The sequence below is a fragment of the Acinetobacter sp. YH12049 genome (assembly GCF_013419875.1).
GTDB classification, from domain to species: Bacteria; Pseudomonadota; Gammaproteobacteria; order Pseudomonadales; family Moraxellaceae; genus Acinetobacter; species Acinetobacter amyesii.
Window position 1 is genome coordinate 1 of record NZ_VOZH01000005.1, and the last position, 115,343, is coordinate 115,343.

Here is a 115,343-nt window from a genome sequence, read left to right on the forward strand (position 1 = left end):
GTTCAAATGGCTATTCTACGTTTGATTGGTTTTGGAAAAAAAGAAGAATTTAAGAAAGTGCTAGCAATTTTAAGAAAGAAAAAGCCTGATAGGACAAGGATCCTATGAAATTTGTCGTGTACAGAGAAATTAATTAAAAAAATATGCAAAACAAGGGGTTGGCATATGAAATTGATAAAAATTGTCACACCTGTTGTTTTACTTGGGCTTACACAATTTACATTTGCAGATGGTAACTTTAAGCGCTTTTCTGTATCTGCAGGTTGGTTACACGTGATGCCGCAAGGAAAGGCGAATCCTTTTAACATTAATACTTCTGTGGCAAATGGGACACAGGCCAAAGTTGGAAGCATTAGTGAAGAGGGTTTTTTACAAGCAATTGACCCAAATGCAACGATTCAAGACGGTGATAACACAGTAAATTTAAAGGAGACTTTAGGAACATTATTAGAAGATAGTTTTATTAATGGACTCATGACAGATGGCAAAGGCAATATCAAACCAGATATTGCAGGGACATCGACATTATATGGATTGGAAAATTGGTCAGCAGGAGGCACTGGTCTAGAAGCAGAGGATGTTGATACTTTAGGTTTGATGGTCAATTATTATATCAATGACAACGTATCCTTACAGATGATTGGCGGTATTCCTCCCAAAGTGGATATTCAAGGGAAAGGGATGATTACGGCACCTTTATCTGGCAATGCAATGCCGGGAGGTCTTGCTGGTTTGCTGTTTCCGGACGGTTTACCTTTGGATTATGATGTACCAATTACCAATCTGGATGCTTATGGTAAAGCAGCAACAGCGCGTGCTTGGACGCCAGCATTTCAAGCTCAGTATCAATTTGGAAAATCGGGCGTGAATAAATTCAGACCTTATGTAGGTGCAGGGATTATGTATGCGTATTTTAATGATATTGAACTCAATAAAGGTATTGAATCTGACTTAATTGCTGCAGGGCATATGATTCAAAATATTAAGGATAATCTTGCAGGTGCTGCATTAGACGGTAAAGAATCATCAGGTAAAATGGTGGTCGATGTCGATGCGGATGATGCGATTGCTCCAATTGTCACACTCGGTTTTACCTATGACTTCACCCCAAATTGGTTTACAGCAGCTTCAGTGTCTTATGCAAAGTTAAATAATAAGACCAAGATCGATGTGATTAACCAAACGACCGGTGAACAGTTAATTCATGCAACGACAAAGATCGATATTGATCCCATCATTACTTATTTAGGTGTCGGTTATCGTTTCTAAAAATTATGAAATCTCTGAAATAAAAAACCGCTCATAAGAGCGGTTTTTTGCTTTAAAGCATAAAGGATTATTTTTCAATAATCGCTGTTACGCCTTGACCACCCGCAGCACAAATTGATACGAGTACACGGCCTGAACCTTTTTGGTTCAATAGTTTTGCAGCAGTTGCAATAATACGACCACCAGTTGCAGCAAATGGGTGGCCTGCAGCAAGAGATGAACCTTTCACGTTCAATTTAGAACGATCAATTGAACCCAATGGTGCATCTAAGCCTAAACGTTCTTTACAGAATTTAGGATCTTCCCAAGCTTTCAGTGTAGACAATACTTGAGATGCAAACGCTTCATGAATTTCATAGTAATCGAAATCTTGTAGCGTAATACCTGCACGTTCTAGCATACGAGGTACTGCATACGCTGGCGCCATCAATAAGCCTTCTTTTTTCTCTACAAAGTCAACCGCCGCTGTTTCTTGGAAAGTTAAATAAGCAAGAACTTCGTGACCGTTTGCTTTTGCCCATTCTTCTGATGCAAGAAGGACACATGACGCACCATCAGTCAGTGGAGTCGAGTTACCCGCGGTCATGGTACGTGCATCGCCTTTTCCAAACGCTGGTTTTAACTTCGCAAGTTTTTCTACTGATGAGTCTGCACGTAAGTTGTTGTCACGCTCTAAACCAAGGAATGGCGTAATAAGGTCATCGAAGAAACCTTCTTCATAAGCAGCTGCCATTTTTTGATGCGAAGATGCAGCAAGTTCATCTTGCGCTTCACGAGAGATACCCCATTCAAGCGTTGTAATTGCTTGATGGTCACCCATAGAAAGACCTGTACGTGGTTCACCGTTCTTCGGTGCATCCATCAAATCTTTAACATTAATTTTAGTTAATGCTTTTAGGCGGTCTTTACCTGTTTTAGCAATATTCAATTCAAGTAAAGCTTTACGTAAGCCATCACCAAAAGCGATCGGTGCATCAGAGGTTGTATCTACACCACCAGCAACACCCACTTCGATTTGACCCAATGCGATTTTGTTAGCAACCAAGAAAGCTGCTTGTAAACCAGTACCACATGCTTGTTGAATATCGTAAGCAGGTGTTTCAGGAGCAAGTTCGGTATTGAGTACACACTCACGGGTCATGTTAAAGTCACGACTATGTTTTAACACGGCACCAGCAACAACTTCACCAAGGCGTTGACCTTGAAGGTTGAAACGTTCAACAAGACCATTTAATGCAGCTGTGAACATATCGCTGTTTGATGCAGTGAAGTAAGCGCCGTTAGAACGAGCGAAAGGAATACGATTACCACCGATAATAGCAACGCGGCGAACTGTGTTTTGACTCATGGTATTATCCTGTTGAACAGACGTTTGAGTTGTTGATTTTAAAGCTGTTTTAGGGTTTGAAGCGGGTGTCTTAGTGCGCGTAGATGCACGACGAGGACGGCTCGTTTTAGCGGCATCACTTGTAGACTTGGTTGCTGTGCCCGTACTTTTAGCGCTACGTGGCGTACTCTTTGATGTATTTGACACAGTTTCCGTAGTCGGACTTTCGACTGCTGGATTTTCTTGAGTTGTTTTGCTCATAAGGCTTTTCCAAGCATGTTGATGATCTTCTTGACGGCTACATTAGCATATTCACCAAAGGGGTAAATTGACTAAAATGACATTCGCTAAAGCATTCAGGTCAAGCCATCTGCGGTTTAACTCAAGTATGATTCCATGGAAACTGATGGAACTATTGAAATATAAGTATCTGACATCATCTTGAAGTTAAAGGGATATCTTCAGATCCATCAAAAATTAATCTGTATGAGAGATAATAAACATGACTGATCAATACCAAACATTTGCAAAATCTCCTATTGGTAAATTTGTCATCAAAAATTTAGGTTTACCATCACCGACTTTTTTAGAGCGTTTTGAGTCTGCAACACCTGTAGTTAAAGGTGCGGTTTTATTCGGTGCAGCGCCTGCTTCAACATTGTCTGGTGCAATTGCACAAGTCTTGGCAAATATTCATGCCAATAGCTATGCAGGTAATAATGCTGAATTACAACAAGCTGCGGCAAAATCAGGTCTGAACTTAAGCGCATTTAACGAAGGCGATAAAGAGTCTAAGTTTAAAGTTGTGGTATTTGATGCTTCAGGTATTCAAAACTCAGAACAACTGCATGCCTTATATGCATTTTTTAACCCAATCGCACGTCAAATTCAGGCGTCTGGTCGCGTTGTCGTTGTTGGTACAACACCAGAAACTGCGAAAACTGTAAAACAAGCCATTGCACAACGTGCACTCGAAGGTTTTGTAAAATCAGTGGGTAAAGAGTTTAAGAAAGGGATTGCTGCACAGTTAGTCTATGTGGACGAAGGTGCTGAAGCAAACTTAGAATCTGCATTACGTTTTGTAATTTCTCCACGGTCAGCTTATGTATCGGGTCAGGTGATTCGTGTATCTAAAGCAGATGTTGTGGATGTTGATTGGAATAAGCCGCTTGCAGGCAAAACAGCTGTTGTAACAGGTGCAAGCCGTGGTATTGGTGAAGCAATCGCACATGTATTGTCACGTGATGGCGCGCATGTGATTTGTTTAGACGTTCCACAGCAGCAAGCAGATCTTGACCGTGTTGCAGGTGAAATTGGCGGTTCTACGCTCGCGATTGATATTACTGCAAACGATGCCGGTGAAAAAATCAAAGCGGCTGCAGCTGCTCAAGGTGGTTTGGATATCATCGTGCACAATGCAGGGATTACCCGTGACAAAACTTTGGCCAATATGAAACCTGAGCTTTGGGACTTGGTGATTAACATTAACTTGTCTGCGATTGAGCGTGTAAATGATTACCTTCTTGAAAATGATGGCTTCAATGCAAATGGTCGTATTGTGTGCGTATCTTCTATTTCAGGTATCGCAGGTAACTTAGGTCAAACCAATTATGCTGCTTCTAAAGCAGGTGTTGTTGGTGTGGTTAAATTTACTGCTCCATTATTGAAAAATGGCGTAACCATTAATGCTGTTGCTCCAGGCTTCATTGAAACGCAAATGACTGCTGCGATTCCATTTGCAATCCGTGAAGCAGGTCGTCGTATGAACTCGATGAGTCAAGGTGGTTTACCTGTAGACGTTGCTGAAACGATTGCGATGTTTGCTTCAACGGCATCGACAGGCTTGAACGGTAACGTGGTACGTGTGTGTGGTCAAAGCTTGTTAGGGGCTTAATTAATCCCTCCCGACCTCCCTTTGAAAAAGAGAGGAGAAGTCCCCCTTTATCAAAGGGGGATGAGGGGGATTTAAAATATCCTTCTTTAAAAGGAAGGGAACTTTATAAAGATAAAACTTCCAAAGGTTTAGTATGAATACTCGCCATTTTAGTCAACTTCCAAAACCTTATTTAGCCTATCCAAAAGTGATTCAAGGCTTGATTTTTAAAAAGCCTAAAGCTGAAAAAGTGCTGCCGCAAGTTGAATATGTGGTGGATTCATTTAAGGTTGATCAAAAGCATTTAAAAGCCTATAACGAAGTGTGTGGCTTTAAAAACAATGGTTATATCCCAGCGATTTATTTGGCTGTGCTTTCTCAAAGTTTGCAAATGCATATGATGACTACGGAAGCTTTTCCATTTGCGATCTTAGGTTTGGTACATATTCGTAACCAAGTGAAGCAATATCGCAAAGTTGGTGTGAATGAAACACTGTCATTGTCATGCAAATTTGGTGAATTACAGCCACATGATAAAGGCGTGCAATTTGACTTTATTACCACTGCAAAAGTGGGCGATGAAGTGGTTGTAGAATCATTAACCACGTATTTAGCACGTCAAAAAACAGAGAACAAAGCTGCGGCAAAATCTACCGAAACAAAGTCAGCTGAGTTGCAAGTTCAAGCTGAATGGAATGTTTCTGAAAATACCGGTCGCCGTTATGCGTTGACTTCTGGTGACTTTAACTTGATTCATATTCATGCTGTAACCGCTAAAGCGTTTGGTTTTAAACAAGCCATTGCACATGGTATGTGGAGTAAAGCCAAAGCCTTGTCGAGCTTAACTTTGCCAGATGCCTATGAAGCGGATGTCTGGTTTAAATTACCGATGTATTTGCCTTCTCAAGTTGAGTTCCTTACTGCACAAACGGGTAAAGATACAGAGTTTGCTATTCGAAATAGTAAGAACAAAAAGCCGCATGTAGCGGGAAGTGTAAAGGCACTTTAAGACTTAAGCCTAAATCGATATCGGTTTAGGCTTTTTTGTTTTAATCTCAAGCGATTCATATTCAAAGGAATGATGATGCAGGCGCTCAAAGAATATCTATTTGCACAGAAGAATAATTTTCAAGGTACGGTTGACGAGGCGTTTCAAGATTTGGCGGCGCAATTTAGCCGTATGCAGGATGCTCGAACCCACTTAGGCGGAGCCGCCTTAGTGGTGTATTTTAAAGGTCAAAAAGTTGTGGATATTTGGACCGGTAAAAAGTCAGCCGAAGAAGCTTGGCAGTCCAATACGCCCTCGGTCTGTTATTCCACGGGTAAAGGTGTACTTGCAACGCTTGCACATATCTTAGTGAGCGAAGGCTTTCTAGATTACGATACTCCCGTTGCCGTATATTGGCCGGAGTTTGCTCAAAATGGTAAGTCGGATATCACATTAAGGCACATGCTGAGTCATCAGAGTGGTTTATACGATATTCGTAATATCATTCAAACAGCATCTGAAATGGCTGATTGGTCACATATGCTTAAAGTCATCGAACAAGCTAAGCCACGTTTTGAGCCATCAACTGATGCAGCATATCAACCGTTAACCTTCGGTTGGCAAGTCGGTGGTGTACTTGAAAAGGCCACAGGTCGACCGCTTACAGAATTGATGCAACAGTATTTGGTTGAACCTTTAGCATTGGATCATGCTTTTTTTGGTGTACCAGATCATCAACTTGGTAAGGTTGCACGCTTGATTCCGAAAAAGAAACAAGTAGAACGCACTATAGATGCTTCTGTTCAAGAAAATACCCAAGCGCAGACAACGAAAAAAAAGACCGAGACACGAAAACCGTCAATCTTTGATCAGCTCCTGCAAATTTCAGGACAAAATTTGCAAGACTTTCAAGATGGTATGATTCCTAAAGGAATGCGCAAGTTTTCATTTTTTAGTGATGAGGGTTTGCAAGCCATTATTCCTGCGGCAACAGGCGTATTTAGTGCTAATAGTTTAGCGAAAATCTATGCAATGCTAGCCAATCATGGCCAGTGGCGAGGACAGACCTTAATCACACCACAAGTTTTTGAATCTTTAAGTAAAATTCAATATAAAAAACGTGATCGTATTATGCCTTTACCGATGAATTGGCGTTTGGGATATCATCGAATTTTGACTTTAGGCAAATCGAGTCAAGGTTTTGGACATATTGGTTTTAATGGTTCTGGGGCTTGGTGTGATCCGCAGCGTGATTTAAGTTTTGCTTATACACATAACTTTGCGACGGGTTCAATCACCGGCGATTATCGCTTATGGGGCTTAACTCAAGAAACCTTACGCTGTGCAGATAAAGTATTAAAAGGTCGTAAAGGCTGGATTTAAGATACTTCGGAATAGAACAGAAATTGGGGAAATGTGAAAAATATGCTATTTTCCCTCGCAGTTTTAGACTGCTGTGATATCCCTATGAAAAAAGTTGTTTTGATTCCCTTAGTAGCAACGTCGGCAATGTTGGGTTGTCAGGATTCAACTCAAACGAAAGCAAAAGAGATAGAAGCGATTACTGCCGAAAAACAGCAAGCTGCATGGGTGGGTGATTTTAAAGGTACCACGCCGTGTATGGGCTGTCTTTCTCGTTGTGAAGATTGTCCCGGTATGGCTGTGGCTCTTGAGTTACATGAAGATCAAACCTATACACTTACTCGTGAAAGTCTAAGCGGTCATAACGACGTTGAAGTGCTAAAAGGTGTAATTCGTTTTAAAGATGAATCAAAGCAGCAGCTAGAACTTATGAATGTGCAAACGCGTAATCTTTTGTATGTAGATTTGGATCAGCAATTGCTTGAAATTCGTGAAGACCAGACGGCGAAACGCTATCAAATGCAGAGTGATTTTTTGCTAGGGAAAATCTAAAGTAAAAATCTTAAAGTTACATTGGTAAATTTAAAGTGTTGCAATTATGATCATTATAAGCTATTGATTGCTAAATTAATGATTTAGTAATGAGTGGTTTGTGGGCTTTAATAATCGTAATTTAGGATCACAATTTTCTGGGTTTTTAATTGCTTCAGTGATTGTTGGTAGTTTATATATTTTTTTCACTGATAAAAATGTTAACCGCTCTGCGGTATTGGCGAATTTAAATCTTTCTGTCGGGAATAATGATCAGCCGAATGCCTTAGAAAGAATAGAGCATGATTACGAAAGGCATGAGTCTGAATTGAAAAAAAATGCTCAGCCTTTTGTTGCTAAAGTAATGCTACGTTATTCTGATGATGGCTCAGTTCTAGGCCCGGTTCAGTTGAGGGCATCAAATAATAAAGATGCGGTGTTCATTGTTAGAAATAAATTGAACAATGGAATTATGGCCATTGTGCAAGTACCAAGAAGAAGCAGCGAAAAATTAATGTTGCCAATTGGGAATTATTCAATTGAATATGCACAGGGTGATAGTTTTTGGCAGGGACTTGGTGAGTTTTGGGGAGCCGGTACAAAGTTTAATAAAAGTGAATTGGACCATTATGTAACAGAGGAATTTACTCAAACTGGTTCTAAGATAAGAGGAATTGGAATACAGATAGATACAGACGAGGGAACTGTCTCAGAACGAATTTCAAAAAAACAATTTGTAAGCGAATAAACTTGTAAATACAAATAAATTTATTTCAAAAGTTCTTAAATTCGAAGATATTGATCGAATTAGTTCCACTGACTAAGAACTTCATTCACTCTTAGACAAAAAAACAGTATGCTTACACCTGTAAAAAGGAGCATACATGTATCAAGTACTTGCACGAAAATACCGTCCACGAAATTTCATTGAACTCGTGGGGCAAAACCATGTGTCACGCGCACTTACCAGTGCCTTAGAACGTGGTCGGTTACATCATGCGTATTTATTTACAGGTACTCGTGGCGTGGGTAAAACCACCATTGCCCGTATTTTGGCAAAATGTCTGAACTGTGAAACAGGTGTAACCTCAACGCCGTGTGAAGTCTGCCCAACGTGTAAAGCAGTAAATGAAGGTCGTTTTATTGATTTAATTGAAATCGATGCGGCATCACGGACCAAAGTTGAAGATACGCGAGAACTACTCGATAACGTTCCTTATGCACCAACGCAAGGTCGCTTCAAAGTTTATCTAATCGATGAAGTGCATATGCTCTCTACGCATTCATTTAATGCGTTATTAAAGACGTTGGAAGAGCCGCCAGAGCATGTGAAGTTCTTATTTGCAACCACAGATCCACAAAAATTACCGATTACTGTCATTTCACGTTGCTTGCAATTTACTTTGCGTCCTTTAGCCGTGGATGAAATCACCATGCATCTGACCGATATTTTACAAAAAGAACAAATTCAAGCGGAGCAAGATGCGATTTGGCAAATTGCTGAATCGGCTCAAGGTTCACTGCGTGATGCATTGTCACTGACTGACCAAGCCATTGCCTATGGTCAGGGTTCAATTCAGCACCAAGATGTTAAAGACATGTTGGGCCTAATTGACCGTACCATTATTTATGATTTGATTTTAGCCATTCATCAAAATCAGCGTGAACGCGTGAGTGCTTTACTCATGCAATTCCGTCAACAAGCGCTGGATGTTTCTCTGGTATTAGATCAGTTGATTTCAACGTTACATGAACTGGCATTATTACAATACTTGCCAGACTTAGCGTTGAAATATAGCGCTGAGATCAATCAAAAAATTATGCAATTGTCGCAGTTGATTTCAGCTCAAGATTTGCAGCTGTATTATCAAGTCGCATGCAAAGGTCGGGCAGACTTGCAGTTGGCAGTCACGCAAGAGCAAGGTTTTGAGATGTGTGTGCTGCGTCTATTAGCATTCCGACCATTACAGCCAAACGAAATGTTGGTCTCTGCCGTACAGCAAGAGTCAGCCGCACAGCCACAGCTTGCTCAAAATCAGGCCGAAACAGTTCAGCCGACTCAAACACAGTCTTTGCAGCAACCCAATACCGTTGTTGAGTCTGCTGCACAGGTTGCCACTGTTGAGCAGCCTGAAGCTGTACCCGCTGTAGACACATCGCCAGCTTTCGATGATTTTGATGATTCACATTATGATGACGATGATGGCTATGTTTCTGCACCTGCAGCCGACGAACCTTCATCTGATGATTTTTTAGATGATCCTGAAGAGGATGTGATTAGCCAAACTTCTACAGCATCTACAGCAAATGGCACTCTAGATACGCAAGAGGTTGCACCGGTTGAGTCTGTATCGACACAGCAAAATGACACGCTTGTTATGGATGCCGTGGCAGAAGATACATTATTTGATTTAGATCCGACGCCGAGTACTGAAACTGAAGAAGTTGATGTGAGCGCTATAAATTTTGAAGATATTGCACCTTTAGAACCAACAGCTTTAGAGCCAACAAGTACACAGCCTGAAACAGCTCAGCCACATTTGATAAATGCCGTTGAACCACAACATGTGGTGAATGAATCAGTTTCGGGTGCTCAAGGCGACAATGGTTTTGATCTAGCATCACCACAAGTTACGCAAAGTTCCGTTTCTTCGGATGCTGTTCAAACGGGTTCATCCTCTACCTTGATGCCACAAGATATTTTGACTTTACAGCCTCAAACCCTTGAAGGTGAGTGGACGGTCGAAAAGTGGGAGTATTGGTTCCGAAATAGTCAACTTTCACCTGCGGTACAAGAGTTGGCGCAGCATGGCATTATGCGAGGTACGATTGACGGTGAATCGACTTTCCATATTCCAAAGCGATACGAAGCTTTAGTGACTCAATTACAGCATGTATTGGAACAAGCCATTCATGCGCAATGGTCAAAATGTCGTTTACATATCAGCTTTGAAGATGTCGAAGAAACCACACCGTATGCTTTACAACATGTCCGCAAAGAAAAAGCGTTTGCACGTGCAAATGAGTTATTACATGCAGAGCCTGTTGTGAAAGATTTGCTCAAAAGCTTTGATGGTGAGTTGCAAAATATCCAGCTCAAATAAGTTCTAAGCTGGATTCTAAAAATTGAAGTAAAAACTGGGTTAAAGCATCTCGCATATCATCGGGTATCGAGGTGCTTTTTCGTGTTTGGCGGTCGACAAACACATGTACGAAATGTCCTTGGGCTGCAGCCTCATTTTGTCCTTGTTTAAAAATAGCCAAGTCATAGCGCAGTGAAGAATTACCAATTTTTTCAATCGCAACCCCAACTTCAATGATTTCTGGATAGGACAGTTCTTGTAAAAAACTGCAGGCTGAATCGACCACTAAACCGATGATCGGGGTATTTTGCAAATCAAAACCGGCATGTTGAATCAAGAGTGCATTTGCAGCGGTATCAAAATAGCTGTAATAGGTGACATTATTGACATGGCCATACATATCGTTGTCTGCCCAACGCGTTTGGATTGGAAATAAAAATCGATAGTTTTGGCGGCGTTTAGTTTCAGGTTTCATCGTTGGTATTTTCTTTATTTCAAAAATGAGTGAACTTTAGGCATATATTGATTGGTAAATCTGGCGAGCATCTTCAAACTGCAGTTCTCGCGGATTATTTTGTAATAGTCGTGTTTGTAATAATGCGTCTTCTGCTAAACGATCGAGCATATTTTCAGGCACATTCAGTTGGCTGAGTTTTAGCACCAAACCGCTCTGATCTAAATGATTTTGCATATGATCAATAAATAAATCACATAAACCATCGGTACAGCCCGTACTGTATGGGTCTAGCCAACTCATAAGTTCTGCATAATGCTGCTTGGCCTGAGGTGCATTAAACTTTAACACTTCAGCGAGAACCAGTGCATTGGTATGACCATGCGAGAGATGAAAGTGTCCACCGAGTGGATAGGCGAGTGCATGCACCGCTGCAACTGGTGCATTAGCAAAGGCCTGACCTGCAAGCATTGAACCGACTAGCATGTGCTGACGCGCTTCGAGGTTATGTCCATCTTGTAAAACCACTGCTAAGTTTTTATTTAATAAACGCAAAGCTTGTTTGGCGAGCATATCCGCATACGGATTTTTTTTAATTTTTGACGTATAGGCTTCAATGGCATGCACCATGGCATCGATACCTGTCGCTGCGGTAATATGTGCGGGAAGATTTAAAGTAAAGTTCGCATCGAGGATACAGACATCGGCATACAGTACAGGGGAGACGATACCAGTTTTGGTGGTTTCACCTGTGGTGACGATAGAGATTGGTGTGACTTCAGAGCCCGTCCCAGCCGTTGTCGGGATCAAAATGAGCGGCAAGCGTGGTCGTTTTGCATTAGCAACACCATATAAATCACGGATCTGTTGTGTTTGCTTAGGATGAGCCAAGATCGCAATAATTTTAGCTACATCCATTGAACTTCCACCACCAAATCCAATAATCAAATCCACTTTTTCATTCTTGGCAAATTGAACTGCATCCAAAACTATATGTTCTGCAGGGTCAGCTTGAATACTGGAATAAATCACATAGTCTTGATGGATACTTTCTAAAATATCCAAAATGGGTAAATGCAATTGTTGCTGCAACATACCGGGGTCAGTCACAAGCATGACACGCTTGGCTTGAAAGTCGCCTAGGACCTCTCTCAGTTGGGAAATAGAGCCTAAGCCTGAAATAATATTGCTGACGGTTTGAAACTGAAATTGACTCATTGGCTTATCCCTAATTTTTTATATCCAAATAAACATTATTCTTGAGTGTTGATATAGGATTCATCCTGTAAATAACTTAACATAAGACGCTTGAAATAAAAGTAGTCTTGAGGTTGTTATGTCATCCAGCACGCCATATAAGGTGTTGTGTGTTTGTTTAGGAAATATTTGCCGTTCACCTACGGCTGAAGTGGTTCTCAGACATTTTTGTGATGAAGCGCAACTCAATATTCACGTCGATTCTGCGGGTACGAGCAATTATCATCCGGGCAAAGCGCCTGATCTACGTAGCCAACAGCATGCAAAATTACGTGGCTATAACTTATCTGCATTACGTGCACGTCAGTTAACGGTTCATGATTTTATTGAATTTGATTTGATTTTGGCCATGGACTACGAAAATTTAGACAATATTCAAAACCTCATGCAAAAGGCGCAGCAACAATTCGGTCAACTACGTGCACAAGTGTCTTTGATGAGTCAACATGATCACCAATATCCGCAACAAGAAGTACCAGATCCGTACTATGGTGGTGATGCAGGGTTTGAACATGTATTAGATCAATGCGAATCTAGCAGTCAGGCTTGGGTCAATTATTTAAAAACTCAGTTACAAGCACAGCAAAAAAATTAAGGTTTAAGAATGCAAATTCAAACACAGGTTCAGCTTAAGCCATTTAATACATTAAGCCTCGATGCTGTAGCATCTCATTATGTACGTGTTCAATCGGTAGAAGATATCCAAGCAGCGCTCGACTTTGCCAAAGCTGAGCAATTAAATGTATTGGTACTTTCAGGAGGCAGTAATATGCTGTTGCCTGAGCAAATACATGCTTTAGTGATGCACATGGATATTCAAGGGATTGAATATGTACAAGACGATGCCGATACACAGACTTTAAAAGTGGGTGCAGGGCAAGTGTGGCATGACTTTGTGCTATGGACGACGGCACACCAGTTTTATGGCTTACAAAATTTAGCATTGATACCCGGTTTAGTCGGTGCTTCACCTGTGCAAAATATTGGAGCTTATGGTGTTGAGGCGGGTGAATTTATTGAATCTGTGCAGGTCTATGATCGTGTAAAAAAACAGCAAAGTAGTATTAGCGCTGCCGATTGTCATTTTTCATATCGCCATAGTATTTTTAAAGATGAGCCAGAGCGTTTTATTATTACGCATGTCACGTTTAAACTTTTAAAACATGCAGATTTAAAATTAAATTATGGTGATTTAAAGCAGGCGGTAGGTGAAGACTTAAGTGCAGAAAACCTACAACAACAAGTCATTCATATTCGTCAAACCAAACTCCCAGATCCGAAAGAATTTCCAAATGTCGGAAGTTTCTTTAAAAATCCTGTGATTAGCCAGCAAGCCTTTGACCAAATTGCGCTGCAATTTCCCAATTTACCCCATTACCCGCAACCGAATAATGCGGTAAAACTAGCAGCTGGCTGGTTGATTGACCAAGCAGGTTGGAAAGGGAAATCTGTGGGTTCAGTGGGTATGTTCCATAAGCAAGCTTTGGTGTTGGTCAATTATCAGGACGCCACGCTGCAAGATGTGCGTACAACTTACAAAGCTGTACAACATGATGTTTTTGAAAAATTTAATATTGAACTACATCCTGAGCCTGTATTATTTGATACAAATGGCTTGATTCGATCTCACGCAGATCAATAAAAACACATAGGTTTTAGATTTATGCATAAAACACATTGGATGGTTCGCTTAGTACAAATTGCCGCAGTGCTATTTGTACTTTTGGGCTGTCTAATGATTTTTATCTATACGCCGTTTTATTCTAAATTGATCGTTAAAAGTTTAAATTATTTCGTTCCTGTAGAAGTCAATCAGCTCGCAGCGCAAAGTCAAAAACTCGGTGCTTTGAGTGATGATGATAACTATGAGCCGGGCTCAGATTTATGGATTGCACGCCAAGCGTATTTACAACTCATGGAGCAAACCATACAGTCCGATGAGCCTCAAGACTTGACCCTTATACAAGCGCGTTATAAGGCTTTACAGCAGCTCATTGAAGAAGAACATGAAAAAGAAATAAGTGATAATCAAAAGGACATACCGAAAGTTCCTTTGCTGAATCCTTCTGCATCCGAGGCGGCATCCTCTGAAGCAATGGCGGAAAATCCTGCTCAAAAAATGAAAGAGCTGCTTGAGCTCAATAGTGCGGAAAATAAAGGCCTGATGACTCAATATACTGAGTTCTTAAAAACCCATGAAATTGAGCAAGCTGCTTCAGAAGCAGAACCGATCGATGATGAAACGTATCTTGATCTTGCCAAAATGAAAGATAAAACCCTGAAGCAGCCAACCGCAGAGCCGTATGCGATCGTGGTGTTAGGTGGTGGTTTAACCTTAGCTAAAAATGATAAAGATATCGTAGTGAATGACTACACACGACTTCGACTGGAAAAAACACTCGATGTTGAACGAGCCAATAAGTTACCGATTGTACTGAGTGGTGTTGAAGCACCGTATATGCAAGCATGGTTGAAGCAATATGATGTCGATGCGAAATTGCTTGAAGACCGCAGTATGAATACTTGCGAAAATTCGCGTTTTAGTTCGTTGCTTTTACAGAAAAAAGGTGGGGCACCGACGGTTATTTTAATCACTGACCAATATCATATGCCTCGAACACGTCGTTTATTTGCATTAAATGGTATCGAAACCATTCCTGTTGTTGCACCTATGCCAACAACATTAACTACATGGCGACCAAGTGAAAAAAATTATGACCATAGTCGTCGTGCTAATTATGAATTATTAGCTACCTTACGTGACGTTTGGTTTGGCTCAAGTGACTGTCGGGAGGTCCCATAATGTCAGATATCCCATTTCTTAATCCTTCGATCCTTAAACAATTAGATCTTCCTGTTCCAAGTCGAGAATTAACCCCACAATTATTAGAACCGCTAAATTTAAATCGGCCGTTTGAGCCTAGTGTCGAAATACAATCTTATCGACGACTCTACGGCTTAGATGCCTTGAACTGTGAACATTGGCAAGGCTATGTAGAAATGCCTTTGTTCAAATTACATGTACAAGTATTTCAACCGAAACTGAAAACTGAAACGGATGTCATTAAAGGCACTGTATTTTTATTGCATGGTTATTTAGAGCATAGTGGAATATATCAGCCGATTATTCGTGAGCTCTTAGATCAAGGTTTTAGTGTTTTGACCTATGATTTACCGGGGCATGGTCTAAGTAATGGATCGCCAGCCAGTATTCAAAACTTTGACCATTACCAACAAGTTTTGGAAGCGGTATATCGTTATGTGAAACATGCAGCTCAATTACCGACACCGTGGTTAGGGATTGGGCAGAGTACGGGTGGTGCGATTTGGCTGCATCATCTGTTAGATTTTGCTGAACATCGCAAAAACCCTTATGTCGAACGGGTTTTATTATTATCTCCGCTGATTCGTCCTGCAAAAACGGCATGGTGGCATAACTCGGTTGGATTAGGCATTATTCGTCGTATTAAACGTGAAGTGCCACGTCATTTTAGACGGAATAATCACAACCCTGAGTTTTTACGTTTTGTACGTTTAAAGGATCCTCTACAACCTCGAATGATGGGGATGGATTGGATTTTGGCCATGTCAAAATGGATGCAGGAAATGGAAGAACGACCTGCGTGTCGTATTCCAGTGTGGTTAGCTCAAGGCGCACAGGATCAAACGGTGGATTGGCGTTATAACATTGAGTTTATACGTCGTAAATTCCGTTTACAGACGCTTCTCATGCTTGAAGAAGGTTCACATCAGCTGATTAATGAACGTGCCGATATTCGTGCTGCATTAACAGGTTTGATCCCGGCATTCTTGCATGCTCAATCGAATAGTAAGTCTTATTACTAACTGATGTTACGCACTAACATCAGGAGCGTAATTTGATTCAAATAAAAGTACGATACGCGGGAAGTTCATCCGCAAGTGTTTGAGACAGGACTACTTCTAATCAAAAATGTTTTTGCAATACTTTGAATAATTTGACGCTAGTGAACGAGTTTTGTCGGTGAGGTGCATTGCACCGCAAGATGGTTTCCTTGCGAAGCTTTGCTTCTCATTTTGCCGAATGAGAAACAACGTTTCGTAAGAGTACCTCCTGCCGAAGGCTAATCCCTATGTTTAAGCCCTAGATGTAAGACTCCGTCGAATAGGTTTAAAAATTATTTTAAAATGCGTAATTACTTTTACGCGCGTAACATCAGTTACTAATTGACGATTGAGCACAGCCTACCTTAATCAGTGTGATGGATCTAGACGAAAAAAAGAGGCGTGGACGCCTCTTTTTTTTGGGTGGAGGAATCAGAACTTTTCTAGATGGGCCATATTCCACATACGGAAATAGAAGTTTTCTTCATCTTTATTTTCACAACTGAGCAGCTCCCCGTCTTTTAACCAAAAATGTAGCTGTGCATAGTTTTTAATTTCACGGTTATTAATCCGCTGCGCTAGATGGTGCGCACGGATATCTGATGGATGTTGTAAACCTGCTGAGGCAATAAGTTCAGATAAACCATGCATGGTGTTCTTGTGGAAATTAAAAACACGTTCTGCTTTGGTCGGAACATGGATGGCTTTTTGACGGTCTTTGTCCTGCGTTGCAACGCCAACAGGACATTGGTTGGTGTGACAGCTTTGAGCCTGAATACACCCGACTGCAAACATAAAGCCACGAGCCGAATTGACCCAATCTGCGCCAATTGCCATGGTACTGGCAATATCAAAAGCACTAATAATTTTACCACTGGCACCGACTTTAATTTTTGAACGCAAGCCTGCACCAATCAGGGTGTTATTGACAAAGAGTAGGCCTTCACGCAGTGGTGTCCCCATATTATCAATCAGTTCTATAGGTGCAGCGCCAGTCCCACCTTCAGAACCATCCACCACGATAAAATCAGGTGTAATCCCCGTATGTAACATGGCTTTTACGATACTCATAAATTGCCACGGTTGCCCGATACACAGTTTAAAACCCACAGGTTTGCCTTCTGACAGTTCGCGCAATTGCTGAATAAATTGCATCATTTCTATAGGGGTGCTAAAGGCAGGATGGCTAGATGGCGAGATACAGTCATGTTCACGGCTGACACCACGGATTTGAGCAATCTCTTCGGAAATTTTGTCTTTAGGTAAAATGCCACCATGGCCTGGTTTTGCACCTTGAGATAATTTGATCTCAATCATTTTGACTTGAGGGTGCTTGGCTTGTTCAGCAAAACGTACAGGGTCGAATTGACCATCAATCGTACGGCAGCCAAAGTAACCACTACCGAGTTCCCAGACAATGTCGCCACCATTTTCCAAGTGATACGGACTGATACTGCCTTCACCGGTGTCATGGTAGAAATTGCCCATTTTTGCGCCTAAGTTTAAGGCACGAATGGCATTGGCACTTAAACTACCAAAGCTCATCGCAGAAATGTTTAATATTGATGCGCTATACGGTTGCTTACACTGTTCATTGCCGATGTTAATACGGAAAGTTTCAGGAATGGCAGGAATGCAAGGTGACAAGGAGTGATTGATAAAGCGGTAATCATTTTGGTATACATCAACAATTGAACCAAATGGTTTATCTGCATTTTGGTTTTTTGCACGTTGATAGACCAAACTACGCTGCATACGAGAAAAGGGCAGTGCATCTTGATCAGATTCAATAAAATATTGGCGAATTTCAGGTCGAAATTCTTCAAAAAGAAAACGAAAGTGCCCCATGATGGGGTAATTTTTTAAGATCGAATGTTTGTTTTGTATGACGTCATACAAACCCAATAAACTCAAAAGCCCAGTAATGACCCAGATACTATTCAATAAGGTCTGTGGAATAAAATATTGAATATAACGAGGGGAATAACCTAAATGAAAACTCGAAATGAGTAGGAAGATAAAAATACAAGCAAACCAAATGGAATGTCGAGAGAAAAAAGTATTTAAAAGTTTATGTCTGATAGTTTGCGCTGGACTGGCCATATTTTGAAAAATCTTATTCAGCTCATTTGCTCATAATTTGCCGAGTTTATGCACAATGCTCAAGCTTTAATTTGTTGATTCAGTGTAGCATTTATAAAAAACAGCACTGAAGTTGGATGAATTTTTCATTTAAAGCCAAATGAGATAAGAAAAGCAGGAATGTTCTTTAAGAAAATTTGTGAAAAGTAGCGCGGTTCTTGTTATTTCACGGTGTGCAAAATGGAGGTTAAAGTGATTTTACTTTCTAAACACGAGGTGCTGAATATGACTATGAAATCTATTCGTTATAATAATGCCGACCTAGCCTGCCTATGTCAGTAATTGATTATAGCCATGAGAAGTTAGCGCTACGGCATAAGGTATTCAGCAGATACTTATGCTGTAGTTCCTTTGACCTAAACGACTAAAATTACAAAAATATTCTAAGAAATTATCCAGTCCCAGCGTTGGGACTTTTTTATGTGTTGATATTTTAAGGGAAAATCTAAGCATAAATAATGTACTAGATATTCATTATGCGTTAGAAGTTGTCACCTCAAATAAAAGAATGATACGCGGTAAGGTCATCCGCAAGTGTTTGAGACAGGACTACATTTATTTAAAAATGTTTTTGCGATACTTTGAATAAGTAGACGTTAGTGAACGAGTTTTGCGGATGACAATGGTTTTGGGTACTTTTGCCGAAACAAAAGTACCTCCAGCCGAAGGCTAATTCCTTTATTTAAACCCTAGATGTAAGACTCCGTCGAATAGACTTAAAAATCATTTTTAAAATGCGAAATTACTTTTATGTGCGTAACATTAGTTAGTATTTAAGGTAGCAGAAAACCTTAGATCGGTTTAATCATTGCGTTGTTGTACAACTATAGCGACTTCTTCAGGTTCAATTTTCTGAATCTTTTTCCCAAAACTACGCAGCCACCATGTTAACTGAGAGGTAAATGGTACTGTTGCGCTAACTTCAACCCAGTCATCTTCGGTTTTTTGAATCACTTGATCTTTACTTAGCTGACTTTCTTCAAAATAAACTGCTTCTGATTCCGACATGGTTAATTTGAGCTGAATCATTTCAGTCGGCTTATTGAAGTCCACACGGAAGCCAAGCGCTCCAGAGTCAATATAGGCATCAATATCAAAATCGACAGGGTGTAATGCACGTGAATTTAAGACTGTAGCTGATTTAAAACGATGTAAAGCAAAGGTTTGGATGTCTGTTTTGTCATGACGTGTGCACACCAAATAAATAATTGCACCTTTTTGGACCAACGCCAGTGGATTTAAAATATAGGTCTTTTCTTCGCTTTGCTGTCCACGACCTTGATATTGACATTCCAGTTGTTTGTCTTGTAGTAAACCTTCATAAATCGATTGCTGTGCGGCCTTTTCAACCACTGGTGGAATCAATGGCTGAGTTGCTGGCACGATTCGCACGCGGTTAATCCACTGACGAACATTATTTTGCGACGATAGACTTCGACGTGCGAGGTCAAACCAAGGATTCATTTCTTCAATTAAGCTTGGTGGAAGCAAATGTTTTAGGTGCTCCTCAACCATCATAAAGGTGACCGCTTGTGAGCTGGTCATATGAGGCAAGCTTTGAATAGGTGCATCAGAACGCCAACGCCAGCCTTGCGGCGTTGTTTTACTGCTCTCAATTGGGAAACGTAGAGAAATTTGGTTTAAGTCACGCTGAATGGTGCGTAGGCTGATATCAATGCCTTCACGGTTCAGTATTTCTTGTAATTCACGCGTACCCATCCACTTACCTGTGGACAGTCGTGAAAGAATTTGCCACTGACGATAGAGGCTGTTCGACGTTTCTTTTTCTTGTGAAGACATAATCTCGTGCTTGAACTTGGACTTAAATGAATAAAATGATGCTGTGGGACACAATAAGAAATCTTCCTGCGTTAAGCAAGTCTTCATCTGAAAAAACTAACATGATTTTAATAACGCAATTTGACATAACTTGAGCAGTTACATGCTGTACCACTTTGCAAAAATGATGCATAAATAATCAAAGAGAAGCAGCATATGTATTGATGGCATATATATTGCTTTATCTGATTTACAAAACATGACAAAAACATGGAGTTGCTATGCTGAAAGAAAATCGTAATACAACTTCAAATGGAATTGAGGGTTATGAGGCAAAGTTGGTTAATACTTCTGTCTCTACATTAAAAACTTTACCACTTGCTCGAGGACATGCGCTGTTTAATCAATTTAATTCGGATTTTTTTAATGAAATGCGCGACAGCAAAACGGTAGTAAAAGAATCATGCCAACGGATAGAGCAGTGGTTATCACAGCATACGCTTGATGAATTGAAGCAACTAAATCAGGTTGCAAAACAACATTTTCTCTATGAAGGCATTACCTTTACAGTGTATGGCGAAGATGAGGGCATTGAACGCACCATACCTTATGATCTTATTCCGCGTGTGATTGCACGAAAGGAATGGAATAATTTATCTCTAGGCTGCGCACAGCGCGTGAAAGCACTCAATCTGTTTTTACATGATGTCTATCATCAACAAGATATTTTAAAAGCAGGAATTATTCCTGAACTGCAAGTCTTAACCCATGAAGCCTATTTGCCACAAATGTATATGCATGGGCTAAAAGGTAAAATTTATAGCCAAATCAGTGGCATTGATATCATACGTGATCAATCAGGCGAATTTTACGTCCTTGAGGATAATCTTAGAACACCGTCTGGTGTGTCGTATATGCTGGAAAGCCGTAAGATCAGTCAAAAACTGATGCCTGAACTTTGCCAGCAAAGCAACATCATGGGGATTGAGCAGTATCCGCAGCTTTTACGTGAAATTCTTGCAGAAAATGCCTACGTCGATAACCCGTTTATCGTGGTTTTAACCCCAGGGCGTTTTAACAGTGCGTATTATGAACATGCCTTTTTGGCAAGGGAGATGGATGTACCCTTAGTGACATCGCGTGACCTTTATGTAGAAAACGATAAGGTTTATGTGAAAACCATTAAAGGCCGACAACAGGTTGATGTAATTTATCGTCGTGTGGATGATGCTTTTCTCGATCCATTATGTTTCAAACCTGACAGTACTTTGGGCGTAGCAGGGCTCATGTCAGCGTATATGCAACATAATGTGGTCATTGCAAATGCACCGGGAACAGGCGTAGCAGATGATAAATCGATTTATCCATATGTGGATAAAATGATTCATTTCTATTTAGGCGAACAAGCGATCCTGAAAAATGTGCCGACCTATCAATGTCGTGAGCAGAACGAATTGGATTATGTGCTCTCGAATATCGAAAAATTGGTGGTCAAAGAAGCGCAGGGTTCAGGTGGTTACGGCATGCTGATCGGTCCACAAGCTTCTTTACAAGAATTAAATAGCTTTAAAGATAAAGTGGCCGCAGCACCACATTTATATATTGCACAGCCGACTTTAAATTTATCTGTCAGCCCAACCCTAAGTGAGGCGGGTGTTTCGGAACGCCATATCGATTTACGCCCATTTGTACTGAGTTCACCATATCGAACTGAAATTGTACCGGGTGGCTTAACTCGTGTCGCGATGCAAGCAGGTTCATTAGTAGTGAATTCTTCTCAAGGCGGCGGCATTAAAGATACGTGGGTAGTAGACGATTTACGCTCATAGCACTCCAGTGAAGGAGCAAAACATGATTTTATTAAACAGTAATGCAGAACATATTTTTTGGTTGGGGCGTTATTTAGCACGTACTCAATATTTATGCAGTATTTTCCCTTTTCAAGATGTTGATACGGCATTGAACTATGCACATGCTTTTTGTTTGCCAGCATTTGATGCCGACTCAATGAATGAGTTAGTTTTAAATGCGGAGCAGCCGGCGTCATTTTCCAGCCAATTTCAATATGCGCAAAGTAATATTCAGGACTTAAGGGGTGTACTTTCAGCAAAAAGTTATGCAGAACTCAGCCGTTTAATTCGTAATGCGAGTGATAACCCAGGTTATATCTGTGACGTGGTAACAGATTGCCAAGATGTTTTAGAGTCCGAATCTGAAGATGTATTTTTATTTTTTAGTTTAGGACAAGCCATAGAGCAGCTTGATCGCCAGTTACGCATGCAGCAGGACATTCAACACACCCTAGCGAAGATTGAACATATTGTCATGGCTTTGGTTCAGTTTGGATGGGAAAGCGTGCAAGAGGCATGGTTGGCACTTAAACAGCAGCCGAATAGCCAAAACTTCTACCATTTCAGTGATCATATCCAAAATATGTTTGAGGTGGCTGTATGAGGCTCATGATCAACCATCAGACCCATTATGTTTACACTGATGTGGTAAACAGAAGCATTCAATATATCAAAATGACCCCGTCCACCAATGCACACCAACAGGTGCAAAATTGGGATGTGAGTGTGCCGGGGCAGCGTGATATGCAATTGGATACTTTTGGTAATGTGTGGTTGACCACAACGCAGCGCGAACCTTATCTGCAAATGACCATTATGGCGCAGGGCATCGTAGAGATGAATTTGAGTTCAAATGATTCAAATGCGGATGATTTAAACCCGAAATTGTTTTTACAGCCAACGCCGAGTACGCAGTACGATATTCACATGAAAAGTTTTGCCGATTGCTATGTCCCTCGTATCAATCGTGCCAATCTGATTCGTTTGGCTGAAGCGATATTGGCGCATATTCCCTATGTATCGAATCAAACATCGGTACATACTTCAGCGATTGATGCTTTTCATCATAAGCAAGGGGTATGTCAGGATCATAGCCATGTCATGATCGCAATGTGTCGCTATTTGGGTATTCCTGCACGTTATATTTCTGGGTATTTATTTGTGCCGAATAGTAGCCACCTTGCCAGTCACGCTTGGGTAGAAGTCTATATCGAAAATAAATGGTATTGTTTTGATGTCAGTAATCAGCTATTTACACCACAATCACATATTTATGTTGCGATTGGGCGGGACTACTGGGATGTAGCTCCAGTTCGAGGCGTTCGTGATAAAGGTGGTATTGAGTCTATGAGCTCAATTGTACAAGTGCTGAGTTGTTAATCATTTGAGGGATAAAAATGACCTATTGTTGTGCATTACGGTTAAAAGATGGCATGGTATTTATCAGTGATACACGGACAAATGCAGGTGTTGACCATATTTCAGTTTTTCGCAAACTTTATTCCTTTGGTATTGTGGGTGAGCGATTTATTACCATCCAAACCTCTGGAAATTTAGCCACAACACAAGCGGTCATTGGGCATTTACAAAATCAGCTAGAGGTCAAACAAGAGCCGAATTTATATAGTGTAAATACGATGTTCGAAGTGGCTGAATTGGTCGGGCATACCTTAAAAAAAGTCATCTCAGATGTCACATCAGATACTTTAGAACAAAGTAATTATTACTGTAGTTTATTGGTAGGCGGTCAAATTGGCAGTGCAGATATGCAGTTATATAACATCTATCCGCAAGGCAACTTTATTTGTGCGACACCGGATACCCCATATTTTCAAATTGGTGAAAGCAAATATGGCAAGCCGATACTCGACCGAACTTTGCGTTACGATATGCCACTCGATGAAGCAATGCGCTGTAGCTTGATTTCTTTTGATTCAACGATACGTTCAAATGTGTCAGTAGGTATGCCTTTAGATGCTTTGGTTTATAAAAAAGACAGTTTAGAAATACCAAATGGTAAGCGCATTTATGAAGAGGACCCATATTTCACCATGATCAGTAAAGGCTGGTCAGAAGCATTGCGTCAGGGTTTGATTGAATTGGCAAAACCAACAGCTGACTATTTTCAATAACCATTTGATCAACAAATCGATCAATTTAAAAAGTGAATAAAAAAAAGCGAGATAAAAAAAAGCCCAGATTTGATCTGGGCTTTTTGATTTGGCGTAATTAAGCTAATTTACGTACAGGGCGCGCGCTCATACGGCATAATAATTCATAGCCAATGGTTCCGTTCGCTTCTGCAACGTCATCAACCAGACGATCTTTGCCCCAAAGCTCAACTTCAGTGCCTATCGGTGCATGCATACCGGTGATATCAATCGCAATCATATCCATGGCAACACGGCCAATCACACGCGTTTTCTGTCCATGGATGGATACATAGTTTTGTTTAGGGAAGGCACGTGGATAACCGTCACCATAACCAATCGACACAATCGCAAGATTCATTTCTTGTTCTGCAACGAAAGTCGATCCATAACCCACAGATTCACCAGCTTGAATGGTATTTAAAGCAATCACTTCAGCGGTAAAGGTCATCACCGGTTTAAGATCTAATGCTTCTACAGAACGGTCTGAGAAAGGTGTCGCGCCATATAGCATGATGCCTGGGCGAACAAAATCAAAATTCAGTTCTGGCCATTTGAAAATCGCAGCCGAGTTACAGCACGAACCCATGATTGGCGCACAAGCTTCTTTTACGTGTAAGAATTGTTCACGTTGTTGGTCATTTAAAGGATGATTTTCTGCGTCTGCATTGGCAAAGTGCATCGCCAGTACGCAAGTAAAACCTTCCGCCTTTAAAGCATTGATGACATCAATAATTTCAGGCACTTTAAAACCTAAACGGTTCATACCGCTGTTGAGTTTGACCCAAACTTTCAGACCTTGAGCAATATAGGCATCCTTATGTGCACGTAACCAATCTAGTTGTTGCTGATGATGCACCACACATTCAATTTTTTTATCGATGATAATTTGCATTTCATCATCTGAGAAAATGCCTTCAATTAAAGTAATGGGTTGTTCATAACCCAGTTCGCGAATTTCTAAGGCTTCTTCTAGGCAGGCAACACCGAAGGCATCACTGTCTTTTAAGGCTGCTAAGCAGTCTTTAACTCCATGTCCATAAGCATTGGCTTTCACCATGCTTACAATTTTAGCGGTTGGGGCAAGTTGTTTGACACGGTTTAAATTATATTGCAGTGCCTGACTGTCAATATAAACTGTTGCTTGGCGCACCCTAAATACTCCTTGGGAATGACAATTGGTAATTTGTGTTAGATACACTGTGGAGTAATAAATAAATACTAAAAATAGTTCTATTTAAAAATATTCACTATTGTAGACCTATCAACCTCAAATAGACATGAACATTTAAGTTTTTGATCATAAATTAATTTAAGATCGAAAAATCTATTAGGTTATTGATTGCAAATAATTTGTAAAAGTTTCAGACTTTATTTTTCATATAAAACTATACGTTCTAAAAGCTATTATGGTGTTAGATGCTCTCACTCAGGAAATTCTAAACTGTACGAGTTATGGCAAGACTCAGAAGATTGTGGAGAGTGGGTTCGTAATTTAAATGAACTCAAAGAGAGATTAAACAATGCATTTTAAACTTGGATATGTTGAATAAATAATGAAAATATTTTGTTATCTGGGATCGAGTACTTTATTTTTTTGTCAGTCAGTTATGGCTTGTATGCCACATTCACCCAATGACGTTTTTATTGCCCGTTACCAAGGTTCACTGGCAGTACAGGAGAGTTCAGACTTCATTTTTGAACTCAGTTCAGGTCAATTTATTTTTCGCTCAATACTAGATGAGGTTAAATATAAAAAGCCTACTCAATGGTACAGTGGATTTTCAGGTAAAAGTACAGCTAAAAACCAATTAATTATTGGTTTAGCTTATGCACCAGATGGTGCTAAACCCCAGCAATATCAAGTAGTTTCATTTGCAACATTAAACTGTAAGAATGACCAGCTTGTTTTATCTAAACCGATTGTCCCATTTTTAGCTTGGAATAAGCAGACCTCAAATTGTTCTACAGTCGATAGATCAGAGGTTGGGATTTTAGATGGTTTTATAGACTATGATCAGACACATTATTTGGCGCAACTGCAACAAAAGTATCCGACATGCAAGCAATTAAATAAAGCATTTCCATCACTTGAAATGGAAGAAAATAGTCAAGATTATAAATTACTCTCAAGTTGGAAACTATGGTGGGCAAAGTTAATAAGTCAGATTAAAACATGGTTTTAATAAAAAAGAGCAATGCAAGCATTACTCTTCATCATCATACTGAGCATAAAACTCAGGGGAGAGGTTACTAAATTTGGTGTATTGACCTTCGAAGGCAAGACGCACAGTACCAATTGGACCGTTACGCTGTTTACCAATAATAATTTCTGCAGTACCTGCTTCTTTAGACTCTTTGTTATAAACCTCGTCGCGGTAAATAAACATGATCAAATCGGCATCCTGCTCGATTGCACCTGATTCACGTAAGTCGGACATCACTGGGCGTTTATTAGGACGGTTTTCCAGTGATCGGTTCAACTGTGACAGTGCAATTACTGGGCAGTGCATTTCTTTAGCCAGTGCTTTTAAGCTTCGGGAAATTTCCGAGATCTCGCCAACACGGTTATCGCCCATACCGGGTACTTTCATAAGCTGCAAGTAATCGACCATAATGCAGCCAAGTTTACCGCCGTGCATTTTGGCAATTCGGCGCGCGCGGGCACGTACTTCCGTTGGAGGTAGTGCAGACGAGTCATCGATATACAAATTCTTTTCTTGGAGATGCACAATGGTACTGGTCACTTTTGACCATTCATCAGCATCCATTTTACCTGCACGTAAATGCCCTTGGTGTACACGACCGAACGAGGAAATCAAACGCATGGCAATCGAGTCAGCGGGCATCTCCATGGAATAAACCAGAGCGGGCAGGTTGTTATTAAACAGCACACTTTCAACCAAGTTCATGGCAAAAGTGGTTTTACCCATCGATGGACGGGCCGCTACAATAATCAAATCGCCTGCTTGCATACCTGAGGTTTTATTATCTAGTTCAACAAATCCAGTGGTTAAACCCGTGATACTGCCTTCAGTTTGTGAAAGTTCATTCAATTTATCAAAAACACTAGCAACGACAGAGTTAATAGCTTTAGGGCCTTGTGCTTTGGCGTTGTTGTTGTGTTGCTCGGCAATCGAGAAAATATTGGTTTCTGCTAGATCTAAAATTTCACTGACCGTACGACCTTTGGTGTCATAGGCATTTTGTAAAATTTCTGAGCTGACTTTAATCATGCTGCGTAAAGTGGAAAACTCTTTAATTTTTGCAGCATACGTTTCAAGGTTATAGAAACTTGAAGGTGAATCTGACATGAGTTGCATCAGATATTCTTCGCCACCAGCAGCATCGAGCAAGTTTTGTTTAATCAGCCAGTCATTGACCAAGACCGCATCATAAGGTGAGCTATCTTTTGACAGTTGATCGATGGCACGGAAAATATATTTATGACGGGTCGCATAAAAATCAGCTTCAGTCAGTACATCACCCACTTGCTCAAAAGATTCTGCAACGGTCATCAGTGCAGCAAGCACGGCTTGTTCAATCGCAAGGTTATGGGGTGGGGTACGAAACTCTTTCAACGAACTTTGTTCTGTGGTTTTTGCTGTTGGCGTAGAGTTTGGCTTGCTGGCATTCGCCTGTGACATAAAAATCCCTGATGCTGAAACCATTTAATGTGATGGAAATGGGTGCTAATTACAGTTTTTTCAACTCTTCATTGAACTGAAATGATAGGCGTTTTCTACAGAAATGCGAACAAGTATTTCCGATTAATTCGTCATACATTGAATTGAATGAAGAGTTAAAAATATAAAAAAGTTGGAGCACTATTTTTTACAGATAAAAAAAGAGCATGCGTAAGCATGCTCTTTTCTTTGCAAGAAATTACTCAGCTACGATAGTAACTAGAACTTCTGCAACAACATCATGATGCAATTGGATTGCGATGTTGAATTCACCAGTGTTGCGAAGCGCACCATTTGGTAAACGAACTTCTGCACGGTCTACAACAAGACCAGCATTAGTTAACGCGTCAGCGATGTCACGAGTACCGATAGAACCGAATAGTTTACCTTCGTCACCAGCTTTAGCAGTGATCACGATGTTAACTTCGTTCAATTGGTCAGCACGTGCTTGAGCAGCAGCTAATACTTCAGCTTCTTGTTTCTCAAGTTCAGCACGACGAGCTTCAAATGCAGCAGTGTTAGCTTCAGTAGCAGCAACTGCTTTACCTTGAGGGATAAGGAAGTTACGGCCGTAACCAGCTTTAACTGAAACTTTATCGCCTAATTTACCAAGGTTTTTAATGCGTTGTAATAAGATAATATCCACAGCTCAACCTCACTTATGATTGTCAGTGTAAGGGATCAAAGACAAGTAGCGAGCTTGTTTGATAGCAAGCGCTAATTGACGTTGGTAACGAGCTTTAGTACCTGTAATACGGCTAGGAACAATCTTGCCGTTTTCAGTGATGTACTGTTTTAAAGTGTCGATATCTTTGTAGTCGATGTACGTAACGTTCTCAGCTGTAAAGCGGCAGAACTTGCGACGACGGTAAAAACGTGCCATGTTATGTTCTCCTTATGCTTCAGCAGAGTCTTGAGCTTGTTGTGCTTCTTCACGTTGAGCTTTACGCGCACGTTTTTCTTCAGCACTCTTAGCCAATAGTGACTCTTCAGTGATAGCGTTTTCACGACGGATGATAAGGCTACGAATGATTGCGTCGTTGTAACGGAACAATTCTTCTAGCTCATCAAGAGTAGTTTGACCACACTCAACATTCATAAGAATGTAGTGAGCTTTGTGGATCTTGTTGATTGGGTAAGCCAATTGACGACGACCCCAGTCTTCAAGACGGTGGATTTGACCTTCAGCTTCTTTGATGTGAGTTAGGTAACGTTCTACCATACCCACAACTTGATCGCTTTGGTCTGGATGTACCAATAGTACGATTTCGTAGTGACGCATTGTCAGCTCCTTACGGTTTAGGCAGCCCCAATCATTAATTGATTGAAGCAAGGAGTCACAACCAAAGTTGTGTCGCAAAGTTTGCGAAGCGTGAATTTTAGAGCGTTTAGGTTTGAAATACAAGGCATGGATTTAAAATGCTTGAATTATTTATGGTTTAAGGCTGATTAGCGGTACGCAATAAAAACACCACATAACCTTTGAAATAAGGATCTTGAATTAAATGTTTGGGTGCTTGCCAAAGGCCATTTTGTACAAGGCCTATTTTATAAGGTAGTTTTAATTTTGAGACTTTATTCAAATAGCTCGTGTAATTCTCGATCGTGACACTACCACGATAAGTTTGAATAGCGATCTCATCAATATTGCGTCGCAAAACACTGAGCGTTTGCTGATCTTGAATATTTGTCCAATCCATTAAACCAGTAATGCTTAAACGATATTTTTGAGGTAGTTGCTTTCGTATATTTTCAAGGAATAAGGCATATTGATGAATGTTTTTAGTTTTTGCGTCAAAATCGATTTGTAAGCCTTGAATCTGATTGCCATTTTTTTCCCAATATTTAAGCCGCTGCAAAATTTGCTGAATATTGTTATTTGACCATTGTAAATGATGGCTACGGATTACAATCCAAATTTTCTGCTGTGGTTTATGGAGGACTTGAATACCTTGTGGGATAAACTCGGATTGCTTTAACGGTTTATTCCAATTCATTTCACCTTGTAAAATATAGAGCTCCGTGGCTTGCTGTAAGTAGGGGCTACTAGAAATATTGCCCCAAATCCAAAAACTTGAATAATGTGCTGCATTAACACGTTGCTGTATTTCGGTGTGAGCTTGTTGTGTATTTCCAGATTGGGCAGGTGAACATGCGGAACACAAAACAATGCTCAATATGAACAAAAGTTCTAATGTATTTACCCGCCTTATCACCTGCAAAATCATCATCAATTACCAATAATATTTTAGAGATTTAGCCCAGCTGGTTTCTGGATAGTCGCGTTTGATTTGATCAAACCATTGTTTTCGAACCGACTTATTTACATCTTTGTCTTGGCATTCATTATTGCCACTTGGCGCATAACATTGAATGGCACGGTACAGCGCATAAGCCGTTAATTCAGATTTTGTCCCTGTTTTAATAATGTTTTTATATACATCGCCACGGGCAAAATAAGTACCCTTGAAACTTTGCAGTGAATGATCAGGCAGGTAGTTGAGATTTAGTATGGTATAGGCTTGTGAACTACGCGCATATTCACCTAAGCATAAATTAAGGCTCAGGTCTTTTGGGTTGACTTGCAATTGTTGGGTCAAAGTTGCCAAGTCAGGACATTTAATCGAATTGCTCACGCTTGCACCTTTCCATAAGAAATTTGCAAATGATGGCTGATTGCGAAACTTCTCCGCAGTGTTTTGTTCAGTATTAAATTGAGCCGCGTTGCTTGGTAATTCACGATACGCTTGGTTAAATAAATCAAAGTTTTGATAAGCCAATGACTTATTTAGTAGGGTATAAAGCGCAACATTTTTTTGATCTTGCGTGGCCACGTTATTTTTGACCACAGACATTAAACTTTGTTCATTCGCTGCATCGACTAAATATTGTTGCTGTAGATAAGCTTGCTTGATTTTGGCTGAAGAACCAATAAATTGTGCAGTATTTTGCTGTTGAGCATAGTAACGATACAGCATAAGTTCAGCCAATCCACGTTGTTCGGCGGTTTTGCTGATGGAAAGTAGGTTTTCCCAATATTTTTGAGTGGTTTGATTTCGCCCACTAGCTTCCAGAATGCGGCCTTTAAGTAGTAGCTGACTCAACTGTAGGTAACTGTTGATGCTGCTCGGTACTTGTTGTGGCAGATATTTGAGTGCTTCTTGTGCTTTGTTTTGCACATAAAATAAGTGATTTGCCTGCAAATACTGGAACAGTTCTGGTGAATCTTTAAAATAATTTTTCTGTGCGTTTAACTCAGCCCATGAAATGACCACATCATCTGCCGTTTCTTTTTTGCGCATATGCATAAGGTCATAAATGCTAAGAAAAAATGGATCTTTCAAATTTTTGACATTGAGTCTATTACTTTGAAAAACATGTCGATCTAATTCATAAGGTAGATTTGGCAATTCTAAATTATAGACGCTGGATGTTGGATGATTGATTTGCCAAACATATTCATTGATCAGTAAATCGTGTTTACCGCTGAGCCAAAAACCACGTCTTAATAAACCGCGTGCGCTTGCAGCATATTGACCCTGCGGATAGAGCTTAAAGTACTGAGTAATGTTATTAAAAAAAGTGGTTAATAAGTTTTGATTGAGTTTGTCATGTACTAAATCACCATATTCACCAACACCACTTTGATAGGCTTCATTTAAGGTGCTACGAATAAGCATATATTGAGAAGTTTCTTTTAACCACGTTTGATCAACATTGGTTAGTACTGAATAAATCTTAGTCGCTGTGGAAAAGTGAGCATTATAAAAAGAGATCGTTGCATTTAAATAGGATACATATTGACGTGCAGCGGCAGACCAATTGGGATTCACGCTCAGTAAAGCTAATGTGTTTTCACAGTTATTAATTTTTTCACGCTCGTGGATCAACATGTCTTTTTCACTGCTTGAAAGCTTAGTGTCGGTTTTGACTTGTTGAATAAACGCGTGCGCACCATTTTGCAGGCTATTGCAATGCTCGTTATAGCTTAAATCTGGTGCTTTTAGAGGTTTGCGTGCATTTGGCAATTTATTGTGGCTATTCACTAAAAGACTGGAAACTTCAAAAGGGACTTTGCTATAGCTAGTTGTCCATAAAGTGGATTTTTCTTCTTGAATATTAAATTTGGCAATGCCTAAATCGCTAAGCAACAGCAGCATATTGGTTTGATTGTCATTTGCCGGCGTGAGCGCAGGCAATTCATTGCATGCAGTATAGGCATTGGTCTGAATTTCTGTCGAAGGTTCACAATAGACATCCATACCTGCATGACTGTGTGCACTAAAGAAAATGCCAAAAGGAATAAATGATGTGAAAAGAGCAGAGCGAAGAATTTTTTGTTGAGAAGACATAAGGCACAGTTATTTATAATTGTAGGTGCAATGATATCAAGTGGGGAAAGTTGATTGAAGATGCCTAGAAATAAAAAAGATAGAGTAAAACTCTATCTTTTTTAAAAAAATACAATTGGCTTTAGAGGGGCAGTGGAAGTAAAACTAAAAATTAAACTAATCACTGTGATCAATTTGACTGAAAACATGAAATATTGTTTTGCCCAAACTTGATCATCTTCAGCTTTGAATCCTTGAATGGTTAAATAAATCCAATACAGACTTAAGGCATTCAGGACAATCATATAAATCCAATTGGCATAACCATAAAAGTATAAACCGTTCATGGTAATGCAGAACAAAATCACGTAAACCAAAGATTCAACCTTGGTTCGATGAATTGAACGTGCTACAGGTAAAATTGGAATTCCTGCATTTTTGTAGTCATCAAATCGGTAAACTGCAATTCCCCAAGAATGAGGCATTTGCCAAAATGCATAACCAATAAAAATCAGTAATGCACCTAAATCAAACTGGTTTGCAACTGCCGTATACCCGATTACAGGTGGCGCTGCGCCAGAAAGACTGCCGATAATGGTTTGATGGATTGTTGTTCGTTTTGTCCATAAGCTGTAAAAACCAACGTATACGACAAAACCAATAACAGCAAAAAGAAAAGCGTAAGCATTTACCCAAAACCATAAAATGCTAAAACCAATTACACCTAAAACTAAAGCAAAAACTAAAGCAACAGGAATCGAGATTGATTTTTTAACCATCGCACGATTTTGTGTGCGTTGCATTTTTGAGTCGATGTCTTGGTCAATAACGTTATTGACAACACATCCAGAAGCGACCACAAAGAGGGTGCCTAAGAGGGTAAGAAGCAACAGAAGGAAATCTACAGAACCTTGGGCAGCTACAAAGTAGCCACCCAAAGCGGTAACAAAGTTACCAAAGAGAATTCCTGGTTTAGTCAGGAATAAATACTTTTTCAGCATGACGACCAGTTTAGATCATCATGTTGAAGTGAAGGTAGTTCATAATCCACACAGAACCTACTAAAAGGATAGCAATTGTGAGGATTGTATAAACAAATGCAATCACGTTCCAGCGTTGCTCTGAAGAAGAGTTCATATGCAGGAAGTAAACTAACTGAATAAGAACCTGAGCAACCGCAGTAATCGCGATTACGGCAACCAATAGACCGCGGCTAAAACCACCTGCCATTACCATACCGAATGGAATTACGGTAAGTAGAACAGAAAGGATAAAACCGATTGTATATTGTTTAACGTTACCGTGAGCTGCACCAGCAGAGTTATGATCGTGACTCATTAGATAACTCCCATCAAGTAAACAACGCTGAATACGCAGATCCAAACGATGTCAAGGAAGTGCCAGAACAAGCTTAGGCAAGCAAGACGACGAGTGTTTGGAAGTGTCAAACCATATTTCTTGATTTGGAACATCAACACAAGCATCCATACCAAACCAGAAGTTACGTGAATACCATGCGTACCAACTAGAGTAAAGAACGCAGATAAGAACGCACTTGTGCTTGGGCCATGACCAGCATGAACTAAATGGTTGAACTCATAAAGTTCCATGCCAATGAAGGCTGCACCAAATACCCAAGTAACTGCTAACCAAGTTAAAACTTGACCAACATTTTTCTTGTATGCTGCAAGAACAGCAAAACCAAAAGTTACAGAAGAGATAAGAAGGGCGAAAGTTTCAGTTAAAACGAAACCTAAAGATTCACCAAACAGCTCTTGTGCACTTGGCGTACCCACTGGAACGTGGCTACTTAATACAGCGAACGCGATGAAGAGTGTCCCGAAAAGAACCAAGTCACTCATCAAGTAAGTCCAGAAACCAAAGACAGTGATGTCAGTATCATCGTGATGATGATGTTCGTCATGTCCGTGGTTGTCGTGATGAAGTACTTCAGCCATTGTCTTAGTCCTTCTTCAAATGTTTTTCAAGAAGCGCGTAGCGTTCATTTTCAATACGTTCAACTTCTGCAGCTGGAACATAGTAGTCCACTTTCTTTGTGAAAGAAGAAACGATGAAGCTGATAATTGAAGCAATGAAAGTTACAACGACTAACCACCAGATATGCCAGATTAATGCAAAGCCCATAACTGTAATAAACATTGCAATTACGAAACCTGCCGCACGGTTTGTAGGCATATGGATGTCTTCGTATGTAGTTGGCTTAGCGTAAGCAACACCATTTTCTTTGTCAGTCCAGAAAGTATCAATACCATTGATCTTTGGAAGATAAGCAAAGTTATAGAATGGTGAAGGAGATGAAGTAGCCCACTCAAGAGTACGACCATCCCAGATATCGCCAGTAACGTCCATGTTGTCTTTGCGTTGAAGGAAACCAACAACGATTTGCATAACAAAACAGAAGATACCGATAGCAACCAATACAGAACCAAATAAAGCGATCGCTAAGTACGGATCCCATTCAGGGTTGTCATATGTATTCAAACGACGAGTCATACCCATGAAACCAAGGATATAAAGTGGCATGAATGCAAAGTAGAAACCGAAGAACCAGAACCAGAACGCTGCTTTACCCCAAGTTTCATTCAGTTTCCAACCAAACATTTTTGGCCAGTAGAAAATGATACCCGCGAACATCGCGAACACTACACCACCAATAATTACGTTATGGAAGTGAGCGATAAGGAATAAAGAGTTGTGTACTAAGAAGTCCGCTGGTGGAACTGCCATTAATACGCCTGTTAAACCACCAATACCGAAAGTCACAAGGAAGCCAAGTGTCCAAAGCATTGGAGTTGTATAGGTGATGCGGCCCTTGTACATGGTGAATAACCAAGAGAAGATTTTCACACCAGTAGGGATCGCAATGATCATGGTCATGATACCGAAGAACGCGTTAACGTTGGCACCAGCACCCATTGTAAAGAAGTGGTGAACCCAAACAACCAGTGAAAGAACACCAATTGCTACAGTTGCGTACACCATAGATTTGTAGCCGAACAACGCTTTGCGTGAGAACACAGCAGTAACTTCTGAGTAAATACCAAAAGCAGGTAATACCAAGATGTAAACTTCTGGGTGGCCCCAAGTCCAAATCAAGTTTACATACAACATTGGGCTACCACCCATGTCATTTGTAAAGAAGTGGAAGCCGAAGTAACGGTCAAGTGAAAGCATTGCAATAGTCGCAGTCAAAACTGGGAAAGTTGCAACGATAAGCACTACAGTAACTAATGCAGTCCAAGTGAAAATAGGCATGTCCATAAGTTTCATGCCAGGCGCACGCATTTTGATGATGGTAACGAAGAAGTTAACACCAGTAAGAAGCGTACCTAGACCAGAAACCTGAAGTGCCCAGATATAGTAGTCTACACCTACACCTGGAGAGTATTCGATGCCAGAAAGTGGAGGGTAAGCCATCCAACCTGTTGCAGCGAATTCACCAATTGCAAGAGAAGCCATCATTAAGCCCGCAGCGCCGGCAAATAACCAGAAGCTTAGAGAGTTTAATAATGGGAATGCTACGTCACGCGCACCAATTTGAAGTGGTACAGCAACGTTCATTAAACCAACAACTAGACCCATTGCTACGAAGAAGATCATGATTACGCCGTGGGCAGTAAAGATCTGGTCATAGTGTTCTGGGTGTAAGTAACCTTCACCGCCACCTTTTGCAAGGAACAGTTGAAGACGCATCATAATCGCATCGGCAAAACCACGCACAAGCATGACAATTGACACGAGGATATACATGATACCAATTTTTTTATGGTCTACAGATGTGAACCATTCGTTCCACAAGTAGCCCCATTTTTTAAAGTAGGTGATACCAGCAACAACTGCGATACCGCCAAGGATCATCATTGCAACAGTAACCAACACGATTGGATCGTGTGGAATTGCATCTGGTCCTAACTTACCTAATAAGCTCATGTCTTATTCCCCTGCAACAGTCGCATGTTCAACGCCTGCATGAGCTTCAGAAGCAGCAGCTTCGTGTCCAACAGTAGCTGTATGATCAGCACCGTGGTAGTTACTCATGTATTTATTGATCACTGATTCGAACAATTTAGGTTCTACTGAAGAGTAATAAGTCACTGGATGTGGCTTAGTAGGGTAAGGCTTCATTGCTTCAGCTTTAGCCTTTTCTTCAGGAGTAGTTGCTCTAGCAACTAAAGCTTCGATCTGGTGTTTAGAACGGTTGCCGTCACGTAAGGTTGCAAATTCAGCTTGGTCTAAAACAGTTTTTTGAACTGCTTCAGGATTAACTGAAGAACCATTACCAGCTTTAACAGCAGAAACCCATTCAGCAAACTGAGCATCAGTCACAGCATGTGCACGGAAGCGCATTTGTGAGAAGCCATAACCTGAATAGTTAGAAGAGAAACCACGGAAGCCTTCAGCAGGACTAGTTTCATCAGCTAATAAGTTCAAGTGAGTTTGCATACCTGCCATAGCATAAATCTGACCACCTAACGCCGGAATGAAAAATGAGTTCATTGTGAAGTTAGATGTTAAACGAAGGCTTACAGGAGTTTTCTCAGGGAAGCGGATCTCGTTTACAGTCGCGATGCCTTGTTCAGGGTAGATGAAGATCCATTTAAATTGTTCAGCAATAACTTGAACAGTTAAAGGAGCTTTATCTGACTCGAGTGGACGGTAAGGGTCATACTTGTGGGAACCCCACCAAGTTAACCAAGCTAAAATAGCGATAATAATTACGGGAATACCCCAAACTACAACTTCAATTGCAGTCGAGTGTGCCCAAGTAGGTGCATAGTCTGCATCTTTATTTGACGCGCGATATTTCCAACCAAACCAAAGAGCCATAAGTGCTGATGGAATAACTACCAACAACATTAGGTAGATCGCAGTAAGCATGAGGTTTGATTGACCTTCAGCAACTGGACCTTTTGAGTTTAGAAGTACCATATCACCACCACACCCAGTTAAGAGTGCAGCGATCGCAGATAAAGACAATACAGCTAAAATTGTTTGTCTCATTTTACAACCTCGGTGAAGAGTCCCATTCCCTAAATTTAAAATTTGGGATAGCGAATAAAGTGTCGCATGATTGTGATTTTTTCAGACATGAAAAAACAGTCACAATGATGCGACACCGCTACGTTGTAGGGCATTATGCCTGATATCGGCAAACTAAGCTATACATAAAGATGCTTTAAATGACTGTATTAAAACCCTATTTTGCTAGTCGGGATTGTATTTTTTTTATCTAAATTTTATTTTAATTTCAATATAATGCACAAAAAAGGGATGAAAAAATCATCCCTGAATAAAAGTGAAAATTATTGGTTTATTACCTTGGTTTTTGCCAATTTGTCATGCAAGGTTTGACGCTTCTTGCCGAAAATGAAAACGGAATCGATGATTACGCTTAATGGCATTGATAAAAAGTTCAGGAAAATAAATAAAACACTGCGTAAAGTGAAGCCACGCATGAGGTTGACAGGTTGACTGGTTTCAGCATCTACAATTTTAATCTTGGTGATTTTTTTACCAATGCTTTGACCTGATTTAGCAATCAAATACGCTTGAATGAAAAGCATGATAAATAGGTAGGCAAACATTGCAATCCAAGCTTGGTTGGGAAACATTTCAACCATTTGTGTTTGTAATGCCTGTAAAACATTAGGGTCAGCATTTGGGGTCATCACAGCTTGCATAAACTGTTCATTTAGATTGGCAAATTGTGTCTTTTCACTTGGATTAAAAAATGCCGTTAAGATAAAAGTTGCCGGTATCCAAAGCAGTAAATCAACGATCTTAGCCAGGACACGTTTAGGAATACTTGCTAGGCTAGTTTGCTCTTGTACCGCTTGAGACTGTGCGTAGGTATTTGATGGTGTAGTTGTAGTTTGATTTGATTCGAATGCTGTTGGTGCAGTATATCCTGCAGGCATATAAACCAACTGACCTTGAGTGAGTTCACCCAAAGCTTTCCATTCGGTCATACCTTGGTGCCAAACCAAGTCCGTGAGTAACACTTGTTGGCTCGCGAGCATTTGGTTAAGTTGTTCTAAGGTGTAGGGACCAGCTTGTTGGTTATTTCGTGCCAAGTAAATCTGCATAAAACTAAAATCTCAAAAAACGTCTGTAAAAGTATAAATAAAAAAAAAGACCCACATGTGGGTCTTTTTTTAACACAGTTTATTAAGCTTGTTGAGCTTTTTCTTCAGAAAGGAAGAACCAAGTGTCTAATACTGAGTCTGGGTTAAGCGAAACAGACTCAATGCCTTGTTCCATTAACCATTTAGCTAGGTCAGGGTGATCTGAAGGACCTTGACCACAAATACCTACGTATTTGCCAGCTTTACGACAAGCATGGATTGCCATAGAAAGAAGTGCTTTAACAGCTGGATCACGTTCATCAAATAGGTGAGAAACGATACCAGAGTCACGGTCTAGACCGAGTGTTAACTGAGTTAAGTCGTTAGAACCGATAGAGAAACCGTCGAAGTGTTCAAGGAACTGTTCAGCCAATAATGCGTTAGTTGGAAGTTCACACATCATAATCACTTTAAGACCGTTTTCACCACGTTTAAGACCGTTAAGCGCTAACAATTCAATAACACGTTTCGCTTCAGCAACAGTACGTACGAAAGGAATCATGATTTGAATGTTCGTTAAGCCCATTTCGTCACGTGCTTTTTTCAGTGCGCGGCATTCAAGTTCGAAGCAGTCACGGAAATTGTCAGACACATAACGGCTTGCACCACGGAAGCCAAGCATTGGGTTTTCTTCTTCAGGTTCGTATAACTTACCACCGATTAAGTTTGCATATTCGTTTGACTTAAAGTCAGACATACGAACAATCACTGGTTTGTCAGCAAACGCTGCAGCAAGTGTAGAAATACCTTCAACTAGTTTTTCAACATAGAATTCGATAGGGGATGCATAACCCGCAGTACGTGACATTACAGCAGCACGAGTTTCACGTGGTAGGCTGTCAATGTTAAGCAATGCTTTAGGGTGTACACCGATCATACGGTTGATGATGAACTCAAGACGAGCAAGACCAACACCTTCGTTAGGAATTTGAGCAAAGTCAAATGCGCGGTCAGGGTTACCTACGTTCATCATGATTTTGAACGGAAGTTTAGGCATAGATTCGATAGAGTTGCGTTGGATTTCAAAGTCCAAAGAACCTTCGTAAATAAAGCCTGTGTCACCTTCAGCGCAAGACACAGTCACTTCTTGACCATCAGTTAATACTTCAGTTGCATTACCACAACCTACGATTGCAGGAACACCAAGTTCACGTGCAATAATCGCAGCGTGACAAGTACGACCACCACGGTTAGTGACAATCGCAGCAGCACGTTTCATTACTGGTTCCCAGTCTGGGTCAGTCATGTCAGATACAAGTACGTCGCCGTCTTGCACTTTGTCCATTTCTTTGATTGAAGTCACAATACGAACGCGACCAGAACCAATACGTTGACCGATTGAACGGCCTTCACAAACTACATTACCTTTTTGCTTAAGTAGGTAACGTTCCATGGTGCCAACGTTTTGGCGGCTCTTCACAGTTTCAGGACGTGCTTGAACGATATAGATTTGACCATCATCGCCATCTTTCGCCCATTCGATGTCCATTGCTGAACCATAGTGGTTTTCAATGATCAATGCTTGTTTAGCAAGTTCTTGAAGTTCGTGGTCATTTAAAGCGAATTGTTGACGATCTGCTTTTTCAACGTCTACAACAACCACTGACTTACCTGCAGCACCTTCTTCACCATAAATCATTTTTTGGTGTTTAGAACCAAGGTTACGACGTAATACAGCGTGTTTGCCTGCATTTAAAAGTGGTTTAGATACATAGAATTCGTCAGGGTTTACAGCACCTTGTACAACCATTTCACCCAAGCCATAAGAAGCTGTGATGAAAACTGCGTCGCGGAAACCAGATTCTGTATCTAGTGTAAACATTACACCAGCTGCACCTGTTTCAGAGCGAACCATGCGTTGAACACCTGCAGATAACGCAACGACGTCATGTGCGAAGTTTTGGTGTACACGGTAAGAAATTGCGCGGTCGTTATAAAGTGAAGCAAATACTTCTTTAATCGCAATAAGGACGTTGTCGATACCACGGATGTTCAAGAAAGTTTCTTGTTGGCCAGCAAATGAAGCATCTGGTAAGTCTTCTGCTGTTGCAGATGAGCGAACGGCAACCGCGATATCAGGGTTGCCGTTTGAAAGAGCTGTGAAAGCCTCACGAATTTCTGTTTCAAGTTCAGCTGTAAGCGGAGTGTCTACAATCCATTGACGGATTTTTGCACCAGTTTCAGCAAGTGCATTTACATCGTCAACATTGAGTGCAGCAAGTTCAGCGTTAATTTTAGCGTTTAGGCCACTTTGCTCGAGGAATTCACGATATGCTTGAGCTGTAGTAGCAAAACCACCAGGAACAGATACACCAGCATTTGCGAGATGGCTGATCATTTCACCTAATGATGAGTTTTTACCACCCACGAGTTCTACGTCGTGTTTCCCTAATTTTTCTAGACCAATTACGCGCGCTTCCAAAGTTGTTACTCCACTTTTGCAGTATTAATCACTATCTTGGCATGAAATTATAACAAATTACTTAGCATTCTAAATTTACTAAGTGACAGTCATGTAAGATGGTTTACTATAAAGATTATATAGCACTAAGACAAATTTTGGAGGAGAATTTTAATGTCAGAAGGTAAACAGATTCAGCGTAGTGTTTTCTTTGTTTCGGATGGGACAGCGATTACCGCAGAAACGCTTGGTCATTCACTGTTAGCCCAGTTCCCTCATGTAGATTTTGACATTCATATTATTCCATATATTACCTCTGAAGAAGCTGCTACAAATGTGGTTGCAGAGATCAATCTTAGAGCGCAGCAAGACGGTCAAAAGCCTTTGGTGTTTGATACCCTTGTAGACCCGTATGTACGTGACATTATTAATACTGCAAATGCGATAAATCTTGATGTTTTTGAAGGGCTTATTAGTAAACTGTCTGACGAGTTAGGTACTGCGCCTACGACTTTAGTCGGTCAAACCCATGCAGTAACAGATTCTGAGTCTTATAAAGCACGTATTGATGCGGTGCATTTTGCTTTAGATAACGATGATGGGGCACGTACTCGTCATTATGATAAAGCCGACTTAATTTTAATCGGGGTATCACGTTCGGGTAAAACACCAACTTCCATCTATCTCTCTTTGCAATTTGGTATTCGTGTAGCGAACTATCCGTTGACAGAAGAAGACTTGGATGACAACCGTTTACCTGCAGTTTTACGTGAGCATAAACATAAGTTATTTGGCTTGATGATTGATGCAGAGCGCCTTGTAGCAATTCGTTCAGAACGTAAGGCCAATAGCCGTTATGCAAGTTTTAGTCAGTGCCAGATGGAATTACGTGCGATTGAAGGTATTTATATTTCAGAAGGAATTAAATACTTAAACGTGTCGGAAATGTCGATTGAAGAAATTTCAACACGTGTTTTACAAATGACAGGACTGAAACGTCGCATTGGTTAAGTGTAAATTGAGCCACTTCGGTGGCTCTTTTAATGATAATAAATTACTGTATAAATTATATAAAAATAGTATTAATTTTTGACTTGTCATACTTTTAATGAATGATAAATATTTAAAATATTGATGAAAATTTTTCTCAACATTTAGACTTAAAATTTAAGCAAATTCTGTATTCAAATGTGTACCAATTTGATGAATTTTTTTAGCTGAAAATTTATAAAATATGGCCTAATTGACAGCTTGAATCTTTTAAAATAATCCGTGCTGTGCTGTATTTTTAGCTATGAATTAAGCCTGAATAATCTACTTGATAAGAGTGGTGTATATACCTGATTTAGCACATACAGTTTAATATTTGATCAAGTTTTCAAAAATAGCTTGTTTAAATGCAAAAAAAATAGGCAAAAAATAGAATAAAAAATAATCAAACAGTTGCTTTTAGGTGTTAAATCTCAAGAAATGGCATCATTTATTTAATTGATGTGGTTGAAAAATAGTCAAATTAATAACATTCAGGCTTTAAAAGCTGATATGAAGTGATATTAAAATTGGATTTTTAGCAGTTATTTCCCTATTGAATATAGATTAGAACATAAGTAAATGTCGGCTGAATATGAGCATCGGTATAAATTTTCCAACTTATAGTTAGGGATTAAAAGAGTGGTGTAAGACCAGATTAAGCGACTGAAAAATTATTGGTTTGAAATAAATTTTTTATGAAGAATTGATCATAACTATTCAAAATTGCACGTCTATAAACTCGCTGTAGCTGATGGTGTAGGTCGGAGGCATGATTTAAGTCTGAGAGCTGAAAAGCATGTAGCACAATTAAAGCTATTTTCATTTATGGATTTTTAAGAATCCTTAGCCTTATCGAATGAAAGTATCCAATATAGTAGGGGAGCTACCAAAAGCCGCCAGAGATGGCTTTTGGTGTTGTGAGTTTTGATCAATCGGATAAATTCTAGTAATTGTCATGTGAAAATAATTGCAATGTAATTACTTTTCTTTAGGCTGGTTAGATTCGCTGCGCACAATGACATCACACTCAAACGTATGCTCATCTAAAGCCGTGATTGAATTACTCTGAATTTTTGCAATAGGCCAAGTGTTTAAGATGCAGTTGGGCTGCTGTAATGCTGCATAATAATGATCCGATTTTAGGAAGGTTTTGTTCTGAATTGCGGTATTTGGACTGAGTAAATGTCTTAACCAATGGTTCGGCACTTGATCTTCTAAAAAGCGAATCGCCAAAATACTCTTAATACGATTGCTAAATAAACGTCGATTTTTTGCAATCAGTGGATGTTGAATTAATTTATTCAATAGACGTTCAGTACGCGGTAAAACAAATTGCGGTTTGATTTGATAGACCATGATGTTATCTGCAACCTGACATAGATGATGTAGTTCAGAGACCACATGCTGATCTATCCCAATAATTGCGATTTTTTGATTCTTAAAATCATAATCTTTGATCTGTTCTGAACTGATGATCGTTCCACGAAAGTGTTCAAAATCCTCTAGATGATTATTAAAAATATGGTGGGTTGCATCCTGCTTGTTGGCCATATTTATTCCTTGTCTTTTGTTTTTTTAGTTGAGTCTTAGATAGGAATATATTCTGTGATGGGCCAGTCGGGGTAAAGCGTTTTTTCAGTCTGATGAGTCATACAATTTGTCTAGAATTGATTTGCTTGGCCCTTGTCATTTATACATTTCTAGGAGTGAACTGATTTTTTTATGCGTTGAAGTTCATCTTTCGCTCAAGCAGGTCGAAATAATGAGCGACCTGCATGAACAGCTTTTGAGATCTATAATTTTGTGAGTTTTAAAGTGGTTCATCATCTGATGAGTTATAGTCAAGCTGACTCGTGGTTGAATGTTTAAGTTCGGGTTGGTCGGTATGGGTACGTAAATAGTCCATATCACGAATATTTTTTTGTACAGCAACTGCACCAAACAGACTCATTAGGAAAGCCATCATGTAAAAACCTTTTTCACTTAATGCCAGTTCAGCATTCCATAGACCAATGGCAAGAAGTACGAGGCAAATAATGACGGATACCCAGCACAGTCCAAAGTAGATTGCAGTGACATGCATTCCTTCTAAACGGTCACGAATGATTTTTTGTAGTGAAACCGATGAAAATAATCCATAAAGCAATAAAATGAGATAAAAGCCTTTTTCATTCAACATCATATTTGCATTGAATAAACCTATGCAAAACACTACAGCGCCTAAGATCAGTGCACACCAACTTGCTGCGATAAATGCGGGTGTGGGTTTATTAATATATTGGCTCATCTGCTTATTTTTCTCTTTGTTTTGCTTATGTTTAATATTTATACAGCAATAAAAATGAGTAAAGCAATTATTTCGTTGAGGCAATGATGGTTTTTAAGTACAGGTTTGGTCGTTGTTAGCCGAAACCATATTATCTGTTGACTGCTATCCGTCTAAAGAGCCACAAAAAATGTAGTCACAATTCTACCTTTAGACGGATTAAACGCTTGGATTAGATCATTAAGTTTAGAGTCTTAAGCGAGATCATTTTTGATTTGCATTAAACGTTCGAAGTTTGCAATGCGCTTATCGGTATCGTAAATGTCGCAGGTGAAAATAAATTCATCAACGTCATATTTGGTGAGTAGGTTTTCTAAACCTGCTCGAACGGTTGCATTTGAACCGACTTGTCCCATAGCGTAGAAATTGTCGACAGACATCTTTTCTGCAGCAGACCATAAGCCTTGCATACTGTCGACTGGAGCTTTGAGTTTTAAACTTTGACCACGCATTAAACCTAAAACCCGTTGATAAGCACTCGTTGCTAGATATTCTGCTTCTTCATCTGTTTCAGCAACAACCGTTGGTACGCCCATAGAAACATAAGGTTGATCTAAATATTCGGATGCTTGGAAAGTCTCACGATAGAGCTGAATCGCTTGTCCAAGCATGCGTGGTGCGAAATGAGAAGCAAAAGAATAGGGTAGACCTAAACGTGCAGCGAGTTGTGCACTGAATAGACTTGAACCTAGAAGCCATACAGGAACATGTGTATTTTGTCCCGGTGTGGCAATGATGCGCTGGTGAGGTTCAGGTGCTTTGAAGTATTGTAAAATCTCAAGAACATCTTGTGGAAATTGATCTTCGGTTTCCTGACGGCCACGGCGTAATGCGCGCATGGTGGTTTGGTCAGTACCTGGTGCGCGACCTAAGCCGAGTTCAATACGTCCAGGATATAACGTTTCAAGTGTGCCAAATTGTTCAGCGACAACTAAAGGCGCATGGTTGGGCAACATAATCCCGCCTGAACCGAGCTTGATGGATTGTGTATTTGCTAAGAGATAACCGAGTAAAACCGCAGTTGCAGAACTTGCGATGCCGTCCATATTGTGGTGTTCGGCTAACCATAGACGGTCATAGCCAAGTTGTTCTGCTTTCTGTGCTAACTGGAGTGCATGTTTGAGCGAAAATTCGATGGTTTTATCATCTCGAACAGGTGCGAGTTCAAGTATTGAAAATTTTGTATCGGCTAGAGTACGCATGTTTTCTCTCAGAGATCTTTATATCGAAATAATACGATATAAAAAGCTGAATGTATATCGAATAAATTCGATATGGTTGTGGGGCGGTGTAAAAAGACAACTTTAGATATATCTAAACTTTTTTTATATACAAAAAAAGCACCCGAAGGTGCTGATTTTTTTCCATTGAAATATATCGATTAACGTTTACCGTTTTTGTACCAACCTAAGTGACGACCATTGTCTCCACGGTAGCCTCGGTCGTTGTAGCTGTAATTATTGGTACGATAGCCACGGTTGTTATAACGACGGTCATAGCGATCATCATAACGGTCATTATAGCGACGGTCTTCAGACACTTTTTTACCTAGTGCAGAACCACCAGCTGAACCAAGTGCAGCACCGATATAACCACCGTTTGTGCCGCCCATGTTTTTACCTACGGTATAACCACCTGCGCCACCAAGTGCACCACCGATGATGGCACCATTACGGTCACGTTTGTTTGCCGATGCTGCTGCACCTGCACCGCCACCAATTGCTGAACCAATCATTGCGCCAGTTTGGCCGCCAACTTGGTTACCGATTGCTGCACCAACAACACCACCTAAAGCAGATGTTAATGCAGTATTGGTGCTATTACCTGCATGTGTTGCAGTCATGGTAAGCGCTGAAGCGGCAATTGCTGCACTGAATAGAATTTTATTAATTTTCATTTTTAAACTCCTTACGAAGCATGATGTTTATCTGTTGATATCAATATATGAAAACACATAGCGAATATTTGGAGCGTGATGTGAAATAAAATACGTGTTCCGTTGCTGCAATGTAAATTTTGCACTTTATTTCTACATGATTGATTACATGGATAGAGTGGATCAACTCTACATATTTGAGGTGCAATAAATAAAGTTGTACTTATCATTTGAAAAAAGGCGATATATAAAAAAAGCACCCGAAGGTGCTCTTTTCACTGTCCAATAAGTTTGGACTCACTAATTTTGAATTAGTGACGACGACGGTAACGTTTTTTGTATTTACGTTCTTGGTGTTTGTCGTAGGCTTTATCTTTAGAAATTTTGTTACCTAAAGCAGCACCACCAGCAGCACCAAGTGCAGAACCGATGTAACCACCGTTTGTACCGCCCATGCTTTTACCAACGGTATAACCTGTACCGCCACCTAAAGCACCACCGATTGCAGATTCTGTACGGTTTCGTTTATTACTTGCTACCGCAGCACCACCAGCACCACCAAGAGCAGCACCAATTGTAGCGCCGGTATTACCGCCCATGTTTTTACCAATTGCAGTACCTGCAACACTACCTAATGCACTAGCTGCAGCAACGCGTGTTGTACTATCTGCATTTGCAGACACAGTGAACATAGAAGCAGTTGCTAGAGTGGCTGTCATTAAAAGAGTATTCAGTTTCATAGTTCACTCCATGTCCTTCATAAACGCGAGGACTTTTTCATAATCATTTCGATGGCAGTAAATGTAACAAAACTATTCGCTATAAATATGGAGAGCTTTCACTTTATTTAGTGATTTGAGTGTCTAGTTTGTATAAGTTTTATTAATATTGTGAAAAAAACGGTCGAATGCAGAAAATCTGTACGACTTTGTGGAGAAAGGTAGGAGTGATGAATTTCACATTTTGATATTTAGGCTCATCGATAGGCCAAAAAACAATAAATATGTCATTTCAGACCCATTATCGGTACACTAGCGCCATTATTTTGAATTTTGGCATATCCGTGAAAGTTTAGCGGTAGAGCCTGTGTATTGAGATTTTTTGAAAAATGAAAGAATCGTTACGTTTACGATTAGATCAGCTCTCTGACCGTCACGAAGAATTAAATGCATTACTCGCAGATGTAGAAGTCATTTCAGACAACAAACGTTTCCGTCAGTTGTCACGTGAGCATAGTGATTTATCTGAAATCACTGAAGTTTGGAAAAAATACCGTCAAGCTGAAGAAGATATTGAGACTGCTGAAGTAATGATGACGGATCCAGATTTTAAAGAGATGGCCGTTGAGGAAATCAAAGAAAATAAAGCTTTGATCGGTCAGCTTGAAGCAGACTTAAACATTCTGATGATTCCAAAAGATCCGAATGATGCGAACTCTGCTTATTTAGAAATCCGTGCCGGAACAGGTGGTGACGAAGCTGCAATTTTCTCGGGTGACTTGTATCGCATGTACAGTAAATATGCTGAATCACAAGGTTGGCGTATTGAAGTGTTGTCTGAAAATGACGGCGAACACGGCGGTTATAAAGAAGTGATTTGCCTCATCAATGGTGAAGGCGTATATGGTCGTTTGAAATTTGAAAGTGGTGCACATCGTGTACAGCGTGTTCCTGCAACAGAGTCACAAGGTCGTGTTCATACTTCGGCATGTACTGTTGCGATTTTGCCGGAAATTGATGTAGACACAAGTGTTGAAATTAATCCTTCAGAATTACGTATTGATACCTATCGTGCCTCTGGTGCAGGTGGTCAGCACATTAACAAAACTGACTCCGCGGTGCGTATTACCCATATACCAACGGGTACAGTTGTAGAATGTCAGGACGAACGTTCACAACATAAAAACAAAGCCAAAGCGATGGCGCTGTTGGTTTCTCGTTTAGAAAATGCCAAACGCGCAGCAGCAGATGCCGCGACATCTGAAATGCGTCGTGACTTGGTGGGTTCTGGTGACCGTTCTGAGCGTATTCGTACCTATAACTATCCACAAGGTCGCATGACTGATCATCGTATTAACCTAACACTGTATAAGTTAGATGCAGTGATGGAAGGCGATTTGACTGAATTGCTTGATAGTTTGCATCGTGAATATCAAGCCGATCAGTTGGCGTTATTAGCGCAGCAGAATGGTGGCTAATGAATATTGCACAGGCTTTGGCCTATCGTGGTGAACCTGAAAGTTATGAACGTCAGGAAAATGCGTGGTTGTTAGAGCACATCACCAAGATTGATTCTTTTGATTTAATCATGAAAAAGGATCAAGAATTGACGGCAGAACAAGAACAACTCTATGTCGACAGTCTTGCTCGTATTGCAGCAGGTGAGCCTTTGGCTTATGTCACAGGTTCTCAGCCATTTTGGACGCTAGACTTAAAAGTGACTAAAGATACTTTGGTTCCACGTCCTGATACGGAAGTACTTGTTGAAACTGTACTGCGTTTAGAACTTCCTGAAGATGCTCGTGTGGTCGATTTAGGAACAGGAACTGGTGCTGTAGCCTTGTCATTAGCCAGTGAACGTCCAGATTGGTCAATTGTAGCTTCGGATATTTACGAACCTACCTTGGAAGTTGCTGAGTTTAATGCCAAAAAGCATGATCTTGAACATGTGCAGTTTGTCTTAGGTTCTTGGTTGAAACCCTTTGGTCGTGCTTTCTTTGATGTAATTGTGTCAAATCCGCCGTATATCGATGCTGATGATGTACACATGAAAGATTTGGCGACAGAGCCTGAACGTGCTTTGGTTGCGGACAATCATGGGCTTGCAGATATTGAGCAAATCATTCTTCAAGCCAAAAAACATTTAACCGTGAATGGGTGGGTGGTGCTTGAACATGGCTATGACCAAGGTGAAGCAGTCAGACATTTGTTCTTACGAGTTGGATATCGAAATGTTCGGACTGTAAAAGATTATGGTGGAAATGACCGTGTCAGCTTAGGTCAGTGGCAACATTGATTTGGTATTAGAGATAGTCAAAAATAAAGCGCATTGAATGCGCTTTATTTTTTTGTTTTTGATATTCGATCAATACTTACATTGGGTAGTCTTGTAAGCTATCGAAAACTTCAACTTGTTCTAAAGCTGATGTTTCTACTGCAAGACAGTAAGCAATAATTTTTGCAGTTGCATTGACTAAATTTTCATCTTTTAGATTCGCACCTGCTTGAATTGCTTCAATGTCATCCGCTTGGATATCCAGTGCATGAGCAACTTCAACTGCATTTTCAGTGCTAAAAAATTGTGAAATCAAATTTTGCAAATCGATATCTGCAACAGTTTTAAGCTGTTCGTGAAACAGTTCATCAATTGCGTCAATCTGAGTGAAAAGAGAATCTGAAAAGTTTTGAACAAGTTGTTGTTCAAGAACATCAATCATCTTAAGCATAGGAAAGCCTTTCAAGGAGATGCAGGAGAATTGGAAAATAAATAAGCAAAGTGCTTTAAATTGAGTGAAAAATAACCTAATTAGACTAAAGTAGCAATCGTTCAAGGATGAATGGTCAGTCTATTTATTGAATATTTTTAAGTTATTGATTTTCTATTAATTAGATGAATATTCAATTTATAAATAGCGAATATCAAATTTTAGGCCTTGAATTCAGGCGCATTATTTTGTCGATACGCACCGGGACTGACGCCTGTCCATTTTTTAAATGCCCGATGAAAAGCACTCGGATCATGAAAATTTAGTTCTTCACTGATATCTTGCAAACTTTTATCGGTATGGGTTAAAAAATCGATGGCAGTATCACGTCGGATATCATTTTTGAGTTGTTGATAACTCACACCTTCACTTTTAAGACGGCGATGCATGGTGGCTTCCGACATATTCATTTTGACTGCCAACTCATAAAACTCTAACCATTCAGCAGGAGAAACGTCTAACAGTTGTTTACGAATTTGGCTGCTGAGTGCATATGGGTTTTTAAAGCGTACCAAGAGGTTTTCAGGTGTTTGTTGTAGGAATTGATACCACGAACGTGTATCTTGTTTGATTGGCAGGGTTAGGTAACTGGCATCTAGCTGAATATAGTTTTGACTGGCTTGGTAATGAATATTTTCACAAAAGCGAACTTTATAGTCGTGATCATCAAGCGGCGCATCACATTTGAATTGGATTTGGTTTAATAAAATCCGTTGTCCACTTAGCCAGCACAGTAGCGTGTGGATGAGCATCAAATATGTTGCATAGCTGAACATGCGTTTAGGCGCTTGTTGGTCATAGATCACGATATAAGCAAAGTGATCTTCAATGGTTAAATCACTATGCAAGTCATCTAAAACCAGATTTAAAAATTGTAGGATTTGCTTAAGTGCATCCCCCAAGGTGCTGTTGTGCATGACCATTTTCGAAAGTAGTTTAAAACTACCACGTCGCATGGCATGCCGATCCATGCCAAAAAATTCATCATCCATCACATCTGCAAGATGAGTCCATAAAGCCGCATATTGAGAAACAGAAACTCTGGTTTTACGCGATAGCAGTAACTCAGAGGGAATACCCGCCTTTTGTAAAATAGCAGAAATATCAAAGTGCTTTTGTTGCGCATCGTGTAATGCTTCATGCACCAAGTCGATAGAAATCGTCCCTTTACTGTATTCGAGTCCATGCTTCGGCATATGTGCGGATAGGTCCTTGTTCAGAATTGTCCAAATACATCAGAAAAGATGCAACATTTGGAAATTGTACTGAATAAATTCTCTGTTTACTCTGCATCTTAAGTCGAATTTAAAACAAGACATCGTAAATAGGGAAATGCTATGGACATTAAAGGAAAAGTTTTTGTTGTGACAGGTGGTGCATCAGGACTAGGCGCTGCGACAGCAACACATCTGATTGGCCTGGGTGCAAAAGTGATTATCGTGGATATGAATCATGAGCATGGCGAAGCGATGCAACGTCAACTGGGTGATCCTGCGAAATTTGTTCAATTGGATGTTACCGATGAACAAGCGGTCGGCGCTTTCTTTGCACAAGTTGAAGCGGAATTTGGTCAACTTAATGGCTTAGTGAACTGCGCAGGTATCGCACCCTCTGCAAAAGTTTTAGGTCGTGACGGATTACATGATTTGGCGATGTTCCAAAAAGTATTAAATATTAATGTTTCAGGCACATTCAATATGCTGCGCTATGCGGCACAACTGATTGCTAAATATGAATTAAAAGCGGGTGAAGAAGAGCGTGGCGTGATTGTGAATACGGCGTCGGTTGCGGCTTTCGATGGTCAAATTGGTCAGTCGGCTTATGCAGCATCTAAAGGGGCAGTGGTTGCAATGACATTACCTCTTGCACGTGAGCTTGCACGTGAATCAATCCGTGTGATGACCATTGCTCCGGGTATTATGGAAACGCCAATGCTCAAAGGCTTAGCACAAAATGTACAAGATGCTTTGGGGCAAATGGTGCCTTTCCCACCACGTTTAGCAAAACCACAAGAGTTTGCAAAATTAGTGACGCATATTTTTGAAAATGCCTATCTCAATGGCGAAGTGATTCGTCTTGATGGCGCGATTCGTATGCAGCCTAAATAGTTATTTATTAAAACTGCTTATTCTGGCTTCTACGACGGAGTCTGATCGAGAATAACTTCGTTGACAGTAGCTCATCTCGTTACTTTTGTTTCGGCAAAAGTAACCAAAACCATAGTCATTTGTAAAACTCGTCATCAAGTATTTATTGATTTACAGATTACACAAACATTAGAGATTAATGGCGTCCTGCCTCAGACAGTTGCAAATGACGTCGTCGTGTATCCAACTTTGCTTTAATACAGTCAAAGAATTTTTAATTCCGCAGTTATCCAAAATTTAAAGCTATACGCGCTATAAAAGATTTAGAAAAGGAAGTCTCATGATTTTAAATGATGAACAAAAAATGGTTCAGGACATGATGCGAAGCTATTCGCAAGAAAAACTGAAACCGACGGCTGCAGAGCGTGATAAAACGGCAGCATTTCCTGCACAAGAGCTAAAGGAACTTGGTGAGCTGGGTGCTTTAGGCATGACGGTTTCGGATGAATGGGGTGGTGCTGGTTTAGACTACGTGTCTTTGGTTGTTGCCTTAGAAGAAATTGCTGCTGGCGATGGTGCGATTTCCACAATTGTTAGCGTACAAAACTCACTGCCATGTGGCATTACACAGCGTTATGGTACAGAAGCACAAAAAGAAAAATACTTAAAAAAATTAGCCACTGGCGAATGGTTAGGTTGTTTTTGCCTAACAGAACCACAAGTGGGTTCAGATGCGAGTGCATTGGAATGTAAAGCGGAGCGTGATGGTGACGAGTGGGTGTTAAATGGCACCAAGCAATTTATTACCACAGGAAAACATGCCCAAGTAGCCTTAGTTTTTGCGGTAACGGACAAGTCTGCAGGTAAAAAAGGGATTTCGTGCTTTTTAGTACCAACGGATGCGCCGGGTTATATCGTATCGCGATTAGAAGACAAAATGGGTCAGCATTGTTCCGATACAGCAACTATTGTTTTAGATCACTGTCGTATTCCTGCAGACAGTCTTTTAGGCCAAGAGGGTGAAGGCTATAAAATTGCCTTATCAAACCTAGAGTCAGGTCGAATTGGTATTGCTGCGCAGTCTGTGGGTATGGCACGAGCAGCATTAGATGCGGCTGTTGAATATGCCAATGAACGCAAGGCATTTGGGGTGGAGATTGTACAGCATCAGGCCGTGGCATTTCGCCTAGCAGATATGGCCACCCAAATTGAGGCAGCACGTCAATTAATCTTCCATGCAGCGACGTTAAAAGATGCCGGTTTTCCATGCTTAAAAGAAGCCTCAATGGCGAAACTTTTTGCATCGACGATGGCTGAACGGGTGTGTTCAGATGCCATTCAAATCCATGGGGGCTATGGTTATGTATCTGATTTTCCAGTAGAACGAATTTATCGTGATGTGCGTGTCAGTCAAATCTATGAAGGTGCATCGGACATTCAACGTCTGGTGATAGCACGTGAAGTAACCAAAGGATAGGTGATTAAAAAATAGACTTTGGTCGATGTTCAAACCCTGCAATGGCGTTGATGGTTATGGAAATTGCAGGGGACATCCAAACATGGTTATTTAGGTATACACAGTCTAAGAATAGATTGTTTAACAAAGTATAAGTTTCAAAACTAAAAAACCGACATTGCAATCGGTGTATGGAATAGCAGTAAAGGCGGATGTGGCAAAGGAATCGTCACTAGTACGCAGCGGTACAACAACAAGATGAATAAACCTCAAAGTCTTGCACTTTGAATCATAGAGAACAGGATAGGAATTGTCGTCATGAAGACACTAGAACAAGCATATCGTGATTTTAATTTTGAAAAGATGGTTACAGAACAATTGGTCGGTACGCCAAGTTCAATCAATGCTTATGATGAATGTTGTGGGCGCTATGTTGGGCAAAATCGAACTGCGCTGATCTGGGAAGGTAAAAATGGTGAATCTGAGCAATGGACTTTTGAGCAATTAGATTTAGCTTCTGCACAATTGGCAAATTATTATCAGCGCATTGGATTGAAAGCAGGTGATTGCATTGCAGGTCTTTTACCTCGCACAGCAGAGTTGTTGATCACCGTATTGGCAACATGGCGTATAGGGGCAATTTATCAACCGTTGTTTACTGCATTTGAGTCCAAAGCGATTGAACATCGAGTGCAAACTGCGGGAACAAAGCTGATTGTAACCAACACTGAGCAACGATCAAAACTCAATCATATTGATTTACCACATATTTTAACCGTACATGCCGATCAAGCAATTCAGACAGATCCTGACTTTTGGTCAGAGCTGCAACTGCATGACACCACATTTAACTCAGTACCGCGTTCATTTGATGATGAATTTTTAATGATGTTTACCTCAGGAACGACCGGTTTAGCCAAGTCTGTACCTGTGCCGCACAAAGCGTTGTTGGCATTTAAAGGGTATATGACACATGCGGTTGATTTGCGTGATGAAGATTCATTTTGGAATTTGGCAGATCCGGGCTGGGCTTATGGTTTGTACTATGGAATTGCAGGGCCTTTAAGTTTAGGGCACAGCATTATTATGGATGAACGGGCTTTTAGTGTTGATCATGCACTTCAAGTCATCAAAAAATATAAAGTCAGCAATTTGACCGGTTCACCAACGGCTTTTCGTATGTTCTTTGGGTTTAAAGAAAAATTTGATGAATCCATAAAATCACATTTACGGGTTGTGAGTAGCGCAGGAGAGCCACTAACTCCCGAAGTGATTCAATGGTTTAATCACGATTTAAACGTCAATATTTATGACCAATATGGGCAAACAGAACTCGGTATGGTGATTGCAAATCATCATGCTTTAGAACACTACAAAAAAGTGGGTTCAGCCGGTTTTGCTATACCGGGACATCGCTTTGCGGTGCTTGATAAAGACCACCAAGAAATTGAACGTGGTGGGATTGGAACATTGGCATTAGACTGGTCGCAATCTCCACTCATGTGGTTCACGGGCTATGGCGGCAATAACCGTAAAGCCTTTGTCGGGAACTACTATTTAACTGGTGATACTGTTCGTTTAAATGAAGAAGGCGGTATTGATTTTGTAGGGCGTGCTGACGATGTCATTACAACGTCAGGCTATCGTGTAGGACCTTTCGATGTGGAAAGCACATTATTAGAGTGTGAAGAAGTTTTAGAATCGGCAGTTGTTGGTAAGCCTGATCCTGAGCGTACAGAATTGGTCAAAGCTTTTGTGGTATTGAAACCACAATATGAAGCTAGTTCTGAACTCATGGATAAGCTACAAGCTTATGTACGTTCTCGTTTATCCAAGCATGCTTATCCAAAAGAAATTGAATTTGTTGATGGGTTGCCTAAAACATCGAGTGGAAAAATCCAACGTAATCTGTTGAAGCAACAAGAAGTGGCCAAAGCGCAATGTATGCAAAAGGTCAGTTAAGTTTGGGCTGAGTTGAATTAAAGGAAAGGCTGCGTACATGCAGCCTTTTCTATTTGCTTATCTGAAGTTGGATAATAATTATTTTTGATTTGGCAATTTTAATGCTGAGACATCGGTAAATGTTTTGGAAAGCTCATGAGGCAAAGCAGTGCAGAAATAAGTGCACAAGCAAACATGATTGTGACTAAACCTAAGCCGCCAAAACTACTAAATTTACCGGTTAAAGTTGTAATGATCGCACCAAAGCCAAATTGTAAGGCACCTAATAATGCAGATGCTGTAACAGCATTTTTATGCTGAAACATAAGAGCCAACTGGCTGCCGGTAGGCATAATGAAACCTAAAAGTGCAACGGCAATGAATAGTGCGCTACAGAAGAATATTAGATTTGAATAGCCTAAGCATTGTGCAAGGAGCAATACAGCCATAATGAGTAAGAAACTGCTGTTCATGATTTTATAGGCATTCAGTGGGCCAAATTTTTCATGCACTTTAGGATTAAAGATTGCCGCAGCAATTAAACCAAATGCATTGAATGCAAAGAGCAGGCTAAATTGGGTAGAACTCAACTGATACTCACTGATAAATACACTGGCTGAACCAGCGATATAGGCAAAGAAGCCAGCTTGTGCAATACACAGTGTGAGTGAGTAAATGATGAACTTACGATCCCTGATAATTTGCCCATATAATTTGATGGTTTGTGAGAGCTTGAATTGTTGGCGCAATTCCACTTGACGTGTTTCGGGGAGCGGCACTGCAACGGCTGCCAATACAATCGCGGCATATACGGCTAAAAAAATAAAAATATTTCGCCATGAACCTAAAGCCTGTAAGCCATCGCCAACTAAAGGTGCTGCCACCGGTGATAGGCCTAATATCGCCAAAACCATAGACATCATTTTGCCCATTGCTGGGCCTTGAAACTAATCTTTGATGATGGCAAAAGCAATCACCATCCCAATTGAACCACCTAAACCCTGAATAAAGCGAATCCATTGTAATTGTTCAACGCTTTGTGCAAATGCGCAGCCGATCGAGCCTAAAATATAAATCCCTAAACCTAAGTAAATGAGCGGTTTACGGCCAAATTTATCCGATAGTGGGCCGTACATCAGCTGGCCGAGCATTAAACCCACAAAAAATGTCATCAAACTCAGTTGGATCGCACCTTCGCTACTCCCTAAAGATGTTGCCATAGCGGGAATGCTTGGTAGGTACATATCAATACCTATCGGGCCGATGGTTGCGAGTAATGCAATGAGTATGGGCATTGCACGTGTATTTGATGCTGTCATAATGTGGTCGGATCTTGTGAAAAGCGGCGCATTATGAAACCTATTGGTTTCCTAAGTCAAGGAGAGCAGCATTGGCAAAACTAGGCCGTCCTTTGGTCATGTCGGCAGAACAGCGGCGTGCAGAAATCTTTTCTATTGCAGAACAACTCTTTGGTGAAAAGGGCTTTGAAAATGTCACCATGTCTGAGATTGCGACCGCAGCAGGCATGTCTAAAAAAACCTTATATGTGTATTTTTCTGATAAACGTGAACTGCTTATTTCATTGGTTGAGTCGTCCTATATCTGGACTGAAGATGCTTTTGATGCCAATAGTTTAGATCGTGTGTTGGCCTTGCAGAATCAGTTGAAGAAAATCGCTGAGCATGTCCTGTCCGAGCGGCATATTAAGTTGTGCCGACTGGCGATCGCAGAGCGTGTTGGTGTTGATGGAATAAGTGATACTTTTTATGAAAAAGGTATCGCCAAAAGCCGAGATCATTTGATTCATACTGTAAGTCATATACCAAGTGCCCAATTTGTATTGAACTTAAATGCAGATATCATGGCGGATATGTTATTTGGTGCAACCATTTCGAAGCCTTTCGTCGATTTACTATTTTTAAATCAGCAGATAGATATGCAGCAGGTGACTATGGCAATTGAACAAAGTATTCAGGCTTTGTTTAAAATGTGAATGCCTAAATTTTCATAGCAAAATTGAATGTTTATTTTCATCCTTATCTTTGGATTGCTCGTTATAATGGCCTCGGTTTTATGTTTAAAATGAGATAGCAGAACATGGATGCACAGCTCGATCTAGATTCAGACATGGAATTAAGTGATGATGAAATGCATCTATACAGCCGTCAAATATTGCTTGATGGTTGGGACATCGATGCGCAAGAGAAGCTAAAACTTGCCAATGTACTCATCGTGGGGTGTGGTGGGATTGGGTGTACCACAGCCGAATTATTGGCACGTGCAGGCGTCGGACAAATCACTTTGATCGATGCAGATCGAATTGAAATCAGTAATTTGCAACGACAAATTGCTTATACCAAACACGATGTAGGATTTTATAAAGCTGAAATTTTGGCTAAACGATTACAAGCGATTAACCCGCATATTCGTGTGCAAAGCTATACCTCAAAATTAGATGAAAGAAACGCAAAGGCATTGATTTCACAGCAGGATTTGGTTCTCGACGGTTGTGATAATTTCAGTACACGGTATTTGGTTAACGCAAGCTGTGTGGAAAATAATGTGGCGCTGATTAGTGCTTCAGCGATCGGCTTTCAAGGGCAGTTATTTATGGTTGAAGCCGATGCTGCCTGTTATGAATGTTTATTTCCAAAAGAACAGCATGCCAATGAAAGTTTGCGCTGTGCAGACTCGGGTGTACTTGCAACTACACCAAATGTTATGGCAAGTTTGCAAGCACATCATGCCTTGCTCTATTTGGGTTTAGGGACGACAGCACTGAAACAAAAACTTTTGTTGTGGGATGGTCTGTCAATGAAACAAAAAATTCTCGCTTTTGAAAAAGATCCCGATTGTCCAATCTGTCAGGCAAGATAAAGCAGCAAGCCCTTATTTTTTTGCTACACTCACGTTAATTATTTTTTTCTAAGACATTATGAAAAACAATATCTGGTTAGATGGAATTCGCTCGGTTGCCCGAATGGGTGAGACCGCAGTCGTTGCGGCAAAAGCCGGCTTTAAATATGCAACTGAAAAACCAAGTAACGCAAAATTAATGCGTGAAACTTTTGAATCACTGGGTTCAACCTATATTAAATTGGGTCAATTTATTGCCAGTACACCTTCTTTATTTCCGCGTGAATATGTCGAAGAGTTCCAAGGCTGTTTAGATCAGACACCGTCATTGCCGTTTAGTTATGTGCAGCAGGTATTGGCTTCAGAATTTGCTGGTCGTAATTTAGATGAAATATTTGCTTCAATTGATGAAAAGCCTTTGGCTTCTGCATCGATTGCACAGGTGCATGCCGCTAAATTGGTCACTGGTGAAAATGTTGTTATTAAGGTGCAAAAACCGGGTGTCGAGACAATTCTCTATACAGATTTAAACGTCTTACATTGGGCTACTAAACTGGTCGAAAAAGCTGTACCCAAAGTCAAATTTGCTTCACTTGCAGATATCGTTGAGGAAATTAAAGTTCGCATGGTACGTGAGGTGGACTTTATTGAAGAAGCTCAAAATCTTGACGACTTTGTGAATTATCTGAACGTAACTCAAAACAAAGCCGCAACAGCACCAAAGGTTTATCACCAATATTCAACACGTCGCGTATTAACCATGGAGCGTTTATACGGCGTACCATTGACTGATTTTGATGTGGTCAAGAAAGTCGCTAAAGATCCATCGCAAGTTTTGGTGACAGCGATGAATACATGGTTTGGCAGCTTGATGTTATGTAATAGTTTTCATGCAGACTTACATGCAGGCAACCTGATGCTGCTTGAAGATGGTCGAGTTGGCTTCATCGATTTTGGTATCGTGGGCCAGTTGAAACCTGAAGTGTGGACAGCATGTATTGCGTTTATGGATGCCCTACAAAAAACTGACTACAACTTGATGGCTGAAAATATGCTGAAAATGGGCATGACGGCTGTCAAAATTGACACACAAGTCTTAGCTGCCGACTTAGAACGCTTATTTAGCGGTGTGCTTTTGGCCGATCCGCAAGAGTTATTAACCTCAAATCCTGCCGATTTGAATGACATCATGATGGATATGGTACAAGTTGGAGAGCGTCATGGTATTCGCTTCCCACGTGACTTCGCTTTATTATTCAAACAAATGTTGTACTTCGACCGCTTTATGCGCATCCTTGCGCCATATACTGATATTTATGCAGACCAGCGTATTCAAATGGTGCAGACTATGGACCCTAATTTATTGTTGAATCAATAATTTAGCTGCAAGATATAAATAGAATCCTCTTGCTTAAACAGGAGGGTTTTATCGATGTTTAAGATTTTATTTTGAGTGTAAGAATGGACGCAATTATCATTGAAGGTTTGAAAGTTGAGACTGTCATCGGCTGTTTCAATTGGGAGCGTCAGATTATTCAGCCTTTGATGCTCGACCTCAATATTCAAACCAGTTTAGCGCAGGCAGCTCAGTCAGATGAGCTTGAAGATACCTTGAATTATGCTGAAATTTGCGAAATATCAGCCAAAGTCATTCAAACTGCTCAACCTAAATTGATCGAACATGCAGCAAAACTGGTGATTGATGCACTTTTCGCTACCTATGACAGCATTGAATCTATTATGATTACCATCCGGAAGCCTGCCATTATCGCGCAAGCCAATTCTGTAGGAATTCGTCTTGAACGCCACCGAAACGATTTTCGCCCTAGCTCTGGCGAGTAATTTCAATCCCAAACCGCATTTTCAACTGGCTTTACGTCAAATTCAGGCTTTGGGTCATGCTGAATTTTCCAAAATTTATGTGATTCCTTGTCGTGATGGCATTGGGGCGGATTATTGGAATGCAGCCTGTTTGGTGAAAAGCAGTTTATCTGTAGATGAAATCAGCGCCTTACTGAAAAAAATGGAAGCAGACTCAGGTCGTGTTCGTCCGTCTCATAATATCGCTTTGGATCTGGATCTGATCGCGTGGGGCGAAAGCTTAGCGCACATGCAATTTAATCCGAAAAAACTGCCTTTAGCACTCGATGTTAAAATTCCAATGTTCGATATATGGAAAAATAAGATGTTTGAACATCCAGCACATCAATTTCCTATGGTGAGTTGTCAAAAAGTTTTAGTGGATTGAGTGAATGAAACGCAATGCTTTCAAAACTCATGACGTACATTTAGAATGTCCCTAAATATCCCAAGTAGACAATAACAAAAATATTCAAATCCTGTCATGGTATGCGCTAGCGTATAGGCTGTCTCAGGATTACATTATCTTTTTAGCTTCAAAATAATGATATGAACTGGACGGATCTGATTCAGCACTATGGCTATATTGCGATTTTTATTGGCACATTGTTTGAAGGAGAAACAGTGCTGATGATTGGCGCCTATGCCGTACATCAACACATACTTCATTTTCCAATGTTGATTGCAGTGGCGATGCTGGGCAGTTTTATTGGCGATCAGTTTTATTATCAAATGGGCGCTCGCTATGGGCAAAAACTTATCCAGTCGAATGCAGAATTTGCACAAAAATTCGATCGTGCGAGCCAGTTTATTGAATGTTATCCTATTTTGACCATTTTATTTATGCGCTTTGCTTGGGGCTTTAGAACCATTTTACCTATTGTTGTAGGTGTGCGTGCTTATCCTGTTTGGAAATATGTGCTGATTAATCTAGTTGCCTGTTTTATTTGGGCGATGTTGGTCGCAATGATTGGCTTCCAAATCAGTCATTATTTACATCTATTTTGGGCGAAAATGCTGCCTTATCATCAAGATATTTACATCGTTATTGCCGTTATTTTATGTATCGTATTCTTCCGTGTGCTCTATACGGTGTTGAAGTGGTGGTGTAAGCATCATCAACATTGATAAAGTGAACGTGGCTGATCTGATAAAGTCGTCAAAACATAATTAAAAGATTTAAAGGGATATTTAGTGAGCGCAATATGGGCTTAGGTTATGGTGCGGGTGCGGGAGGTTTCCTTATTATTTGCTTTGCGATTTTGGTGCTATTTATTGTCATTGCGATTTGGTTGAGTTGGAATAATTGGTATAAAAAGCAAAAAAATCGACCATATAAAGTAAATGCGGTACTTAAAATTGGTTTATCTGGCGTATTGTTTTTCCCTTTATTTGTTGCAGTAACGCTGGGATTGTTCGTGATTTCAGATCTTAGTTCTGACTATGCAGAGTGGCAGCATCAAAAGAAAATTCATATACAGTTGCAGGAACCCTTAAACTTTGGAGAGGTTGTACTGCCTGAAGGCACGTGGATTAACCGATCATTTGAAACCGACTATACTCTGGAACAGATGACTGATATTCGTCAAGGTTTGACATCGGCTCGTTTTCCACAGCCGATTCAAATAGCTGGATTTGATGTTATTGCATTTGAGCTGCATCGTCATTTATTGCTTGAGTTGGTACATGATCAAACCGTTATGATGAATAACCAAAAAGAAATTTGTCCGGCTGGATGGCTGCTTGAGTTAGGTGGAGCTGGTTATCCGTCCACTGCACAACGTTATAGTTTGAATTTTGATTGGTTTACACCAAGTCGATGGCAGCCTATAAACTGTTTTGATGGCGAAGGAATTATTGTATTAAAGTCAAAAGATTTCTCATAAAAAAGCCTGCATCATTGCAGGCTTTTTGTCCACTATTTATAGAACTTAGCGACAATCATTAGAAAATCATTAAATGTAATAACTGGTTTTGGTCATCAGCTTTGAAATACCAGTCATGGCAATACGAACTGGAACAGGAAGGTCTACACCACCTGCATTGAGTGCTGTATCACGGTGATGCAGCTCATCTTCATTCATTTGCACTAAGATTTTACGTGAACGTTCGTCTTGTTCAGGAAGTTGGCGGATGTGATCTTCTAAATGCAGGCTCACTTGACGCTCAGTTTCAGCGACAAAACCTAGGCTGTATTTATCACCGGCAATACCTGCTAATGCACCCATCCCAAAAGAAAGGCCGTACCAAACAGGGTTGAGCAGACTGGTATGGCTGTCTAATTCTTTTAAGCGGTCTTCACACCAAGCCAAATGATCTTGTTCTTCAATCGCAGCTTGTTCCATTTCACGGCGGACATTTGGCAGTTTAGCGGTGAGTGCTTGGCCATGATAAAGCGCTTGGGCACAAACTTCACCACTATGGTTGACACGCATTAGACCCGCCACATGACGTGCTTCACTGACTGCAAGTTGAGTCTTTTCAGCAACAGACGGATTTTCACGATGTGCAGCCGTTGCTCCGGGAACTAAACTACGTAAGGCCTGATCAAATGAGTGAATAAGTTTGTCGACACCTGTAAATTGACGCATGGATTAATCCTCCAGAGAGACTTGCGTAGTTTGAAGCAAAGGTTTGATGCGTAATAGCAGCCAAATACAAAAGATTGCACTGAGTACTGCGGTTATACAAAAAAGTATTTTAATATCAATCTTTAAAACACTCAGAATGATAATTGAAAATATAGCAGAAGATACCATAAATACCGCATTTAAAATGTTGTTTGCGGCAACGACTCGCGCACGATGTGAGCGTGGGGAGTAAGCTTGCATCATTGCATAGAGTGGAACGATGTAAAATCCGCCACTAATGCCCAATAAAGTCACGGCAATCATGACATGGTAATAGCCCCAACCTTGATGAAAAACTTCTGAAAGGGTAATAAGTGGGCCAGTTTGAGTAGGGACGAGGGTCAAACTAAAGGCTAAATACAGTGCAAATACCGTTAAACCTACAGCACCGATGGGAACCATCTTAATATTGACTTGAGTGCCGCCCAATTTACGACAAAGCAATGAACCTACGCCCACACCCACAGAGAAAAAGGTCAATAGCAAGCTAACGACATTTTCAGAGGCATGTAGATTTTGCTGAGTCATTTGTGGAATTTGAGTGAGGTAGGTTGCACCATAAAACCAATACCACGAGTTCCCCAATAAAATAGTAAAAATTAGTGGCAAACTTTTGGCATATTTCATCGTTTGGTAACTGGTACGAAAAAAGTTCCAATCGATTTTTAAATCTGGTGTAGTGACATTTTGCTTAAGAATAAAACGACTGGTGATATAACCTAAAATAGCGATGGTCATCACTGTCAGGCTGATCCACATTAAATTGCCTTGTGATGAAGCAATCACAGCACCACCCAAAATCATCCCGAATAAAATTGCCATGGATGTTGCCGATTGGAAGAGCGCATTGCCTGACATCAGCTCATTGGGCTTTAAAATTTCAGGCAAAATTGCATATTTGATTGGACCAAAAAATGTCGAATGGGTCCCCATCAAAAATAAAGCCAGCAACAATAACCATAAATGACCGGTCAGAAAGCCAATACTGCCGATGATCATGATGATAATTTCTAAAATTTTGATGCCACGGACAAGTTGTGAACGTTCAAACTTATCTGCGATCTGTCCCGCTGTCGCTGAAAAAATAAAGTAGGGTAAAATAAACAATAATGCAGCTAGATTGTTTAGCGTGCTGATGGGTAATGCCTGTTGTTGGATTAATCCATAGGTGATGACCAACAATAAAGCCTGTTTATACACATTGTCATTGAGCGCCCCAAAAAATTGGGTCAAAAACATAGGCAGGAAGCGGCGTGTACCTAGCAGATGTTCGTTGTTATTCATAAGTGTCTTGCTACATTAAGTTTTATTAAGAAATGTGAGTGATTGGTAAAATCTCTAAAAAATCATGTAATATGTTTTTTGAGTTTGGAGATGGCGAAAAACCAATAGATATAAGATCTTTAGCTCTATATCTGGTTGACTAAGTCCATTACATAATGAAATTTGTTAGAGTTTGCTATGCCTGCAAAAATCAAGTTTAAAAAAACATTGCTTCATCACAGTATAGCTCACTGCATACGACAGCATCATAGCAATAAAAGTCTATATATGAGCATCTTTTTGACCTTGTGTGCTCAGCATAGTTTCGCCCAAACTCCCGCAGAAACGGTTCCAACATCTGCAGATACAAAAGCAGAGATTGTTACTGAAATCAAGGATGAGGCTGTAAAGCAAGGGCTATCGACGCCTGAAGCAATTGAAAAAATTGAAAATATAAATGAGCCGGAAGAATCTGTTGATAGCATGAAAATGCTGCAAGAACAGCAGCAAGCAGGAACACAACTACAAGAATTTAAACCCATTGAGTTTGAAGATTTAGAAAACTTACCCGTGACACCTGTTGATCAAAACATGGCGAATGAAATCTTCCAAGTTGCTGAAGAAGCCAAACGTCAAGCACAGGAGTACCGTGCAACACAGCAAACAGAAATTGCTGTTGCGGATATTACCCAAAAAGAGTTAACGGAAATTAACCAAGCGCCAGTCAATATTGATCAGCTCATGGGTGAAATTCGTTCGGATAATGAAATTACCGCGACACGAAATGAAAATGCCAATACTCTGCAAGAGCTGCATAACCCAACAGTTGAGGATGATGTAGAGCCAGGTATTTTCAAGCGCTTATTATATAAAGTACGTCCGCCACGTCAGATGAATACGGCAAAAGTGCCACGAATTAGTGCGGATGTTGAAATTACCTCAGCACATAACACCAGTCAAACGTCGAGTAAGGCCTACGGTGCGGCACTGGAAGATCTCAAAGCCAATATTAAAGGTAAGCTTTCAGGTTTTACTCAAGAATCCTTTAGTGATTTTCCATCGGCTTTGCCTCAATTACGTAGCTTGTCCAATCAAGCCGCGCAAGCCGTGGGTTTCTATCAATCAGAATTCAAATTTGAAAAAGTGTCTGACAGCAAAGTTCGTGTATTGGTTACACCAAATACGCCTGTGCAAATTGAAAAACAGAATGTTGAATTTTCTGGGGCTGGGGCGAATCAAGCTCAGTTTCAGGTGATTGGTGTATTACCAGATCAGGAAGACGGTGACATTCTTAATCATGGTAAATACGAAACCACGAAACGCCGAATCAATGAGGCAGCGACCAATAACGGTTATTTCGACTCGTACTGGCGTTTGCACGATGTAAGAGTGGCTCAACCACAAAATACAGCCGATATCAATTTGCGCTTTGAGACGGGCGAGCGTTATAAGCTTGGCGCAGTTGAATTTAGAATGAGCGATCCGAATGCAGAGTTTCCATTGGATCGCGATATTTTAGAAAGTTTGGTGACGTGGAAAGACGGTGCTGACTATACTTTCTGGCGTGTGAATGGTTTGGCTAATAACTTGACCAACTCTCGCTATTTTAACTACACCTTGGTTGATTCAATTCGACCAGACCCGATTGAAAAGCCGCTTGAACTGCCACCAGATATTCAGACCTTGGTCGATCAAAATCAGTTGTCTGAAAGTTCACAAGTAGTGAAAGACAAAACGGAAGTGATGTCGAATAAGGAAGTCACGCAAAAAGTGGTTAATGAAGACCAATTTGCGGGGGTGAATGATGCAGAGCAATCATCTAAATTACGCAGTTTGCAAGATACGCAAGATGCCAAACAAGCAGAACAAGAACGTTTAAAAGCGCAAGCACGTGAAGATAAAAAAGTCCCTGTGATCGTGACACTAAATGCAGATAAGTTGAATAGTGCAGAAATTGGTGCTGGTTTTGGTACCGACACCGGTACACGTGTTCGTGGCCAGTATCGTCGTGCCATTGTAAACAAACGTGGTCATTCTTTTGACGCCAACATGGAAGTATCCAAAATCCGTCAATCGATTGATGGACGCTATAACATTCCATATAACCACCCATTAAATGACTATGTCAGCTTAGTCGGTGGTTATGAACGTGAAGAACGTGATGATGTCGGTCAAGGTGTTAATCTTTCCATTGAATCTGCTGTAGCGGGTGTGGACCGGATTATTAAAAACCCCCGTGGTAGTTGGCAGCACACCTTTGGTTTACGTTATCGTTTGGACCGTATTACTGATGACGGACTTAATCCTAGTGATGACATTCCAGATGCATTCTTGGTGAATACCAACAATGAACAACAGTCCTTGATGTTTGGCTATGAAATTTCTCGAACCGACTCTGATAAACGTGTGAATCCGAGTAAAGGGATCAAGCAAACCTATAAAGTTGAAGTCGGAAGTGAAAGCTTACTTTCAGATGCTGATATGGCGATCTTGAATGCGGGCTGGCGCTTTATTTATTCGTTGGGTGAAAATGATAATCACCAAGTCGTTGGGCGCAGTGATTTAGGTTATATTCTGACAGAGAACTTTGATAAAGTTCCTTATAACTTACGCTACTTTACCGGTGGTGACCAAACCATTCGCGGCTTTGACTATAAGAGTTTAGCGGCCGAAGAAAATGGCTATAAAATTGGTGGTCAAGTCTTGGCAACGGGTTCATTAGAATACAACTACCAATTTAAAGAAGGCTGGCGTGCTGCGGTCTTTAGTGACTTTGGTAATGCGTACGATAAAGACTTTAATACACCGACTGCATATAGCGCAGGTGTGGGGATACGTTGGGCATCGCCAATTGGCCCAATTCGTTTAGATGTCGCTACCGGACTTTCTGACGACAGCAAACCAATTCGTTTACATTTCTTTATTGGTTCACAATTATAATTTTTAGGTGATGTGTTTTTTATGACTGAACAAGAACAGCAAGAACCAGAAAACGAAACGCCGGTAGAGCAACTGCCGAAGAAGCGTCGTATTCTTCGAAGTGTCATTTTGACCTTCGTGTTCGTGCTTATCTTTTTGGTGGCTGCATTGGCGGTCATGTTCTCTACAGACAAAGGTAGTAAGTTTTTACTTGACCGTGTTCTGGAACGTCAGCAAATCATTCACTATGAATATGAAGGTGGTAACCTGTGGCGGGGCATTATTCTACGAAATGTCCTCGTTACGCTAAAACCTGTCGATGTAAAAATTGACCGTGCCGATATTACACTCGGTTGGCGCGCCATTATTAATAAAGAAATTCATTTAAATAAGGCAGATGTTAAAAATCTGCAAATTATTACCAAGACCCCACCTAGCGATAAACCTTTTGTATTTAGTGAAATCCGTTTGCCGTTCGTACTTCGTGTCGATCATGCAGATTTAGATCATATGTTGATTAAAACCCATAGTTCAGGTGTGGATTTTTATGATATTGAATTAAATGAAGCGCTTTGGTCAGGGACGGAATTAAAATTCGAAGATACCCGTATGGATATGGGGTATTTGTCTGTGCGCCAAGCGTCTGGGAATATGAAGTTTGAAGACAAGTATCCGCTAAATGCTGTGGGGATTGTCAATTTACCTTCACTACGTGAAAGCTTGAATATTCATGATATTCAAATGGTGGCTAAAGGATCTCTTGATACGATTCAAGCTGGTGTGGCAACTCATACGCCTGATCTTTTAACAGGATGGGCAGTGGTCCATCCAATGCGTCCACATGTCCCGATGTTTGGTGCGCTTAAATTTAAAAACTATCATTTACCTTTACTGACTGAGCAAAAGCTCTTTGCTAAAAATGGGCTGGCAAAATTCAAAGGGGATATTCAGCGTCTCAATTTAGATTTAGACACGGACCTGAGCGGGGCCAATATTCCTGAGGGTAAATATACTGCGCTCATGAGTACGGACTTGGTCAACCAACTTGATATTTCTAACCTAAATGGTCAAGTGATGGGCGGTGCTGTCAATTTGGGTGGCGTGGTGAGTTGGAAAGATCAGGTCACTTGGGATGTAAGTGGTCGTTTGGATAAAATTAATCCAAAACATAAGCTGATCCCGCAAGTGGTTCAAGATTTTCTACCTGTAAATTTAAACAGTAAGATTGCGTCCAAAGGGACCCTTGAAAAAGGTATGCACTTGACGGCGTTGGTGGATTTTGACCAATATGAAACTTGGAATTTAAAACTCGATCAAGCGCCTGCCAAAAATAATAAAGCTCAGCCGATGCTGATGGATGTGTCTTGGAAAAATATAGACCGTGCAGTGCCATATGTTGGATGGTTGAGTAGTGATTCGGGCAATGTGCAATTGGCGCTTACAGAAGGTCAGCAGAACATCAACGTGGCGACCACCGTGTCAAGACATGAAAAAGGTGCTCTGCCTGCTGGACAATATCAAGCCAAACTGAATCTGAAAAATAACAATCTCAATGTCCCTGCCTTTAGTTATGTGGCCGACAAAGGTCAGCTCAAAGGTAACGCAGTTGTAGAATTGCCTGATGAAAAACGCATGCTGAAGTGGCAAGCCAATGTACAAGCACAGCAGTTCAATCCGCAAACCATCGTGGCTGCTGCGCCTGTCGACCAAATTACAGGGTCATTAAAAGCCAATGGTTATGCAAAACCAAATCAACAGATTATTCAGCTGAATAATATTGATTTGTTAGGCCGACTTGCACAGCAAAATGAAACAGTTCATTTAACAGGTCAATCTACTGCTGCGCTGACTTTCCATGATGAGAAACAAGGTGGAGGCTTTAAAGCTTTTGCTGTGAATTATGATGGTGGCCTCAATGCAAGCCAAGTTGCCGCAAGTAAAGGCAGTTTGATTTTCAAAGTATCGGGTACACCTGAATTAATTAAAATAGCCGAGCTGCGTCATGATGGCGTGGCAGGTAAAATTTCTGCCAATGGACAAGTTTTACTACAAAAAGCCATTGGTTGGGATATTAATGCATCACTGGTGCATTTTAAGCCGCATTATTTTGCCTCAAATGTACGGGGTGAATTATCTGGAAATTTAAAAACCAATGGTGTGTGGTCAGATGCGCTAAAACGTATTCAAATTGAACGTCTGAATTTGGCAGGTATGATCAATAACAAACCTGTCCGTGGTCAAGGTAACTTGGCGATGGTGATTAATTCAAATCAATCCGGCTTTATGCCAAAACAGTTTGAAGCGAATAATTTGCTGTTGGCTTATGCCAATAACCAAATTCAAGCCACTGGTAATGCACAAAATTTACAATTGAAAATTAATGCACCAGCGTTATATGAAATTTATGCAGGCCTACGTGGACGTGCTTATGGCTACTTAAATGTTCAAGCACAGCCACGACTGCAAGCATCTGCCAATATCGCAATAGATGATTTTGCTTTTAATAATTTATTCAGTGTGAAAAAAATACGGGTGCAAGGTGAGTTGCCAACTTCTGCGACTTCACCAAGTTTATTAACGGCAACGATGGATAATTTACGTAGTAACAACCGTGAGATTGTGAAAGGTCAAATTTCACTAGCAGGAACACGTAATGCGCATTTATTAAAAGTCAGTGCTGAAAATAAATTATCAAAATTTTATGTGCAGTTAGCTGGTGGTTTCAACGCACAAAATAATTGGCTTGGTCAGATTCAAAAAGGCGATTTTGACTCCTTGCGTACACGTCTTGTGCAGCGTCAAAATGCATCGATTATTTACAACACTGCACAGTCTGACTTATTTGTTGGCGCACATTGTTGGATGAGTCAGCAAAGTGAATTATGTTTTGATCAGCCGATTCGTGTGAATAAAAACCGCGGCAATGTATCTTTTGTGACAAAGAACCTAGACTTAAATGATTTTGCAGCATTTATGCCTGAAGGCCTGGCGATTACGGGTAAAGTGAATGGTTATGCAAAAGCGTCTTGGGCGAAAGGTGCAAAACCTAAAATTGATGCACGTTTAGTGACTCGTGACGGTTTACTTGGTTTAGCAGCTGAAGATCCACAGTATTTAGCATCCACTTTAAAATATGATGAAGTAGGTTTGATTGCGAAAAGTGTCGCTGAAGGGCTACAAATTCGACTCGATACCAAAGCCCCAGATATTGGTACAGGTTATGCCAATATTATTATTGACCCGTATAAAGCCAATAAACCGATCCGTGGTGAAGTGGCCTTTAACCAAGTTCAATTGAAAATCTTAAAACCATTTATACAAGATGTCCGTTCAATGGGCGGTACGTTGTCTTATGCGGCAAAAATTAGCGGAACATTGTCTCAGCCTTTAATGGATGGTGAGATTCGAGTGAAAAATGGCTCGATTAGCATGATTTCATTGCCTGTAAACTTGACCAATATTCAGTTGTATTCTGCTGTGCGTCAAAACTACGCGACGATTGATGGTGCATTTAACAGTGGGCGTGGTGTAGGCAAATTAACCGGAAATATTGACTGGAAAAATGATCCACGTATCCAGTTGAATTTAACGGGTAATGAAATGTTGGTCCGTCAAGCGCCATTGATCACCGCTGTTGTAACGCCTGATTTATCTTTAGATGTGCTGCCTTTCAGTAAGAAATTAACCTTAAAAGGTAAAATTGATGTGCCGCGTGCATTGATTTCGATGCCAGAATCGTCTGCAACAGTGGTTGGGGTATCTTCAGATGTACGTGTGGTGCATGAAGGTGATAACCAACTTGAAATCTTAAAATCGGCACGTCCTTGGGATATTCGCGCAGATGTACAGGTGAACATTGGTAATCAAGTGATTTTCCAAGGTTTTGATAGTCGAATTCCGTTGATTGGTCGTTTGAATTTGACACAACGTGGTTTAGAAACAGCAATGCGTGCCAATGGTGCAATCGGTGTTTCTCAGCGTGTGAAAATCGAAGCCTATGGTCAAAGTCTGGACTTGAACCGTGCGATTGCTCGTTTCAATGGACCATTGGCAAACCCAACTTTAGATATCGATGCCAATAAAGCCGTGCAAGGTAGTACTGTTGGGGTTCGTGTGACGGGTACGGCATCAAGTCCTGCGATTCAGGTGTATAACGATGCGGGTCTGTCTGAACAAGAAGCCTTAAATGCCTTAATTACAGGTCGTATTAATGAAGGAAGTTCAGGTTTAAGTCAGGCGGAAGGTTTCCGTTCTGATGTGAACAACACGATTGCTGCTGCCGGTATTAGTATGGGCTTGGGTGGTACACGTGCATTGACCAACCAAATTGGTCGTACATTTGGTCTGAGTGGTTTGGCACTAGATGCTCAAGGAACAGGGGATGATACTCAGGTTTCTGTGACGGGTTATATCACACCTGACTTATTCATTCGTTATGGTGTCGGGGTATTTACACCAGTGAATAAACTGACCTTACGTTATCAAATGAATCAACGTTTGTACTTGGAAGCGAGTCAGTCTTTAGAGCGTGCAATCGACTTGTTCTATAACTGGCGCTTCTAAGAGAAGTCAAAATTTGAATATAAAAAAATGCAGCTTAGGCTGCGTTTTTTTATGCAAATAATGAATTGAGAAATCAATCTTTAAACGTATCATTCAGTGCCTGTTGTACTGCTTCAACACGAGTCTTGCAGGCTTTATAGGCTTGCATCGACTCTTCAACGATTTTCATAAGATTATCAATATCGGGTTCTTGCTGAGATTCGAGTAATTCAGCATTACGTTTTAAAACTTCATAGCCTTCTTTAAAACTTAGAGTATCAGTCATCATGATTTTTTACCTGTATATGTTGAATGTCAGCCGTGATGATGCCGTCTTGCATTTCAATTTCAATCGGTGAATGCGTTGAAGGCTGAAGATTTTTCGTTGCGCGAATGGCGTGACCTTGCTGCCGCACGATGGCATAACCTTTGGAAAGCACATGAGCAGGGTTTTGCAGTAAAGTCTCACGCATGAGTATTTCAATATTCTGTGCAGCTGTTTTAAGTTGTAACTGAGCAAAATAAGCAGTGTTATCTTGGTATTGTTGTAATAGCTGAGTTGAGTCATTGATTTGACTCTGTGCCAAGGTCTTTATGACTTGTAGTAACTGATCATTTTGACTTTGATACACAGCAATTTGATGTTGTGAGCGCAGTTGAATGCTTTGTAATGCCTCTAAAACTTCCTGAGTTCGCTCAACAATATGATTACGAATCCCCCCAATCACTTTACTCGGGGTGTCGAAAGAACGATGTGCAATTTCATCTAAGATTGTACGGTCTTTTTCATGGCCGATACCGACCCAAATCGGCACGCTACGCTTAGATAGAAGTACAGCCAAATCATAATCATTCAGATAAGCAAGATCGTTAACAGCACCGCCACCACGAATAATCACGATCAAATCTGGCGCAGTTTGAAAGTCATTGGCCCATTGTCTTAAACCCAGTGCTAAAGCATCTCGGATACTTTGTGCTGCGGTATTCCCTTGAAAGGTTGCAGCATGATAGACAAATTCACACACGCCAGCATGTTGTAGTGCATCTGCATCTTTTTTAAAGTCACCTAAGCCAGCCGCATTTTCAGGCGCAATAACCAAGACATGCTGAATATCAAATGGCGCAGGCAAGTTTCGATTTTTATGAATCAGACCTTCGCTGGTGAGTTTTTCTAAAATTTGTTGATAACGTCGAGCTAGATCACCCAAGGTAAAACTCGAATCAATTTCTTCGATATTGACTGAAAAGCCGTACTGCGGGTCAAATTTGGCACGCACTTTAACTAAGACATTTAAGTCACGACTGAGCTCAATACCGCTTTCACGTTCAAATTTTCCGACAACTTTATTTGCAGTAAATTTCCAAATTGTGGCTTTACAACTGGCAATGACTTTATCGCTTTCTTGTTCTTTTTCAGCCAATTCTAAATAGTAATGTCCACCTTTGATGTTTAAATTTCGAATCTCGGCTTTGACCCACACGGCATCATCAAAAGCCAATTGAATGATTTCTTTGACCGCAGATAGGTATTCGCTCAGCGTTAATTGAACATCAGACATAATTTAAAATAGGAGAAGATACAAATGAATATTCATTTAAATACTAAATAAATATTCAGCAATTGCAAATGATCATTTCGGTTAAAACAGCAGACATTATCAACGCCACTACAGCGTAGCATTTCAAGCAAACGGTTTATTTCACACGGAGCAGTTCGTTCCAATTACTCAGATAAGCAGGGGAACACAGATTTTTTTTCATCCGCCATGTTGCAGCATCGTCCTGCGCTAAGCCGATCGAGACAAAATGATGTCCAAATTTTTTTTGAATACCTTCGATGGTCTCGGAGAGTTTCAAACGGCTTTGTCTTCGCGTCATATCGCAAAACAAATCTGGGGTGAAATTTTGCTGTGGAATGATTTCTAATAACACTACACCGGCTTTTTTATATTTAAATCCCGCTTTAAAGATTTTTTCGACGGCACGCGTTGCTGCTTGGGTGATGCTAATTAAGTCATCGGTATGCTCATTCAGAGTAATGGCCAGGTAGGGTGCGTATTTTTCAGCAGAATTAAAGCGACTTGTTTGAATAAAAACCCCCACCATACGACATAGAGAATGATCTGCTCTTAAACGTGTGACGGCTCGCGCGATATATACACGAATAGAGGCTTTAATATCTTCCAGTTCGTAGACTGGCTGACCATAGGAACGACTACTGATAATTTGCTGTTTGCTCGGCGCTTCTTCTTCAATAGACAGACAAGATAGACCTTGCAGTTCCAAGACGGTTTTTTCCATCACCACACTAAATTTTTTTCGAATATCTTTAGGCTGTGCATTGATCAGATCTAGAACATGATGAATGCCAAGTTGATTCAGGGCTTTTGTATGATTTCGACCGACGCCCCAAACTTCATTGACTGGCGTATGGGCAAGGAGCTGTTCTGAGGAACACGGGTCCATTTCAACTAAATTGCACACACCGTTCAAATACGCATTTTTTTTGGCAAGATGGTTGGCTATTTTGGCTTCCGTTTTAGAGCGACCAATCCCGACACAGCAGGTTAAGCCTAGCCATTTTAGGATCGTCTCTCGTATTTCTTTGGCATATAGGCTTAAATCGAACAGTTCTTGATAGGCGGTGAGATCTAAAAAACACTCATCGATCGAGTAAACTTCACGGTCTTCGGGGCCGACATACATGCCTAAAATATTCATAAATCGATTAGACATTTCGGTGTAGAGTGCATAGTTACTCGACAACACCTGAACATGATGTTGTTGGATTAAATCTTGAATTTGATAGACCGGCACAGCCATTTTAATCCCAAGGTCTTTGGCTTCCTGACTTCGTGATACAACACAGCCATCGTTATTGGACAGCACGACGACAGGGACATTATTGAGCTTTGGGTTAAAGACACGCTCGCAACTGACGTAGCAGTTGTTGAGGTCAACTAACGCAAATATTTTATTTTCAGCTTTCATGACGAATTCTTGTGTTTAGGTGTGTGATGAGCGCTTATAAAATTGCTTTAAATTAAAAGTCACAACACCCTGAACAACGATAGATTCGCTATCTGAAGGGATAATATGCGCATAGGCAGGGTTTTCTGCTTTCAGCCAAATTTGGGGTAAGACTTTATTAGGGTCACCAAAAATGTCGGCAATTTCTTCTTTTGACATTTTTGCGGTGATCATCAAACGCTTTAAGGTGATTTCACGATTATCAATTAGTGCGACTACGATATCGCCATGTTTGGCTTCTAAGCTTCGATCCACCAAAAAAGTATCATTAATTTCAAAGCCAGCATTGAGTAAAGACTCGCTATCGACATGCGCAACAAATGTAGCGAGCGGGTTAATCACCAAATAATCGTTCAGGTCTAAGACTTTTTCAAAAACATCTTTATTGGCGAAAGCTGGGCCAGCAGGAATACGTTCCAAGGCAACGGGAAGTTCAATACGGGTATTTTTTTGAACAGGCTGAACATTGAGCGAAGAATCCAAAAATGGATCTTTAGGAGGTTCTTGAGATTGCTGTTCAAGCAGGGCATTGATGGTGGGACTCGGTTTACCATCTTCGCCCATGAGCTGTTGCAAAGATGACCAAGCTTGGTCCGAAAAATAAATTGGCAGTTTTTTTGACATATTTTGCTCCTACGCAACGTGGCGTGTTTGAAGAAAATTACTTTTTTTAGGATACGCGTTGGGCAGGTCAAATTTCAAATTAATAAAACCTTTAAAATCAAAACTGCGACAAGTTGAGTCGTTTTAAATATTGCAAAAATCATCATCGGCTCACAGAAAATGGCGTGCTGTATTTTGAATAAAGGCTGCATTGCTGCCCAATCGCAGAAAGCAGAAGGATTGCTAAAAATTGCAATAAACAACTCGTTTAGTTGCCATAAACTTGATAAGTTAAATTTTTATATTCAGAAATAGACATGATGAAAAATATATGGATTTTAGCTGCACTGACAGCATTTATGGCGGGTTGTAGTACAACCCAGCAAACTGAAAATACACCAGAAAAAATTGGTATGGCAAATCCAGCCAGCCAATATTGTGTAGAGCAAAAAGGTAAACTTGAAATTCGTGATGAAGCAAATGGTCAGGTAGGGTATTGCCATCTGCCAAACGGGCAAGTGGTTGAAGAGTGGGCATTATTCCGTAGTAGCCAGACCCAATGTGTTGCTGATAAGGCAAAGACGTTGATTGGCCAAGCAAAATTGACAGAAGATCAGATCAAGGCGATTAGCCAAGCTCAAATTGTCCGTTTAGTCAAACCTGGGCAGCCAGTAACAATGGATTATCGTGTAGAGCGCGTCACCGTCACTGTAAATCCAATCAATAAAAAGATTATTCAAGCAACTTGTGGTTAATTCAAACGCATAAAAAAGGCCCGAAAGGGCTTTTTTTGTTTGTTCGGCTACGACTAATTTAAATGACAAATCCATTACGATCTTTTATATTGCCCCTCGTAAGGAGAAGTTCATGAAAAAGTTATTTGCTTTATCCGTTATGGTGGCTTTGGTCGGCTGTGCTGAAAAAAAACCATTAACCCCTGAAGAGCAGTGGCAGGGTTACTGCCGCAGTGTAGGTAATGCTGCACGTACGATTATGTTAGATCGTCAAAATGCAATTGAAAAAGACAAAGCAGTTGAGCATGCCAACAAAATTGAGGATGAAACCACCAAAGGATTTATCCTGAACATCATTGATGAAGTTTATGCCTTGCCGCAAGCTGAGATTAATACTGATGTTGAAAAAGCACGTGAAAAAATTCGTGCTGAGTTTACTGAAAAATGTATCGCAACACCGCATACTGAAATGCCAGATTATAAACCGTTCTAAGGAACGGTTTTTTATGCGAGAAAGCGCGTAAAGCAAAACCTAAAGGCTGTATTCATCAGTGAGTAGTTACAACTGGGTAACTATCCGTTGTTTAGCCATATGATTGAGTTCATGCTTATTTTGCGAATGCATATTTATCTTCGGGTTACTTTGAATATGAGATGCTTAAAGATTTTTAAATAGCCTAAGCAGAGCGAAATACAAATTGTGACAACTTGCTAAATCATAAATATAGAAAAGCAAATCTTTTTAATGAATAATGAAATGGAGAATAAAAAACAGTAGAGGAGCAGAATATGGACGTTATAGGTTATATGCATCACTCAGATCTACTCCTAGAAGATGAACAAGGCGTAGCAATTATCGGTGGTGGGAACTACGTGCTCAGCATTGGAGATAAAGTCACATTACGCCAAAAAGTAGATGAATTTTCTCAACGCTATTTGGTCGATATCAGCTTTGCAAGTAATCAACATCAAACCACATGTCAGGACGAATGGTGCCTCAGATTTACAGGCGATCGAGCAGAACTTCAGCAATATATCACTGCAACCACTGTACACTAAGGTGGAATATCCAATACTGATAAAAACAGGCAACATTTAGTTGCCTTTTTTTGATGGTTAATTTTAGTCAAAAGTTAATATGTGCAAGAAAAGCGTGTTCTAAGTATTGATTTTGCTTAATGTATAACCGATATGAGGATCATTTATTTATAAAATAACGGGCATCACGAAGAAACACTTGTAGTGCATTAACTTTTAACTGGAATTTTAGTAAAATTTAGCAGTCCATATTATTTGCGTAGCTTTATTTAAAGCAGGAATGCGTAAATAATTTTTTAAAAAAGAGGAATAACACCGTGCTAGAAGCTTACCGCCAACACGTTGAAGAACGTGCCGCACTCGGAGTCCCACCGAAGCCACTTGACGATGCTCAAACAGCTGCATTAGTTGAATTATTAAAAAACCCACCAGCTGGCGAAGAAGCATTTTTAGTTGATTTACTAGAAAACCGTGTTCCAGCGGGTGTTGACCAAGCTGCATACGTTAAAGCTGCTTTCTTAGCTGCTTTGGCAAAAGGCGAAGCGACTTCTCCACTAGTAACTAAAGAACGTGCGGTTTACCTACTAGGTACTATGCTTGGTGGTTATAACGTTGCTCCTTTAGTTGCACTTCTTGATGATGCAGAGCTTGGTGAATTAGCTGCTGACGCACTTAAGAAAACTCTTCTTGTATTTGATGCCTTCCACGACGTTGCTGATAAAGCAAAAGCGGGCAATGCGAATGCACAAGCAGTTATGCAATCTTGGGCAGATGCTGAATGGTTCACTAGCCGTAAAGACGTTCCTGAAGAAATCAAACTTACAGTTTTCAAAGTAACTGGCGAAACGAACACAGACGACTTGTCACCTGCACAAGACGCGTGGAGCCGTCCAGACATTCCGTTACATGCTAACGCAATGCTTAAAAACGTACGTGACGGTATCAATCCAGAAGTTCCTGGCGAAGTTGGTCCACTTAGCCAAATCAAAGAGCTTATCGCGAAAGGCAACCAAGTTGCTTACGTAGGTGACGTTGTTGGTACTGGTTCTTCTCGTAAGTCAGCAACTAACTCTGTACTTTGGTTCTTTGGTGACGAAATTGCTCACATTCCGAACAAAAAAGACGGTGGTTATTGCTTAGGTTCTAAAATCGCTCCGATTTTCTTCAACACTATGGAGGATGCTGGTGCATTGCCAGTAGAAATCGATGTTCAAAACATGAACATGGGCGACGAAATCACGCTTAAAATCGACCACGCTGCTGCTAAAGTAACTGCGTTCAAAGACGGCGCTCAAATCGCTGAATCTGAACTTAAAACTCCAGTTCTTCTAGACGAAGTACGTGCTGGTGGCCGTATCAACCTTATCGTTGGTCGTGGTTTAACAACTAAAGCTCGTGAAGCTCTTGGTCTTGCACCTTCAACTTTATTCCGTACTCCAGTTCAACCTGCAGCTACTGGTAAAGGTTTCACTCAAGCTCAAAAAATGGTTGGTCGCGCTTGTGGTCTTCCTGAAGGTCAAGGTGTACTTCCAGGTACTTACTGCGAACCTAAGATGACTACTGTTGGTTCTCAAGATACAACAGGTCCAATGACTCGTGACGAACTTAAAGATCTTGCTTGCCTAGGCTTCTCTGCTGACCTAGTTATGCAATCTTTCTGTCACACAGCTGCGTATCCAAAACCAGTTGACGTTCAAATGCAACACTCGCTTCCTGATTTCATCATGAACCGTGGTGGTGTATCACTACGTCCAGGTGACGGTATTATTCACTCTTGGTTAAACCGTATGCTTCTTCCAGATACAGTTGGTACTGGTGGTGACTCACATACTCGTTTCCCAATCGGTATTTCTTTCCCTGCGGGTTCTGGTCTTGTAGCGTTTGCTGCTGCAACTGGCGTTATGCCACTAGACATGCCTGAGTCTGTACTTGTTAAGTTCAAAGGTAAAATGCAACCTGGTATCACTCTACGTGACCTAGTACATGCGATTCCTTACGTTGCGATCCAACAAGGCGACTTAACTGTAGAGAAAAAAGGTAAGAAAAACATCTTCTCTGGCCGTATCCTTGAGATCGACCTTACAGAAATGGAAACTGACCTTACTGTTGAGCAAGCGTTCGAACTTTCTGATGCATCTGCTGAACGTTCAGCTGCTGGTTGTTCTATCACGCTTTCTGAAGAGAAAGTTGCTGAATACCTTAAATCAAACATTACTATGTTGAAATGGATGATTTCTGAAGGTTATGGCGATGCTCGTACTATGGCGCGCCGTGTAGAAAACATGGAAAAATGGTTGGCTAACCCATCACTTCTTAAAGCTGATGCTGACGCTGAATACACTAAAGTGTACGAAATCGACCTTTCTACAATCACTGAACCAGTTCTTTGCTGCCCGAATGACCCAGATGACGCTAAATTGCTTTCTGACGTTCAAGGCGTGAAAATTGACGAAGTATTCGTTGGTTCATGTATGACTAACATCGGTCACTTCCGTGCAGCTGGTAAACTTCTAGACAAAGTTCCTGGTGGTTCTTTATCTACTCGTCTATGGTTGGCTCCTCCAACTCGTATGGACGAACGTCAATTGATGGAAGAAGGTTTCTATAACATTTATGGTAAAGCTGGCGCTCGTACAGAAATGCCAGGTTGTTCATTATGTATGGGTAACCAAGCACGTGTAGCTCCGAACACTACTTGTGTATCGACTTCTACTCGTAACTTCCCGAACCGTCTAGGTCAAGGTGCGAACGTTTACTTAGCTTCTGCTGAGCTTGCTTCTGTTGCTGCTGTACTTGGTAAATTACCAACTCCAGCTGAGTACCAAGAATACGCAGCTCAAATTGATAGCATGTCTGCTGACATCTACCAATACTTAAGCTTCGACAAAATGAGCGACTATACTGACGCTTCTAAAGATGTTGATACTAAGAAAATTGCTGCTGCTCAATTGTCTTAATTGATTAAGTAGTTGAAAATAAGGGCTGATTTATCAGCCCTTATTTTATTATTAAAAGTATATTGCGAATTTTATACGTGTTTAAATTAATTAGAATATTGTAAGTTGTATATGTCACTAGGTTTAAATTACTTTTAGAAAATATTAAGAAATAAATGATATTAAATTCACGGATTAGTTATGAACTTTAGAATATATTTTTTACCTTTAGTTATTATAATTTTTTTAAGCTCTTGTACCTCAAGCTCATCTGAACCATTAATTTTATCCGAACAGCAAGAAAAAAATACTTTGAATGAATATAAAGATATGCTGGAAAAGAAAAAGTATGAAGAAGCATATAAAAAATTATTAATTTTAGAAAATGTAAATAATATCAGTAGCTATGCTAAAAATGAGATTGGTAATTTTTATGAAAATGGAATTTATGTCGATAAAAATTTAGAATTAGCATTAAAATATTATGTTGAAGCTGGTAATAAAAATTATATTCCAGCTATTTATAATGTAGGAAGAGTTCGATTAGAGCAAGGACATTATACAGAAGCAGCATCAATTTTTAAGACGATTGAAAATGATAATTTCGCACCAGCTCTTAATTTAATAGGTGTGATGTATAATTATGGCTATGGTTATGATGTAGATTTGGGAAATGCACTGAAATATTATAAGAAGGCTGCTTTGCTAGGTAATCCAGATGCGCAGTTTAATATTGGCCAAATGTATTTTAAAGGAAATGGCGGTAATGGGGATTTTAAGGAGGCTTTCAAATGGTATACTTTGTCAGCAAATCAAAATTATTCTCTAGCGAAAATCCAATTAGCAACATTATATTTTAAAGGGTATGGTGTGGAAGCTAATATTAATACTGCTATTAATATAATCAAGCCATTAGCAATAGATGGTCATCCAGATGCTATTTATAACTTAAGACTTTATTATAAAAAACTAAATAATTCAAAAGATTATGAATACTGGGATAAAGTATGTAAAAAAAACCATGATTGTGATATTTGACTTTAATTTTTTTAGAAGCGATAGGGTGACAATTTATTTAAAAATCTAGATGATGTAGCTCATACTAGTTTCAATCAAGAATTTACTACTGGGTGTTGATTTCGGTAAAATATTAGTGATTTAAGTGATGATGTAAAAATGCCCAAACAATCCCGCTTCCTCTGCATTGGCGGTTTCCTTAACGGAACCCAAGTCAAAGACCAAGGCGAAAGCTTTGTCTGTGTCGAAAATGGCAAACAGGTGAATTACTTCAAAAAAGAAATCTTTAACCAAGATGCGTGGGACCAAGATTACTATGTCTGTGAAACCACCAGTGATAAAGAGGCGCATAACTGGGTATTCGACATAAAATAATATCTCAAAAATCTTTATATTCAGTCATAAATAACCAATGCTCAGCACATCACATACGCTGAGTATTTTTATTTATTTCACTTATTAGGCTTCAAAAATGTGTAGTAGAAGAAGGGGGGGAAATAGCTTATTTACATTTTTCTAGCTGAAAAAATCAAATAATTATGTAAAAAGATAAATAAAATTGAGCACTTAAGATTAAATTATGAATTATGAGCTAGATGCTTTTTTGACAATTGTCGTGGCGGTTTTGGTTTTATTTATCGGTTATTTCTTCGTACACAAAATTTCCATCCTGAAAAAATACAACATTCCTGAACCTGTAGCAGGCGGTTTGGTCGCTGCGATTATCACATTTATATTATTTAAAAACTTTAATATCACCGTAAATTTTGATGCCAAAATCCAGCAAATATTCATGCTGATGTTCTTTACATCGGTAGGCTTGAGCGCAAGTCTTGGAAAACTCAAAGAAGGCGGAAAGGCGCTGGTGCTGTTTTTAGGTTGTGTGATTGTATTTGTCATGCTGCAAAACATCGTTGGTATCAGTTTAGCCAAAATTTTAGGATTAGATCCGCTCATCGGTTTAATTACAGGTTCAGTCACATTAACTGGCGGTCACGGTACAGCAGGTGCATGGGGCACAGTCTTTGAACAAGATCATGGTATACAAGGCGCAGTCGTACTCGGTATGGCAAGTGCAACATTCGGCTTAGTCATTGGTGGCATGATGGGCGGGCCAGTGGCGAAATTCCTCATCCGCCGTTTTCAGTTGGCAGAAGAACTTGTACCGACAACAGGACGTAATGAAGCACCGCCTGCATCTGAAACGGCGCCTTTCGAATATCCTGAAAAAACTCGTTTAATTACCGCAGATGATGCCGTCAAAACGATGGGGATGTTTGCCATCTGTATCAGCTTTGCTTATTTCATGACAGAGTTTGCTCGTGGACAGTGGTTTGAATTACCTACCTTCGTTTGGGCTTTAGCGTGTGGTGTATTTTTAAGAAACACCCTTGAACTTGGCTTTAAAATTGAAATGTTTGATCGCTGTATCGATGTATTTGGTAACGCATCCTTGGCATTATTTTTATCCATGGCGCTGATGTCATTGCAGCTCTGGTTATTGGCAGATCTTGCAGGCCCGCTGGTGATTATTTTACTGGTACAAACCCTCGTTTTAGCACTGTATCTGTACTTTGTAACTTTTAAGATCATGGGAAAAAGCTATGACGCAGCCGTACTTTGTGCAGGGCAATGTGGTATAAATTTGGGTGCAACACCGACAGCGATTGCCAATATTCAGGCAGTGACCAATACCTATGGGCCATCACATAAAGCCTTTTTGATTATTCCTTTGACAGGGGCATTCTTTGTAGATATTGTCAATGCTGTGGTCATTCAGGCAACGATAGGCTTCTTTGGTTAATACTATATATACAGCTTTAAAAAATGCTAAAGCATCTAGATAGAGTGCTTTAGCATTTCATTTTTCACCATCTTATTGATCAAGAATAATAAACAATGAAAGTTTTAAAATATCATTTGCCTTACATCAAATTGTTCATGCTATTTGTATTAACAGCATTTCCATTTTCTATAACCTTTTCAGCCGAAATTGATGTCCGAAAGACCATCGTTCAAGCAAAAAATAACGATAAACAGGCGCTTTATGATTTGGCTGTACTGAAACATATGGGGCTAGAAGGTGTGGAGATTAATCTGCCTGAAGCCATAGCGCTGTATAAGCGTGCTTCTGCCTTAGGGCACCGCTCTGCAAATCAAAATTTGGGATTGATGTATTACAAAGGTGTAGGAGTAAAAGTAGATTATGTAGAAGCCGCAAAATGGTTTGAGATCGGTGCTGAAAGAAACTTAGATGATTCAAAGCGTATGCTTTTGATTATGAATAAATATGAACTCATTCCAAGGGATGAGAAAAAATTGGAAAGTCTTTTAATTGAATTTGCAAATAAAGGCAAGCAAGAAGATATCGAACAATTGGCCGACTATTATTACTATACGAAGCAAAATATGCAGCTTGCTGAAAAGCCAACGATGTTGTTGGCTGAACAAGGCTTGGCTCAATATCAGTCCCGTTTGGGTATGATTTATTATCAAGGTATTGACGCAAAGCCTGATTATAAAAAGGCTTATCCGTGGTTTTTAAAGGCTGCGGAAGCAAATGATTTGAACGGAAAAATTAGCGTAGCAAGTTTTTATTTAGGTGGGCTAGGCGTACAGCGAGATTTTGAAAAAGCTGTTGCATGGTTTAATTCGGCTTATGAGCAGGACCCTGTGAAAACATGTGAAATTCACAGTCTCGTTTTGTCAGAATTGAACAATGAAATACAACAATGTGAGCTAAGTAGAAAACAATAAAAAGCCCCATGGTTAGGGGCTAGTCGTATCACTCGCGTGATACTCATATAAGGCTCATCTCATACTGCGTGTATTAAAGCATAAAATTGAAAAAAATGCTGAGCAAATTGACAGTTAAAACTTGGTTGTTTTAGGGAAAACCGATCGTTATACTTTGCTCTGAACATTTGTTCATTTCACTATAACCATAAAGAACTATATTGATGAAAGAATATAAAGTTGTTATCTATCAAGAAGGTATGCTGGGATCTTTGCTGCTTGGCTCTTCAAAAGTTGATCCTGTTAAATTCACCAATTTTTTAAATCAAAATGCACAGCAAGGCTGGGCGGTGATTACGATGGAAAAAGATATCCGCCGTATGCTGCTTTTTTGGAAGCGCGAAGCTTATGTAGTTGTTTTGGAGAGAGAAAAATGAAATACGGTGTCTTTAGTGCACTTATTATTTCAGTTTTATGGGGTTTATTAGCCATCTCTCAATTATGGTTTGTGTTGCTCAGTGTCGAAGTATTTACCAAAATAACCATCACAGTAGCGATCTTAGAAGCCATCATTATTATTGCAACATTGGTCATACGTGAGTATTTGACAGATAAAAAATTGAAAAAAGATGGCTATATAGATTAGAACACATAAATAGGGCAATTGAGTGCTGAACTCAATTGCCTTTAAATTTTAAAGTCATCTTATAGATTAAATCTATATTGGCTCATTACTCAATCATCATAAGGTCAGCACTGCTGGCAGATTTTAATTGTCGTAGCGCAAAAATAGAGCGGGTATGGCGTATACCTTTCATAGAATATAAATTTTTACGTAAAAAACGCTCATAGTGTTCAGCATTTTTAACTGCAACTTTCACCAAATAATCATAATCGCCAGTGACTAAATGTGCTTCTACCACTTCTGGCATATTGGCTAAAGTTTCACTAAATTGATCTAAAATTTCATCATCGTGACGTTCTAATGTGATTTCAATAAAGAATAATTCATTGATCCCAATCGATTTTGGATTGATGTTGGCTGTATAGCCGTCGATAATTTTTAAATTTTCTAGACGCTTTAAGCGTGTCCAACACGGCGAAGAGGAGAGACCAACACGTTCAGAAAGCTGGGCTATGGTGAGTCGTCCATCTTCTCTTAATGCGGATAATATTAAACGATCAATTCTGTCGAGGTTGTGTCGTGCTTCACTCATGCCAAAATAGAATATAATTGAGAAAAAATAGTTATATCATTTTTTGCAATGGTCGGCTGAAGAAAATAAGCACACTTGGACCTTCAGTACAGGTTTTAAAGATAGAAAAATAAAATATGTAAGCTGTCAGGCAGTGTGAATGAATCTAAAAGTAGAGAATCTTGTGCAGACCATAAAAAGACCACTCAGCCGGATTACTGACTGAGTGGCAAAAACTTAAGCGTGTAACTGTTGTTCAATGATCGGCCATAGATTTTGATGTGACGATTTAAACATCAACATATGTCCGATGGCTTTATGACCTGTTTCTTTCGGTTTTAACTCAATCATTTGAGTCGAAGCATTCGGGTATAAGCGCAGCAAGTCTTTGACATTGGCTTCCGTGGCGATTTCGTCATCGGAGCTCCATACGGCAGTGATCGGACAGTTCACCTGTTGATGAAAATCATGCTGAACAGTTTTGCCTAAGGCGTTGATGACATAACCGGGTTTGCTACAAAATTCAGCCCATTCACGAGCAACATCTTTTGGCAAATTTTCACCCATACCAATCGCATTGGTCGGGCCATAGCCAATGGTATAGCGTGCAATCGGGAAGATCACATTAAACATCACAGGAGCTAAAAGCTTGGTGCGACCTTTAAGATCTTTGACATGACCTGTAGAGCCAGAAACAGCAACCACTTTGGCAACTTTGTCATAATTTGGCACGATACCTAATAATTGTCCGCCTGCGCTATGACCGAGTAATATGACTTTAGGTGCCTGCGTTTTACTGATCAAAGCGTCGATTGCCGCAGGGATATCTAGCTGCCCCCATTGCACAATACTTGCTGTCGATTGTTTTAAAGGGCTGTGTAGCGACTCACCAATACCACGAAAATCGAAAACTAAAACGTCATAGCCTTGTTGGCTCAACCATGTTGCATAGCTATTATAAAATTGCTTGGTAATGCCTGTGGCTGGACAAATCAACACAGGTAAAGCCTGTTTGAGCTCTGTCTGGTGCGGATAAAAGCGCGCACTCAGTGAATAGCCGTCTTGGCAATGAATCGTGAGTTTTTCAGATGATGACATGATTCAAACTTCATGGGTGTGTTCCGATGTCACTAATTTACACAAGTTCCAAAAAGAAACCTGAAAAGAGTATGACTCTAAAGTCATGTCATAACAGGTTTGAAGCAAGTACTATTGCAGAAGAAATACAGATAAAAATAATGCGTATAATTGAACAATGGATGTAAATTAAAATGGACATGCTTCAACTTTCGAGTGCAGTAAAAATTGCGATAGTTTTTAGTGGGATTTATTTATGGGTAGGTATGCTCACAGGTGTGTGGAAATATGCACAAATAAGGCAGTCTGAACTGGCACGTGCGCATTATTATGTAGATATCGCACATCGGAGCAGTTTGTTATACGCCCCAGCGACGCTCATTTTGGCGGTATTGGCCTATTTTTCAGCACTTCCACATACACTCAATTTACTCTTTGTAATCATCAATTTGTTCTTTTTTAGCTTTTCGATTTTAAGCTATGTGCTGCATGGCTTTTTAGCTGATACCACCAATCAATTTAAAGTACCGCACGTCTTAGGCAAATGGCATTTACCTAAATGGATGATGAGTATGGCAATGCTTGGATTGGTGATTGGCGAGTTAATTGCAACACTCGGATTGCTCTTCGGAGTCATCGTTAAATTTTGGTTTTAAGCAAAGTAGTATCAAATAAAAATCGTATCAATTAGATTGGAGGCTAATCAAGGAGATAAAAGCTTTTAAAGTGCAGACGATTGTTAGGTCGAAGAATTTATATAAACAAAATTTTAAGTTCTGCAGAATTGAAAATTTATGAGAAAAGGCTGATGATTTTCTGGTTATTTTAGGAATTATTTGTATTGTTTTTTTAAATGGATTGAATGAACGAGAAGGTGGGGGGTTGGCATCTTTTCTTTTTTCAAGATGGATGATGCCTCATCCATCTTCTAACTTAAAATTCTGTTGATTTTTGCTTTCGATATTTGTGGTCAATGACTGCCCATAAATAAAAGGCTACAGAGACAATAAGCGCATAAGCAAAATATTCAGGTCTTAAATTTCCTTGTATTAAGCCTTGAATAAGTAGTGTCAGCATGAGAGCAATAGTGGTGCTTGTATAGGTCACCATGTTCTTATTTGCCTTCAGAGCGTTAATGAAGAATTGCTTTTTGAAATGTACTGATAACATCTCCACCCCTCCTTGTTGTTGTTTAGCCAAAACCCATGATTTTGGTCAGGTTTGAACTACTGTTGTACTTCGAAACTAGAAGTATTTCAATAGCAAATGTCATTATTTTGTCATAAAACTATGTTAGATCATCGTATAAGAATAATCATTTTATTCATATACTAAATATTATGAATCTAAAGGTGTTGACTGGTGAGTAAAATGGTCGATGCATAATATCTATGTATGAATAAGCAATATATATACCAACACGGGTATATCGGCTTTATGACACGAAACCGCCTAGCTTACAGTCTGAATCGGGCTTAATCATGGAGTTTGTGTACGGTGTATTTTGCAGAAAGTATTTGTATTTTAACTATTATTATATTTTGTAGCCAAAGGGCTGGATTTTTTTCTCATCATGAAAATAAAACTTTATTAAAAAAGTTCAATGACTTAGGGTTATTGCGCTGTAGTAGGACAAATAAAAGTCAGTTTGGGTAAAACTCGACAATTATTGGTCGCAGGTAAAATCGTCATTCGGGTAAAACTCCGATTTTAGACAAGTCAAAAAAGGTTATTTTTTAACTTTATCAATTACAGCAGCAATAATCAGCACAATCACAGAAGGGATCAGCCATGCTAAATTTTGTTGAGCAAGTGGTAGATTGGCAATAAAGCTTGGAAGTGCATCTTCGAAACCAGCCACTTTTAAACCATCAAAAATACCGAAAATAAACGCACATGCGGTAACAGAAGCAATAACTCGTGATGGTGAAATAAACCATTTAGAGCAGAAGCTCAGTAGGATAACTGCAATCGCAGGTGGATAAATCGCACTTAAAACAGGCACTGAAACTGCAATGAGTTTGGTTAAACCTAAGTTTGAAATCAGCAGTGAGAAACCAACTAAAATGAACACAAAAACTTTGTATGGAATTTTAGTCAATTCTGAGAAATATTCAGCACATGCGCAGGTCAAGCCAATCGCGGTCACCATACATGCAACAAAGATCATTGCAGATAGGAAATAAGCGCCCATATCACCAAAAGCATGTTGTACATATGCATGCAGGATCACTGCACCATTTGTTGCATTTGGAGCAATATCATGGCTGCCCATACCGAGTTTGAACAAGCTGATATAAACCAGTGTAAGTCCAATACCAGAAATAATACTGGCAATGACAGCATACTTAGTGACGAGCTTACTATCCGTTACACCGCGTGAAGTAATGGCTTTTACGATCACGATACCAAAAACTAAAGCGCCTAAAGTATCCATGGTTAAATAACCATTGACCACACCTTCTGAAACTGGTGCAGCCACGTAATTACCAATAGCAGGTGGAATCACACCGGCAGGGATAAAGAACGCAGAGATACCCAGTACAATGAGACCTAAGATCTTGAGTGGTGAAAGGAAATAACCCACAGTATCCAAAATTTTGTTTGGATAAAGTGAAACAATGGTCACTAATGCAAAATAAATCACGCTATAAATTAGCAGACTGTTTGCGCCGTTACCAAAATAAGAAGAGAAACCAATTTCATAAGAAACGGTAGCTGTACGAGGTGTTGCAAATAAAGGTCCAACAGCTAAGTAACACGCGACAGTAAGGATAATGCTGGCTGCTTTACCCAAAGGTGAACTTAAAACTTGAATAGAACCTTCAACACGCGACAAAGCAATAATCGTGATGACAGGTAGACCAACTGCGGTGATTAAGAAACCAAATGCAGCTAACCAAACATGTTCACCCGCTTGCTGTGCGACAATTGGTGGGAAAATAATGTTACCTGCACCAATAAACAGTGCAAAGGTCATAAAACCTAAGGCAACAATATCCCGTGTACGAAGACTTGTCATAAAGGGGAGATGAACTGTGAAAAAAGGCAATTTTAGTGCAATTAAGCTCGTTTTTGGAGCAAAATTTATAAATCGTATAGATAGTTTTTATAATACGAATCATGAATATATTGACAGATAAAATAATGTTTTATTTATATTTATGATAAATAAAAGAAATTTATTGTATATAAAATTTTTATAGAAATATGTTTAGCGATTAAGATTTATCAGATATAAATCAATTGTTCTAATTTTCAGCACTAAATAGGATGCTATAAGCCGAATAAATGCAGAAATATTGGCTGAATAAAACAAAAAAAATCTAAAAGGTCTATAATTCGGTGTATTCAAATTTGAGGATATTCAGATGAAAGCTTCCAAAATCACGATTAAAACCGAGCAAGATATTGAAAAATTACGCATTTCAGGTCGTTTAGCTGCTCAGGTTTTAGAGATGATCGGGGAGTATGTCAAGCCGGGCGTGACGACTGAATATTTGGACGATATCTGTAATGATTTTATCATCAACACACTTAAAGTGATTCCTGCCAATGTTGGCTACTATGGCTATACCAAAACCACCTGTATTTCACCGAATGAAGTGGTTTGTCATGGTATTCCTTCGAAAGAAACCGTATTGAAAGATGGCGACATTATCAATATTGATGTCGCCATCATTAAAGATGGTTATTTTGGTGATACCAGTCGTATGTACTATGTGGGTGAAGTTTCACCTGCGGCTAAAAAGTTAGTCGAAACTACCTACGAGGCCATGGTTGCTGGGATTCATGCAGTTAAACCGGGAGCAACATTGGGAGATGTAGGTTATGCCATTCAACAAGTTGCTCATCGTGAAGGCTACAGCATTGTACGTGAATACTGTGGTCATGGGATTGGTAAGGTTTATCATGAGCAACCGAGCGTTTTACACTATGGTCAACCGGGTCAAGGTGTAATTCTAAAAAAAGGCATGGTCTTTACCATTGAGCCGATGATTAACAGCGGTAAAGCGCGAACTAAAGAGTTAAAAGATGGCTGGACAGTGATTACTGCAGACCGCTCTTTATCTGCACAGTGGGAGCATATGGTGGTTGTAACCGATAGTGGTTTTGAGTTGCTATCTCCATGGCCAGAAGGTACAGGTACATATCCTGCAATCTAAGCTAAATCGCGAATTTAATCCTGAATCTGCTGTATCTAAAGGATTGAAGTTAAATTAAATTGTACAAGTGTATATTTTTTGACTTTAGTCTAATAAGTTGTAGTGTGTATGAGCGTTATAGGTTTTAAGACTAAGAGGTTTTCTCTATAGCTTAATTTATAAGGTTTTGCTTATAACTCTGAAAATCAGTTAGAGCTATTAACGATTTAATAAAGATGTATTTTATTTATATAATATGATTACAGATTCTGCTGTAGTTTCTGATTTTACTTAGTTTTTAAGTTTTCGCTTACCCATCACATGGGTAAGCTTTTTTTTGCCTAAAATTTAGCGTGTTCATGTTGGCTGAGTTTTTCAACTAAATAATCAATGAAAACACGTACAGCCGGTAATAAGCCACGACGAGATGGATATACAGCATGGAAAATACCATGTGCAGCTTTCCATTCAGGTAATACATGAACCAAAGCACCTGATTTCACATGATCGGACACAATACTGTCGGGTAATAACACCACGCCACAATCTTGGCAGGCTAGTGCAGCTAACATCGATAGGTCAGAGCCCATTACCGTTGGGTTGACTTTAATTTTTTTCTGATGATGCTGTGCATCGGTCACAATAATATGTTGATCGAGATGCTCATCCGCCATACTTAAGATTTGATGCTGTGATAAGTCTTCGGGCTGTTTGAGTTCACCAAATTTATTCAGATAGGTCTGACTGGCAAATAAGTGCTGCTCAATCGTTTCAAATTTACGAATGACTAAATTTGGGTCGTCATCTAGATTTGAACGGACACGTAGAGCAAGATCGAAGCCTTCATTAATGATATCTACGCGGCGATTGGTCACCATCATTTGCACTTTAATTTCTGGATATTGTTTTAAAAATTCAGGCAAAATTTTGGTCATTTCATTTTGTGCGATGGAAACCGGTAAGCTGACTTTAATTAAGCCGCGCGGCTGCGTACTGAGATGATCAACCAAATCGTGTGCGGCTTGAGCTGCATTCATCATGACTTGTGCATGTCGATAGATATTCATACCAATATCAGTAACAGCAAAATGTCGTGAGCTACGCTGAATTAGGCGGACACCTAAATGTTCTTCTAAGTTATAGACCCGACGACTCAGTTTTGATTTTGGAATATCTGTTGCACGTTCTGCTGCACTAAAACCACCATGCTCGACCACTTGGGCAAAACAATAAAAATCATCTAGATCACTCAGCACTGTTCTTATTCCATATTTGCAACGATTTAGCTAATTAACTTGAATTGTTTCATGAAGTCAATCACGTTTTGTAGTTTTTCATGTGAGAAAGTTGAGCAAAATTGCCAAGACTAAAGTCGGGTTAACCTTGTAATCGTTTCACATTAGCATGACCAAACAATAAATGTGGTGTATACATCTTTTAAATAACCGAATTTGAAGGATGTGATTTGAGTGTCGTCCTGATATATTCAAATACAAGACCATTATGAAAGAAATTCGACATTAAAGGACAATGTCATGGAATTAAGACATTTACGTTACTTTGTCGCCGTTGTAGAAGAACAGAGTTTTACGAAGGCTGCTGAAAAGCTATTTATTGCTCAACCTCCTTTAAGTCGTCAAATTCAAAATTTAGAAGAAGAGTTGGGTGCACAGCTTTTTGAGCGTGGCAGCCGTCCTTTAAGAACCACCACCATCGGCCGTTTCTTTTATCAGCAAGCCGTGAAATTACTCTCCAATGCAGAAGAGATTAAGCTCATTACGCAGCGGGCCAGTGCCACTGAACGTACTATTAATATTGGCTATGGCGGTTCGTTACTCTGTGGTTTATTACCTCGAATTGTTTATTTGTTCCGCCAGCAATACCCACACTTAAATGTAAATTTAATCGAACTGAGTGCAGTTGATCAGATTCAGGCATTAAAAGAAGGTCGGGTTGATGCATGTTTTAGCCGAGTTCGTGTGTCGGATCAGGCGGTTAAACGTGTGCTATTGCGTGAAGAGCCGCTAATTGTTGCGGTGCATTCGAGCCATCCTTTATCTTCACAGCAGCAGATTGCATTAAATAATCTCAAAGATGAGCAGATTTTTATCTATCCAGCAACGGATGGTCAAAGTTATGCAACGCTGATCAAGTCGTTGTTTTTAGAATACGGTATGGAGCCGAAACGCTTTAACACCCAAGCAGATTTGCAGCAATCACTAGGCATGGTTGCAGCAGGCGAAGGTATTTGTATTGTTCCTGAATCTGTACAAATTATGCAGTTTAGGCATGTGAATTATGTGAAATTATCGGATAGTGCGGCCATTAGCCAAATTTACTTGATCGTGCGGAATGATGATGAAGGGGAGTTGGCGCGTCCTTTATTTGACTGCGTTTACCAAGTATATGATTTGGAAGCAATTGAATACGATCGTCGGGTTTTCTAGTGCTTATTTTAAAAAGTAATAATAACGTTAAATTTGAAATTCAATTTTGAAGCAAACGTTTAAGTAACACCTTTCTGCATAAAACATAGGCTCATTCTTGAAAGTATTGAGCCTATTTTTTTATTCAGTCTTATTAGAGCGCTTGTTTTAAGAACTTGGTGATTTCACGGCTGAATTTGACCGGTTCACTGAGCAATGGCGTGTGTCCCGATTTTTTAAAAATAATCTGCTCTGCATTGGCTAGGCTGTCAGCAATAATTTTTTGACCTTGAGCAGGATAGAGGATCGATTTTGCCCCTGTGAAAAAAGTTGTTGGCGCGGTGAGTGCTGCAATGGCTTCACGATAATCTTCAGTATGGTTTAAATAATTTTGAATATACCAATATAAATACGCCACACTTTGTGAGGGTAACATCAGCTTCTGTAAAGTTGGTTGTTGGTATGCAATACGGAAAGCGGATAATGCATAAGGATTGCTATTTTGTAAGTCTATGAACCTTAACCAAGTGTCGACCAGACCTTGACGGTCATGTTTATTCATCTGCTGTGCAAATGGCACGGAGAGGTTGGTTGCAAGTACCTTCGAGATGTCTTCTAAAATACTTAAAAACTCAGTGTGGCGTTTGCCATATAAACCATATTGCCAATCTGCATCTACTCGTATTTTAGGCGTTTGATCGATGTGCAAATAACGTTTAATTTTTTCAGCAAACTGACCGTATTTTAAACCGTGCATGGTGGTCGTTGCCCCCATGGAGTAGGCAATCACCGTGATTTTATCGTAACCGAGCTGGGAAACTAAGCTGTCAATATCTCGCCAATGGCTTGAAATGGTGTCCATATTTGGAATTTGACAAAGTTTAGAGCCGCCAAATCCACGCCAGTCTGGAATGATAAATTTAAAATGCTTTCGGTGTTGATATAGAAAAGGGTGCCATTGCCAACTTTGCATGCCCAGTCCAGATAAAACCAGAATGGGTTCTCCTTGACCATATTCACGAACATACAGTTGTTGCTGATCGGGCATTGTATAGTGTGGCATGCGGCTTCCTATTTATTTTTTGTTTTAGCGATTAAACTTATGCAACTGTGGAATGATGGTTTCAAGCCATTTGATCCAACCGATTTCCAAATCTATCCCAAGCTGTAAAATCATTTTATGAATGTACAAAGTACGGTCTTCATCATGCGCATGTGCAAAGTCTTTTGCAAAAATAGACTGGTACACTTTTAGTTTTTCTTTGTGAATTTCAAGATGGCGCTCTAATTCGGGTAATACGCCATTTGTACCCAGCTGAGCTTCTGCACGTAAACGAACCATCAACTCTTCACGTAATTGAGCTGGAGGGCTTTGCTCAACCATCCAATTGGCTAATTCAACACGTCCAAGCTGTTCAACTTGGTAGGTTTTTTTACGGGTTGTGCTGTGCTCATCTTCAATGGTGCTGATCCAGCCTTTTTGCAGCATGCCATTGAGTTCACGGTAGATTTGCTGATGTGTTGCATTCCAAAAAAAGCCCATAGAGCGGTCAAAACGGCGTGCAAGGTCAATTCCTGTACTCGGTTTTTCAAGTAAGCTCGTGAGTAAAACATGGGCTAAAGACATATATGGCTCAGTCAAAATAGTTTTGTACTTTTTATTATGCAACATGTTGCATAAAAATCAAATCTCGCATATAAATTAGTGCAACAAGTTGCAAAAATCTTGTATGCGTAGATGTAAATAGAAAGCTCGTATACAAGCGAAGATAAAAAAAGCCAGCTTTTCAGCACGCTAAGGAGAAAAAATGTCAAATTATCCAAATTTATTGGCACCACTAGATTTAGGTTTTACAACGCTAAAGAACCGTGTATTGATGGGTTCTATGCATATCGGCCTTGAAGAAGCACCGGGTGGCTATGAACGCATGGCAGCTTTTTACGCTGAGCGTGCGAAAGGTGGTGTAGGTCTGATTGTAACTGGTGGTATTTCTCCCAATGATGATGGTGTGACATTTGCTGGTGGTTCAAAATTAGACTCTTTAGAAGAAGCAGAAAAACATAAAGTGATTACGCAGGCGGTACATGATGCTGGCGGTAAAATTGCGATGCAGATTTTGCATACAGGTCGTTACTCGTATCAGGCCAATAATGTTGCACCTTCATCTATTCAAGCACCAATTAACCCAGTAAAACCGCAAGCTTTAAGCACAGCAGACGTCGAACGCACAATCAATGATTTTGCCAAATGTGCTCAGTTAGCACAGACAGCGGGTTATGATGGTGTAGAGGTCATGGGGTCAGAAGGTTATTTAATTAATGAGTTTATTGCTGCACGTACCAACCACCGTGATGATGAATGGGGTGGCAGTTATGAAAACCGGATTCGTTTTCCAATTGAGATCGTGCGTCGTACGCGTGAATTAGTCGGTGAAAATTTTATTATTATTTACCGTCTTTCTATGTTGGATTTGGTTGAAGGCGGTTCGACTTTCGAAGAAGTTGTGCAACTTGCAAAAGCGATTGAAAAAGCCGGTGCAACCATTATCAATACCGGTATTGGTTGGCACGAAGCACGTATTCCGACCATTGCAACCAAAGTGCCACGTGCTGCATTTACATGGGTGACCAAGAAATTAAAAGGTATAGTGAATGTTCCTTTAATCACCTCAAACCGTATCAATACCCCTGAAATGGCTGAGCACGTACTTGCTTCGGGTGATGCAGATATGGTGTCCATGGCACGTCCAATGCTGGCTGACCCACGTTTTGTGGAAAAAGCAGAACAAGGTCGTAGTGATGAAATTAATACCTGTATTGGTTGTAACCAAGCCTGCCTAGATCATATTTTTTCGATGAAAATTGCAACATGTTTGGTTAACCCTCAAGCTTGCTATGAAACTGAACTGATTTTTAAAGAATCTGCACAGGTGAAAAATATTGCTGTGATTGGTGCGGGACCTGCGGGTTTAAGCTTTGCAACTTATGCTGCAGAGCGTGGTCATAACATAACTATTTTTGAAGCATCGAGCCAAATTGGTGGGCAGTTCAATATCGCGAAAACGATTCCTGGTAAAGAAGAGTTTTATGAAACGCTGCGTTATTTCAAACGCAAAATAGAACTATTGCCTCAGATTAAATTGGTATTGAACCATACAGCAACGTATGAAGAATTAGCTCAGTCTGATTTTGATGACATCGTGGTGGCGACGGGTGTAACACCGCGTCAGTTAGATATAGATGGTATTGATCATCCAAAAGTATTGAGCTATTTACAGGTATTACGTGAACGTCAACCTGTTGGCAAACGTGTAGCAATCATTGGTGCAGGCGGTATTGGTTTCGATACGGCTGAATATTTAACGCATGAAGGTGAAAGCGGTAGCCTCAATCCTGAGAAATTTTATGATGAATGGGGTATTGATACCACTTATGCGCAAGTCGGTGGCTTGAAACATCCAGACGTCGAAGAATCGCCGCGTGAAGTGTATTTATTGCAACGTAAGGCTAAATCGGTTGGTGCTGGCTTAGGTAAAACCACGGGTTGGATTCACCGTACAGGTTTGAAACACCGCGATGTGAAAATGATTGCGGGTGCAAGCTACGACAAAATTGATGATCAAGGTTTGCATATTACCGTTGATGGTCAATCACGTATTTTAGATGTTGATCATGTGGTGATTTGTGCAGGTCAGGAATCCTATACCGCGATGTATGAACAGCTACAAGCAGATGGGAAAAATGTGCATTTGATTGGTGGTGCGAAAGAAGCTGGTGAGTTAGATGCTAAACGTGCCATTCGTCAAGGTGCAGATTTGGCTGCGGTGATTTAATCAGCCTCATACTTAACCACGACAACTACATTCAATTTAATATGCAGTTGTCGTGCTTCCTCTCCATTTTGAGAGGAGTTTGAGGATAGGGAAATGATTCATCAACAAAAAAAGGACATAAACATGACTATTGAAATAACAAAAAAATCTGTTGCACGTTGGCACGAAATGCTCGACACACGGGATATGAATATTTTAAATGAACTCTTGGCAGAGGATGTGGTGTTTCGTTCACCTGTCGCGTTTAACCCATATCCAGGTAAGCCTGTAGTAACTTTTATTTTGACCAATGTGATTCAAATTTTTGAAAATTTTACCTATCACCGTGAGTTTTACTCAGAAGATGGTTTAAATGTGGTGCTTGAGTTTTCTGCCAATGTTGGCGAGAAAAAATTAAAAGGGATCGACATGATTCAGTTTAATGAACAAGGACAGATGATTGATTTTGAAGTCATGCTCCGTCCGAAAAGTGGCTTGGAAGTATTGGCGGCGAAAATGGGTGAGCGCATTATGCAATATCAGCCTTGAATCTGCTGATTTTTAAATGCTCATCACAGAATGATAAAAAGCATGATGGATATTGTCATGCTTTTTGCTTATGAGGTTTAAGTAAACAAATATTGCTAGTGAGATATGGTTTTGTAGATACGTTTGTTTAATGGGCCTTGTTGGTCAAAGTGAAAAGATTGAAATGATTTGCTGTAGTGCGAAGCGAGGTGAAGGTAAGGTCAATGAATAATGTGATGCATAAAGGGCGTCTGGCTCTTTTAAATTTTGTAGATCATGCCATCGGTGCGGAAATACCACAGCTTTATTATCATCCTGAAGGGCAAATGAAACATGTGGTGCGGAAGTTAAAGCAACTACATGAAAAATATCGTCCTACGCCTTGGCTGTCGAATACTCATGCACATTTACTGTATTTTGATGTCATTAAAAAGCGCCAAGTGAAGCTTAAATACGACGCTATAGAGCAACTGACCATGGCTGATGGAGGGATCACAGCCATTGCATGGTTGGGTTTAGATTTACCTGCGGATGTGCCAACTGTGGTGCTCATGCATACGATTACGGGAACGCCTGAAAGTATGCGAGAAGTGGTTCGGGATCTTCATCTATATACAGGTTGGCGCATTGCACTCTGTTTAAGACGTGGCCATGCCAATTTACCTATGCCAGTTGCCAAAATAAATTTATTTGGTTCAACAGATGACTTACGTGAACAGATTGCCTGTATTCAGCAGAAATTTCCCGAATCGTGTTTGTATGGCGTCGGTTCATCTGCAGGAACGGGGCTATTGGTCCGCTATTTAGGCGAACAAGGTGAGGAAACACCACTTAAAGCGGCTTTTGCTTTATGTCCGGGCTATGACACCGAACTTGGTTTTAAAAATGTCCATCCTTTTTACAGTAAAATGATGACCAAGAAGCTCTTTCAGAAATTTGTAGAACCCTATTCTGCAACATGGTCAACAACACCATCTTTAATAGAAGTACTAAAAAGTAAAAATTTGGCGCAGTTTGAGCGTGCTTATTTCCAAATGGCTGGTTTTACTGATTATGAAAGTTATGCAAAATCTACCAATCCAATTTATGTATTTGAAAATCTTAAAATTCCTTTGATGATTTTAAATGCCGAAGACGATCCTATTTGCCACATTCAAAACTTTGAGCCCTATAAAGAATTAATCCGCTCTTTGCCGAATGTTGTGGTGGTAACCACCAAAAAAGGCAGTCACTGTGGTTATTATGAAGGTCTAGTGGAAACCCATTCATGGGCAACCAAATTAATGGCAGATTTTTTAAAGTTATATGCGAACTAAAAAATAGCCTACTTTGGGTAGGCTATTTTAAGTGTGTGTTACTCGGCTTGTGGGCAACATGCAGTTGTTTGAGGTTTAAGCTTCATCTGTATCAATACTAAAATCAACGCTATAGCGCTCAGTGTAGCGCCTGCATAAGACACTGCAGCATAGCTGAGGTTAAGATTTAGCACTGCGGCACCTGCAACAGCGCCCAAAGCATTTCCAAGATTAAATGCACCAATATTCACTGAAGAAGCGAGGCCTGGTGCATCGTGAGCGACTGTCATAACACGCATTTGTAAAGGTGGTACAACGGCAAAGGCTGCTGCTCCCCAGATGATTAATGCAATCGCCGCGCCAATGGTGGATGTTGCTAAAATTGGAAATAACAGCATCATCAGCATGAGTAAGACTAAAAAGCCAATCAAGGTTTTATCTAAGGATTGATCTGCAAACTTACCACCGAAATGGTTACCAATTGAAAATCCGATCCCGATTAAAACCAACATGAAAGTGATAAGTTCAGGGCTTGCATGGGTAAAGACTTTTAAGCTCGGTGCGATATAGGTATAGAGCGCGAACATAGCTCCAGCACTCATTACCGTGGTGAGCAGTGCTAAAACAACAGGCATGCGTGTTAATACTTTTAACTCTGCTCGTACATCAGGTTTTTCGGTCTGTTGCCGATGGGGCAGTGCTTTCCATAATGCCAACATGGTGATGATGCCCAGTAAGGTGATGGCCGCAAAAGACATACGCCAACCGATATTTTGCCCCACCCATGTTGCGAGTGGCACGCCGCCAATATTGGCAATGGTCAAGCCCATAAACATCATAGCAACGGCACTGGCTTGTTTATCTTTTGGAACAACACTTGCTGCGACGACAGAGCCTAAGCCAAAAAAGGCGCCGTGGTTCAAACTCGTCACTAAACGCGCAGCCATTAAACCGAGATAATTGGGTGCAATCGTTGCCAAAATATTACCGATGGTAAAGATTGCCATTAGTAAAATAAGGGCAGTACGTTTAGGAAAACGTGCTAACCATAAGGTCATTAATGGGGCACCAATCATGACGCCAACGGCATAGGCACTAATCAGTAAGCCCGCTTGAGGAATGGAAACCGATAAATCTGCTGCGATTTCAGGCAAAAAACCCATCGGTGAAAATTCTGTTGTGCCAATTGCAAAAGCACCTACGGCTAATGCAATTAATGGAAAATTGAATTTCATATTAAATATCCCACACTGGAGCAAGTTCAGGTGGGTTCACTTCACGTGCATTTCTGTCTAGTGTGACAATGGCCTGCATCTGTTCTGATGTTAAATGAATGTCTTGAGCTTTTAAGTTACTGGTTAAATGTTCACGTTGGGTTGACGATGGAATTACGGCATAACCCTTTTGCAGCGCCCAAGCGAGTGTCACTTGTGCAACTGAAGCTTGGTGTTGTGCTGCAATATCAGAAAGTATTGGGTCATTTAGCACTTTGCCATAAGCCAAGGTCATATAAGAGGTGACATCAATATTTTGCTGTTTTAAGTAAGTCGCAAGTCGTTCATTTTGAAGATAAGGACTCAGTTCAATTTGATTGGTTGCAATCTGCTCAGCACCTATACTGTCAATAGCTTGTTGAGTAAGCTCAATATTAAAATTAGATACACCAATATATTCAGTCAAACCTTGTTTTTTTGCCTCAAGTAAATGTCCCATTAATTCTGGAATATTGACTCCAAGTGCAGGTGCAGGCCAATGAATAAGTGTGAGGTTAACTGCATCCGTCCTTAATTTAATTAAGCTGTCTTTTAGACTGGGTATCAGTTTGTCGGCAGCATAATTTTCAGTCCAAATTTTCGTGGTTAAGAAAATATCAGCTCGATTGACCTGACTTTCATCGATTGCTTGGCCTACTTCTGCTTCATTACCGTAGATTTGTGCGGTGTCTACAGCACGATATCCAACTTCTAAGGCAGTTTTAACAGAATGAATGACAGTGTCACCTGTCAAACGGAAGGTGCCGACACCAAATTGAGGAACAATCATCAGGAATTCTCTTTTTTTGAGTTGATGCTATTGTGCTGCTAATTTTATTGAAGAAAAATGCATGAGTTTGGAATATATTATTGATTAAAAATCACGAATTCGAATATGCAATGAAATCGACCATTGAGGAGCTTCAGGCTTTTACTGTTATTGTAGATAGCGGCTCTATTATTAAAGCAGCAGAAAGACTGGATCAAACAGCATCTGGTGTAAGCCGCGCATTACAGCGTCTGGAATCTAAATTAAATGTAACCCTGTTGGAACGAACAACCCGCAAAATTAAGCTGACGCAGGAGGGCAATTATTTTTAGCTAAAACACGGCGGATATTGAATGATTTGAGCGAAGCGGAAGATTCCCTGCTGAAATTAGATGCAGATATATCGGGTTTGGTGCGAGTCGATTCTGCGATTTCGTTTATTCTGCATATGATCGTTCCCTTAATTCCAGAATTTAATGCGCGTTATCCGCATATACAGATTGAATTGGTGAATCATGATCAAGTGATTGACTTATTAGAGCATAAAGCGGATGTCGCAATTCGCTTTGGGAAATTAAACGACTCCAGTTTGCATGCAAAACTCATCTATAAGAGTCGACTGTGTTTGGTGGCGAGTCCTGAATATCTTAAGCAGCATGGACGTCCGCAAAATGCTGATGAGCTAACCGCACATGCTTTACTTGGATTTAGTCAAATTACCCATATGAATACTTGGCCGATCCAAGTCGCAGGGAAGCCTTTGACAATCCGACCAAACATTAAGGCATCAAATGGTGAAACGTTACGCGAGCTTGCGATTCATGGGATGGGCATCGCTTGTCTTTCGATTTTTATGTTAGAAAAAGATATTGCAGAAGGACGATTGGTACAACTTTTAGACGATCAAATTGAGCCACATGAACAGCTTATTCATGCTGTCTATTATCAACAAGAGCATTTACCGAAACGTGTTCGTTTATTTATTGAATATTTAGCTGAAAAATTACAAGAATAGTTGTGAGAAAAACAGTGCATCGTCGGGTACAGATTTTTATTTACATAGAAACAATAAAAAACCCGACTTTTGCCGGGTTTTTTTGATCATTTGTTTGATAAAACTTCGATCTTAGTTCTCTAAAGCTGGTGTTGCAGCAGCAATGGCAGCAGCTACGGCGTCATCTTCAGACTGTGCAGAACCTGAGTTTTGTTTAGGTTGAGCAGCTTGCGCAGGTTTTTCTGCTGCTTTAGGTGCTTCTGCTTTTGGAGGAGGAGCTTCTGCAGGAGGAGTAGGTTCACGACGAATTTCAGTTGTTGTATTCGGTGTCTCTTCACGAATCACTTCAACTTGCTGTTGAGTCGTTTCTTCAACAACGGGTTGTTCTTCAACTGGTTCTAATTGTGTAGGTACAGATGCTGTTGGTTCAGATGCTGCAACTTCAACCTGTTCCTGTTCTTCTTCTTTTGGTGCTTCTTTTTTTACACATGCTGTAAGAAGTAGACCTGTTGCGATTGCACCGCAGATTAAAAGTTTCTTATTCATAATTACACAAAACAAAAAAGTGTGGATTGGATAAATGCATTATAACAGCAAATAAGAATATAGAAATGATAAGAACTTACTCTAAATTTTTATGATAATTGCTGTTACAATAGCCAATTGTTAATTGTTCTATGAATTGATGCGGAATGACTTTGCTTTCTTGGTACAGAGTAAAGTAAAATCGCACAACATTGTAGGCCAATTTAGGCTCCATTGTACGAGAAACTTAATGACCCATTTTATTTTCGTTACTGGTGGTGTTGTATCATCACTAGGTAAAGGTATTTCAGCTGCATCAGTGGCTGCGCTTTTAGAAGCCCGTGGTTTAAAAGTAACCATGGTAAAAATGGATCCATACATTAATGTCGATCCAGGGACTATGAGTCCATTCCAACACGGTGAAGTTTTTGTCACAGAGGATGGTGCTGAAACTGACTTAGACTTGGGTTATTACGAACGTTTCTTGCGTCGTGCGAAAATGACCAAACTGAACAACTTTACTTCAGGACGAGTGTACCAAGATGTCTTGAATAAAGAACGTCGTGGTGACTACCTCGGTGGTACAGTTCAAGTTATTCCACATATTACTGACAATATTAAAGAACGTGTTCTTCGCGCAGGTGAAGGCTATGACGTTGCGATCGTTGAGATCGGCGGTACAGTAGGTGACATTGAATCTCTCCCATTCATGGAATCTGTACGTCAACTTATGGTCGAACTAGGTCATAAGCGCACAATGTTAATGCACTTAACTTTACTCCCATACATTAAGTCAGCTGCTGAATTAAAAACCAAACCAACTCAACACTCTGTAAAAGAGCTTTTATCGATTGGTATTCAACCAGACATCCTGATCTGCCGTACAGAGCATGATGTTGATGCTGATACTACACGTAAAATCGCGTTATTTACGAACGTTGAAGCACGTGCAGTTGTGGTATGTAAAGATGCGCGTTCAATTTACCAAATTCCACGTACTTTCTATGAACAAAACGTTGACGATTTAATTTGTGAACGTTTTGGTTATAGCGATCTTCCAGAAGCTGATCTTACAGACTGGGATAACGTTGTAGATGCATTACTGAACCCTGAATACACAGTTCGTGTAGCGATGGTTGGTAAATACGTTGAACTTCCAGATGCATACAAATCTGTAAACGAAGCACTTTTACATGCGGGTATTCAAAACCGTGTGAAAGTTCAAATCGACTACGTCAATGCAGAAGAGCTTGAAAGCCAAGATGTAAACGACGTATTAAAAGACGCGGATGCAATCTTAGTGCCAGGTGGTTTCGGTGAACGTGGTACAGAAGGCAAAATGAAAGCGATTCGTTTTGCACGTGAAAACGGTGTACCGTTCCTCGGCATCTGTTTAGGTATGCAGTTGGCTGTGATCGAATATGCGCGCAACGTTGCGGGTATTAGCGATGCAACTTCAACTGAATTTAACCGTTCTACAAAATCACCATTGATTGGTCTAATCACTGAATGGTTAGATGAGCGCGGCGAAGTTCAACAACGTAATGCAGATTCTGACTTAGGCGGCACAATGCGTCTGGGTGCTCAAAAATCTGAATTGGTTGCAGGAACAAGAACTGCACAAGTTTACGGTTCTGAAGAGATCGTTGAACGTCATCGTCATCGTTATGAAATGAACAACCGTTATATCCCAGTGCTTGAAGAAAAAGGCATGAAGATTTCAGGTTATTCTCCAGTACAGCGTCTTGTTGAAACTGTTGAAATTCCTGAACATCCTTGGTTTATTGCTGTACAATTCCATCCGGAATTTACAAGTTCACCACGTGATGGACACCCATTATTCGCAGGCTTTATTGATGCTGCTAAAAAGCAGTACCAAAAAGCGAAATAATGTGTTTTTGACTAAACCAGGAAGAGTTTAAATGTCACAATTAAAACCAAAGGAAATTGTACGTTTAGGCGATATACAAATGGCAAATCATTTGCCATTTGTACTATTCGGCGGCATGAACGTACTTGAGTCAAAAGACCTTGCTTTTGAAATTGCTGAAACCTATGTGGATATCTGCAAACGCTTGGATATTCCATATGTGTTTAAAGCAAGTTTTGATAAAGCCAATCGTTCAAGCTTGAACTCTTTCCGTGGCCCAGGCCTGGAAAAAGGAATCGAGTGGTTAGCTGACATTAAAAAACACTTTAATGTGCCGATTATTACTGACGTACATGAACCATACCAAGCTGCGCCTGTTGCTGAAGTTGCGGATATTATCCAACTTCCTGCATTTTTAAGCCGTCAGACTGACCTTGTTGAAGCGATGGCGAAAACTGATGCCATCATCAACATCAAAAAAGCACAGTTCCTCGCACCACACGAAATGCGTCATATTCTGCATAAGTGTTTGGAAGCAGGGAATGACAAACTGATTCTTTGTGAACGTGGTTCAGCATTTGGTTACAATAATTTAGTTGTAGACATGTTGGGCTTTGACATCATGAAAGAAATGAATGTCCCTGTGTTCTTTGATGTTACGCATGCGCTTCAAACGCCGGGTGGTCGTGCGGATTCTGCAGGTGGTCGTCGTGCGCAAATCACGACACTGGCACGAGCAGGTATGGCGACTGGTTTAGCAGGATTGTTCTTAGAAGCTCATCCAGATCCAGAAAATGCCAAATGTGACGGTCCATGTGCGCTACGCATGTCACAGTTGGAACCTTTCTTGGCACAGTTAAAAGAGCTCGATACCTTAGTTAAAGGTTTCGCAAAGTTAGACACACACTAATTCGATACACATTGATGCGTCACTTTTGACGCATCATTTTTATTAATCAACTGAGGAATTGTTCATGAGTCAAATCGTTGACATTCGTGCACGTGAAATTTTGGACTCTCGTGGTAACCCTACCATCGAAGCAGACGTAACCTTAGCCTCTGGCGTTGTAGGCCGTGCATGTGCACCATCTGGTGCTTCAACTGGTTCTCGTGAAGCTTTAGAACTTCGTGACGGCGACAAAGCTCGTTACTTAGGTAAAGGCGTTAAAACTGCGGTTAACAACGTTAACACAGTAATTCGTGATGCATTGTTGGGTAAATCAGTATTCGAACAAAAAGACATTGATAACACAATGATCGCGCTTGACGGTACTGAAAACAAAGAAAAATTAGGTGCGAACGCAACTTTAGCGGTATCGCTAGCTGCTGCACGCGCTGCTGCTGACGAAAAGAAAATTCCACTTTTCCAATACATCGCAGACCTTCGTAATAACAGCATTTTGACTATGCCTGTTCCAATGATGAACATCCTAAATGGTGGTTCACATGCAGACAACAACGTAGACATTCAAGAATTTATGATCGAGCCAGTTGGCTTCACTTCATTCTCTGAAGCTTTACGCGCTGGTGCTGAAATTTTCCACTCATTAAAATCTGTATTGAATCAAAAAGGTTTAAACACAGCAGTGGGTGATGAAGGTGGTTTTGCGCCAAACTTACGTTCTAACGAAGAAGCAATTACAGTAATTCTTGAAGCAATTGAAAAAACTGGCTACAAAGCAGGTTCAGACATTATGCTTGCGCTTGACTGTGCATCTTCAGAATTCTACAAAGATGGTCAATACATCCTTGCAGGTGAAGGTAATAAAGCATTCACAAGCAACCAATTTGCTGACTACCTTGCTGGTTTTGCGAAACAATACCCAATCATCTCAATTGAAGATGGTTTGGACGAGTCTGATTGGGAAGGTTGGTCTTACCTCACTTCAATCCTTGGCGACAAAATCCAATTGGTTGGTGATGACCTATTCGTTACGAATCCTAAGATTCTTCAACGTGGTATCAACGAAAAAGTGGGTAACTCGATCCTGATCAAGTACAACCAAATCGGTACGTTGACTGAAACTCTAGATGCAATCTACCTTGCGAAAGCAAATGGTTACACTACAGTAATTTCACACCGTTCTGGTGAAACTGAAGATTCTACAATTGCGGATCTTGCAGTAGGTACAGCAGCGGGTCAAATCAAAACTGGTTCACTTTGCCGTTCTGACCGTGTAGCGAAATATAACCAATTACTTCGTATTGAAGAATTGACTAATGCTGCATATCGCGGTAAAGCTGAGTTCAAAGGTTTGAACTAAGCAGATCATGCTATCTATGTTAAATGTATTTGACTCCAAAGCGAGTAAAGCATTGTTGGGCCTTGCGATCTTTTTGATCGCAGGGTTTCAATATTTATACTGGTTCGGTGAAGGTGGTTATCATCAACATCAACAACTGAGTCAGAAAATACAACAACAAGTCGAACTCAATGACGAATTAAAAGAACGAAATCGTGTGCTTGCCGCTGAGGTATACGATTTAAAAAATGGCGTTGAAGCTATTGAAGAGCATGCTCGTCTAGATTTAGGTTTAATTAAACCGCATGAAACTTTCGTACAGATGAGTACGATCAGTACTCAGTACAAACCAATTTATATTGATCCAAACGCAAAAGTAGACCTACGTACCAATGAGTCAGAACCCGCCGAACTTCCACCCGAACCTTAAATTGTGGGCCATTATTCCTGCTGCTGGTTCAGGAAGTCGATTTTCTAAAACTGAACTAAAACAATATCAAAACATTGCGGGTCTAACGGTGCTTGAACACACAGTTGCACGTCTCAACCAATTGCCTTTAACAGGCTATGTATTGGCTATAGGCGAGCAAGATAATGTTGCGCAGACCTTGGCACTCACTAATCAAGAGAAGGCTCATTTTTGTTTAGGCGGTGCAGAGCGTGTGCATTCTGTACTCAATGCATTGCAATATCTATCTAAGATTGCCAATGATGATGATTGGGTATTTGTTCATGATGCAGCACGACCATGTGTCTCACAGTTGAGTTTAGAAGATTTAGTTCAATCGGCAGTAGAAACTGAGCAAAGTGCGATTCTCGCCATTCCCGTACGCGATACATTAAAACGAGTTGAAACGGCGCCACTTATATCAACAACGGTAGATCGTTCAACTTTATGGCAAGCACAGACACCACAAATTGCCAAATTGGGTGTACTTAAAAATGCCATTGAACAAGCGCTTGCCGCTGGTGCGACCATCACAGATGAGGCAAGTGCTTTAGAATTTTTCGGTGAGCATGTCAATGTCGTGCAGGGTCGTTCGGACAATATTAAAATTACCTATCCTGATGACTTGGAATTGGCACGTTTAATTTTAGCGTCTCAAGTTAATAGATGATTATTTCAAGGAATATTTAAGGGAAAGTGATTTTTACTGTCGCTTTAATCTATAATTCCCGCATCCTTTTTAGATCTGTTTCGCAATGATCCCTTCTCAACAGTATCGTTTTTTACGTCAGTCATTACGCGATGGCCGCAGTATAAAACACGATTCTTCTCGATGGGCTAAACTTCATTTAGACCCGTGGTTACTTTGCTTCTTGGTACTCAATGCAATATTGGGGCTGATGGTTGTCTATAGTGCGACCGCAGAAGACTCGGGAATGGTGCTGCGTCAAGCCACAAGTTTTGGCGTGGGCTTTATTGTGATGCTGATCTGCGCGCAAATTCCACCCAAAGTTTACCAATCTATGAGTCCGTACTTATATGCCATCGGTATATTTTTACTGTTGTTGGTTTTGGTTATTGGTGAAAAAAGGATGGGGGCGAAACGCTGGATTAGCTTGCCGGGTATCGGCAGTATGCAGCCGAGTGAGTTTATGAAATTTGCCATGCCACTGATGATGGCGTGGTATTTTGCGCGAAAACCATTTCCACCGAAATTTTTACAAATCGTCGGGGCATTAATTTTATTATTGATTCCATTTGCATTGGTCGCTTTACAGCCCGACTTGAATATTGGTTTGATTATTCCGGGTATTTTTGTTTTATTTTTAAGTGGTATGTCTTGGCGTTTGATTGCAGGTGCTTTAACAGCCTTTGCGATTGCAGCACCTGTACTCTGGATGTTCTTTTTGCAGGAATATCAGAAAAAACGTGTACTGACGTTATTTGACCCGGAGTCTGACGCGCTTGGTGCAGGTTGGAATATTATTCAGTCTAAAATTGCCATTGGTTCAGGTGGTTTAATGGGTAAGGGTTATACCGAAGGGACACAGTCGCACTTGGGTTATCTTCCAGAGCATCATACTGACTTTATTATGTCGACCTATGCAGAAGAATTTGGCTTTATTGGTGTTTTCCTTTTATTTAGTTTGTTTACAGCAATTATTGTTCGCTGTCTGATTATTGGACTAAATTCTTTCCATAATTTTGGACGACTTTATGCAGGGGCGATGGGCTTAACTTTCTTCTTCTTTGTATTTTTGAACTCAGGTATGGTTAGTGGGATTTTGCCTGTAACAGGCGATCCATTACCTTTGATGAGTTATGGGGGGACGGCAGTCATATCCATGCTTGCAGGTATGGGGATTGTGATGTCGATTCATACGCATCGTTAAATTTTAAAGCTGGAATTAATCCGGCTTTTTTTATATTTAAAATTTTGGCATTTAAAAAATGGAAGCTGATGTTGATAGATATTTTTCGTGATTCTGAATCGATGTTGGATGAGCTATATAACGAGTTAAGTCATTCAGCATTTATTGGTGGCGTGCAGCGACTTGATTTAGTCTATGAATGTTGTGAATTATCCATGGAGCATGGTGAAGCCATTTTACAACTTTTAGAATCACGCCAAGATATATCTGCACTCGCATTATTTCGAATTCAATTTGAAGCTGTGGTGAGGGCATATTGGTTACTAATGGTTGCCTCTAATATAGAAATTCAGAAATTTGAAATTCAACGAGAAGAAGAGTTGCTTCAGAATGTGAAAATTCCTACCGTAGCTGAAATGATTACAAAGTTAGAAAATGTTGTAGAAATTAAGCATATTGTTGAAATGTTTAAAGAGTTTAAGTTCTATTCGTTAAAGCATTTGCATTCGATTGTGCATACTGGTCGAAACTCATTAATTCAGCGAAAAGCTGGGTTGGCGGATGCTCAGCGCATAATAATAGTGAAGCAAGTCAATGGATTTATCATAATGGCAGCTCAAATTTTGCTAAGGCATGCCGCTAAAGAAAAATATATTCATCATATCCATGAAAAATTTAGAGGCTGTTTTCAAATGCAAGACGATATTACAGCAGAAAAAAAAGCCGAAATTGATCGTAAATATAATAAAGCCCTCAAGTGAGGGCTTTATTTAGATATTAATTAATGTAGGAACCATGTGTAGTAGCCCCATAACATGAGTGGCCAAGCGAGGAAGGGGCTAAAAAGCCATTTCCAGAACCAATGGTGTGGTGTAAAACCCACACCATGCACAAAACCACCTGAAATACCTATCATGATGAACATCAGCGCTCGATGGCTATATCCACCATTGTCATCCAGCATGGCAGCAGGATGTACAAGTAACACGGCTGCCAAAGGAAAAGCTAACAGGCAGGAAATGACCATTGCAAATTTATTTGGCTTCTTTTCTACAAGTGATTTTTCTACAGCAGCATCAGTCATTTGTTATTCCTCATCTAGATCTTGATGATGTTCGATGTAAAGCGCACTAAGTACACCTGCAAAACATGCCATCAAAATACCGAGAATCCAAGCAAAATACCACATCGTCTTTTCTCCTTAGACACAGCCTTAGTATAGGCTGTGTGAATTCTCTTCAATATGTTTGTTAGTGACTACACCCCACATCTTGTAGTAACACCAAGTTGTGTAGCACAGGATAAGTGGGACAAAAATACATGCTGCAACTGTCATCACAGTTAGGGTATTTTTACTTGATACCGCATCCCACATAGTCAAACTTACAGTTGGGTTGATGCTCGATGGCATAAGGAAAGGGAACAATGCAAAACCAGCAGTTAAGATTGCACCAATGACTGCCAAGCTTGAACCAAGGAAGCTGAAACCTGCTTTACCTTTACCTGCGGCAAGGATGATGATCAGCGCACCTAAAATAGCCATGATTGGCGCAATCATAGTAATTGGATAAGTACTGTAATTGTTCATCCAACCTGGGTTGGCATTGGTGATCACTTCTTTAGCTAATGGGTTTGCAACGCCATTAGTGTCAAACGGTTGAGCTAATGTGTAGCCTTGGATATTACCGAAGTATAACCATGCGCCTGCCAGTAAGAAGCAAACTAAGAATACGATACCCATAAGCTGAGTTGCTTTTGCAGAGCGTGCGCGTAGATCGCCGTCTGTACGAAGCATGAGCCATGCACCACCGTGAGCGCAAAGCATAGATAAACTCACGATACCGCAAACTAAAGCGAATGGGTTAAGCAGTGCAAAGAAGCTCCCTGTATAAGTCGAGCGAACAGTTTCGTCCATAGTGAATGGAACACCAAGGAACATATTACCAAACGCAACACCAAATACGAGGGCAGGAACGGCACCACCAATTGCTAAACCCCAGTCCCAAGAATTACGCCACTTGGTATTTTCAAGTTTAGAACGGTAGTCAAAACCGACTGGACGTAAGAAGAGAGCGAAGAGTACCAGTAACAGCGCCCAATACATGCCTGAGAATGCAGTTGCATATACCATTGGCCATGCTGCAAACAGTGCACCACCGGCAGTAATAAACCATACTTGGTTACCGTCCCAGTGTGGGGCAATCGTATTGATTGCCGCACGACGTTCTTCGTCTTTTTTACCTACGAATGGCATGATCGCCATTGAGCCCATATCGAAGCCATCGGTGAGGGCGAAGCCGATCAGTAGGACACCGACTAAAACCCACCAAATGATTTTGAGTAATTCATATTCGATCATGCTTGAGCCTCCTCATTTGCCTTTTTTGCAGCTTCAAGTTTCTCGAAGTGGTATTTACCAGTATGTAGAGAACTTGGGCCAAGGCGTGAGAATTTAATCATTAAGTACATTTCAATGATCAGCAGTACAGTGTAGAACGCTGCCAATGCAAGGATAGAACCCCATACATCACCTGTACTTAAGCTAGAAGCTGAAAGATGTGTAGGTAGAACTTCACCGATAGTCCAAGGTTGACGACCAACTTCGGCAACATACCAACCTGTTTGTGCTGCAATCCAAGGTAATGGCAGGGCAAATAAAGCAAACTTTAATAACCAAGGTTTGTTTTCTGCATTACGTTTACCGACAGCAAAGGTAGCAAGTACGAACAGAAGGAGCATTAAGAAACCAGAAGCAACCATTGCACGGAATGCCCAGAACAAGCTTGGAACATGTGGAATAGTGTCTTTTGCAGCAGCTTTGATTTGATCATCAGAAGCATCGACCACTTTGTCTGTGTATTTTTTCAGAAGCAGACCATAACCCAAGTCTTTTTGAGACTCAGCAAATGCTGCTTTAAGTTCAGGAGACGTATCGCCTGCACGAAGTTGTTCTAACTGTGAGTAAGCCACCATACCGTTACGAATACGCGCTTCGTGTTGTACGATCAGGTCTTTAATACCTATCACTTCTTTGTCAGTTGAACGTGTTGCAATAATCCCCATGACATAAGGAATTTTGATCGCGTAGTCAGTAGACATGGTTTCTTTATTTGGAATACCAAACAAAGTGAATGGCGCTGGAGCTGGGTGAGTGTCCCATTCAGCTTCAATTGCAGCAAGTTTAGTTTTTTGTACATCACCAATTTCATAACCAGATTCATCACCTAGTAAGATCACTGAAAGTGTAGAAGCTAAACCAAAGATAGCAGCGATAGCGAATGAACGACGCGCAAATGGCAAGTCACGCTTTTTCAATAAGTAGTAACTTGAAATTGCCAGTACGAAAATAGCACCAGTCACATAACCTGCAGATACGGTATGTACGAATTTAACCTGAGCCACAGGGTTGAAAATCAATGCACCGAAGTCCACCATTTCCATACGCATGGTTTCATAGTTAAAAGCAGAACCAACAGGGTTTTGCATCCAACCATTGGCCACTAAAATCCATAGTGCAGACATGTTCGAGCCAAGCGCAACTAACCAAGTGACAGCCAAATGCTGAACTTTGGATAGGCGATCCCAGCCGAAGAAGAATAAACCAATAAATGTTGATTCAAGGAAGAATGCCATCAGACCTTCAATGGCTAATGGTGCACCGAAAATATCACCGACATAGTGCGAGTAATACGCCCAGTTAGTACCGAACTGAAACTCCATGGTCAAACCAGTAGTAACACCTAATGCGAAGTTAATACCGAAGAGTTTTCCCCAGAATTTAGTCATGTCTTTATAAATTTCTTTGCCAGAAATCACATAGGTGGTTTCCATAATGGCAAGAATAAAAGCCAGACCTAAAGTCAGCGGAACAAAAATAAAGTGATACATCGCGGTCATTGCAAATTGGAACCGCGAAAGATCGACCACGCTTTCAGAAATCATCAACGTGTCTCCTTGATTTGGGAAGGACTGCCAGCAATATGCTCGGCAACTTGATTGTCAAAGTTTTTAGGGATGGTAGGGGCGTCGAACCAGATGTTCTTAATGATCATTAAAATAATCACTTTAATTATTAGTATTGCGGTTATTTCTCTGACCACACGACGATTTAAATCTTTGAATTTTAAGCTCATGGAGATAAGCCTATTCTTTAAACTTGTACTATATTATTAACAAATATACACAAAAAGCAAATAGGTTGAACAGTTAAAATAAAAATATATTATTAAAGTGTTTTAATACAATAACTTAATCGTTTTAATGATTTAAAAATAAACTAATTCTGTTATTTAAATACCTGACTAAAATACTTATATTTAAACTTTTTAAACCCGACTAAATTGCTTATGTATCTAATTTAAATTCTGACTAATTTACTATATTTACTAAAAGTTATATTGTTAATAATGAGAATCTTTATTGAATGAATAAGATTTGTATTTATTATTTTTAAGTTTAGCTAAATAAATCCGTTGTTGATGTGGTGCTAGTAAACGATCGTTATACGGATGATATTGAATAGGCGTGTCTAGTTTTTTTAATTGTTTTTATAAACCACTGATAAATGATGAAATTAGCTTATTTTAGTTCTGAGACATTTTATTTGAGTAAAAAAAAGACATACCGGAGTATGTCTTTTGGGGGAGATATTGCAGCTTAGAAGTCGTAACGTAGACCAAGAGAAAGTGCAGTTGCATTTTCATCACCGATACCTGAGATACCGTTACCGAAGCTACGACCTTCTTTCCAAGGATTAAGTTTTGAATTTTTGTCGTTAATTACAGTTGCTAAGTTGCCGTATACCCGTAGGGTGCTGTCCAATTTGTGTTCGACACCTACACCAACTAAGCTTGCATTTGCGTCATCTGCATCTACATCACGGTAGAAATATTCACCGCGTACAGAAGTTTTAGGTGTTACTTTGTATTCGCCAGCTACACCAAAGACTTGAGCATCTGGGTTTGCCGTATCATTATCGTGTTTTGCAATTTGATATAACGCACCTAAGTTAAATGCTTCGGTGAGTTTGTATGCACCTGCAATACGGAAGGCATCGCGGCCTGCACTGCCAGCAGCATTTGCAGCATTTTCGTCATATTTTTCATATGCCGCAGCAAAGTCGATCGGACCTTCTTTGTAGGTTAAAGCTAAGTCATAAGCTTTGTTGTCGTCTTTGCCCTCTTTTACACCTTCTGCAGGAGGAGTGGTGGTAGCATCAACACGTCCGATATTGGTGCCTGAGTGCATAGATATTGCAGCGAGGACGTTAAAGCCGCCACCAAATTTTGGTGATTTATATTCGATGGTGTTTTCGTTACGTTCATCAAATTTTAAGTTGCCTACGCGAGTTACGTTACGTACGTCACCGACCATATCACCGAAGAAGTTAACTGGACCACGTGCAACTTTGAATGGGCTATCGAAGCGACCTACACGTGCTTGACCATAAGTACCGCTTTTTAAGCCAACAAATGTATCACGTGTTGAAAAATCTACGCCTTTGCTGTCTTGGCTACCGCTTGCAAAGTTTACTTCTTGCTCAATTTGAGCGAATACGTTGAGGTCATCATTAATTTTTTGATCTACTTTGAAGCCTAAGCGTGAAGCGTTAGAAGAAAGACCAACTTCGTTGTAATCTTTACCATCATCTAGATAGTCAAGAGAGACATGTGCACGGCCATAAATTTTTACATCTGCAGCAGATGCCATCATTGGTGTAAGAATTGTTGCCCCGATTGCTAATGCACATAGAGTTTTTTTCATTTGAAGCTCCAGAAGACTTTTCCAGTCATATCAATATGTTTTATCAGTAGCTTGGCTAGAAGTAATTTCGCTATCTAATGGCGCTAAGTATTCATTACAAATAAGACAGTTCTATTAAGGAAATATTTCAAAACGGTGAAAGGTGACTTTTGGTTTAAATTACTTTTATACTTATAAAAAGCAATATTTATTAAATGCTTAGAGTTGTATTGAACAGTAAATTTTGCAGCTAAAAGTTCTTGGGATAATATTCGAGACATAAAAAATGGAGCCGAAGCTCCATTGATCATCACTTTAAACTCAATTGAACTTAAAGTGCTGCTTTGATTTTTTCGCCAATGGCTTTGATTTTTTCCATATCGCCCATTTGTGCGGCATGTTTACCTAATTCATGCACTGAAGTCGGTATTAGGTGGAAATGTACATGCGGAACAGTTTGACCCGCAGCAGCGCCAGACAACTGCATCAATACGATACCTTTCACGTCTAAGGCTTTTTCCATTGCTTTCGCAACTTTTTGAGCAACCTGAATAGTATAAGCAGCCGCTTCTGGATCTAAATCAAGCAGTGTAATAGCAGGGGTTTTAGGAATTACGAGCGTATGACCTTCGGCCTGTGGCATGACATCCATAAAAGCGAGTACTTGATCATCTTCATAGACTTTAAACGCAGGAAGTTCTCCACGTAAAATCCGAGCAAAAATATTTTGATCATCATAAGTCATTGCTAAATTCCTTGAGCGAATTGAATCGTAATTATTTACAGTTCAATTCTTTCTGACGATCTTTGATCGCGTCAAGTCGTTGTTGCTCTTTTTCTGAAAATTTAGGCTTAGTTGTGTAGCAATTGTCATTGCCAAACTTCGCTTTAGCGTCAGGATCTTTAAAGCAGAAACCTTTCGATGCATAAATCACATCATGGTCATTTTTCAACTTTTGGCATTCTTGCTCAGATGCTAAAACAGCAGTAGAAGCCCCGATTAAAGTTACAGCACCTAGCAAAGTTGCGAGGGTAAATTTGTTCATGCGAGTTTCCTCTGTCATTTGTAACAATGTGTGTTATGACACTAGAGTACAATATGATGGTTATTTATCGTTATTCAATGGCGAGTTATTACTCAATTGTAATTTTACTCCATTTTTCATACATAATCATAGCGCTTGAAAAATCACTGTTTTCTTCAGCTTGATCGCTTGCTGCTTGGATTAAATTTTGCGTCAAAGAGAGCACCGGTGCTGAAAGTTTTGCTTGTCGCACCAGATCAACAGCAATTCCCGTATCTTTTGCAAGTAATGGAAGTGCAAAGGTTAATGGGAAGCTACGATTCAGTACGCGCTGCGGTAAAACTGTTTCAGTCACATTACTTTTACCGCTCGACGCATTAATACAATCGAGTGCTTCATGTAAGTTCACGCCATGCGCTTTTAAGGTGGTGAATCCTTCAGCAACTGCACAAAGATTTACAGCCATTAACATGTTGTTTACAGCTTTGACGGCAAAACCCGCACCCGGTTCACCTACATGTTTAATCAGTTTGCCAAATGTTTGGATCGCAGGTAATGCACGTTCAAAGGCTACTTTGTCACCACCAATCATGACGGTTAATGTTCCCGTTTCAGCGCCAATGGTTTGTCCACTCACAGGGGCATCTAAGAATGCAACATTTTGCTGCTTTAAGGCAGCAGCGAGTTTTTTTGCAGATTCGGGTACACCGCTGGTACAGTCGACCCAAATCGAGCCTGATTTCAGCGTTACACTCGCAATTAAATTTTCAACATCTTGGCTGATGGGTAGGCAAGAAAAAATAATGTCCGCTTGTACTGCTTGCTCTATAGCAACCGCTTGCGTACCAAATTCAGCAGCATGTTGTTCTGCCTTGGTAAAGTTTCGATTCCAGACATAAACCGTGTCGAACTGTTTTGGTAGGTGTGCTGCCATACGGTAACCCATTGCGCCCAATCCAATAAATGCAACTGACTGAATCATCTTTACTTTACCCTCTAAATTTTTATTTCAATAAACTGGATCTTTGTGTAAGCCACTGGGTCAAAGTTGGCCAAAATTGATTGGCACTTTTTTGACTCGACATCAGGCCGAGGTGACCACCGGGAATGAGAGTAAACGTGACATCTTGACTACTTGTCAATTCGCCTAAAGGACTTGCTGCATCTGCCGTAACAATTTGATCGGTAGAACCCGCGCCAATCAACAATGAACAGTGGATATTTTTTAATTGAATAACTTTATCTTTCAATTGAATAATGCCGTT

Annotated in this window: 106 protein-coding genes and 2 pseudogenes (1 of these 108 running past the window's edge); 55 read left to right on the forward strand and 53 right to left on the reverse strand. The window is 40.2% G+C overall.

The window, feature by feature from the left end:
- The first annotated feature begins 165 nt into the window (after positions 1 to 165).
- The gene (locus FTU05_RS02930; protein ID WP_180007892.1) at positions 166 to 1,269 is read left to right on the forward strand and encodes an OmpW family protein; all 1,104 of its coding nucleotides are present in this window, start codon (positions 166 to 168) and stop codon (positions 1,267 to 1,269) included.
- A 67-nt stretch (positions 1,270 to 1,336) separates the two neighbouring features.
- On the opposite strand, the gene FTU05_RS02935 is transcribed toward FTU05_RS02930, so the two are convergent.
- Positions 1,337 to 2,857 (reverse strand): acetyl-CoA C-acetyltransferase, encoded by a 1,521-nt coding sequence (locus FTU05_RS02935; protein WP_180022001.1) that lies wholly within the window; start codon positions 2,855 to 2,857, stop codon positions 1,337 to 1,339.
- A gap of 241 nt (positions 2,858 to 3,098) precedes the next feature.
- On the opposite strand from FTU05_RS02935, the gene FTU05_RS02940 reads away from it, so the two are divergent.
- The 6 genes from FTU05_RS02940 (at position 3,099) to dnaX (ending at position 10,454) form a co-directional block, all read left to right on the forward strand.
- On the forward strand, positions 3,099 to 4,490 hold the full coding sequence (locus FTU05_RS02940; protein ID WP_180055166.1) for a 3-oxoacyl-ACP reductase: 1,392 nt from the start codon (positions 3,099 to 3,101) through the stop codon (positions 4,488 to 4,490).
- A gap of 133 nt (positions 4,491 to 4,623) precedes the next feature.
- Complete coding sequence (locus tag FTU05_RS02945) at positions 4,624 to 5,478, forward strand: MaoC/PaaZ C-terminal domain-containing protein (protein WP_078188603.1); 855 nt, start codon at positions 4,624 to 4,626, stop codon at positions 5,476 to 5,478.
- Between the two features lie 75 nt (positions 5,479 to 5,553).
- A complete protein-coding gene (locus tag FTU05_RS02950) occupies positions 5,554 to 6,840 on the forward strand; it encodes a serine hydrolase (protein WP_180164221.1) in 1,287 nt (428 codons plus the stop codon).
- An 84-nt stretch (positions 6,841 to 6,924) separates the two neighbouring features.
- The gene (locus tag FTU05_RS02955; RefSeq protein WP_180105562.1) at positions 6,925 to 7,371 is read left to right on the forward strand and encodes a copper resistance protein NlpE N-terminal domain-containing protein; all 447 of its coding nucleotides are present in this window, start codon (positions 6,925 to 6,927) and stop codon (positions 7,369 to 7,371) included.
- Positions 7,372 to 7,471: 100 nt separating this feature from the next.
- Positions 7,472 to 8,098, forward strand: coding sequence for a hypothetical protein (locus FTU05_RS02960; protein WP_180164223.1), 627 nt, complete (start codon positions 7,472 to 7,474; stop codon positions 8,096 to 8,098).
- A 136-nt stretch (positions 8,099 to 8,234) separates the two neighbouring features.
- Complete coding sequence (dnaX, locus tag FTU05_RS02965) at positions 8,235 to 10,454, forward strand: DNA polymerase III subunit gamma/tau (RefSeq protein WP_180105560.1); 2,220 nt, start codon at positions 8,235 to 8,237, stop codon at positions 10,452 to 10,454.
- Here dnaX and FTU05_RS02970 read toward each other — a convergent pair.
- Complete coding sequence (locus tag FTU05_RS02970; protein WP_180105559.1) at positions 10,447 to 10,908, reverse strand: thioesterase family protein; 462 nt, start codon at positions 10,906 to 10,908, stop codon at positions 10,447 to 10,449. The genes dnaX and FTU05_RS02970 overlap by 8 nt on opposite strands.
- Before the next feature lie 36 nt (positions 10,909 to 10,944).
- Entirely contained in the window at positions 10,945 to 12,105 is a 1,161-nt protein-coding gene (locus FTU05_RS02975; RefSeq protein WP_180105558.1) for an iron-containing alcohol dehydrogenase, read from the reverse strand.
- 118 nt (positions 12,106 to 12,223) lie between these two features.
- On the opposite strand from FTU05_RS02975, the gene FTU05_RS02980 reads away from it, so the two are divergent.
- From FTU05_RS02980 to FTU05_RS02995, 4 genes are read left to right on the forward strand one after another with little or no spacing between them, the layout of a single operon-like run.
- Positions 12,224 to 12,739, forward strand: a complete 516-nt coding sequence (locus tag FTU05_RS02980) for a low molecular weight protein-tyrosine-phosphatase (RefSeq protein WP_111884272.1) — start codon at positions 12,224 to 12,226, stop codon at positions 12,737 to 12,739.
- Between the two features lie 9 nt (positions 12,740 to 12,748).
- A complete protein-coding gene (gene murB, locus FTU05_RS02985) occupies positions 12,749 to 13,786 on the forward strand; it encodes a UDP-N-acetylmuramate dehydrogenase (RefSeq protein ID WP_180105557.1) in 1,038 nt (345 codons plus the stop codon).
- A 21-nt stretch (positions 13,787 to 13,807) separates the two neighbouring features.
- Positions 13,808 to 14,947, forward strand: a complete 1,140-nt coding sequence (locus FTU05_RS02990) for a YdcF family protein (protein WP_180105556.1) — start codon at positions 13,808 to 13,810, stop codon at positions 14,945 to 14,947.
- On the forward strand, positions 14,947 to 15,990 hold the full coding sequence (locus tag FTU05_RS02995) for an alpha/beta hydrolase (RefSeq protein WP_180026424.1): 1,044 nt from the start codon (positions 14,947 to 14,949) through the stop codon (positions 15,988 to 15,990). Before FTU05_RS02990 ends, FTU05_RS02995 begins: the two co-directional genes overlap by 1 nt.
- A gap of 450 nt (positions 15,991 to 16,440) precedes the next feature.
- On the opposite strand, the gene FTU05_RS03000 is transcribed toward FTU05_RS02995, so the two are convergent.
- Positions 16,441 to 18,111 (reverse strand): FMN-binding glutamate synthase family protein, encoded by a 1,671-nt coding sequence (locus tag FTU05_RS03000; protein ID WP_180035278.1) that lies wholly within the window; start codon positions 18,109 to 18,111, stop codon positions 16,441 to 16,443.
- A gap of 840 nt (positions 18,112 to 18,951) precedes the next feature.
- On the reverse strand, positions 18,952 to 19,950 hold the full coding sequence (locus FTU05_RS03005; protein ID WP_180105555.1) for a YafY family protein: 999 nt from the start codon (positions 19,948 to 19,950) through the stop codon (positions 18,952 to 18,954).
- A gap of 260 nt (positions 19,951 to 20,210) precedes the next feature.
- Here FTU05_RS03005 and FTU05_RS03010 point away from each other — a divergent pair, with 260 nt between their 5' ends.
- From FTU05_RS03010 to FTU05_RS03025, 4 genes are read left to right on the forward strand one after another with little or no spacing between them, the layout of a single operon-like run.
- Positions 20,211 to 21,758, forward strand: coding sequence for a circularly permuted type 2 ATP-grasp protein (locus FTU05_RS03010; RefSeq protein WP_180105554.1), 1,548 nt, complete (start codon positions 20,211 to 20,213; stop codon positions 21,756 to 21,758).
- A 22-nt stretch (positions 21,759 to 21,780) separates the two neighbouring features.
- Positions 21,781 to 22,383, forward strand: a complete 603-nt coding sequence (locus FTU05_RS03015; protein WP_168377743.1) for an alpha-E domain-containing protein — start codon at positions 21,781 to 21,783, stop codon at positions 22,381 to 22,383.
- Entirely contained in the window at positions 22,380 to 23,159 is a 780-nt protein-coding gene (locus FTU05_RS03020; RefSeq protein ID WP_168377742.1) for a transglutaminase family protein, read from the forward strand. The genes FTU05_RS03015 and FTU05_RS03020 overlap by 4 nt, the downstream gene beginning before the upstream one ends.
- Before the next feature lie 17 nt (positions 23,160 to 23,176).
- Complete coding sequence (locus FTU05_RS03025; protein ID WP_180010367.1) at positions 23,177 to 23,911, forward strand: proteasome-type protease; 735 nt, start codon at positions 23,177 to 23,179, stop codon at positions 23,909 to 23,911.
- A gap of 97 nt (positions 23,912 to 24,008) precedes the next feature.
- On the opposite strand, the gene alr is transcribed toward FTU05_RS03025, so the two are convergent.
- Positions 24,009 to 25,082, reverse strand: coding sequence for an alanine racemase (gene alr, locus FTU05_RS03030; protein ID WP_180105553.1), 1,074 nt, complete (start codon positions 25,080 to 25,082; stop codon positions 24,009 to 24,011).
- 466 nt (positions 25,083 to 25,548) lie between these two features.
- Between alr and FTU05_RS03035 the strand changes: the two genes are divergently transcribed.
- Positions 25,549 to 26,115 carry a hypothetical protein gene (locus FTU05_RS03035; RefSeq protein WP_180105588.1) on the forward strand — a complete coding sequence of 189 codons (567 nt, stop codon included), beginning with the start codon at positions 25,549 to 25,551 and terminating at the stop codon, positions 26,113 to 26,115.
- 21 nt (positions 26,116 to 26,136) lie between these two features.
- Here the strand turns inward: FTU05_RS03035 and dnaB are convergent, their stop codons facing one another.
- From dnaB to ppsA, 13 genes are all read right to left on the reverse strand, one after another.
- A complete protein-coding gene (gene dnaB / locus FTU05_RS03040) occupies positions 26,137 to 27,576 on the reverse strand; it encodes a replicative DNA helicase (protein WP_078188586.1) in 1,440 nt (479 codons plus the stop codon).
- Positions 27,577 to 27,814: 238 nt separating this feature from the next.
- A complete protein-coding gene (rplI, locus tag FTU05_RS03045) occupies positions 27,815 to 28,261 on the reverse strand; it encodes a 50S ribosomal protein L9 (protein WP_078188585.1) in 447 nt (148 codons plus the stop codon).
- A gap of 9 nt (positions 28,262 to 28,270) precedes the next feature.
- Positions 28,271 to 28,498 carry a 30S ribosomal protein S18 gene (gene rpsR, locus FTU05_RS03050; RefSeq protein ID WP_004278792.1) on the reverse strand — a complete coding sequence of 76 codons (228 nt, stop codon included), beginning with the start codon at positions 28,496 to 28,498 and terminating at the stop codon, positions 28,271 to 28,273.
- A gap of 12 nt (positions 28,499 to 28,510) precedes the next feature.
- The gene (gene rpsF / locus FTU05_RS03055) at positions 28,511 to 28,897 is read right to left on the reverse strand and encodes a 30S ribosomal protein S6 (protein WP_004696436.1); all 387 of its coding nucleotides are present in this window, start codon (positions 28,895 to 28,897) and stop codon (positions 28,511 to 28,513) included.
- A 157-nt stretch (positions 28,898 to 29,054) separates the two neighbouring features.
- A complete protein-coding gene (locus FTU05_RS03060) occupies positions 29,055 to 29,843 on the reverse strand; it encodes a DUF3142 domain-containing protein (protein WP_180105587.1) in 789 nt (262 codons plus the stop codon).
- A 6-nt stretch (positions 29,844 to 29,849) separates the two neighbouring features.
- Positions 29,850 to 31,967 carry a hypothetical protein gene (locus tag FTU05_RS03065; protein ID WP_180105552.1) on the reverse strand — a complete coding sequence of 706 codons (2,118 nt, stop codon included), beginning with the start codon at positions 31,965 to 31,967 and terminating at the stop codon, positions 29,850 to 29,852.
- 101 nt (positions 31,968 to 32,068) lie between these two features.
- Positions 32,069 to 32,947 (reverse strand): heme o synthase, encoded by an 879-nt coding sequence (cyoE, locus tag FTU05_RS03070; RefSeq protein WP_078188583.1) that lies wholly within the window; start codon positions 32,945 to 32,947, stop codon positions 32,069 to 32,071.
- A 10-nt stretch (positions 32,948 to 32,957) separates the two neighbouring features.
- The gene (locus FTU05_RS03075) at positions 32,958 to 33,284 is read right to left on the reverse strand and encodes a cytochrome o ubiquinol oxidase subunit IV (protein WP_078188582.1); all 327 of its coding nucleotides are present in this window, start codon (positions 33,282 to 33,284) and stop codon (positions 32,958 to 32,960) included.
- Positions 33,284 to 33,904 (reverse strand): cytochrome o ubiquinol oxidase subunit III, encoded by a 621-nt coding sequence (gene cyoC, locus FTU05_RS03080; protein WP_078188581.1) that lies wholly within the window; start codon positions 33,902 to 33,904, stop codon positions 33,284 to 33,286. Before cyoC ends, FTU05_RS03075 begins: the two co-directional genes overlap by 1 nt.
- 4 nt (positions 33,905 to 33,908) lie before the next feature.
- Positions 33,909 to 35,897: a cytochrome o ubiquinol oxidase subunit I gene (gene cyoB, locus FTU05_RS03085; RefSeq protein ID WP_067767311.1), complete on the reverse strand. Its 1,989-nt coding sequence runs from the start codon at positions 35,895 to 35,897 to the stop codon at positions 33,909 to 33,911.
- Between the two features lie 3 nt (positions 35,898 to 35,900).
- Entirely contained in the window at positions 35,901 to 36,968 is a 1,068-nt protein-coding gene (cyoA, locus tag FTU05_RS03090; RefSeq protein ID WP_180051123.1) for a ubiquinol oxidase subunit II, read from the reverse strand.
- Positions 36,969 to 37,270: 302 nt separating this feature from the next.
- A complete protein-coding gene (locus FTU05_RS03095; protein ID WP_180105550.1) occupies positions 37,271 to 38,053 on the reverse strand; it encodes an RDD family protein in 783 nt (260 codons plus the stop codon).
- An 82-nt stretch (positions 38,054 to 38,135) separates the two neighbouring features.
- Positions 38,136 to 40,514, reverse strand: a complete 2,379-nt coding sequence (ppsA, locus tag FTU05_RS03100; RefSeq protein ID WP_180105549.1) for a phosphoenolpyruvate synthase — start codon at positions 40,512 to 40,514, stop codon at positions 38,136 to 38,138.
- Positions 40,515 to 40,667: 153 nt separating this feature from the next.
- Between ppsA and FTU05_RS03105 the strand changes: the two genes are divergently transcribed.
- Complete coding sequence (locus tag FTU05_RS03105) at positions 40,668 to 41,504, forward strand: pyruvate, water dikinase regulatory protein (protein ID WP_078193964.1); 837 nt, start codon at positions 40,668 to 40,670, stop codon at positions 41,502 to 41,504.
- Positions 41,505 to 42,503: 999 nt separating this feature from the next.
- Here FTU05_RS03105 and FTU05_RS03110 read toward each other — a convergent pair.
- The 5 genes from FTU05_RS03110 to FTU05_RS03130 form a co-directional block, all read right to left on the reverse strand.
- The gene (locus tag FTU05_RS03110) at positions 42,504 to 43,076 is read right to left on the reverse strand and encodes a flavoprotein (RefSeq protein WP_180004943.1); all 573 of its coding nucleotides are present in this window, start codon (positions 43,074 to 43,076) and stop codon (positions 42,504 to 42,506) included.
- A gap of 259 nt (positions 43,077 to 43,335) precedes the next feature.
- The gene (gene yiaA / locus FTU05_RS03115; RefSeq protein ID WP_180023506.1) at positions 43,336 to 43,812 is read right to left on the reverse strand and encodes an inner membrane protein YiaA; all 477 of its coding nucleotides are present in this window, start codon (positions 43,810 to 43,812) and stop codon (positions 43,336 to 43,338) included.
- A gap of 233 nt (positions 43,813 to 44,045) precedes the next feature.
- Positions 44,046 to 45,053: an LLM class flavin-dependent oxidoreductase gene (locus FTU05_RS03120; protein WP_180105548.1), complete on the reverse strand. Its 1,008-nt coding sequence runs from the start codon at positions 45,051 to 45,053 to the stop codon at positions 44,046 to 44,048.
- Positions 45,054 to 45,232: 179 nt separating this feature from the next.
- On the reverse strand, positions 45,233 to 45,748 hold the full coding sequence (locus FTU05_RS03125; RefSeq protein WP_180022018.1) for a hypothetical protein: 516 nt from the start codon (positions 45,746 to 45,748) through the stop codon (positions 45,233 to 45,235).
- A 290-nt stretch (positions 45,749 to 46,038) separates the two neighbouring features.
- A complete protein-coding gene (locus FTU05_RS03130) occupies positions 46,039 to 46,467 on the reverse strand; it encodes a glycine zipper domain-containing protein (RefSeq protein WP_078193959.1) in 429 nt (142 codons plus the stop codon).
- A 368-nt stretch (positions 46,468 to 46,835) separates the two neighbouring features.
- On the opposite strand from FTU05_RS03130, the gene prfA reads away from it, so the two are divergent.
- Both prfA and prmC read left to right on the forward strand, forming a co-directional pair.
- On the forward strand, positions 46,836 to 47,924 hold the full coding sequence (prfA, locus tag FTU05_RS03135; RefSeq protein WP_078188570.1) for a peptide chain release factor 1: 1,089 nt from the start codon (positions 46,836 to 46,838) through the stop codon (positions 47,922 to 47,924).
- Entirely contained in the window at positions 47,924 to 48,742 is an 819-nt protein-coding gene (gene prmC / locus FTU05_RS03140; protein ID WP_180026412.1) for a peptide chain release factor N(5)-glutamine methyltransferase, read from the forward strand. Before prfA ends, prmC begins: the two co-directional genes overlap by 1 nt.
- A 76-nt stretch (positions 48,743 to 48,818) precedes the next feature.
- Here the strand turns inward: prmC and FTU05_RS03145 are convergent, their stop codons facing one another.
- Both FTU05_RS03145 and FTU05_RS03150 read right to left on the reverse strand, forming a co-directional pair.
- Positions 48,819 to 49,172, reverse strand: coding sequence for a hypothetical protein (locus FTU05_RS03145; RefSeq protein WP_180026411.1), 354 nt, complete (start codon positions 49,170 to 49,172; stop codon positions 48,819 to 48,821).
- 200 nt (positions 49,173 to 49,372) lie between these two features.
- The gene (locus tag FTU05_RS03150; protein WP_180102499.1) at positions 49,373 to 50,407 is read right to left on the reverse strand and encodes an AraC family transcriptional regulator; all 1,035 of its coding nucleotides are present in this window, start codon (positions 50,405 to 50,407) and stop codon (positions 49,373 to 49,375) included.
- A gap of 141 nt (positions 50,408 to 50,548) precedes the next feature.
- Between FTU05_RS03150 and FTU05_RS03155 the strand changes: the two genes are divergently transcribed.
- The 3 genes from FTU05_RS03155 to FTU05_RS03165 all read left to right on the forward strand — a co-directional run bounded on the left by FTU05_RS03155 (position 50,549) and on the right by FTU05_RS03165 (position 54,716).
- Positions 50,549 to 51,319, forward strand: coding sequence for a 3-hydroxyacyl-CoA dehydrogenase (locus FTU05_RS03155; protein WP_180105547.1), 771 nt, complete (start codon positions 50,549 to 50,551; stop codon positions 51,317 to 51,319).
- Positions 51,320 to 51,638: 319 nt separating this feature from the next.
- Positions 51,639 to 52,775, forward strand: a complete 1,137-nt coding sequence (locus FTU05_RS03160; RefSeq protein WP_180105546.1) for an acyl-CoA dehydrogenase family protein — start codon at positions 51,639 to 51,641, stop codon at positions 52,773 to 52,775.
- Positions 52,776 to 53,072: 297 nt separating this feature from the next.
- Entirely contained in the window at positions 53,073 to 54,716 is a 1,644-nt protein-coding gene (locus FTU05_RS03165; protein WP_180105545.1) for an AMP-binding protein, read from the forward strand.
- A 98-nt stretch (positions 54,717 to 54,814) separates the two neighbouring features.
- Here FTU05_RS03165 and FTU05_RS03170 read toward each other — a convergent pair.
- Positions 54,815 to 56,014 (reverse strand): annotated as a pseudogene (locus FTU05_RS03170) (multidrug effflux MFS transporter).
- A 71-nt stretch (positions 56,015 to 56,085) separates the two neighbouring features.
- On the opposite strand from FTU05_RS03170, the gene FTU05_RS03175 reads away from it, so the two are divergent.
- The 7 genes from FTU05_RS03175 to FTU05_RS03205 all read left to right on the forward strand — a co-directional run bounded on the left by FTU05_RS03175 (position 56,086) and on the right by FTU05_RS03205 (position 61,297).
- Positions 56,086 to 56,688, forward strand: a complete 603-nt coding sequence (locus FTU05_RS03175; protein WP_180105544.1) for a TetR/AcrR family transcriptional regulator — start codon at positions 56,086 to 56,088, stop codon at positions 56,686 to 56,688.
- 104 nt (positions 56,689 to 56,792) lie between these two features.
- Complete coding sequence (locus FTU05_RS03180; RefSeq protein ID WP_180105543.1) at positions 56,793 to 57,572, forward strand: HesA/MoeB/ThiF family protein; 780 nt, start codon at positions 56,793 to 56,795, stop codon at positions 57,570 to 57,572.
- Between the two features lie 58 nt (positions 57,573 to 57,630).
- On the forward strand, positions 57,631 to 58,929 hold the full coding sequence (locus tag FTU05_RS03185; protein ID WP_180105542.1) for an AarF/ABC1/UbiB kinase family protein: 1,299 nt from the start codon (positions 57,631 to 57,633) through the stop codon (positions 58,927 to 58,929).
- 83 nt (positions 58,930 to 59,012) lie between these two features.
- Positions 59,013 to 59,393, forward strand: a complete 381-nt coding sequence (gene folB, locus FTU05_RS03190) for a dihydroneopterin aldolase (protein ID WP_078188558.1) — start codon at positions 59,013 to 59,015, stop codon at positions 59,391 to 59,393.
- Complete coding sequence (locus FTU05_RS03195; RefSeq protein ID WP_180007921.1) at positions 59,350 to 59,799, forward strand: 2-amino-4-hydroxy-6-hydroxymethyldihydropteridine diphosphokinase; 450 nt, start codon at positions 59,350 to 59,352, stop codon at positions 59,797 to 59,799. Before folB ends, FTU05_RS03195 begins: the two co-directional genes overlap by 44 nt.
- A 161-nt stretch (positions 59,800 to 59,960) precedes the next feature.
- A complete protein-coding gene (locus FTU05_RS03200; protein WP_257222511.1) occupies positions 59,961 to 60,539 on the forward strand; it encodes a DedA family protein in 579 nt (192 codons plus the stop codon).
- A 77-nt stretch (positions 60,540 to 60,616) separates the two neighbouring features.
- Entirely contained in the window at positions 60,617 to 61,297 is a 681-nt protein-coding gene (locus tag FTU05_RS03205; protein ID WP_180105541.1) for a hypothetical protein, read from the forward strand.
- 69 nt (positions 61,298 to 61,366) lie between these two features.
- Here FTU05_RS03205 and coq7 read toward each other — a convergent pair whose 3' ends face one another.
- Positions 61,367 to 62,002: a 2-polyprenyl-3-methyl-6-methoxy-1,4-benzoquinone monooxygenase gene (coq7, locus tag FTU05_RS03210; protein WP_078188555.1), complete on the reverse strand. Its 636-nt coding sequence runs from the start codon at positions 62,000 to 62,002 to the stop codon at positions 61,367 to 61,369.
- Between the two features lie 3 nt (positions 62,003 to 62,005).
- The gene (locus FTU05_RS03215) at positions 62,006 to 63,325 is read right to left on the reverse strand and encodes an MFS transporter (protein ID WP_078188554.1); all 1,320 of its coding nucleotides are present in this window, start codon (positions 63,323 to 63,325) and stop codon (positions 62,006 to 62,008) included.
- A 177-nt stretch (positions 63,326 to 63,502) separates the two neighbouring features.
- On the opposite strand from FTU05_RS03215, the gene FTU05_RS03220 reads away from it, so the two are divergent.
- Positions 63,503 to 66,244 carry an autotransporter assembly complex family protein gene (locus FTU05_RS03220; protein ID WP_180164225.1) on the forward strand — a complete coding sequence of 914 codons (2,742 nt, stop codon included), beginning with the start codon at positions 63,503 to 63,505 and terminating at the stop codon, positions 66,242 to 66,244.
- A 21-nt stretch (positions 66,245 to 66,265) separates the two neighbouring features.
- Positions 66,266 to 70,786 (forward strand): translocation/assembly module TamB domain-containing protein, encoded by a 4,521-nt coding sequence (locus FTU05_RS03225; RefSeq protein ID WP_180105538.1) that lies wholly within the window; start codon positions 66,266 to 66,268, stop codon positions 70,784 to 70,786.
- Between the two features lie 73 nt (positions 70,787 to 70,859).
- Here FTU05_RS03225 and xseB read toward each other — a convergent pair whose 3' ends face one another.
- The 4 genes from xseB to FTU05_RS03245 form a co-directional block, all read right to left on the reverse strand.
- A complete protein-coding gene (gene xseB / locus FTU05_RS03230; protein WP_180105537.1) occupies positions 70,860 to 71,054 on the reverse strand; it encodes an exodeoxyribonuclease VII small subunit in 195 nt (64 codons plus the stop codon).
- Entirely contained in the window at positions 71,044 to 72,324 is a 1,281-nt protein-coding gene (xseA, locus tag FTU05_RS03235) for an exodeoxyribonuclease VII large subunit (protein WP_180105536.1), read from the reverse strand. The genes xseB and xseA overlap by 11 nt, the downstream gene beginning before the upstream one ends.
- Before the next feature lie 136 nt (positions 72,325 to 72,460).
- Positions 72,461 to 73,756, reverse strand: coding sequence for a Y-family DNA polymerase (locus FTU05_RS03240; protein WP_180105535.1), 1,296 nt, complete (start codon positions 73,754 to 73,756; stop codon positions 72,461 to 72,463).
- A 15-nt stretch (positions 73,757 to 73,771) separates the two neighbouring features.
- Positions 73,772 to 74,419 carry a LexA family transcriptional regulator gene (locus tag FTU05_RS03245; RefSeq protein ID WP_180105534.1) on the reverse strand — a complete coding sequence of 216 codons (648 nt, stop codon included), beginning with the start codon at positions 74,417 to 74,419 and terminating at the stop codon, positions 73,772 to 73,774.
- 299 nt (positions 74,420 to 74,718) lie between these two features.
- On the opposite strand from FTU05_RS03245, the gene FTU05_RS03250 reads away from it, so the two are divergent.
- The 10 genes from FTU05_RS03250 (at position 74,719) to FTU05_RS03295 (ending at position 83,505) form a co-directional block, all read left to right on the forward strand.
- Positions 74,719 to 75,153 carry an I78 family peptidase inhibitor gene (locus tag FTU05_RS03250; protein WP_373685258.1) on the forward strand — a complete coding sequence of 145 codons (435 nt, stop codon included), beginning with the start codon at positions 74,719 to 74,721 and terminating at the stop codon, positions 75,151 to 75,153.
- A gap of 112 nt (positions 75,154 to 75,265) precedes the next feature.
- Entirely contained in the window at positions 75,266 to 75,625 is a 360-nt protein-coding gene (locus tag FTU05_RS03255; RefSeq protein ID WP_078193938.1) for a hypothetical protein, read from the forward strand.
- Positions 75,626 to 75,921: 296 nt separating this feature from the next.
- Positions 75,922 to 76,191, forward strand: a complete 270-nt coding sequence (locus FTU05_RS03260; protein WP_078189189.1) for a hypothetical protein — start codon at positions 75,922 to 75,924, stop codon at positions 76,189 to 76,191.
- A 296-nt stretch (positions 76,192 to 76,487) separates the two neighbouring features.
- On the forward strand, positions 76,488 to 79,127 hold the full coding sequence (locus FTU05_RS03265; protein WP_180105532.1) for a bifunctional aconitate hydratase 2/2-methylisocitrate dehydratase: 2,640 nt from the start codon (positions 76,488 to 76,490) through the stop codon (positions 79,125 to 79,127).
- A 180-nt stretch (positions 79,128 to 79,307) separates the two neighbouring features.
- Positions 79,308 to 80,144 carry a tetratricopeptide repeat protein gene (locus FTU05_RS03270; protein ID WP_180105531.1) on the forward strand — a complete coding sequence of 279 codons (837 nt, stop codon included), beginning with the start codon at positions 79,308 to 79,310 and terminating at the stop codon, positions 80,142 to 80,144.
- A 138-nt stretch (positions 80,145 to 80,282) separates the two neighbouring features.
- Positions 80,283 to 80,498: a hypothetical protein gene (locus FTU05_RS03275; protein WP_180105530.1), complete on the forward strand. Its 216-nt coding sequence runs from the start codon at positions 80,283 to 80,285 to the stop codon at positions 80,496 to 80,498.
- A 205-nt stretch (positions 80,499 to 80,703) separates the two neighbouring features.
- Positions 80,704 to 81,927, forward strand: coding sequence for a sodium/glutamate symporter (gene gltS, locus FTU05_RS03280; RefSeq protein WP_180011287.1), 1,224 nt, complete (start codon positions 80,704 to 80,706; stop codon positions 81,925 to 81,927).
- Between the two features lie 95 nt (positions 81,928 to 82,022).
- Positions 82,023 to 82,880: a tetratricopeptide repeat protein gene (locus FTU05_RS03285; RefSeq protein WP_180105529.1), complete on the forward strand. Its 858-nt coding sequence runs from the start codon at positions 82,023 to 82,025 to the stop codon at positions 82,878 to 82,880.
- 203 nt (positions 82,881 to 83,083) lie between these two features.
- A complete protein-coding gene (locus FTU05_RS03290) occupies positions 83,084 to 83,296 on the forward strand; it encodes a DUF4177 domain-containing protein (RefSeq protein ID WP_078193931.1) in 213 nt (70 codons plus the stop codon).
- On the forward strand, positions 83,293 to 83,505 hold the full coding sequence (locus FTU05_RS03295; RefSeq protein WP_111884970.1) for a hypothetical protein: 213 nt from the start codon (positions 83,293 to 83,295) through the stop codon (positions 83,503 to 83,505). The genes FTU05_RS03290 and FTU05_RS03295 overlap by 4 nt, the downstream gene beginning before the upstream one ends.
- Positions 83,506 to 83,590: 85 nt before the next feature.
- On the opposite strand, the gene FTU05_RS03300 is transcribed toward FTU05_RS03295, so the two are convergent.
- Both FTU05_RS03300 and FTU05_RS03305 read right to left on the reverse strand, forming a co-directional pair.
- Entirely contained in the window at positions 83,591 to 84,076 is a 486-nt protein-coding gene (locus tag FTU05_RS03300; RefSeq protein ID WP_078188537.1) for an Lrp/AsnC family transcriptional regulator, read from the reverse strand.
- Between the two features lie 216 nt (positions 84,077 to 84,292).
- On the reverse strand, positions 84,293 to 85,153 hold the full coding sequence (locus FTU05_RS03305; protein ID WP_180040404.1) for an alpha/beta fold hydrolase: 861 nt from the start codon (positions 85,151 to 85,153) through the stop codon (positions 84,293 to 84,295).
- Between the two features lie 173 nt (positions 85,154 to 85,326).
- Here FTU05_RS03305 and FTU05_RS03310 point away from each other — a divergent pair, with 173 nt between their 5' ends.
- Positions 85,327 to 85,788: a hypothetical protein gene (locus tag FTU05_RS03310; protein ID WP_180007847.1), complete on the forward strand. Its 462-nt coding sequence runs from the start codon at positions 85,327 to 85,329 to the stop codon at positions 85,786 to 85,788.
- A gap of 277 nt (positions 85,789 to 86,065) precedes the next feature.
- Here the strand turns inward: FTU05_RS03310 and FTU05_RS03315 are convergent, their stop codons facing one another.
- Positions 86,066 to 86,302: a hypothetical protein gene (locus tag FTU05_RS03315; RefSeq protein WP_078188534.1), complete on the reverse strand. Its 237-nt coding sequence runs from the start codon at positions 86,300 to 86,302 to the stop codon at positions 86,066 to 86,068.
- A gap of 559 nt (positions 86,303 to 86,861) precedes the next feature.
- Complete coding sequence (gene brnQ / locus FTU05_RS03320) at positions 86,862 to 88,154, reverse strand: branched-chain amino acid transport system II carrier protein (protein ID WP_180105528.1); 1,293 nt, start codon at positions 88,152 to 88,154, stop codon at positions 86,862 to 86,864.
- A gap of 349 nt (positions 88,155 to 88,503) precedes the next feature.
- Between brnQ and map the strand changes: the two genes are divergently transcribed.
- Entirely contained in the window at positions 88,504 to 89,298 is a 795-nt protein-coding gene (gene map / locus FTU05_RS03325; protein ID WP_180109183.1) for a type I methionyl aminopeptidase, read from the forward strand.
- 320 nt (positions 89,299 to 89,618) lie between these two features.
- Here the strand turns inward: map and FTU05_RS03330 are convergent, their stop codons facing one another.
- Complete coding sequence (locus tag FTU05_RS03330; protein ID WP_180106470.1) at positions 89,619 to 90,533, reverse strand: LysR substrate-binding domain-containing protein; 915 nt, start codon at positions 90,531 to 90,533, stop codon at positions 89,619 to 89,621.
- 279 nt (positions 90,534 to 90,812) lie between these two features.
- Between FTU05_RS03330 and FTU05_RS03335 the strand changes: the two genes are divergently transcribed.
- On the forward strand, positions 90,813 to 91,724 hold the full coding sequence (locus tag FTU05_RS03335; RefSeq protein WP_078188530.1) for a LysR family transcriptional regulator: 912 nt from the start codon (positions 90,813 to 90,815) through the stop codon (positions 91,722 to 91,724).
- Between the two features lie 133 nt (positions 91,725 to 91,857).
- Here the strand turns inward: FTU05_RS03335 and FTU05_RS03340 are convergent, their stop codons facing one another.
- Complete coding sequence (locus tag FTU05_RS03340) at positions 91,858 to 92,766, reverse strand: alpha/beta fold hydrolase (protein WP_180164227.1); 909 nt, start codon at positions 92,764 to 92,766, stop codon at positions 91,858 to 91,860.
- A gap of 24 nt (positions 92,767 to 92,790) precedes the next feature.
- Positions 92,791 to 93,330: a PadR family transcriptional regulator gene (locus FTU05_RS03345; RefSeq protein WP_078194002.1), complete on the reverse strand. Its 540-nt coding sequence runs from the start codon at positions 93,328 to 93,330 to the stop codon at positions 92,791 to 92,793.
- A gap of 181 nt (positions 93,331 to 93,511) precedes the next feature.
- Between FTU05_RS03345 and FTU05_RS03350 the strand changes: the two genes are divergently transcribed.
- The 3 genes from FTU05_RS03350 to FTU05_RS03360 all read left to right on the forward strand — a co-directional run bounded on the left by FTU05_RS03350 (position 93,512) and on the right by FTU05_RS03360 (position 97,359).
- The gene (locus FTU05_RS03350) at positions 93,512 to 95,536 is read left to right on the forward strand and encodes an NADPH-dependent 2,4-dienoyl-CoA reductase (RefSeq protein ID WP_180135170.1); all 2,025 of its coding nucleotides are present in this window, start codon (positions 93,512 to 93,514) and stop codon (positions 95,534 to 95,536) included.
- A gap of 123 nt (positions 95,537 to 95,659) precedes the next feature.
- The gene (locus tag FTU05_RS03355; protein ID WP_180135168.1) at positions 95,660 to 96,064 is read left to right on the forward strand and encodes a nuclear transport factor 2 family protein; all 405 of its coding nucleotides are present in this window, start codon (positions 95,660 to 95,662) and stop codon (positions 96,062 to 96,064) included.
- Between the two features lie 203 nt (positions 96,065 to 96,267).
- Positions 96,268 to 97,359: a YheT family hydrolase gene (locus tag FTU05_RS03360; RefSeq protein ID WP_180041005.1), complete on the forward strand. Its 1,092-nt coding sequence runs from the start codon at positions 96,268 to 96,270 to the stop codon at positions 97,357 to 97,359.
- 38 nt (positions 97,360 to 97,397) lie between these two features.
- Here FTU05_RS03360 and FTU05_RS03365 read toward each other — a convergent pair whose 3' ends face one another.
- The gene (locus tag FTU05_RS03365) at positions 97,398 to 98,573 is read right to left on the reverse strand and encodes an MFS transporter (RefSeq protein WP_180164229.1); all 1,176 of its coding nucleotides are present in this window, start codon (positions 98,571 to 98,573) and stop codon (positions 97,398 to 97,400) included.
- Position 98,574: 1 nt separating this feature from the next.
- The gene (gene dkgB / locus FTU05_RS03370) at positions 98,575 to 99,381 is read right to left on the reverse strand and encodes a 2,5-didehydrogluconate reductase DkgB (RefSeq protein WP_218953229.1); all 807 of its coding nucleotides are present in this window, start codon (positions 99,379 to 99,381) and stop codon (positions 98,575 to 98,577) included.
- Between the two features lie 110 nt (positions 99,382 to 99,491).
- Between dkgB and FTU05_RS03375 the strand changes: the two are divergent.
- A pseudogene (locus FTU05_RS03375) lies at positions 99,492 to 100,375 on the forward strand (LysR substrate-binding domain-containing protein).
- A gap of 111 nt (positions 100,376 to 100,486) precedes the next feature.
- On the opposite strand, the gene FTU05_RS03380 reads toward FTU05_RS03375, so the two are convergent.
- The gene (locus FTU05_RS03380; protein WP_180164231.1) at positions 100,487 to 100,900 is read right to left on the reverse strand and encodes an internalin; all 414 of its coding nucleotides are present in this window, start codon (positions 100,898 to 100,900) and stop codon (positions 100,487 to 100,489) included.
- A 229-nt stretch (positions 100,901 to 101,129) separates the two neighbouring features.
- On the opposite strand from FTU05_RS03380, the gene FTU05_RS03385 reads away from it, so the two are divergent.
- From FTU05_RS03385 to FTU05_RS03415, 7 genes are all read left to right on the forward strand, one after another.
- Positions 101,130 to 102,770, forward strand: coding sequence for a CTP synthase (locus tag FTU05_RS03385; RefSeq protein ID WP_180106466.1), 1,641 nt, complete (start codon positions 101,130 to 101,132; stop codon positions 102,768 to 102,770).
- Positions 102,771 to 102,801: 31 nt separating this feature from the next.
- On the forward strand, positions 102,802 to 103,659 hold the full coding sequence (gene kdsA, locus FTU05_RS03390; protein ID WP_168378626.1) for a 3-deoxy-8-phosphooctulonate synthase: 858 nt from the start codon (positions 102,802 to 102,804) through the stop codon (positions 103,657 to 103,659).
- A 64-nt stretch (positions 103,660 to 103,723) separates the two neighbouring features.
- A complete protein-coding gene (eno, locus tag FTU05_RS03395) occupies positions 103,724 to 105,013 on the forward strand; it encodes a phosphopyruvate hydratase (protein WP_180040999.1) in 1,290 nt (429 codons plus the stop codon).
- A 16-nt stretch (positions 105,014 to 105,029) separates the two neighbouring features.
- A complete protein-coding gene (locus FTU05_RS03400; RefSeq protein ID WP_078188520.1) occupies positions 105,030 to 105,422 on the forward strand; it encodes a septum formation initiator family protein in 393 nt (130 codons plus the stop codon).
- The gene (gene ispD, locus FTU05_RS03405) at positions 105,385 to 106,110 is read left to right on the forward strand and encodes a 2-C-methyl-D-erythritol 4-phosphate cytidylyltransferase (RefSeq protein ID WP_180040997.1); all 726 of its coding nucleotides are present in this window, start codon (positions 105,385 to 105,387) and stop codon (positions 106,108 to 106,110) included. The genes FTU05_RS03400 and ispD overlap by 38 nt, the downstream gene beginning before the upstream one ends.
- A gap of 85 nt (positions 106,111 to 106,195) precedes the next feature.
- Entirely contained in the window at positions 106,196 to 107,332 is a 1,137-nt protein-coding gene (rodA, locus tag FTU05_RS03410; protein WP_180007840.1) for a rod shape-determining protein RodA, read from the forward strand.
- 68 nt (positions 107,333 to 107,400) lie between these two features.
- Positions 107,401 to 108,072, forward strand: coding sequence for a hypothetical protein (locus tag FTU05_RS03415; RefSeq protein WP_257222583.1), 672 nt, complete (start codon positions 107,401 to 107,403; stop codon positions 108,070 to 108,072).
- A gap of 20 nt (positions 108,073 to 108,092) precedes the next feature.
- Here FTU05_RS03415 and FTU05_RS03420 read toward each other — a convergent pair whose 3' ends face one another.
- From FTU05_RS03420 to FTU05_RS03465, 10 genes are all read right to left on the reverse strand, one after another.
- Positions 108,093 to 108,395, reverse strand: a complete 303-nt coding sequence (locus tag FTU05_RS03420; protein WP_078188516.1) for a cyd operon YbgE family protein — start codon at positions 108,393 to 108,395, stop codon at positions 108,093 to 108,095.
- Between the two features lie 3 nt (positions 108,396 to 108,398).
- Positions 108,399 to 108,500, reverse strand: a complete 102-nt coding sequence (gene cydX / locus FTU05_RS03425) for a cytochrome bd-I oxidase subunit CydX (RefSeq protein WP_002120988.1) — start codon at positions 108,498 to 108,500, stop codon at positions 108,399 to 108,401.
- Positions 108,501 to 108,524: 24 nt separating this feature from the next.
- A complete protein-coding gene (cydB, locus tag FTU05_RS03430; RefSeq protein ID WP_168378622.1) occupies positions 108,525 to 109,670 on the reverse strand; it encodes a cytochrome d ubiquinol oxidase subunit II in 1,146 nt (381 codons plus the stop codon).
- Positions 109,667 to 111,253 (reverse strand): cytochrome ubiquinol oxidase subunit I, encoded by a 1,587-nt coding sequence (locus FTU05_RS03435; protein ID WP_180022131.1) that lies wholly within the window; start codon positions 111,251 to 111,253, stop codon positions 109,667 to 109,669. The genes cydB and FTU05_RS03435 overlap by 4 nt, the downstream gene beginning before the upstream one ends.
- Positions 111,253 to 111,444 (reverse strand): cytochrome oxidase putative small subunit CydP, encoded by a 192-nt coding sequence (gene cydP / locus FTU05_RS03440; protein ID WP_078188513.1) that lies wholly within the window; start codon positions 111,442 to 111,444, stop codon positions 111,253 to 111,255. The genes FTU05_RS03435 and cydP overlap by 1 nt, the downstream gene beginning before the upstream one ends.
- A gap of 523 nt (positions 111,445 to 111,967) precedes the next feature.
- Positions 111,968 to 113,074, reverse strand: coding sequence for a porin (locus FTU05_RS03445; RefSeq protein WP_180106464.1), 1,107 nt, complete (start codon positions 113,072 to 113,074; stop codon positions 111,968 to 111,970).
- A 310-nt stretch (positions 113,075 to 113,384) separates the two neighbouring features.
- Positions 113,385 to 113,798: an HIT family protein gene (locus FTU05_RS03450; RefSeq protein ID WP_078188511.1), complete on the reverse strand. Its 414-nt coding sequence runs from the start codon at positions 113,796 to 113,798 to the stop codon at positions 113,385 to 113,387.
- A 31-nt stretch (positions 113,799 to 113,829) separates the two neighbouring features.
- Positions 113,830 to 114,099, reverse strand: a complete 270-nt coding sequence (locus FTU05_RS03455) for a YARHG domain-containing protein (RefSeq protein ID WP_078188510.1) — start codon at positions 114,097 to 114,099, stop codon at positions 113,830 to 113,832.
- Positions 114,100 to 114,187: 88 nt separating this feature from the next.
- Positions 114,188 to 115,060: an NAD(P)-dependent oxidoreductase gene (locus FTU05_RS03460; protein WP_180164233.1), complete on the reverse strand. Its 873-nt coding sequence runs from the start codon at positions 115,058 to 115,060 to the stop codon at positions 114,188 to 114,190.
- Positions 115,061 to 115,082: 22 nt separating this feature from the next.
- On the reverse strand, positions 115,083 to 115,343 hold the end of the coding sequence (locus tag FTU05_RS03465) for an alpha/beta fold hydrolase (RefSeq protein WP_180106460.1). Its footprint extends 834 nt past the window's final position; 261 of the gene's 1,095 nt are visible here — the last part of the coding sequence; its start codon lies off the right edge, out of view; its stop codon occupies positions 115,083 to 115,085.

Bases quoted from the DNA above. Each gene is read 5' to 3' on its own strand.
- FTU05_RS02930 (WP_180007892.1), top strand. From the start codon at position 166: ATGAAATTGATAAAAATTGTCACACCTGTTGTTTTACTTGGGCTTACA.
- FTU05_RS02935 (WP_180022001.1), bottom strand. From the start codon at position 2,857: ATGAGCAAAACAACTCAAGAAAATCCAGCAGTCGAAAGTCCGACTACG.
- FTU05_RS02940 (WP_180055166.1), top strand. From the start codon at position 3,099: ATGACTGATCAATACCAAACATTTGCAAAATCTCCTATTGGTAAATTT.
- FTU05_RS02945 (WP_078188603.1), top strand. From the start codon at position 4,624: ATGAATACTCGCCATTTTAGTCAACTTCCAAAACCTTATTTAGCCTAT.
- FTU05_RS02950 (WP_180164221.1), top strand. From the start codon at position 5,554: ATGCAGGCGCTCAAAGAATATCTATTTGCACAGAAGAATAATTTTCAA.
- FTU05_RS02955 (WP_180105562.1), top strand. From the start codon at position 6,925: ATGAAAAAAGTTGTTTTGATTCCCTTAGTAGCAACGTCGGCAATGTTG.
- dnaX (WP_180105560.1), top strand. From the start codon at position 8,235: ATGTATCAAGTACTTGCACGAAAATACCGTCCACGAAATTTCATTGAA.
- FTU05_RS02970 (WP_180105559.1), bottom strand. From the start codon at position 10,908: ATGAAACCTGAAACTAAACGCCGCCAAAACTATCGATTTTTATTTCCA.
- FTU05_RS02975 (WP_180105558.1), bottom strand. From the start codon at position 12,105: ATGAGTCAATTTCAGTTTCAAACCGTCAGCAATATTATTTCAGGCTTA.
- FTU05_RS02980 (WP_111884272.1), top strand. From the start codon at position 12,224: ATGTCATCCAGCACGCCATATAAGGTGTTGTGTGTTTGTTTAGGAAAT.
- murB (WP_180105557.1), top strand. From the start codon at position 12,749: ATGCAAATTCAAACACAGGTTCAGCTTAAGCCATTTAATACATTAAGC.
- FTU05_RS02990 (WP_180105556.1), top strand. From the start codon at position 13,808: ATGCATAAAACACATTGGATGGTTCGCTTAGTACAAATTGCCGCAGTG.
- FTU05_RS02995 (WP_180026424.1), top strand. From the start codon at position 14,947: ATGTCAGATATCCCATTTCTTAATCCTTCGATCCTTAAACAATTAGAT.
- FTU05_RS03000 (WP_180035278.1), bottom strand. From the start codon at position 18,111: ATGGCCAGTCCAGCGCAAACTATCAGACATAAACTTTTAAATACTTTT.
- FTU05_RS03005 (WP_180105555.1), bottom strand. From the start codon at position 19,950: ATGTCTTCACAAGAAAAAGAAACGTCGAACAGCCTCTATCGTCAGTGG.
- FTU05_RS03010 (WP_180105554.1), top strand. From the start codon at position 20,211: ATGCTGAAAGAAAATCGTAATACAACTTCAAATGGAATTGAGGGTTAT.
- FTU05_RS03015 (WP_168377743.1), top strand. From the start codon at position 21,781: ATGATTTTATTAAACAGTAATGCAGAACATATTTTTTGGTTGGGGCGT.
- FTU05_RS03020 (WP_168377742.1), top strand. From the start codon at position 22,380: ATGAGGCTCATGATCAACCATCAGACCCATTATGTTTACACTGATGTG.
- FTU05_RS03025 (WP_180010367.1), top strand. From the start codon at position 23,177: ATGACCTATTGTTGTGCATTACGGTTAAAAGATGGCATGGTATTTATC.
- FTU05_RS03035 (WP_180105588.1), top strand. From the start codon at position 25,549: ATGCCACATTCACCCAATGACGTTTTTATTGCCCGTTACCAAGGTTCA.
- dnaB (WP_078188586.1), bottom strand. From the start codon at position 27,576: ATGTCACAGGCGAATGCCAGCAAGCCAAACTCTACGCCAACAGCAAAA.
- rpsR (WP_004278792.1), bottom strand. From the start codon at position 28,498: ATGGCACGTTTTTACCGTCGTCGCAAGTTCTGCCGCTTTACAGCTGAG.
- rpsF (WP_004696436.1), bottom strand. From the start codon at position 28,897: ATGCGTCACTACGAAATCGTACTATTGGTACATCCAGACCAAAGCGAT.
- FTU05_RS03060 (WP_180105587.1), bottom strand. From the start codon at position 29,843: ATGATTTTGCAGGTGATAAGGCGGGTAAATACATTAGAACTTTTGTTC.
- FTU05_RS03065 (WP_180105552.1), bottom strand. From the start codon at position 31,967: ATGTCTTCTCAACAAAAAATTCTTCGCTCTGCTCTTTTCACATCATTT.
- cyoE (WP_078188583.1), bottom strand. From the start codon at position 32,947: ATGCTGAAAAAGTATTTATTCCTGACTAAACCAGGAATTCTCTTTGGT.
- FTU05_RS03075 (WP_078188582.1), bottom strand. From the start codon at position 33,284: ATGAGTCACGATCATAACTCTGCTGGTGCAGCTCACGGTAACGTTAAA.
- cyoC (WP_078188581.1), bottom strand. From the start codon at position 33,904: ATGGCTGAAGTACTTCATCACGACAACCACGGACATGACGAACATCAT.
- cyoB (WP_067767311.1), bottom strand. From the start codon at position 35,897: ATGAGCTTATTAGGTAAGTTAGGACCAGATGCAATTCCACACGATCCA.
- cyoA (WP_180051123.1), bottom strand. From the start codon at position 36,968: ATGAGACAAACAATTTTAGCTGTATTGTCTTTATCTGCGATCGCTGCA.
- FTU05_RS03095 (WP_180105550.1), bottom strand. From the start codon at position 38,053: ATGCAGATTTACTTGGCACGAAATAACCAACAAGCTGGTCCCTACACC.
- FTU05_RS03105 (WP_078193964.1), top strand. From the start codon at position 40,668: ATGTCAGAAGGTAAACAGATTCAGCGTAGTGTTTTCTTTGTTTCGGAT.
- FTU05_RS03110 (WP_180004943.1), bottom strand. From the start codon at position 43,076: ATGGCCAACAAGCAGGATGCAACCCACCATATTTTTAATAATCATCTA.
- yiaA (WP_180023506.1), bottom strand. From the start codon at position 43,812: ATGAGCCAATATATTAATAAACCCACACCCGCATTTATCGCAGCAAGT.
- FTU05_RS03120 (WP_180105548.1), bottom strand. From the start codon at position 45,053: ATGCGTACTCTAGCCGATACAAAATTTTCAATACTTGAACTCGCACCT.
- FTU05_RS03125 (WP_180022018.1), bottom strand. From the start codon at position 45,748: ATGAAAATTAATAAAATTCTATTCAGTGCAGCAATTGCCGCTTCAGCG.
- FTU05_RS03130 (WP_078193959.1), bottom strand. From the start codon at position 46,467: ATGAAACTGAATACTCTTTTAATGACAGCCACTCTAGCAACTGCTTCT.
- prfA (WP_078188570.1), top strand. From the start codon at position 46,836: ATGAAAGAATCGTTACGTTTACGATTAGATCAGCTCTCTGACCGTCAC.
- prmC (WP_180026412.1), top strand. From the start codon at position 47,924: ATGAATATTGCACAGGCTTTGGCCTATCGTGGTGAACCTGAAAGTTAT.
- FTU05_RS03145 (WP_180026411.1), bottom strand. From the start codon at position 49,172: ATGCTTAAGATGATTGATGTTCTTGAACAACAACTTGTTCAAAACTTT.
- FTU05_RS03150 (WP_180102499.1), bottom strand. From the start codon at position 50,407: ATGCCGAAGCATGGACTCGAATACAGTAAAGGGACGATTTCTATCGAC.
- FTU05_RS03155 (WP_180105547.1), top strand. From the start codon at position 50,549: ATGGACATTAAAGGAAAAGTTTTTGTTGTGACAGGTGGTGCATCAGGA.
- FTU05_RS03160 (WP_180105546.1), top strand. From the start codon at position 51,639: ATGATTTTAAATGATGAACAAAAAATGGTTCAGGACATGATGCGAAGC.
- FTU05_RS03165 (WP_180105545.1), top strand. From the start codon at position 53,073: ATGAAGACACTAGAACAAGCATATCGTGATTTTAATTTTGAAAAGATG.
- FTU05_RS03180 (WP_180105543.1), top strand. From the start codon at position 56,793: ATGGATGCACAGCTCGATCTAGATTCAGACATGGAATTAAGTGATGAT.
- FTU05_RS03185 (WP_180105542.1), top strand. From the start codon at position 57,631: ATGAAAAACAATATCTGGTTAGATGGAATTCGCTCGGTTGCCCGAATG.
- folB (WP_078188558.1), top strand. From the start codon at position 59,013: ATGGACGCAATTATCATTGAAGGTTTGAAAGTTGAGACTGTCATCGGC.
- FTU05_RS03200 (WP_257222511.1), top strand. From the start codon at position 59,961: ATGAACTGGACGGATCTGATTCAGCACTATGGCTATATTGCGATTTTT.
- FTU05_RS03205 (WP_180105541.1), top strand. From the start codon at position 60,617: ATGGGCTTAGGTTATGGTGCGGGTGCGGGAGGTTTCCTTATTATTTGC.
- coq7 (WP_078188555.1), bottom strand. From the start codon at position 62,002: ATGCGTCAATTTACAGGTGTCGACAAACTTATTCACTCATTTGATCAG.
- FTU05_RS03215 (WP_078188554.1), bottom strand. From the start codon at position 63,325: ATGAATAACAACGAACATCTGCTAGGTACACGCCGCTTCCTGCCTATG.
- FTU05_RS03220 (WP_180164225.1), top strand. From the start codon at position 63,503: ATGCCTGCAAAAATCAAGTTTAAAAAAACATTGCTTCATCACAGTATA.
- FTU05_RS03225 (WP_180105538.1), top strand. From the start codon at position 66,266: ATGACTGAACAAGAACAGCAAGAACCAGAAAACGAAACGCCGGTAGAG.
- xseB (WP_180105537.1), bottom strand. From the start codon at position 71,054: ATGATGACTGATACTCTAAGTTTTAAAGAAGGCTATGAAGTTTTAAAA.
- xseA (WP_180105536.1), bottom strand. From the start codon at position 72,324: ATGTCTGATGTTCAATTAACGCTGAGCGAATACCTATCTGCGGTCAAA.
- FTU05_RS03240 (WP_180105535.1), bottom strand. From the start codon at position 73,756: ATGAAAGCTGAAAATAAAATATTTGCGTTAGTTGACCTCAACAACTGC.
- FTU05_RS03245 (WP_180105534.1), bottom strand. From the start codon at position 74,419: ATGTCAAAAAAACTGCCAATTTATTTTTCGGACCAAGCTTGGTCATCT.
- FTU05_RS03250 (WP_373685258.1), top strand. From the start codon at position 74,719: ATGAAAAATATATGGATTTTAGCTGCACTGACAGCATTTATGGCGGGT.
- FTU05_RS03255 (WP_078193938.1), top strand. From the start codon at position 75,266: ATGAAAAAGTTATTTGCTTTATCCGTTATGGTGGCTTTGGTCGGCTGT.
- FTU05_RS03260 (WP_078189189.1), top strand. From the start codon at position 75,922: ATGGACGTTATAGGTTATATGCATCACTCAGATCTACTCCTAGAAGAT.
- FTU05_RS03270 (WP_180105531.1), top strand. From the start codon at position 79,308: ATGAACTTTAGAATATATTTTTTACCTTTAGTTATTATAATTTTTTTA.
- FTU05_RS03275 (WP_180105530.1), top strand. From the start codon at position 80,283: ATGCCCAAACAATCCCGCTTCCTCTGCATTGGCGGTTTCCTTAACGGA.
- gltS (WP_180011287.1), top strand. From the start codon at position 80,704: ATGAATTATGAGCTAGATGCTTTTTTGACAATTGTCGTGGCGGTTTTG.
- FTU05_RS03285 (WP_180105529.1), top strand. From the start codon at position 82,023: ATGAAAGTTTTAAAATATCATTTGCCTTACATCAAATTGTTCATGCTA.
- FTU05_RS03290 (WP_078193931.1), top strand. From the start codon at position 83,084: ATGAAAGAATATAAAGTTGTTATCTATCAAGAAGGTATGCTGGGATCT.
- FTU05_RS03295 (WP_111884970.1), top strand. From the start codon at position 83,293: ATGAAATACGGTGTCTTTAGTGCACTTATTATTTCAGTTTTATGGGGT.
- FTU05_RS03300 (WP_078188537.1), bottom strand. From the start codon at position 84,076: ATGAGTGAAGCACGACACAACCTCGACAGAATTGATCGTTTAATATTA.
- FTU05_RS03305 (WP_180040404.1), bottom strand. From the start codon at position 85,153: ATGTCATCATCTGAAAAACTCACGATTCATTGCCAAGACGGCTATTCA.
- FTU05_RS03310 (WP_180007847.1), top strand. From the start codon at position 85,327: ATGGACATGCTTCAACTTTCGAGTGCAGTAAAAATTGCGATAGTTTTT.
- FTU05_RS03315 (WP_078188534.1), bottom strand. From the start codon at position 86,302: ATGTTATCAGTACATTTCAAAAAGCAATTCTTCATTAACGCTCTGAAG.
- brnQ (WP_180105528.1), bottom strand. From the start codon at position 88,154: ATGACAAGTCTTCGTACACGGGATATTGTTGCCTTAGGTTTTATGACC.
- map (WP_180109183.1), top strand. From the start codon at position 88,504: ATGAAAGCTTCCAAAATCACGATTAAAACCGAGCAAGATATTGAAAAA.
- FTU05_RS03335 (WP_078188530.1), top strand. From the start codon at position 90,813: ATGGAATTAAGACATTTACGTTACTTTGTCGCCGTTGTAGAAGAACAG.
- FTU05_RS03340 (WP_180164227.1), bottom strand. From the start codon at position 92,766: ATGCCACACTATACAATGCCCGATCAGCAACAACTGTATGTTCGTGAA.
- FTU05_RS03345 (WP_078194002.1), bottom strand. From the start codon at position 93,330: ATGTCTTTAGCCCATGTTTTACTCACGAGCTTACTTGAAAAACCGAGT.
- FTU05_RS03350 (WP_180135170.1), top strand. From the start codon at position 93,512: ATGTCAAATTATCCAAATTTATTGGCACCACTAGATTTAGGTTTTACA.
- FTU05_RS03355 (WP_180135168.1), top strand. From the start codon at position 95,660: ATGACTATTGAAATAACAAAAAAATCTGTTGCACGTTGGCACGAAATG.
- FTU05_RS03360 (WP_180041005.1), top strand. From the start codon at position 96,268: ATGAATAATGTGATGCATAAAGGGCGTCTGGCTCTTTTAAATTTTGTA.
- FTU05_RS03365 (WP_180164229.1), bottom strand. From the start codon at position 98,573: ATGAAATTCAATTTTCCATTAATTGCATTAGCCGTAGGTGCTTTTGCA.
- dkgB (WP_218953229.1), bottom strand. From the start codon at position 99,381: ATGATTGTTCCTCAATTTGGTGTCGGCACCTTCCGTTTGACAGGTGAC.
- FTU05_RS03380 (WP_180164231.1), bottom strand. From the start codon at position 100,900: ATGAATAAGAAACTTTTAATCTGCGGTGCAATCGCAACAGGTCTACTT.
- FTU05_RS03385 (WP_180106466.1), top strand. From the start codon at position 101,130: ATGACCCATTTTATTTTCGTTACTGGTGGTGTTGTATCATCACTAGGT.
- kdsA (WP_168378626.1), top strand. From the start codon at position 102,802: ATGTCACAATTAAAACCAAAGGAAATTGTACGTTTAGGCGATATACAA.
- eno (WP_180040999.1), top strand. From the start codon at position 103,724: ATGAGTCAAATCGTTGACATTCGTGCACGTGAAATTTTGGACTCTCGT.
- FTU05_RS03400 (WP_078188520.1), top strand. From the start codon at position 105,030: ATGTTAAATGTATTTGACTCCAAAGCGAGTAAAGCATTGTTGGGCCTT.
- ispD (WP_180040997.1), top strand. From the start codon at position 105,385: ATGAGTCAGAACCCGCCGAACTTCCACCCGAACCTTAAATTGTGGGCC.
- rodA (WP_180007840.1), top strand. From the start codon at position 106,196: ATGATCCCTTCTCAACAGTATCGTTTTTTACGTCAGTCATTACGCGAT.
- FTU05_RS03415 (WP_257222583.1), top strand. From the start codon at position 107,401: ATGTTGATAGATATTTTTCGTGATTCTGAATCGATGTTGGATGAGCTA.
- FTU05_RS03420 (WP_078188516.1), bottom strand. From the start codon at position 108,395: ATGACTGATGCTGCTGTAGAAAAATCACTTGTAGAAAAGAAGCCAAAT.
- cydX (WP_002120988.1), bottom strand. From the start codon at position 108,500: ATGTGGTATTTTGCTTGGATTCTCGGTATTTTGATGGCATGTTTTGCA.
- cydB (WP_168378622.1), bottom strand. From the start codon at position 109,670: ATGATCGAATATGAATTACTCAAAATCATTTGGTGGGTTTTAGTCGGT.
- FTU05_RS03435 (WP_180022131.1), bottom strand. From the start codon at position 111,253: ATGATTTCTGAAAGCGTGGTCGATCTTTCGCGGTTCCAATTTGCAATG.
- cydP (WP_078188513.1), bottom strand. From the start codon at position 111,444: ATGAGCTTAAAATTCAAAGATTTAAATCGTCGTGTGGTCAGAGAAATA.
- FTU05_RS03445 (WP_180106464.1), bottom strand. From the start codon at position 113,074: ATGAAAAAAACTCTATGTGCATTAGCAATCGGGGCAACAATTCTTACA.
- FTU05_RS03450 (WP_078188511.1), bottom strand. From the start codon at position 113,798: ATGACTTATGATGATCAAAATATTTTTGCTCGGATTTTACGTGGAGAA.
- FTU05_RS03455 (WP_078188510.1), bottom strand. From the start codon at position 114,099: ATGAACAAATTTACCCTCGCAACTTTGCTAGGTGCTGTAACTTTAATC.
- FTU05_RS03460 (WP_180164233.1), bottom strand. From the start codon at position 115,060: ATGATTCAGTCAGTTGCATTTATTGGATTGGGCGCAATGGGTTACCGT.